This window comes from Prosthecobacter gellanilyticus (assembly GCF_007992435.1).
Lineage (GTDB): Bacteria > Verrucomicrobiota > Verrucomicrobiia > Verrucomicrobiales > Verrucomicrobiaceae > Prosthecobacter > Prosthecobacter gellanilyticus.
The window spans coordinates 1-115,343 of sequence record NZ_BKAG01000005.1 but is presented as its reverse complement, the minus strand read 5'-3'; the positions used below and the strand labels follow the sequence as shown (position 1 = coordinate 115,343).

73 protein-coding genes (1 of these 73 running past the window's edge) are annotated in these 115,343 nt (G+C 60.4%); 46 read left to right on the top strand and 27 right to left on the bottom strand.

Features of this window, described 5'->3' with window-relative positions:
* The 5 genes from BGE01nite_RS05345 to BGE01nite_RS05325 form a co-directional block, all read left to right on the top strand.
* Positions 1-1,922, top strand: the 3' portion of a protein-coding gene (locus tag BGE01nite_RS05345) for a CehA/McbA family metallohydrolase (RefSeq protein WP_146849238.1). Its footprint begins 10 nt before the window's first position; the window shows 1,922 of its 1,932 coding nt (coding positions 11-1,932); its start codon lies off the left edge, out of view; the stop codon is at positions 1,920-1,922.
* Positions 1,923-1,932: 10 nt separating this feature from the next.
* On the top strand, positions 1,933-3,348 hold the full coding sequence (locus BGE01nite_RS05340) for a neutral/alkaline non-lysosomal ceramidase N-terminal domain-containing protein (RefSeq protein ID WP_146849237.1): 1,416 nt from the start codon (positions 1,933-1,935) through the stop codon (positions 3,346-3,348).
* Between the two features lie 85 nt (positions 3,349-3,433).
* On the top strand, positions 3,434-4,750 hold the full coding sequence (locus tag BGE01nite_RS05335) for a dicarboxylate/amino acid:cation symporter (RefSeq protein ID WP_146849236.1): 1,317 nt from the start codon (positions 3,434-3,436) through the stop codon (positions 4,748-4,750).
* Between the two features lie 121 nt (positions 4,751-4,871).
* Complete coding sequence (locus tag BGE01nite_RS05330) at positions 4,872-5,609, top strand: SCO family protein (protein WP_146849235.1); 738 nt, start codon at positions 4,872-4,874, stop codon at positions 5,607-5,609.
* A 110-nt stretch (positions 5,610-5,719) separates the two neighbouring features.
* The gene (locus tag BGE01nite_RS05325; protein ID WP_146849234.1) at positions 5,720-6,154 is read left to right on the top strand and encodes a DUF420 domain-containing protein; all 435 of its coding nucleotides are present in this window, start codon (positions 5,720-5,722) and stop codon (positions 6,152-6,154) included.
* A 31-nt stretch (positions 6,155-6,185) separates the two neighbouring features.
* On the opposite strand, the gene BGE01nite_RS05320 is transcribed toward BGE01nite_RS05325, so the two are convergent.
* A complete protein-coding gene (locus BGE01nite_RS05320; RefSeq protein WP_170266607.1) occupies positions 6,186-7,439 on the bottom strand; it encodes an SHD1 domain-containing protein in 1,254 nt (417 codons plus the stop codon).
* A gap of 138 nt (positions 7,440-7,577) precedes the next feature.
* On the opposite strand from BGE01nite_RS05320, the gene BGE01nite_RS05315 reads away from it, so the two are divergent.
* A complete protein-coding gene (locus tag BGE01nite_RS05315) occupies positions 7,578-8,990 on the top strand; it encodes a glycoside hydrolase family 140 protein (protein WP_170266606.1) in 1,413 nt (470 codons plus the stop codon).
* Between the two features lie 128 nt (positions 8,991-9,118).
* On the opposite strand, the gene BGE01nite_RS05310 is transcribed toward BGE01nite_RS05315, so the two are convergent.
* From BGE01nite_RS05310 to BGE01nite_RS05300, 3 genes are all read right to left on the bottom strand, one after another.
* On the bottom strand, positions 9,119-11,836 hold the full coding sequence (locus BGE01nite_RS05310) for a VWA domain-containing protein (protein WP_218032906.1): 2,718 nt from the start codon (positions 11,834-11,836) through the stop codon (positions 9,119-9,121).
* Positions 11,837-11,911: 75 nt separating this feature from the next.
* Entirely contained in the window at positions 11,912-13,093 is a 1,182-nt protein-coding gene (locus BGE01nite_RS05305; protein ID WP_146849231.1) for an NAD(P)/FAD-dependent oxidoreductase, read from the bottom strand.
* An 8-nt stretch (positions 13,094-13,101) separates the two neighbouring features.
* Positions 13,102-14,553: a DUF1501 domain-containing protein gene (locus BGE01nite_RS05300; protein WP_246145667.1), complete on the bottom strand. Its 1,452-nt coding sequence runs from the start codon at positions 14,551-14,553 to the stop codon at positions 13,102-13,104.
* Positions 14,554-14,781: 228 nt separating this feature from the next.
* Here BGE01nite_RS05300 and BGE01nite_RS05295 point away from each other — a divergent pair, with 228 nt between their 5' ends.
* From BGE01nite_RS05295 to BGE01nite_RS05245, 11 genes are all read left to right on the top strand, one after another.
* A complete protein-coding gene (locus tag BGE01nite_RS05295) occupies positions 14,782-17,109 on the top strand; it encodes an RCC1 domain-containing protein (RefSeq protein WP_170266605.1) in 2,328 nt (775 codons plus the stop codon).
* Between the two features lie 64 nt (positions 17,110-17,173).
* Positions 17,174-18,058: a leucine-rich repeat domain-containing protein gene (locus BGE01nite_RS05290; RefSeq protein ID WP_146849229.1), complete on the top strand. Its 885-nt coding sequence runs from the start codon at positions 17,174-17,176 to the stop codon at positions 18,056-18,058.
* 137 nt (positions 18,059-18,195) lie between these two features.
* Positions 18,196-18,804 (top strand): peroxiredoxin, encoded by a 609-nt coding sequence (locus tag BGE01nite_RS05285; RefSeq protein WP_146849228.1) that lies wholly within the window; start codon positions 18,196-18,198, stop codon positions 18,802-18,804.
* A 124-nt stretch (positions 18,805-18,928) separates the two neighbouring features.
* Positions 18,929-19,771 (top strand): alpha/beta hydrolase, encoded by an 843-nt coding sequence (locus tag BGE01nite_RS05280; RefSeq protein ID WP_218032905.1) that lies wholly within the window; start codon positions 18,929-18,931, stop codon positions 19,769-19,771.
* Positions 19,772-19,779: 8 nt separating this feature from the next.
* Positions 19,780-20,973, top strand: a complete 1,194-nt coding sequence (locus BGE01nite_RS05275) for an alpha/beta hydrolase fold domain-containing protein (protein ID WP_146849226.1) — start codon at positions 19,780-19,782, stop codon at positions 20,971-20,973.
* Positions 20,974-21,020: 47 nt separating this feature from the next.
* Positions 21,021-21,254, top strand: a complete 234-nt coding sequence (locus BGE01nite_RS05270; RefSeq protein WP_146849225.1) for a hypothetical protein — start codon at positions 21,021-21,023, stop codon at positions 21,252-21,254.
* A 53-nt stretch (positions 21,255-21,307) separates the two neighbouring features.
* Complete coding sequence (locus BGE01nite_RS05265) at positions 21,308-23,056, top strand: SMP-30/gluconolactonase/LRE family protein (RefSeq protein ID WP_146849224.1); 1,749 nt, start codon at positions 21,308-21,310, stop codon at positions 23,054-23,056.
* Positions 23,057-23,156: 100 nt separating this feature from the next.
* Complete coding sequence (locus tag BGE01nite_RS05260; RefSeq protein WP_218032904.1) at positions 23,157-24,131, top strand: FAD:protein FMN transferase; 975 nt, start codon at positions 23,157-23,159, stop codon at positions 24,129-24,131.
* 2 nt (positions 24,132-24,133) lie between these two features.
* Positions 24,134-25,357: an FMN-binding protein gene (locus BGE01nite_RS05255; protein WP_146849223.1), complete on the top strand. Its 1,224-nt coding sequence runs from the start codon at positions 24,134-24,136 to the stop codon at positions 25,355-25,357.
* Positions 25,354-27,123 (top strand): 4Fe-4S binding protein, encoded by a 1,770-nt coding sequence (locus BGE01nite_RS05250; protein WP_146849222.1) that lies wholly within the window; start codon positions 25,354-25,356, stop codon positions 27,121-27,123. The genes BGE01nite_RS05255 and BGE01nite_RS05250 overlap by 4 nt, the downstream gene beginning before the upstream one ends.
* Positions 27,120-28,418: an amidohydrolase gene (locus BGE01nite_RS05245; RefSeq protein WP_146849221.1), complete on the top strand. Its 1,299-nt coding sequence runs from the start codon at positions 27,120-27,122 to the stop codon at positions 28,416-28,418. The genes BGE01nite_RS05250 and BGE01nite_RS05245 overlap by 4 nt, the downstream gene beginning before the upstream one ends.
* Before the next feature lie 18 nt (positions 28,419-28,436).
* On the opposite strand, the gene BGE01nite_RS05240 is transcribed toward BGE01nite_RS05245, so the two are convergent.
* A complete protein-coding gene (locus BGE01nite_RS05240; protein WP_146849220.1) occupies positions 28,437-28,700 on the bottom strand; it encodes a hypothetical protein in 264 nt (87 codons plus the stop codon).
* Positions 28,701-28,704: 4 nt separating this feature from the next.
* Positions 28,705-30,207 (bottom strand): xylulokinase, encoded by a 1,503-nt coding sequence (xylB, locus tag BGE01nite_RS05235; RefSeq protein WP_146849219.1) that lies wholly within the window; start codon positions 30,205-30,207, stop codon positions 28,705-28,707.
* A 172-nt stretch (positions 30,208-30,379) separates the two neighbouring features.
* Between xylB and BGE01nite_RS05230 the strand changes: the two genes are divergently transcribed.
* Together BGE01nite_RS05230 and BGE01nite_RS05225 are read left to right on the top strand one after the other, a co-directional pair.
* A complete protein-coding gene (locus BGE01nite_RS05230) occupies positions 30,380-31,015 on the top strand; it encodes a phosphopantothenoylcysteine decarboxylase domain-containing protein (protein WP_146849218.1) in 636 nt (211 codons plus the stop codon).
* Positions 31,016-31,051: 36 nt separating this feature from the next.
* A complete protein-coding gene (locus BGE01nite_RS05225; protein ID WP_146849217.1) occupies positions 31,052-31,807 on the top strand; it encodes an inositol monophosphatase family protein in 756 nt (251 codons plus the stop codon).
* Positions 31,808-31,832: 25 nt separating this feature from the next.
* Here BGE01nite_RS05225 and BGE01nite_RS05220 read toward each other — a convergent pair whose 3' ends face one another.
* Positions 31,833-32,807, bottom strand: a complete 975-nt coding sequence (locus tag BGE01nite_RS05220; protein WP_146849216.1) for a C-terminal binding protein — start codon at positions 32,805-32,807, stop codon at positions 31,833-31,835.
* A 156-nt stretch (positions 32,808-32,963) separates the two neighbouring features.
* On the opposite strand from BGE01nite_RS05220, the gene BGE01nite_RS05215 reads away from it, so the two are divergent.
* A complete protein-coding gene (locus BGE01nite_RS05215) occupies positions 32,964-34,346 on the top strand; it encodes an alginate export family protein (protein WP_170266603.1) in 1,383 nt (460 codons plus the stop codon).
* Here the strand turns inward: BGE01nite_RS05215 and BGE01nite_RS05210 are convergent.
* Together BGE01nite_RS05210 and BGE01nite_RS05205 are read right to left on the bottom strand one after the other, a co-directional pair.
* A complete protein-coding gene (locus BGE01nite_RS05210; RefSeq protein ID WP_146849214.1) occupies positions 34,327-35,085 on the bottom strand; it encodes a hypothetical protein in 759 nt (252 codons plus the stop codon). The genes BGE01nite_RS05215 and BGE01nite_RS05210 overlap by 20 nt on opposite strands.
* A complete protein-coding gene (locus BGE01nite_RS05205; protein ID WP_146849213.1) occupies positions 35,082-35,915 on the bottom strand; it encodes a hypothetical protein in 834 nt (277 codons plus the stop codon). The genes BGE01nite_RS05210 and BGE01nite_RS05205 overlap by 4 nt, the downstream gene beginning before the upstream one ends.
* 118 nt (positions 35,916-36,033) lie before the next feature.
* On the opposite strand from BGE01nite_RS05205, the gene BGE01nite_RS05200 reads away from it, so the two are divergent.
* Positions 36,034-37,578 (top strand): hypothetical protein, encoded by a 1,545-nt coding sequence (locus tag BGE01nite_RS05200; protein ID WP_146849212.1) that lies wholly within the window; start codon positions 36,034-36,036, stop codon positions 37,576-37,578.
* Positions 37,579-37,696: 118 nt separating this feature from the next.
* Here the strand turns inward: BGE01nite_RS05200 and BGE01nite_RS29690 are convergent, their stop codons facing one another.
* Positions 37,697-37,822 carry a hypothetical protein gene (locus tag BGE01nite_RS29690; protein WP_281292033.1) on the bottom strand — a complete coding sequence of 42 codons (126 nt, stop codon included), beginning with the start codon at positions 37,820-37,822 and terminating at the stop codon, positions 37,697-37,699.
* A 204-nt stretch (positions 37,823-38,026) separates the two neighbouring features.
* Here BGE01nite_RS29690 and BGE01nite_RS05195 point away from each other — a divergent pair, with 204 nt between their 5' ends.
* Positions 38,027-39,796, top strand: coding sequence for a M56 family metallopeptidase (locus BGE01nite_RS05195; RefSeq protein ID WP_146849211.1), 1,770 nt, complete (start codon positions 38,027-38,029; stop codon positions 39,794-39,796).
* Here BGE01nite_RS05195 and BGE01nite_RS05190 read toward each other — a convergent pair whose 3' ends face one another.
* The gene (locus tag BGE01nite_RS05190) at positions 39,797-40,921 is read right to left on the bottom strand and encodes an anthranilate synthase component I family protein (RefSeq protein ID WP_218032903.1); all 1,125 of its coding nucleotides are present in this window, start codon (positions 40,919-40,921) and stop codon (positions 39,797-39,799) included.
* 196 nt (positions 40,922-41,117) lie between these two features.
* On the opposite strand from BGE01nite_RS05190, the gene BGE01nite_RS05185 reads away from it, so the two are divergent.
* The 4 genes from BGE01nite_RS05185 (at position 41,118) to BGE01nite_RS05170 (ending at position 47,295) form a co-directional block, all read left to right on the top strand.
* Positions 41,118-42,374: a tetratricopeptide repeat protein gene (locus BGE01nite_RS05185; RefSeq protein ID WP_146849209.1), complete on the top strand. Its 1,257-nt coding sequence runs from the start codon at positions 41,118-41,120 to the stop codon at positions 42,372-42,374.
* Between the two features lie 22 nt (positions 42,375-42,396).
* Positions 42,397-44,382: an SUMF1/EgtB/PvdO family nonheme iron enzyme gene (locus BGE01nite_RS05180; protein ID WP_146849208.1), complete on the top strand. Its 1,986-nt coding sequence runs from the start codon at positions 42,397-42,399 to the stop codon at positions 44,380-44,382.
* Between the two features lie 91 nt (positions 44,383-44,473).
* Positions 44,474-45,073 (top strand): helix-turn-helix domain-containing protein, encoded by a 600-nt coding sequence (locus BGE01nite_RS05175; RefSeq protein ID WP_146849207.1) that lies wholly within the window; start codon positions 44,474-44,476, stop codon positions 45,071-45,073.
* Between the two features lie 17 nt (positions 45,074-45,090).
* Entirely contained in the window at positions 45,091-47,295 is a 2,205-nt protein-coding gene (locus BGE01nite_RS05170; protein WP_146849206.1) for a M60 family metallopeptidase, read from the top strand.
* Between the two features lie 363 nt (positions 47,296-47,658).
* Here the strand turns inward: BGE01nite_RS05170 and BGE01nite_RS05165 are convergent, their stop codons facing one another.
* Both BGE01nite_RS05165 and BGE01nite_RS05160 read right to left on the bottom strand, forming a co-directional pair.
* Entirely contained in the window at positions 47,659-48,972 is a 1,314-nt protein-coding gene (locus BGE01nite_RS05165) for a PQQ-binding-like beta-propeller repeat protein (protein WP_146849205.1), read from the bottom strand.
* A 45-nt stretch (positions 48,973-49,017) separates the two neighbouring features.
* Positions 49,018-50,358 (bottom strand): ATP-binding protein, encoded by a 1,341-nt coding sequence (locus tag BGE01nite_RS05160; RefSeq protein ID WP_146849204.1) that lies wholly within the window; start codon positions 50,356-50,358, stop codon positions 49,018-49,020.
* A gap of 85 nt (positions 50,359-50,443) precedes the next feature.
* Between BGE01nite_RS05160 and BGE01nite_RS28895 the strand changes: the two genes are divergently transcribed.
* The gene (locus BGE01nite_RS28895; RefSeq protein ID WP_170266601.1) at positions 50,444-50,617 is read left to right on the top strand and encodes a hypothetical protein; all 174 of its coding nucleotides are present in this window, start codon (positions 50,444-50,446) and stop codon (positions 50,615-50,617) included.
* Between the two features lie 17 nt (positions 50,618-50,634).
* On the opposite strand, the gene BGE01nite_RS05155 is transcribed toward BGE01nite_RS28895, so the two are convergent.
* A complete protein-coding gene (locus BGE01nite_RS05155) occupies positions 50,635-51,537 on the bottom strand; it encodes a dihydrodipicolinate synthase family protein (protein ID WP_146849203.1) in 903 nt (300 codons plus the stop codon).
* Between the two features lie 72 nt (positions 51,538-51,609).
* Between BGE01nite_RS05155 and BGE01nite_RS05150 the strand changes: the two genes are divergently transcribed.
* Positions 51,610-52,332, top strand: a complete 723-nt coding sequence (locus BGE01nite_RS05150) for an AraC family transcriptional regulator (protein WP_146849202.1) — start codon at positions 51,610-51,612, stop codon at positions 52,330-52,332.
* Positions 52,333-52,398: 66 nt separating this feature from the next.
* Here BGE01nite_RS05150 and BGE01nite_RS05145 read toward each other — a convergent pair whose 3' ends face one another.
* The 4 genes from BGE01nite_RS05145 to BGE01nite_RS05130 all read right to left on the bottom strand — a co-directional run bounded on the left by BGE01nite_RS05145 (position 52,399) and on the right by BGE01nite_RS05130 (position 61,932).
* A complete protein-coding gene (locus BGE01nite_RS05145; RefSeq protein WP_146849201.1) occupies positions 52,399-52,830 on the bottom strand; it encodes a hypothetical protein in 432 nt (143 codons plus the stop codon).
* Positions 52,831-52,990: 160 nt separating this feature from the next.
* Entirely contained in the window at positions 52,991-54,124 is a 1,134-nt protein-coding gene (locus tag BGE01nite_RS05140) for a hypothetical protein (protein WP_146849200.1), read from the bottom strand.
* Between the two features lie 331 nt (positions 54,125-54,455).
* The gene (locus BGE01nite_RS05135; RefSeq protein WP_146849199.1) at positions 54,456-58,421 is read right to left on the bottom strand and encodes a LamG-like jellyroll fold domain-containing protein; all 3,966 of its coding nucleotides are present in this window, start codon (positions 58,419-58,421) and stop codon (positions 54,456-54,458) included.
* Between the two features lie 163 nt (positions 58,422-58,584).
* Positions 58,585-61,932 (bottom strand): PVC-type heme-binding CxxCH protein, encoded by a 3,348-nt coding sequence (locus tag BGE01nite_RS05130; RefSeq protein ID WP_146849198.1) that lies wholly within the window; start codon positions 61,930-61,932, stop codon positions 58,585-58,587.
* A 194-nt stretch (positions 61,933-62,126) separates the two neighbouring features.
* On the opposite strand from BGE01nite_RS05130, the gene BGE01nite_RS05125 reads away from it, so the two are divergent.
* Positions 62,127-66,470: a choice-of-anchor D domain-containing protein gene (locus BGE01nite_RS05125; protein ID WP_146849197.1), complete on the top strand. Its 4,344-nt coding sequence runs from the start codon at positions 62,127-62,129 to the stop codon at positions 66,468-66,470.
* A gap of 78 nt (positions 66,471-66,548) precedes the next feature.
* On the opposite strand, the gene BGE01nite_RS05120 is transcribed toward BGE01nite_RS05125, so the two are convergent.
* Complete coding sequence (locus BGE01nite_RS05120) at positions 66,549-67,523, bottom strand: DUF6807 domain-containing protein (protein ID WP_146849196.1); 975 nt, start codon at positions 67,521-67,523, stop codon at positions 66,549-66,551.
* A gap of 134 nt (positions 67,524-67,657) precedes the next feature.
* Between BGE01nite_RS05120 and BGE01nite_RS05115 the strand changes: the two genes are divergently transcribed.
* The 6 genes from BGE01nite_RS05115 (at position 67,658) to BGE01nite_RS05090 (ending at position 73,835) form a co-directional block, all read left to right on the top strand.
* Positions 67,658-68,545, top strand: a complete 888-nt coding sequence (locus tag BGE01nite_RS05115; protein ID WP_170266600.1) for a L,D-transpeptidase — start codon at positions 67,658-67,660, stop codon at positions 68,543-68,545.
* A 147-nt stretch (positions 68,546-68,692) separates the two neighbouring features.
* A complete protein-coding gene (gene upp, locus BGE01nite_RS05110) occupies positions 68,693-69,322 on the top strand; it encodes a uracil phosphoribosyltransferase (protein WP_146849194.1) in 630 nt (209 codons plus the stop codon).
* Between the two features lie 153 nt (positions 69,323-69,475).
* Positions 69,476-70,132, top strand: a complete 657-nt coding sequence (locus BGE01nite_RS05105) for a cyclic nucleotide-binding domain-containing protein (protein WP_146849193.1) — start codon at positions 69,476-69,478, stop codon at positions 70,130-70,132.
* A gap of 120 nt (positions 70,133-70,252) precedes the next feature.
* On the top strand, positions 70,253-71,560 hold the full coding sequence (locus BGE01nite_RS05100; protein WP_146849192.1) for a DUF2157 domain-containing protein: 1,308 nt from the start codon (positions 70,253-70,255) through the stop codon (positions 71,558-71,560).
* Positions 71,557-72,108: a GDYXXLXY domain-containing protein gene (locus BGE01nite_RS05095; protein WP_146849191.1), complete on the top strand. Its 552-nt coding sequence runs from the start codon at positions 71,557-71,559 to the stop codon at positions 72,106-72,108. Before BGE01nite_RS05100 ends, BGE01nite_RS05095 begins: the two co-directional genes overlap by 4 nt.
* Before the next feature lie 104 nt (positions 72,109-72,212).
* Complete coding sequence (locus BGE01nite_RS05090; RefSeq protein WP_218032902.1) at positions 72,213-73,835, top strand: hypothetical protein; 1,623 nt, start codon at positions 72,213-72,215, stop codon at positions 73,833-73,835.
* On the opposite strand, the gene BGE01nite_RS05085 is transcribed toward BGE01nite_RS05090, so the two are convergent.
* Together BGE01nite_RS05085 and BGE01nite_RS05080 are read right to left on the bottom strand one after the other, a co-directional pair.
* Positions 73,822-75,003, bottom strand: coding sequence for a glycosyltransferase (locus BGE01nite_RS05085; protein WP_146849189.1), 1,182 nt, complete (start codon positions 75,001-75,003; stop codon positions 73,822-73,824). The genes BGE01nite_RS05090 and BGE01nite_RS05085 overlap by 14 nt on opposite strands.
* Positions 75,004-75,067: 64 nt before the next feature.
* Entirely contained in the window at positions 75,068-75,859 is a 792-nt protein-coding gene (locus BGE01nite_RS05080) for a lipopolysaccharide kinase InaA family protein (protein ID WP_146849188.1), read from the bottom strand.
* 212 nt (positions 75,860-76,071) lie between these two features.
* Here BGE01nite_RS05080 and BGE01nite_RS05075 point away from each other — a divergent pair, with 212 nt between their 5' ends.
* The 3 genes from BGE01nite_RS05075 (at position 76,072) to BGE01nite_RS05065 (ending at position 78,805) form a co-directional block, all read left to right on the top strand.
* A complete protein-coding gene (locus BGE01nite_RS05075; protein ID WP_146849187.1) occupies positions 76,072-76,380 on the top strand; it encodes an FmdB family zinc ribbon protein in 309 nt (102 codons plus the stop codon).
* 42 nt (positions 76,381-76,422) lie between these two features.
* Positions 76,423-77,487: a hypothetical protein gene (locus tag BGE01nite_RS05070; protein WP_146849186.1), complete on the top strand. Its 1,065-nt coding sequence runs from the start codon at positions 76,423-76,425 to the stop codon at positions 77,485-77,487.
* 112 nt (positions 77,488-77,599) lie between these two features.
* Positions 77,600-78,805: a hypothetical protein gene (locus BGE01nite_RS05065; protein WP_146849185.1), complete on the top strand. Its 1,206-nt coding sequence runs from the start codon at positions 77,600-77,602 to the stop codon at positions 78,803-78,805.
* 90 nt (positions 78,806-78,895) lie between these two features.
* On the opposite strand, the gene BGE01nite_RS05060 is transcribed toward BGE01nite_RS05065, so the two are convergent.
* Positions 78,896-79,633 (bottom strand): RNA polymerase sigma factor, encoded by a 738-nt coding sequence (locus tag BGE01nite_RS05060; protein ID WP_146849184.1) that lies wholly within the window; start codon positions 79,631-79,633, stop codon positions 78,896-78,898.
* A 118-nt stretch (positions 79,634-79,751) separates the two neighbouring features.
* Here BGE01nite_RS05060 and BGE01nite_RS05055 point away from each other — a divergent pair, with 118 nt between their 5' ends.
* From BGE01nite_RS05055 to BGE01nite_RS05045, 3 genes are all read left to right on the top strand, one after another.
* Positions 79,752-80,114 (top strand): DUF3592 domain-containing protein, encoded by a 363-nt coding sequence (locus BGE01nite_RS05055; protein WP_146849183.1) that lies wholly within the window; start codon positions 79,752-79,754, stop codon positions 80,112-80,114.
* A 59-nt stretch (positions 80,115-80,173) separates the two neighbouring features.
* A complete protein-coding gene (locus tag BGE01nite_RS05050) occupies positions 80,174-81,202 on the top strand; it encodes an OmpA family protein (RefSeq protein ID WP_146849182.1) in 1,029 nt (342 codons plus the stop codon).
* Positions 81,203-81,308: 106 nt separating this feature from the next.
* Entirely contained in the window at positions 81,309-83,354 is a 2,046-nt protein-coding gene (locus BGE01nite_RS05045; protein ID WP_146849181.1) for a serine/threonine-protein kinase, read from the top strand.
* A 31-nt stretch (positions 83,355-83,385) separates the two neighbouring features.
* On the opposite strand, the gene BGE01nite_RS05040 is transcribed toward BGE01nite_RS05045, so the two are convergent.
* Positions 83,386-84,396, bottom strand: coding sequence for a sugar phosphate isomerase/epimerase family protein (locus BGE01nite_RS05040; protein ID WP_146849180.1), 1,011 nt, complete (start codon positions 84,394-84,396; stop codon positions 83,386-83,388).
* A 353-nt stretch (positions 84,397-84,749) separates the two neighbouring features.
* Between BGE01nite_RS05040 and BGE01nite_RS05035 the strand changes: the two genes are divergently transcribed.
* Together BGE01nite_RS05035 and BGE01nite_RS05030 are read left to right on the top strand one after the other, a co-directional pair.
* Positions 84,750-103,739, top strand: a complete 18,990-nt coding sequence (locus tag BGE01nite_RS05035; RefSeq protein WP_170266599.1) for an SdrD B-like domain-containing protein — start codon at positions 84,750-84,752, stop codon at positions 103,737-103,739.
* A 43-nt stretch (positions 103,740-103,782) separates the two neighbouring features.
* A complete protein-coding gene (locus tag BGE01nite_RS05030) occupies positions 103,783-104,469 on the top strand; it encodes a PEP-CTERM sorting domain-containing protein (protein WP_170266598.1) in 687 nt (228 codons plus the stop codon).
* A 162-nt stretch (positions 104,470-104,631) separates the two neighbouring features.
* Here the strand turns inward: BGE01nite_RS05030 and BGE01nite_RS05025 are convergent, their stop codons facing one another.
* Positions 104,632-105,438 (bottom strand): NADPH-dependent F420 reductase, encoded by an 807-nt coding sequence (locus BGE01nite_RS05025; RefSeq protein ID WP_218032901.1) that lies wholly within the window; start codon positions 105,436-105,438, stop codon positions 104,632-104,634.
* Positions 105,439-105,509: 71 nt separating this feature from the next.
* Between BGE01nite_RS05025 and BGE01nite_RS05020 the strand changes: the two genes are divergently transcribed.
* Positions 105,510-107,909: a M1 family metallopeptidase gene (locus BGE01nite_RS05020; protein WP_170266597.1), complete on the top strand. Its 2,400-nt coding sequence runs from the start codon at positions 105,510-105,512 to the stop codon at positions 107,907-107,909.
* Complete coding sequence (locus BGE01nite_RS05015; protein WP_146849176.1) at positions 107,906-108,424, top strand: DUF6702 family protein; 519 nt, start codon at positions 107,906-107,908, stop codon at positions 108,422-108,424. Before BGE01nite_RS05020 ends, BGE01nite_RS05015 begins: the two co-directional genes overlap by 4 nt.
* 187 nt (positions 108,425-108,611) lie before the next feature.
* Here BGE01nite_RS05015 and BGE01nite_RS05010 read toward each other — a convergent pair whose 3' ends face one another.
* The 3 genes from BGE01nite_RS05010 to BGE01nite_RS05000 are packed head-to-tail and all read right to left on the bottom strand — an operon-like array spanning position 108,612 to position 114,701.
* Complete coding sequence (locus tag BGE01nite_RS05010; RefSeq protein WP_146849175.1) at positions 108,612-110,144, bottom strand: sulfatase; 1,533 nt, start codon at positions 110,142-110,144, stop codon at positions 108,612-108,614.
* Between the two features lie 19 nt (positions 110,145-110,163).
* Positions 110,164-111,621, bottom strand: a complete 1,458-nt coding sequence (locus BGE01nite_RS05005) for a sulfatase family protein (protein ID WP_146849174.1) — start codon at positions 111,619-111,621, stop codon at positions 110,164-110,166.
* A 50-nt stretch (positions 111,622-111,671) separates the two neighbouring features.
* Positions 111,672-114,701, bottom strand: coding sequence for a DUF1592 domain-containing protein (locus BGE01nite_RS05000; protein ID WP_146849173.1), 3,030 nt, complete (start codon positions 114,699-114,701; stop codon positions 111,672-111,674).
* Between the two features lie 224 nt (positions 114,702-114,925).
* On the opposite strand from BGE01nite_RS05000, the gene BGE01nite_RS04995 reads away from it, so the two are divergent.
* Positions 114,926-115,222 (top strand): hypothetical protein, encoded by a 297-nt coding sequence (locus tag BGE01nite_RS04995; protein WP_146849172.1) that lies wholly within the window; start codon positions 114,926-114,928, stop codon positions 115,220-115,222.
* Positions 115,223-115,343 lie beyond the last annotated feature (121 nt).

Below are 115,343 nucleotides of genomic sequence, written 5' to 3'. Positions count from 1 at the left end.
GCATGAGATGGCTGCCGTCTCTTCTTTTCGTTCTCGGAGCCTTTGCAGGGGTTTCCGCTCAGGAAATCATCATCGAGCCCAAGACACTGCATCTCGGCAAGGCGGGCCAGTTTGAATGGGAGACCTTCAAGGACAAGCCCGTGGATGCGGAACGATTCGAGAGACGTTTCGAGGGCAAAGCCAACACCACAGAACACACCCTGCGCATCTGGCAGCGAGACGTCAAACTTGGCTGGCCAGTGATGCTGAATGGTCGACGCCTCGGCACACTAACGACGGCAGAAACACCCTTAGAGTGTGTGCTGGCGCTGCCCGCAGGCGCATTGCGTGAAGGTGAGAACGTCTTGATCATCGACGCAACCCCAGGACTCGATGACATCGAAGTCGGCCCCATATTTCTAAACTCCAAGCCGGTGAATGAAGCCATCAGCGGCGCCACCCTGCAAGTGACTGGCGATGACCTGCCCTGCCGGCTCACACTGACAAGGAGGGACGGCACCTTGCAGCCGCTTCGCGCGGAGCCTGCGAGCGATGTCGCGGTGAGAACCGGAGTGGTGTACACCAAGAATGGCCGCGCGACGATCTCCGTGCCTCCAGGCGAGTATGTGCTGCACGCGGGTCGCGGCTTCGAATGGAGTGTGGAGCGCTTGGAAGCGTCCCTGAAAGCAGGCGAAATCAGAGAGGTCACGGTGAAGCCAAAACGTGAAGTGGACACACGTGGATGGATTTCGGCTGACAGCCACATCCACACGCTCACCCACAGCGGCCATGGCGATGCTAAAATCGAGGAGCGCATGCTGACCATCGCGGGAGAAGGCATCGAGCTCGCCATCGCCACAGATCACAACCATCACACAGATTATGCGCCCGTCGCGGCAAGTGTGGGTGTGGCGCAGCACTTCACTTCCATCATCGGTAATGAAGTCACCACCAAGCAGGGCCACTTCAATACCTTCCCCGTCGCGCCTGATGCCAAGCTTGTGGATCACAACGAACTCGATTGGACGAAGCTCATCCCGACGATGCGCGCGACTCCTGGCGTACAGGTCATCACACTGAATCATCCGCGCGATCTGCACAGCGGCTTCGTGCCGCTCGGCGGTGTTCAATTCAATGCGCAGACCGGCAAACATCGCCACGCCGAGGCACTCAAGATTGATGCGCTGGAAGTCATCACCTCCGGCGCCATGCAGTCAGACATCCATCTGCTCTTTCGCGACTGGTTCGCGCTGCTCAATCGTGGACATCGCATCGCCGCGGTGGCCTCCAGTGATTCCCATGACGTGAACCGCTTCATCCTCGGCCAGGGCCGCACCTATGTGGCCGCGAAGGATGACAACATCACACAGCTTAATCTCGATGAAGTCTGGCGCAGCTATCATGAAGGCCGCCTGCTCGTGAGTTTCGGCCTGCTGGCAAATCTGAAGGTGAATGGTCGCTTCGGAGTCGGCGATCTCGCCACGAAGCTGGGTGATGAAATCGAAGTCGAAGCCATCGTCAGCGGTCCTGCATGGACGAAGGCTGATCATGTTGAGCTCTTCGCCAATGGCATCCGCATTCGCGAGCAAGCCATCGATGATCCAGGCAAAGCGGGAGAGAAGGCACGCATCACCTGGAAGCTACCGAAACCTTCGCATGATGTGCATCTCGTGGCCATCGCAACCGGACCCGGCATCACCGAAGCCTTCTGGGAGATTCCGCGCCCGTATCAACCGACCAGCAAGACACTCCGTCCACGCGTGATCGGCGCCACGAATCCCGTGTGGTTGGATGTCGATGGCAGCGGAAATTTTGAGGCTGCGTTCACCATCGCCCAAAATCTGATCACACAATTTCGCGATGATCCCATCAAGCTGGAGGAAAGCCTGAAGAAGCATGACAAGGCCGTCGTAATTCAAGCTCGCGACATCCTCCCGCGCTGATTCAACCACCATGAAATCAACTCTGCTCAGCCTGTTGTTCGTTCCTGCGGCTCTGTATTCCGCCGATGCACCGAAGCTCCGCGCAGGCGCCGCTGCTGTGGACATCACCCCCACGCAGTTTCCCATGAACATGCCCGGCGGCTTCAGTGCAAACATGGCGGAGAAAGCGCATGATCCCTTTCATGCACGCGCGCTGGTGCTGGATGATGGCAAGACCACACTGGCCATGGTGGTGGTGGACAATCTCGGCGCAGGTCCGGATGTGTTGAATGAAGCCAAGGCCATCGCCGCAGAGAAGACCGGCATGTCGGCGGACAAGATGCTCATCAGTTCCACGCACACGCACAGCGGCCCGTCGTTGAACACACGCAGCGAGCCCGCAGCCGCCTACTACAAGAAGTTCGTCGAAGGTGTCGCCGGTTCCATCATCCAGGCGCATGCCGCCTTGAAGCCCGCCTCCGTCGGCATGGCCGCGCATCCGCTGCCAGATGAAGTCTTCAACCGCCGCTGGTATCTGAAAGAAGGCAAGATGCCGCTGAACCCCTATGGCCGCTTTGACCGCGTGAAGACCAACCCCGGCACCGATCCGAATGTGATCGATCATCCCGCAGGTCCCACCGATCCAGACATCACGGTCATCTCCGTGCAGGGTGAGAAGCGCAGACCACTGGCCTTGTTCGCAAACTACTCGCTGCACTATGTCGGTGGCGCGCCGGGCGGCGAGATGTCCTCAGACTACTTTGGTGAATTTGCCCGCGTCATGCCTTCACGTCTGCGGGGCGATGAAACTTTCGTCGCCATGATGTCCAACGGCACCTCCGGTGACATCAACAACATCCCCTTCGGCGTCACACGTCCTCCACGCGAGCCGTTTGAGCAGATCCGCATTGTGGCACAGAAGGCCGCGGACACCGCTTGGTTCGCGCAGAAGAAGATCGAGAAGCATCAGGGTGATCTGCGCCTCGGCATGCTGCAGCGTGAGGTCACGCTGAAGTTCCGCAAGCCCACACCGCAGCAGTTGGAAGAGGCCAAGCTCATCATGGCCATCAAGGACAAGGCTGAGATCGAGAAGCTGCCGAACCGTGCGAAGAACTATGCTGGCAGTGCCGTGAATGCTGCCGAGCGCCCTGAGGAGACTCTCACCGTCAAACTGCAGGCCATCCGCATCGGCGACTATGCCGTGTGCGGCATTCCGTTCGAGACCTTCGTTGAGATCGGCCTGGACCTAAAAAAACGCAGCCCTTTCTCCAAGACCATGGTCATCGGCCTGGCCAATGGCAAACACGGCTACCTGCCCACTCCGGAGCAGCACAAGCTCGGCGGCTACGAAACCTGGCTGGGCACGAACCAGGTGCAGGAGGACACCTCCGTGATCCTGACGAACAACCTGCTGGAGATGCTGGCCGAGCTGAAAAAGGCCGAGTAGCCCTAAATTCCATCATTGGTTATTCATCACTGCACGCAGACATTTCCTTGCGTGAAGGCCCGGCTTTGGGTTTGATTCCCGCTTCATGTCCACTCCCGCTCCCGCCCCTGTCCGCAAGCCCTGGTACCGCATCCTGTATGTGCAGGTGCTCATGGCGGTCGCGTTAGGCATCGCTCTTGGGTATTTGTTCCCGGAACATGGCAAGGCGCTGAAGCCGCTGGGAGATGCCTTCATCAAGCTGATCAAGATGATGATCGCGCCGATCATCTTCTGCACCGTGGTGCATGGGGTGGCCTCAATGGGTGACTTGAAAAAGCTCGGCCGCGTCGGCGGCAAGACGCTGCTCTACTTTGAAGTCGTCTCCACCATCGCACTGCTCATCGGCCTGCTGGTGGTGAATGTGCTGAAGCCAGGAGCTGGCTTTCATGCCAATGCAGCCGAGCTCGGAGCCTCAGCGGCCAAGACCGCGCATGAGTATGCGGACAAGGCGCACGGCCTGAGCACGGTGGACTTCCTGCTGAACATCATCCCGTCCAGCTTCGTGGGTGCCTTCACCAGTGGCGATCTGCTCCAGGTGCTCTTCATCGCCATCCTCTCCGCCTTTGCACTCACTCACATGGGCGAGCGCGGCCACGGTGTGTTGAACGTCATCGAGCGCACGGGCGAGGTCTTTTTTGCCATCATGGGCATCGTGGTGAAGGCAGCCCCCATCGGTGCCTTTGGCGCGATGGCCTACACCATCGGCAGCCATGGCATCGGCGCGCTGGGGAAGCTGCTGTATCTCATGGTCGGCTTTTATGTCACCGCCGGCTTGTTTGTGGTCTTCGTCTTGGGTGGCATCGCCCGTTGGTGCGGCTTCTCGATCTTCAGCTTCCTCCGCTACATCAAGGAGGAGCTGCTGCTCGTGCTCGGCACCAGTTCGTCCGAAACCGCACTGCCGCTGATGATCCAGAAACTGCGCGGACTCGGCTGCGCCCCCTCCACCGTCGGTCTGGTGGTGCCCACGGGATACAGCTTCAACCTGGACGGCACGAACATCTACATGGCCATGGCGGCCGTCTTCTTGGCCCAGGCCACGGACACGCCGCTGAACCTCAGCCAGCAGATCAGCCTGCTGGTGGTGGCCATGATCACGTCCAAAGGGGCCAGCGGTGTCACCGGCGCAGGTTTCATCACCCTGGCGGCCACCCTGGCCGTGGTGCCAGGCATCCCCATCGAGTCACTGGCGCTTTTGGTCGGCATCGACCGCTTTATGAGCGAGTGCCGCGCGCTTACCAACCTCATCGGCAACGGGGTGGCCACCGTGGCCATCAGTCGCTGGGAAGGAGAATTGAGCGCCGAGACTCTCCGCGAGAACTTGACTCAGTTGGTCGAGCCCGCTCCCCCGCCGACTCCAGGCTGAGAGGCGGCCCCTCCGGGGGCCTAAAGGGTGTGCTTATTCCCAAAAAGTGGGACTTTTTTGACAGGGGACGCCTGGCCGCCGGTCTTGACTCCGGGGCGTAACTCTACATCTCACTTTCAGCATGTCTGCCGCCCCCTCCGCCAACCCGCCTGAAAAGCGCCCGATCAACCCCTGGACCTTCTGGATCCCGATCATCATGATCGTCCTCGGCGTGGCCGTGCTGTACAATTATCTGATCTTTAGCTCCATACAGAAAAAGGAGGACAAGATCACCCTCGCCGACGGCACTGTCCTCCGCCGCCCGCCCTTCATGGGCCGCCTGGAAAAGGACATGGAATTCACCGAGCGCAATGGCCAGAAAGTGCACCTCGCTGACCTGAAGGGGAAGGTCATCATCGCCTCCTGGGTCTTCACCCGCTGCCCCCGTGGCTGCGCAGGCGTGATCGCTAAGCTGAAGAAGCTGTATGATGAGTTCGGCGGCAACCCAGGCATCCAGTTTGTCTCCTTCACCCTCGACCCCGAGGACACCCCGGAGATGATGCAGAAGTTCGCCCGCGGCATCGACATCAAGGACACCGATCACTGGTGGTTCCTCAATGGTGAGAAGGATGTGGTGAGGAACTTCATGACCTTCTCCCTGAAGTTCCGCCCCGTGCAGGACCTGCCGGAGGCCGACCGCCTCACCCCGGACGACAAATACATCCATGACCTGCGCGTGGCCATCGTTGACCACCAGGGGCACGTGCGTGGCTTGTATGACGTGATGAATGGCGATGCCGACACGCAGAAATTCTACGACGAACTGATCCGCACTGAGCTTCGCTACTTCCTGGAAGAGCAGAAGAAGGGACAGCCTTGAGTCTTTACTTCCGTTTACCCGCCTAATCTTTGTTGATCCTGGCTGCTGGGCTGCTTCACAGTTCCCTGCCCACCCAGCTCAGCGACTGCCGGTCCCCGTCAGCTTTCGTCATGAACCCCGAAGACCTCCCGAAACTCTATACCCTTTTCAATGCCTGTGCTCTCCTGCACATCATTCTGGGCGTTGTCCTGATCAAACAGAAGCAAAGGACCGCGCACATCACCAGCATGATCATCGCGCTGCTGTTCTCCACAGCCTTCCTGGGCTGCTACCTGTATTATCACTTCACCGTGGGTCATGTGAAGTTCGCGGGCACCGGCTGGAGCCGCCCTGTCTACTTCACGCTGTTGATCTCACACGTGCCGCTGGCCATCCTGAACCTGCCCATGATCATCATGACGGTGATTCCGGCGCTCCGGAACCGGTTCGACAAGCACAAGCGCATGGCCAAGTGGACCCTGCCCATCTGGGTTTACGTCAGCATCACGGGCATCATCATCTACCTGATGTGCTACGAGTGGTTCGGCCCGCCCATCCGGGCGTGACCAGAGAAAACCTCCCTTGTGAGGAGTCCTCTCACTCGTCGTCAAACTTGACGCCGATGCCGCGAAACTTGGTGATCATGTCTGCCTTCAGTTGATCATCGGTCCGGCCAGCGAGCAGCTTGTTCAGAAACTCCAGCCCGAGATCTGCCGAGGTCTTTCCTGGCGGCCGTGCAGACTTCCCGTCCGTCTCGCGGAAGGAGCGCTCCGCCATCGCAGCCTGGGCCACATCGCGGTAATACTGGTGCAGGCGAGCCCCGCTGCCATCTCCCTCCAGAAAGCCGAAGTAGTACACCAGCAGCAGACCATTGTAGAAATTCTGGATGCGGATCTGCTTCACGTTGCTGCGCTGGTCATCCCAGCCTGCCCGCAGATACTCCACCAGGCCTTTCACCTCCGGCTTCGCGCCGGTGGCCAGATCCAGCTTGATCACAGTTTTGAGCTCTGACTCCAGCCCGGTGAATGAAAGGCCGCCATTGTGATAGGCCACCGTGCGCATGAACTTCTCCAGCCCCAGGGCTGACCATGGCTGGAGCAGGATGCGCATGTCCCCGATCATGAGGCGGGAAGTCATGCCCACCACCTGCCCCTCGTCCTTCTGCTTCGCATCGTAGGCGTACTTGGCTCCCACCTTCTTGAGTCCGATCGAGGTGAACTTGATGAAGACATAGTCGTCCTTGGACCCGGCTGCCGAACCATCAATGCCGCCAAGCTCAATGAAATCCTCGTCCGTCTCCGTGAGGTAGACTTTGAAAAAGTCCCCCTGCTCAGGCTTCGGCTTCCAGCCCCAAGGAAGCTTGTTGAAGGCCAGATGTGTCAGCTCGAAATCACCTGCCACCTCACGCATCACCGTGCCTGCCAGCGGAGCTTTGGCGATGAACTCAAACGGCCCCGACTGATAGTGGTAGTTCCGCTTGGCCTCATCCTGATCACCCGGCGTGATCACCAGCGTCTTGGTGTTCACAGTGATGGGTGCAGGCCAGGCTAGCGGAGCATTCGCAATGGAGGCTGCTCCTGCGGGAGCACCCGGAGTACCGGAGGTTTTGACGCTCTTCAGATATTCCTGATCGGCTTGGCCCAGAGTATTGATGGCCACATTGCTCTTCGTTCCATTTTGAAGCTGCAGCACCACGTTTGCGCCTGAGATCTCCACCAGCGATGCCTGCACCGTACGCCCCTGTTGATTCGTCCAAAGACGCATCGGCTGAGCAGCCGCTTGAGCAATCAGCGACGGGATACTGCCGAGAAGCGAAAGAGTGAGGATAAGAGAGGCGGCGTGGACTTTCATGATGCGAGAGAACACTTTGACGTAAGTGATTGCTACATGTTCCCAAAAAAACCGGGGTCTTGGGAAGTAAAAAAACATCCGCCCTGCCTCCCTGTGACAGGCTTGCCATGCAGACCTCATTCTTCCACACTCCTGCCCATGAAAAGATATGCCGCGCTCGGTCTTTCCCTGCTGTCAGGTCTTTGGAGCCTTTGTGGTGCTGACCTTCCGGAACTGCGAGTCTCAACGGACAAGCGGCACCTTGAGACCACGGACGGAAAGCCTTTCTTCCTGCTCGGGGACACCGCCTGGGAGCTCTTTCACCGGCTCGACCGCGATGAAACGCTGCTCTATCTGAACAAGCGGGCCGCACAAGGCTTCAACACCGTCTTCGCTGTGGCTCTCGCAGAGTTTGAATTCCATCTGCCGAATGCCGCCGGTGAGCTGCCACTGGAAAACAATGATCCCACCAAGCCGCGCGAAGCCTACTTCTCTCACATGGACTGGGTCATCGATGAAGCCGCGAAGCTCGGTCTGCGCACCGCGCTGCTGCCCACCTGGGGAGACAAGTGGAACAAGAAGTGGGGCAAGGGTCCGGAGATCTTCACGCCCGAGAACGCAGCCGTGTTTTGCGAATGGTTAGGCCGACGCTATGCCGACAAACCCGTGATCTGGGTGCTCGGCGGAGACCGCCCGATCGAGAATGACAATCACCGCGCCATCATCCGCGCCATGGCAGCTGGCTTGAAGAAGGGCGATGGCGGCAGACACCTCGTCACCTATCATCCGCAAGGTCGAAAGAACTCCTCGGATTTTTGGCCGGATGAATCTTGGTTAGACTTTCACATGTTCCAGAGCGGCCATGCGCAGCGCTTCTTCGCGAACTATGACATGAACGCGAAGAACCTGGCCCTGGCCGCTCTCAAGCCCACACTTGATGGCGAGCCCTGCTATGAGGACCATCCCGTGCGCGGGCTCATGAAGGATGGCAAGCCCACCGAGTGGTTTGATGACAAGGACGTACGCATGGCCGCCTGGCGCAGCGTGCTCAGCGGTGCCTGCGGGCATGTCTATGGCACGCACAGCATCTGGCAGTTCCATGATCTCACAAAACGGAAGCAGCAGACGGATGCACGCACCCCCTGGAAGGAAGCTCTCGACCTGCCCGGCGCCAAGCAGATGGGTGTGATGCGCCAGATCATCGAGAAGCAGTTCTTCACCGAAGGTCTCGACTGGACGAAGTTGCGCCGTGACGACTCGCTCGTCACGCTGAATGGCATCGAAGTCACCTCGCAGAACAAGCCCATGGCCGCCGTGACCGAAGATGGCAGCTTCGCCGTCATCTATGTCCCAGGCTTCGCCAAGAACGGTCTCTTCTTCAACGGCCACAAGCAGATGAGCGGTAGCATTCCAGAGACGGCCATGGCGCTCGATCCAGCCACGGGAGACTTCCTTTCAGCGGCTGCCACTATCTCAGGAGCCGGACCTGTTTACATGCCAATGCCGAACCTCGGCAAAGAACCCTGGAAAGGCGACTGGCTGCTCGTGCTGAGAAAAGCGAAGGACAAATGAGGCAGAGTGTCGCGAAGCGTCGTGGAGTGCAGTGGGAAGCGCTCAAGCGCGACACCGCTGTCTGCGCATGAGATGTCTCGCCAATGTGACGACGTTGTGCGCGTACGAGAGGCACGGATGCTTCACCACTATCGCGAATACTTCTTCGCCTTGTCGTATCTACTTCTTCGCTCTTCGGGAGAAAGTGGGGCAGCCTCGGGCGCAGTCTTCGCCTCCTCAGGCACCGCCTTCACCTCCACCGTCCTCACCTTCAGCCTCTCCTGATGCTTCGCAGAAGCCACCGAGGCTTTCGGCACTTTTTGTTTGGCCCATCCCGAAAACGCCCACTCCGGCATGCGCCATCCCGTGCGGGTGACCAGCGCCTCAACTAGCATCAGCACCAAGGCCGCAAGCAAAAGCATGGACTGCATGTCCGCAAACCGGGTGATCTGCGGACTGCGCCAAGCCTGGCTGAGATCCAGCAACTCACGTCCACCGCTGGCCAGTGAAGTGCGGCGCAGATCTTCGGTACGAGATTCATCAAAGGCCCACTCCGTGCTGCTGCCAAGCAGCGTGGGACCGAAGCTGACGGCACTGCCACCCAGTTGCACCGCCCCGCGCACCATCTCACCTTCCGTCAACGTGACGCTGGCTTGATAGTGCCCGGGCGAAAGACGCTCCCAGGCCAGTTCATGCGAGTCTTTCGCAGCGCTGCCATGTGCCATGAGGATGCGTGGTGGCTTGGCCTGCAGCTTCGGCTCCCACTCGGCATCATGCATGAGGTCGATCGTGAGCTGACGGCCTGCCAAATGATGCTTCAAGCCGACACCAGGTGGTAGTTGCTCGCCCATGAGCCAGCGCACGAGCGTCTGGAGAAAGTCACCATACTTCGGCCAGGCACGAACCTTGGCGGAATGCTCGCCGCCGAGAGGAAAGCTCACCGCCGCCGTGCGCCCGATGCCACGCTGGCCATAAGACACCAGAGGCGCGCTGTATTCATCCTTCGTGATGAGTCCCTGGCTAGCCCAGTCACGCAGATAGCTGAGGTTGTAACCATCCGCCTCACCCAGCCACTCCATGGTTTGACCACTGATCTCAAACCAGCCGCCAGCGCCCTGCGTTTTCACCGGATCCGAGATGAAGGCACTGCGCGCCACGGCCACGGTTTCCTGGCTGAAGATGCTCGGCAGCTCCTCCGCCTTGTCCGTGAAGAAGAGACGGCCTTTGCCACGCTTGGCGATGTCCTCCAATAAGGCTGCATCCACATCACTGCGCTGACCGAGAGCGATGACACTGACCGTGCCGTTGCCTTTGAGAATATCATCGATCAGCCGCTTGTAATCACCCGGCTCCTCCGAGTCCGCCGCATCAGAAAAGAGGATGATGTGGCGCTGTCCCGCGGGCGCTGTCTTGAGCTGGTCCCAGGCCGCCTTGAGACCCTCGTAAACATAGATGCCGCCGCCGGTGCTTTCGATACGGCGCACCGCGCTCTCCATCTTCTCGCGGTTCGGCCCCACCTGCTGTAGCGGCACCATCTCATGTGCGCTGCTGTCCACGGCAAACACCGCCAGCAAGTCCTGCGCGCCGAGGAAGCGGATGGCATTCCCCGCGCCTTCATCGGCAAGCTGCATCTTGGTAAAACCATTCCCCACCGTCATGCCCATGGAACCGCTGCGGTCCATGACAATGGCCATGGCCACCATGAGTTTCCGGTGCTCCTGCTTCATCTCCATGGACACCGGCAGCAGGGGGTCGATGGCCGACTCAAAGTAACCTCCTGCCGCAAAACTCTTCTTCCCGCCTGCCATCAGCAGACTGCCACCTTGCTCACGCACATAGAAGTCCAGGGCGCGCAGGAAATCAGATGGCAGCTCAAACGTAGGCACGTTGTTGAGGATCACACACTTCACCCCGGCAAGCTGGCCAGGGCGTAGGTTTCGCGTGTCTGTCACGGTCTCGACCGTGAAGCCTTGACGCTGCAAGGTCGGGGCCACCGGATCATCCACATACGAGCTCAGCAAAAGCACTCGCGGTCCTCCAGCGATCTCGATCATGGCCTCATGGCGGTTGTTTCCCAGATGCGCATCCTTCTCCGGCTGGATCAGCGCCTCATAGTGCGCCACACCGGTGGTGATGAGACGATCCGTGAAACGCAGCCGACCGCTGCCTAAACGCACTTCCAGTTCAGCGGATCGCAGCTCCTTCCCATCGCGCAAAATAGTGATCGGCACCTTGCCATCGCGCGTGCCTTTGACCTCCACCTCGATCATGAAAGGCTCGCCTAACTGCGAGCGCGAAGGCATCCCCAGAGAGGCCACACGATAGTCCGTCGGCTCGGGATCACGCACGAGACGGTAGTCCAGCTCCACGCCCTGGCGCACCATCTTCTCCGCGATGCCCGTGAGCGGCTCCGTGGCATAACCATCGGTGAAAGCGAGCACACGCGCAGGTCTGTCCTTGCCCTCCTTTTGCGCCATCGTCAGCGCCTGGGTGATGGCCATGCCCGTCTGGGTCGAATGGCGGTTGCGCGCATACAGCTCCGCACCTTCAGCGCCTCGGCGCATGACCTCCGTGGCATAATTCAGATAAAAGACGCGGTCATTCGGCCCGCGATGCTTCTCCAGTAGCTTCTCCCACTCAGGCAGCCCCTTCGCCATCGGCTCCTCCGCAGACACAGACGAATCCAGCAGCACCCAGAGATCAATGCCATCCTGCAAGCGCCGCCATTGCGGCTCGGCTAGTGCCAGCGTGATCAAGATCAGCAAGATCACCCGCAGCGGCTTCCACACTCCGAGGCGCGGCACCATCCATCCCGCGAGCAGCAGGATGGGCAAAAGCGCAAGCCATTCAGGGTGACGGAGGGTCATGGGCTGGGAAGAAATGGCGCAGAAACCGCATAAGACAAAGCAGTAAGTGCTGAAGACTGGCCCGATCCTGCGTCGCTACCTGACATCATTCGTGGCGCGGGCACTTTCAGCCATGTTCGCCGACCTTTCGCGCCAGGCGAAGCGTGCCAGCCATGGGTTCGGCTTTTTCTCCACCGCATCCGCGATGACTTCACCCAGCACCGGAGTGAACTTGAAAGCATGCCCCGAGTCACCACCTGCCACCACCAACCCAGGTCGATCAGGATCATGGTCGATGAAAAAATGCCCGTCGAAGCTGTCCCCATAAAAACAAATGCGAGAGACCACCACTGGAGCATCCGCGAGAGCTGGAAAGGTCTCGCGCAGGAAGCTGCGAAAGCGCTGCTCCTCACCTTCAGGCATCACCCGAGGCTCGCTCGCCTTCACTCGACGGCCCGGGCCGTGGTTCGCCACCTTCACCACACCTTCCGCATTCGCCGGAAAGCCATACCAGCCTGTCGTGCCGATGTCTGCCGCCCACACCGGAAACGCAGGCGCTCGCCACTCATCTTCATTAATAGGTTTGAAATGAAACACCGGCTGCGCCGTGGCCCACAGACGATCCGCGAGCCATGGCAGATGCTCCGCCGTCCACGCCCCCAAAGCTGACACCGTGATGCCCGCGCGCCATTCACGGCCACGCGCATCCTTCACACCACAAATGCGCCCGCCCTCTTGTATCCATTCCGCAAAAGCCACGCGCTCATGGACCACCACACCGGCACTCAGCGCATCCTGCTTCAAGCGCGAGACGACTCGTCCGCTCTCACCCCAGCCTCCGCGTGCATTGAGATAACCATGCGGAAAACACTCCGCCTTCCACTGCGGATGATCTTGCCGCAACAGCGCACTGCTCATGCGCTTGAGCACATGTCCGCGTGAGGTGAGAAAACCATGACTGTCATGCTCAAAGGAGCCTGGCAGCATCTCGCCGCGTGTCATGATGAGAAAGGCATCCTCATGATACAGCTCCTCATTCCAGCGTGCATTCCATGCATGCCAGCGCTGGATCGCGAGCTCACCCATGGCGGTGTATTGCTCATCCAGGGCATAGTCCATGCGCACCACCTTGTTGATGTCCGTGGAGGCTGCATCCGGATGCGGGATCCCACCCGCGTCCAGCAGCGTGACCTGCCAGCCACGCGCTCTCAATTCCAAAGAAGCTGTTAGGCCAAAGACACCTCCGCCCAGGATCAGTGCTGTGGGAGCGTGCGACATGGATCAAATCAGGCAAACAGATCCATCACCGCCTTGCCCTTGCCATCTTCTGTCACGTAGAAGGGCCTTCCTTCGATCTCAAACTCCGTCTTCGGGCTGATGCCCATGGCCGTCATGATGGTGGCATGCAGGTCCATGACACTCACTGGATTCTTCGTGGCGATCAGCGGACGTTCATCCGCCGTTTCACCATAAAGGAAACCTTTCTTCGTGCCGCCGCCGAACATCACCACGCTCGTGCCGCCGGTAAAGTGACGATGCAGCCCGTAGTGCTGGGCTTCCTCGATCTTGTCGACCTTGAAAGTAGCCTGGTCACTGGCCGTGGAGCCTGGCTTTCCCTCAATCAGCGCATCGCGGCTGAACTCGCTGGCGATGATGATGAGCGTGCGGTCTAACAAAGCTTTCGCCTCCAGGTCCTGCACCAGTTGCGCGATGGGCCGGTCGATCTCCTTATGCAAGCCCGCCAGCGTGTCATGACCGCTCTTGTGCGTATCCCAATAGAGGAATGGCACATACTCCGTCGTCACTTCCACAAAGCGCGCGCCAGCTTCCACGAGACGTCTCGCGAGCAAACAGCCACGACCGAACCGGCCCGTGTCATACTTCGCATAGCTCTCTTTCGGTTCGAGCGTGATATCAAAAGCCTCGCGCTCCTTCGCGCTAAGCAGGCGATACGCATTGTCCAGACTGCGCAGCATGGACTGCTGCTGGTAGTCACTCATCACCTCACGGTTCGGGCTCTTGTCCACCAGCTTGCGGAAGAGCTTGTCGCGGTTCGCAAAGCGCTGCGCATCCATGCCCTTCGGCGGCTTCACGGACTGCGCCGCTTCTTCCGGAAACGGCAGGTTCATCGGCCCGAACTCACTGCCAAAAAATCCCGCCGTGGTGAAGGCCTTCAACTCCTCGCTCTCGCCAATGCCTTCGAGCCTCTGGCCTACATTGATGAAGGCCGGCATCACCGGATTGCGCGGCCCGAGCACCTTCGCCATCCAGGACCCGATGTGCGGGCAAGCCACTGTCTGCGGCGGCACATAGCCCGTGTGCCAGTGATACTGGTGACGTGAATGCAGAATGCTGCCCAGGTCCGGCTGCACCGCACTGCGGATGAGCGAGGCGCGGTCCATCACCTTCGCAATCTCCGGCAACCCGGCGCTGATCTTCACCCCATCGAGCGAACTGTCGATCGCCGGGAAGGTGCTGAGCATCCGCTTCACCTCCAGCCCCTTTTCAAAAGGCAGGTAGCGCTTCGGGTCAAAGGTCTCCGGCGCCGCCATGCCCCCCGCCATCCACAGCAGGATGCAGGCATCCGCCTTCGCCGGCGGCTGCTTCACCACCTCCCCCGTCTTCGCCCAGATGGCCCTCGGCTCCCCCGTCATCCACGCAGCCGTGCCCGCCGCCGCCAGCTTCTTCAAAAAGTCACGGCGGACGAGGGATTCAGGTAGGGATGAGTCAGATTGCACAGAGATCGAAACGACCCGCAACGCGCCATACTTGCGGGGCAAACACTAGCTGTGCCGACCTCCCGTGGGAGTGGAGCCTCATCCCTCCCCAAATCGCCTAACTATCCCCTCTAGATCCTCGGCCTCCCGAATAATGCGTGACTCCACTAGGCTGGATGAGTATCTTGAGGGCTGACTTCGATGCGTTTTTGCCACCACGTCCGGCCTTGGGTCTTCATCGTCTGCCTTATGGCCGCATCACCTTCCGTTCCTGCGGCGACGGCAGGCCTCCTGGCGTGGGGACAGGATCATCAGGAACAGCTCGGGCTGAACCGGTCAAACTACTCGGCCAAGCCCGTGATCATCAGCGATACTGGACCTCTCGTAGGCAAACAAATCACACGGGTCGTCGATGGCAATGACCATGCCCTGGCGCTGACGGCGGATGGTTTGCTCTTTGCCTGGGTCGACAATGACGACGGTCAGCTTGGCACGGGAAACACCCGCCCCGAGAACAGGCCCGCCCCGGTGCCCATGTCTGCGTTCAATGGCAAGACCGTGATCGGTATCGCCGCTGGATGGGACTTCAGCCTTGCCTGGACCAGTGATGGTGCGGTCTTTGCCTGGGGTAGATCCGAAGCCGGGCAATGCGGCCTCTTCACTCCAAGAGTGCTGACACCAAGACTGATCAACACGGGTGCCTTAGCTACCCGATCCATCACCAAGGTGGTCGCGGGAAACTATTTTGCACTCGCCATAACGAGCACTGAAGAACTTGTGGGCTGGGGAGACAACCAGTCATCCCAGCTTGGCAATGGCAGCACTACAAACTCCGATGTACCGCTACTGATCTCTGAGGCGGCTGCGCTATCCGGGTTGCAGATCAAGGAAGTTGCCGCAGGAAACTTTCAGTCCCTGGCGGTAGATGCTGGTGGTCGCGTGTTTAGCTGGGGGGCTAGTCCCTTCGGCTCACTTGGCAGAGGAGGTCAGACCTCCATGCCTGGACTTGTGGATATGTCAGGAGTGCTGGCTGGCAAAAAAGTGAAAAAAGTAACAGCTGGCTATTCCCATGCAATGGTGCTCACAGACGATGGAATGCTCTATGCATGGGGTGATAACTACTTTTACACCTTTCTGGGTAACTACGCCTTACAGGGCTACAGCTCGGTCACTCCCTGTGCCGTGAGAATGGAGGAGTTTGGCACACGACGGATTGTGCAAATCTCCTCAAGCTACACTCATAACATGGCGCTCGCAGACGACGGAACGCTTTATGCCTGGGGCCGCAATTCGCGGGGATGCTTTGGCAATGGGAACCTCGCGAGCATGATTGTTCCTGTGGAAGTGATGCCTACGGGTGCCAGGGAGGGCCGCAGCATTGGCAGGATCAGTGAGGATATGAACGGAAGGTTTACTCACGCGCTGACGACAGACGGCAAGCTGCTTGGCTGGGGCGCCGACGACCGGCTGGGAGGCATGTTTGAAAACCTAACTAAATCTAATACCAATCCCCTCACCGAGGAAGAGTTGAGCGCACTGAAAGGCCGGGTGAAAAAGTTCGTCGGCGAGTGTGACGCGCTCATGAAGGAGTGCGCGACAGCGGGAGACTTTGTCACCTTCTGCCGTGTGTGGGAGTCGCAGGTGGAGTTCCTGCAGATGGCCGTGATCGCCAAGCTGCCGAGGCAGGCGCCCCCAGGCACTTCCGAGGAAACGCTGCGTGCGGTCTTCATGCAGGAAGGCATCATGAAACCCATGGGCCAGGTCCTGTGTCACACGGCAGAGTCAAGCGTGGCCCTGAAGCTGGCTGGCGATGATGCCGCGCGTGCGGGCGCCGTGGCCATCTGCCATGCCATGGGCGTGTTTTTCAAAGCCGCTGGCAGCGGGCAGCCACCCGCACCGGAAAACATCAAGTTCGTTGAGCTCGCCATGCAGCGTCTGAGCGAGCTCGCCCGGCAATTGCAAGAAACCGAGGCCGCGCGCGCCTACGAGGCCATCGCCATGCTTGATGTGTTCATGGGCATGATCACCCAGAAGGAGCCCGAAAATCTCGACACCCTCATCGAGTCCTTGAAACGGGATCCGGAGGGCTACCTGACACTCACCTTGCTCATGGGCCTGTCCAAAGACCGCGACGGTTCCAAGTCCTCCTACGCCATCGCAGAGATTCAGAATGCCATCCTGCCCAGCGTAGCGAATCGCAAGATGTGCGCAGCAGGCGCCGCCCACCTTGACGACTGGGACGCAGCCTTCCGCCACCTCGACACCCTGCGCAAAGAGGCCCCGGATGATCTCGAAATCAAAGGCCAGCGTGCCGTCACCCTCCTGCGTCAGAGCCAGAGCAAGGCGAGTCTCGACAAAGCTGCCGCGCTTTATGCTGACATCAACGTGGACACCATCCTGGAAAAAACGGCCAGCCTTGAAGCCGACACGCGATCCATGATCACGCGCAACTACATCCTCTTCCTCGGCCTGCGGCATCAAAAGGAGAATGCGCTCGCCCTCCTCACTCGTGCACAAGAGGCCAAGGTGGTGAAGCAGAAGGATGCCGACGAAGTGCGGGAGCTACTTCCCAAATAAGCTGCGCTCTTTTGCTGTCTGGAAACACCACGAAAGCACGTTTCAACGATCCTCCTCATTCATCATGCGCCTACCCTACCTGCTGCTTCTCCTGTCATTCATCACCTCCCACGTCTCCGCCGCACCAGATGCCGCCGCTTTAACAAGCCTGGGCGCGAAGATCACCGAGACCGGCGGTGTCATCACGCAGGTGCAGGTGAAGTGTGATGCTTTCACCGAGGCGGACTTCCGCACGCTCGGCAGCTTCACCACGCTGAAGAAACTCTCCATCAGCGGCAAGACCATTACCGATACCACGCTGCCGCTGCTCTCCGGCCTCACCGAGCTCGAGGAGATCAGCACCGATGGCGTGCAGCTCACGGATGAAGGCTATAAAAGCTTCACCGCCTTTACGAAACTGCGCTCGCTCGCTTTTTTCCATCCCGCTTTTCGTTCCGAAAAATTCACCGGCAGCGGTCTCGCCTATCTGAAGGCACTGCCGAATCTTGAGCGCCTCACTTTTGCCGGCTCTACCGCGGGTGACACCGCCATGGAAGCCATCGGCCAGCTCACGCAACTGCGTGAGTTCCGCACCTGGCACACCGCGCAGACCCAGGCGGGCAATGCACATCTTGTGAAACTCACGAACCTTCGTGGTCTGCGCATCGGCCAGCGCCTGCCAAACTGGGGCAAGGACTCGCCGGTCAGCTTTGATGACTCCACCATGGCCACGCTGGCCCAGATCAAAACGCTGGAGTCACTGGAGCTTACCGAGGCACGTCTCACCGCCGCCATCATCCCGCATCTCCAAGCTTTGCCGAAGCTTGCGAAGCTGAAGATTCAAACCGTGGACATCCCGGCGGCCGATGTCGAAAAGATCAAGGCGGCCTTGCCCAACGTGAAGGTGGACCATGAGCCCATCTCCGAGGCGGATGTGCAGGCTACCCTGGTGAAAAAGCTGCGTCTGTGAGCGCCCCATGTAAGAGCGTGAGCGTCAGGCGCAAAAGGTGGTGAATGCTTTCATTTGACCCAGGCTGGAGGGCGGGGAATGGCATGGGATTCACTTGCGGCACCCTTCATGCTGCATGATCCCCAAAACTCCCCCTCATGCAATCCCCCCTTATTGCCTCCGTCGGCACGATCGTGCCGGACTTTGAAATGGAAACCTATGAACCGAGCCAGGGTGACTTCGGCACGGTCTCGCTCGCCAATATCAAGAAGGCTGGCAAATGGACCATCCTGGTGTTCTACCCCGCTGACTTCACTTTCGTCTGCCCCACGGAGCTCGCGGATCTGGCCGACCAGCAGGCCAAGCTCGCCGAACTCGGCGCGCACGTCATCGCCGTCTCCACGGACACCAAGTTTGCCCACATGGTCTGGCGCAATACCGAAGGCCTGCTCAAGAATGTGAACTACACCCTCGGTGCTGACCCCACCGGCACCGTCAGCCGTCTCTTCGGCGTGTATGATGCCGCGACAGGCCTGGCCCTGCGTGGCACCTTCATCATCAATCCGGAAGGCAAGCTCGTCACCTCCGAGGTGAACTTCTACAACGTGGGCCGCGATGCTACGGAACTTGTGCGCAAGATGGAAGCCAATGTCCACCTTATGGCGAACCCCTCCGAGGCCTGCCCTGCCAAATGGACCCCCGGTGCCAAGACGCTGACCCCAGGCAAAGACCTCGTCGGCAATGTCGCCGCGGCGCTTGCAGCTTAACTCACCTGCTTCGTGTTCCTTCACAGCCTTGCCGGCATCCCCGGCAAGGCTGTTTCTTTTTTGTCGGGAACGCTTTCTTCGTGCCGTTGCTGAGAGTGGCATGCTACGATTCCCCTCCCACCTCATGAAAGCGCTGCTCCTTCTCTGCCTGCTATGCACCTCGGCCTTCGCCGACACCCAGGAGGACATTGAGTACGCGCGCGCCGGTGATCTGTCGCTGAAACTGGATCTGCATCGGCCACAGGCGGAGAATCCACCGCTGATTGTCTATGTGCATGGCGGGGCCTGGCGTGCTGGCACGAAGTCAGACGTGCCCATTTATGATTTGCTCGGCCAGGGTTTCGCCATCGCCAGCGTGGACTACCGGCTCTCCACCCAGGCACAGTTTCCGGCTCAGTCCCACGACATCAAAGCCGCCATCCGATTCCTGCGCGCGAATGCAGCCCGGCTCCACATCAACACGAACCAAGTGGCGATTGCCGGCTCCTCGGCAGGAGGGCATCTGGCCGCGCTGGTCGGTGTCACGAATGGTCAAAAGGACCTGGAGGGCAAGCTCGGGGATCATCTCGACCAAAGCAGCGATATCGACTGCATCATCAGCCTCTACGGCGCCTCGAACCTGCAAACGATCCTCGGCCAGAGCACGGAGGATGGCCTCGAGGTTCGTGTTCCTGCTTTGAAGCTGCTGCTGGGCGGCCTGCCTAACCAACAGCCTGACCTCGCCAGGCTCGCCAGCCCGGTGGCGCATCTGGACAAGAAAGATCCTCCGCTGCTGCTCATCCATGGCGGTGCGGACCCGCAGATGCCGCCCCAGCAATCCGAAGAGCTGGCGAAGGCCTACACCGCCGCAGGACTGACGGTGACTCACATCGTCCTCCCCACCAGCCTGCATGGCGGCAGCGAGTTCTATGACGAGAAGCGCACCCAGATCATGGCGGACTTCCTCAAAAAGCATCTCACGAACTGATTCCCCTTATGCGTGCACTTCCTTTTCTTCTCATCACGCTCGCTGCATTCCTTCAGGCCGCCGAGCCTGTGGAAATCAAGCTCTGGCCTGAAGGCGCTCCGGGCAAAATGCTGCCGCACTCCCAGGCCACGGAGGATTTCATCCGCACCAAGTCCGGCAAGAGCACCATCACAGACATCCATGAGCCCACGATCACGGTGTATCGTCCCGAGAAGCCGAACGGCACCAGTGTCATCGTCGCACCCGGCGGCGGCTTTGTCTTTCTCTCGGCCATCCATGAAGGGACCCAAGTGTGTGAATGGTTGAACACACTGGGTGTGACCGGCATCCTTCTGAAGTATCGTACACCGACACGTGACGAAACCGCGCCGCATGAAAAGCCGGTGGCCGATGCCGCGAAGGCCATCAGCATCGTCCGTGAGAAGGCCAAAGAGTGGAACCTCAATCCGAATCGCATCGGCCTGCTCGGCTTCAGCGCGGGTGGGAATCTGCTCGCCCATATCGCCTGTGACCGCCCCGCAGCTGCAGCCCTGCCGGACTTTGGCGTCATGATCTACGGCGGCGGTTTCGTGGACTTCAAAGAGCCTACCAAGCTCAAAGATGGCTTCACGGTTCCTGCCGATGCTCCGCCCATGTTCATGGCCTGCGCGCATGATGACGGCCAGAACCCCACCGCCGCCACCGTCCTTTATCTCGAATACAAAAAGCGCGAACTCCCCGCCGAGCTTCACCTCTTCACCAAAGGCGGCCACGGCTTCGGCATGCGGGATAACCAACAACCCATCAACGCCTGGCCCCAGCGCTGCGCCGAATGGATGGATGCCATGGGCTGGCTGCCGACCGATCTAGGAGCCTTGAACCAAGAGATCGAAAAGCGTAAAGAATCCTTAAAAACCGTTGTCGAAATAAGTTCGAAAGGCATCGCTGATTTCGTCTGTAGCTATGATAGAGGTTTGATTGTTCAGTACAAGAAACGACTCGAGGAGGCCCGCGCTGCGGGAAACAAAGACGAGATCGCCCAGCTCGAAAAACGGTTAGAGTTTCAGCAGAAGTGGGTTGAGGAGGCTTTGAAACCCAAACCGATCAAGGGCCTTGATGATGAGCTAGATCATATGCGGAAGGAAATATCGAAGCTCGAAGCCAAACGCGACCTTCTTATCGAGGCTCAGGCCAAGTCCAAGACACCTCGATCTGTACACTAAAGGGATTGGCCTGTTCATTCGTCACTTCCTCGCCATGATCCGAGGTCATGAGTATCGGAACCAAGAACCGCCTGAATCAAACCAGCACGACCTGCAAAGCGCATCTGCGTGAGCAGCATCCTCAGCAATTGTCTTTGGTGGAGGAATTCATCGCGGAAATCGAAGGCGCAGGGAAAAGCCAGGATGCGACGAAGTGGAACCAGTTCACTGACGCGAAGCGCAGCGGCGCAGAGATGCTCCAGCGTGTGGATGCGGCTTTTCAGGCCTGGATGAATCCCTGAGATGACTGGAGCGCGCAAGGCGGCGTGAATCCTGGCGTTTCTTCGTTCCTTCCATGCCTCCACTTCGCGCTCTTTTTCTCGCCCCTCTCCTGCTCAGCACCGTCTTCGCGGCTGACGACTACGTTCCCGGCCCTGACTCTAAACCTCAGGAGGGCGTGCCGAAGGGTGAAGTGATCAAGTTTGAGTTCGCGAAGAGCAAGATCTTCCCGGGCACGGTGCGCGATGTGTGGGTGTATGTGCCCGCCCAGTATTCAGCGGATAAACCGGCCTGCGTGCATGTGAACCAGGACGGCATCCAGTGGCAGGCACCGGTGGTGTTTGATAACCTCATTGCAAAGAAAGAGATGCCGGTGACCATCGGTGTGTTTGTGATGCATGGTCGTGTGCCTGGACGCGATGGCAGCACGGCCCTGGACCGCTACAATCGTGCCGTGGAGTATGATGGACTAGGCGATGCCTATGCGCGTTTCCTTCTGGAAGAACTGCTGCCCGAAGTGGAGACGAAGAAGACGAGTGATGGCCGGGCCATTCATCTCTCCAAGAACGGCAATGACCGTTGCATCGCGGGCAGCAGCAGCGGCGCCATCGCAGCTTTCACGGCGGCCTGGGAGCGACCGGAAGAGTTCAGCCGTGTGTTCAGCAGCATCGGCACCTATGTGGATCAGCGCGGCGGCAATGATTACCCCGTCATGATCCGCAAGAACGAGCCGAAGGCGCTGCGTGTGTTCCTGCAAGACGGCAGCAACGACGCGAACGGCACCGGTGGAAACTGGTTCCTCGCCAACCAAGAGATGCTCTCTGCCTTCGAGTTCGCCGGTTATGAGGTGAACCATGTGTGGGGAAATGGTGCCCACAACGGCAAGCATGCCACTGCCATCCTTCCTGAGGCCCTGCGCTGGATCTGGAAGGACTGGCCGAAGCCCGTGACGAAAGGTGTGAACTCACGCGCTCCAGTGATGGAAGTGCTCGGTGCTGGTTCGGAGTGGCAGCTTGTTAGCGAAGGTCATGGCTTCACCGAAGGTCCGGCTGTGAATGCGAAGGGCGAGGTCTTCTTCACTGACATCCCGAACAGCCGCATCCACAAGATCGCCCTAGATGGCAAGGTCACGGTCTTCGCGGAAGACACTGGCAAGGCCAACGGCCTCATGTTTGGCCCGGATGGCCGTCTCTTCGCCTGCGCGAGCGGCAAGAAGCAGATCCTAGTCTATGATGAAGGTGGTAAGGCCACCGTCATCGCCAGTGACATCAATTCCAACGACCTTTGCGTGACCCAAAGCGGCAACCTCTACGTCACCGATCCACCTAACAAACAGGTGTGGCTGATCAAGCCAGATGGCAGCAAGCAGGTCGTGGACAAGAACGGCAAGGACGAGATCGCCTTCCCGAATGGTGTGCGCCTCAGCCCCGACCAGAGCCTGCTGTACGTGGCCGACATGCGCGGGCAGTTCGTGTGGAGCTACCACATTGAGGCCGATGGCACGCTCAGCGCCAAGCAGCGCTATCATCATCTGCGCCTTCCCGACGGCGTCATGGAAAGCGGCGCCGATGGCATGACCGTGGATGCAAAAGGCCGGCTCTATGTGACCACACACCTCGGCATCCAGTTCTGCGACCAGGCCGGGCGCGTGAATGGCGTCATTGCCAAGCCACAACGCAAGTGGATCGCCAACGCCGTCTTCGGCGGCGCTAATTTTGACGAACTTTTTGTTTGCTGTAGCGACAAGATCTACAAGCGCAAAACCACCGTCAAAGGCGTGCGTTCCGCAGATGCTCCGATCAAGCCGGAGAAGCCGAGACTTTGAGATTGGGATTCAAGTTCGCAGATAGTTGGCGGCAATTTTGATTTCGTCATAAGCTGTCGCCAGACTGCTGCGTTAACCGCGATGCCTGTTTCAATTTTTTATGAACGCGCATCCACCACCCACCGCCAGCCGCCGTCGTTTCTTCGCTCTCGCCACCGGCACCTGCGCGGCCCTGATGACTCAATGTTCGCGCCAGCATGGTCTCCACCGTGTCTCGCGATCCGCCAAAGCCCTCGGCACCACGGTCACCATGACCGCGCTGCACGCAGATGAAAGCAAGGCCGCTACAGCACTCGATGCAGCCTTTGCAGAGCTGGAGCACATCGAAAGCGTGATGAGCATCTACCGCCCAGAGAGCCAGCTATCGCGCCTCAATCGTGAAGGTGTGCTCGGAAGCCCCGATCCCTTGCTCGTGGAGGTATTGCGCTATTCCAATGAGATGTCGAAGCGCTCGGACGGTGCTTTCGACATTACCGTGCAGCCGCTTTGGAGGCTAAAAGGCGCACGGCCTGATACTGCCACGATGTCCCTGGTGGATTGGAGCAAAGTGAAGGTTGATGCACAGAGCATCCAGCTCGCCCCCGGCATGGCGATCACGCTGAATGGCATCGCCCAAGGTTTCGCCGCAGACGTCTCCATGCGAGTGATGCATGCGCATGGTGTGGAGCATGCCCTGATTGATGCCGGTGAGTTCAGCGCGCGTGGCATGAATGCGGAGAAGGCACCGTGGCGCATTGGCATCCAGCATCCGCGCGAGCCTGATGCCTATGCGGCTCTCACGCAGCTTGAGAACCGTTGCCTGGCCACCTCGGGCGACTACGAGACCTCCTTCAGCGCTGACTTCAGCCGGCATCACATCCTGGATCCGCGCACCGGCCAGTCACCCGGTGAGCTTGCCAGTGTGTCCGTGCTGGCATCCACCGCGATGGCGGCGGATGCGCTCTCCACCGCCTTGTTTGTGCTGGGTTCGCAACGCGGCATGGAGCTGCTGCAAAACTATCCCGGCACGGATGCCCTTCTCATCCTCAAAGATGGCCGTCACCTCGCCACTCCAGGCTTTCCTTTTGCCGCCTAGCCATGAAAACAACACGCCTTTTGATTTTCCTCGTGGTCGCGGCTCTGAGCCATGCGGACACGATCGAGCTCGCCAATGGCAACAAGGTCGAGGGCAAGGTCCTCGAGAACAATGCCGAGGCCAAGACACTCACCGTCGAGTTCACGCTCGGCGGCACCGCCACCCAACGCACTGTTCCCTACGCTAGCGTGAAGGCGATCACTGTGAACGGCACGCGTACCGTGCTGGCTGAAGCCGCGAGCACCACGCGCACGCCGGAAGAGGTGAAGGCATTGATCGAGAAGATCGGGCCCACCGATCCTGAGGGTTTCAAATCCGTCCGCACCAACTATCCCAAGACTCTGGACCTCTCCTGGCCAGAGCAGCCGGGCCAGGGTTGGAATAACCAAAAGAATGTCGGACAGTTCGTCTGGGACATCATCAATCCCAACGCCAGCCGCTGGCGTGAAGGACTGAAACTCATTCACGAGATTCTCGACTCGAAGCCGGATGATTCCTTGAAGCTGCGTGCGCAGAAGGAGATCGCGAACATGCACTTCCGCTTCTTCCAGGACTATGCCCGCGCGGCGTGGTGGTGGCAGCAGGCAGGCATCGGCGTGGATGATCCACCCGGCATGCACCTCGCCGAGTGTTACTGGCGCCTTGGCAGCAAAAAGATGGCGCTCGATTTCATCAGCGACGCTGGTTACCTCCAGCTCGATGCCATCAAACTCCTCGGTGACATGGGCGAGACTGATCGTGCTGTGGAGATGGCGAATGAATACAACGAGCACGATGCCTGGCTGCTCGCCGGAGATGCCTGCCGTCTGGCGGGACGGCTGCAGGAAGCGCAGACGTTTTACGAGAAGGTCATCAACACTCCGCCCACAGGTCAACGCGCGGATCGTCTGAACCGCACACTCGGGCGTGCCAAGGCCAGCCTCGATGCTTTAAAACTCTTCGAGCTCGCGGATGTCTCCAAGGTGGCCGACGGAACCTACAAGGACAGCAGCCTGGGTTATGAAGGACAGGTGGAGGTCAGCGTCAAAGTGCGCGGAAAGAAGATCGAGGACGTGAAAGTCACGCAGCACAAGGAGAAGCAATATTACTCCGCGCTCACGGATGTGCCCGCGCAGATCATCTCCAAGCAAGGGGTCAAAGGAGTGGATGCCACCAGCCGTGCCACCATCACGGGTGAGGCCATCATCAACGCGACGGCCAAAGCACTCTCCCAGGGAGTCCAATGAGGCTCGACCACTATCTTCCCACGCTTAAGCGAGCGAAGAAGGCGGACCGCAAGCCGCCGGGAAGAGTGCGCCGCGTGCTCGAGCGCATCGGGCCGACCATGGCCTCGGCGCCCCTGCGCCGGACGATTCAGGCGCTGTGTTTCGTGACCTTCCTGGTGTCGTTCTTCTACATCTGCTGGCCTTACACCGCGAGACCTGCACTAGCCTCTGAGTCTCCGGCCAACGAAGCACAGCTTGATGCCCTGCTCGCAGGTGAGGCCCCCTGGCCGACACACTATGCGGATGATTTGGTGAGGAAAGAAGTCGTCCCGGCGGATCTGTTTTTGCGCATCGATCCACTCGTGAGCTTGAGCACAGCCATTGCCTCGCGGAGCTGGGTCTATTCACTGGTGAGCGCAGGCATCATCCTTTTGGTGTGCGTGCTCATTCCTCGTGGCTTTTGTGGTTACCTGTGTCCGCTGGGAACACTCATTGATTTGTTCGACTGGATCATTGGCCGGCGTGTGAAGCGCTTTCGCGTGAAGGGTGATGGCTGGTGGGTTCACATCAAATACTATATTTTGTTCGGCACACTGATCGCCGCTGCCTGCGGAGTGCTGATCAGCGGCTTCTTCTCAGCAATCCCGGTGATCACTCGCGGGCTGCTCTTTCTTGGCGAGCCGGTGCAGACAGGCTTTCTGCGCGGCTGGCATCTGGTGGTGCCGTTTCATGCCGGGCATGTGATTTCAGTGCTGCTGTTTCTCGGAGTGCTCGGCCTCGGTCTCCTCCGGCCGAGGTTCTGGTGCAAGTATGTCTGCCCCAGCGGCGCGGTGTTCTCCGTGGCGAACCTCTTCCGCGTGACCGAGCGCAAGGTCGAGGACTCCTGCATCAAATGCCGCAAGTGCGTGGACATCTGCCCCTTTGATGCCATCAAGCCGGACTTCACGACCCGCACCTCGGATTGCACCTTGTGCCAGACCTGCGGTGGTGTGTGCCCGTCGCTCTCCATCAAGTTTGTGGATCGCTGGGACGTGATGAGCTTGAAGAAGAAAAACGATCCACCGACCCACGAGACACCACTCGGTCGTCGCGGCTTTGTCTCGCTCGCCACGGGCAGTGCACTCGCTGTGACAGGTGCGGCAACGGTGAAGACCGCGACGAGCCTCTGGGGCGCGGACCTGGACAATCCACAGAGCTTCCGTCCGGTGCGGCCACCCGGCTCAGTTCCGGAGAAAGAGTTTCTGCAGATGTGCATCCGCTGCGGTGAGTGCTTCAAAGCCTGCCCGAACAACGTGCTGCACGCCGAGGGTTTTGAGCAAGGCTTCGAAGGTCTGTGGACACCGATGGTGAAAGCGGACTGGGCAGGCTGTGAATCCAGCTGCAATGCCTGCGGCCAGGTGTGCCCGACGGGCGCCATCCAACCGCTGCCGCTGGAGGTGAAGAAAAGGACGCGCATGGCCCTGGCCGAGGTGAATCTGGGCACCTGCCTGCCGCATGCTGGCAAGGAAGCCTGCCAGCTCTGCGTGGATGACTGTGCTGCCGCAGGCTATCACGCGATCGAGTTCCTGCAGGTCCACACCAAGGCGGATGCGAGCGGCAACCCGATCGAGGGCACCGGCTTCGTGGCTCCGGTGGTGCTGGCGGACAAATGTGTCGGCTGCGGCCTTTGCCAGACGCGTTGTTATGGTATCAATGTTCTCGAGAAGGGTCTGCTGAAGCAATCCGCCATCGTGATCTCCGCAGGTTCTGGCAAAGAAGACCTTAAGCTTCCATCCACCACCGTATGAAAACCTTCCTCGCCGCACTGCTCGTCACCTCCTCCCTCGCCGCTGCTGATGTGGAGTCGCTCGTCAAAGACGAGATCCCCTCCCTGCTCACTCTTTACAAGGAACTGCATGCGAATCCTGAGCTCTCCCTGCATGAGGCCGAGACATCGGTGCGTGTCGCCAAGGAACTGCGTGATGCAGGCTTGGAAGTGACGGAGAAGGTGGGTGGCAATGGTGTCGTCGGTGTGTTGAAGAACGGCGAAGGACCGGTCATCATGGTGCGCACGGATCTCGATGCGCTTCCCGTGAAGGAACTCACCGGCCTGCCCTATGCGAGCAAGAAGCTGGTGAAGGATGAGACAGGTCGTGAGGTGAACGTGATGCACGCCTGCGGACACGACATGCACATGACGAGCTTTATCGGTACCGCTCGCGTGCTGGCCAAGACACGTGATCAATGGAAAGGCACGGCGGTGATGATCGGCCAGCCTGCGGAGGAGCGTGTGCTCGGCGCAAGGCTCATGCTGAGAGCGGGTCTATTCTCCAAGTTTCCAAAGCCTGACAAGGCCGTGGCTCTCCACTGCTCTTCCGACCTCGCGCATGGCACGGTGGGCATCGTGGAAGGTTATGCGTTGGCGAATGTGGACTCGGTGGAGATCATCGTGAAAGGCGTGGGCGGTCACGGCTCCATGCCGCATCTGTGCAAGGACCCCATCGTGCTGGCCTCGCAGATCGTGCTGGCGCTGCAGACCATCGTGAGCCGTGAGCTTCGCCCGGGTGATCCGGCGGTGATCACGGTGGGCAGCATCCATGGCGGCACGAAGAGCAACATCATCTCCGAGGAGGTGAAGTTGCAGCTCACCCTGCGCAGCTACAAGACGGAGACGCGCAAGCATCTGATCGAGTCCATCAAGCGCATTGCCAAGGCCCAGGCCGAGTCTGCGAACATGCCTGCGGACCGGATGCCCGAGATTCTCGTCTCCGATGATCAGTCCCCTGCCCTCTACAACACGCCTGCCCTCTGCCAGGAAGTGCGCCAGATCCTGCACACGACTCTTGGCGAGAAGAATGTGTTGCCACGCGAGCCGGTGATGGGGGCGGAGGACTTTGCCGAATACGGTCTCACCAAGGAAAAAGTGCCGCTGTGCATGTTTTGGTTAGGCACGCAGTCGCCGGAAGCAGTTGCCGAGGTGAAGACGAAAGGCACCGCATTGCCTTCCCTACACTCGCCGTTCTTCAAGCCAGTGCCCGAGCCGACCATCGAGACCGGCGTGAAGGCCATGGCCACGACGGTGATCGGGTTGATGAAGAAGTGATTTCACCACCCTGGCACATCAGAACACATGAGGTACCCGACGTAAAAATTCCAGGACCACATAGATCGTTGGCAGAGCATGGATGACGCTGACGATCTTCATCACCTTGCCACCGCGTCTGAATGGCAGGATGAGAAGCGCAGCAGCCAAGAGCGTGAAGACTAGAGCGGCGGTCAATACGTCAGCGTAGCTGACGCCAACCAGTGTGATTGTGCAGCAGGCCAAAGCCGTGATCTGCAGCAGGAGGACCCACGGCAGCACGAGCATATGTTTGGAACTCATATGCTCAAAGCCAGCCCGTCTGCTGCAGGCGGCCCGTCAGTTCCATCTGGCGCTCGAGCTGTAGGGTATACTTCGCGGCATTCTCCGCGTTCGGCTTGCAGCGGGTGGATTCGTCCAGCGCAACTAGTTTTGCGCAGAGCTGCTCGTAGCTGACTTTCTCGGCACCACCTTCATTGGCCTGCGCAAAGGCAGCCTGAATGGCACCGCCGAGGGCAGCGCCTTCGCTGGTGCTGAGCGTGACGACTTCAGCATTGAAGCAGTCTGCCACGATCTGACGCCAGACGGGGCTTTTGCTGCCACCACCGGTGAGACGAACTTCCGTGGGGTTCATGCCGAGATCACGGAAGCGCTTCAAACCATAGGCAAGGCCGAGTGTGGCACCTTCCACCGCCGCGCGGGCGATGTTGGCAGGGGTCATGTTCGTGGGGCGCAGACCATGCAGCACACCGGTGCCGTTCGGCAGGTTCGGAGTGCGTTCGCCATTCAGGTAAGGCAGGAACATCACACCCTCTGCACCGACAGGCGCGGAGGCCACGGCGGCCTCAAGCTGCTTCAAATCCCAGCCATACATCTCGCGCACCTGCTCGGTCACCACGGTGACGTTCATGGTGCAGACGAGCGGCAGCCACTGGTCCGTGCTGTCGCAGAAAGCCGCGACCTCGCCCTGGCCATCCACCACGGGTGCAGCAGCAACACCATAGAGCGTGCCGCTGGTGCCGAAGCTGGCGGTGACCACGCCGGGCTTGATGTTGCCGGTGCCGATGGCGCCCATCATGTTGTCTCCACCACCGGCGGAGATGATGACGTTATCACCGAGGCCCCAGGCCTTCGCGAGCTCAGGACGGAGGCGGCCATGCACGCTGCGGCTGGAGCCGAGCTCAGGCAGCATGGAGCGCACACGCGGGTCGATGTAATCACAGATCTCGTAGCACCACTGGCGCGTGTTCACATTCAGGATGCCCATGCCGGAGGCATCTCCGTACTCCATGCGCTTCACACCGCTGAGCCAGAAATTGATGTAATCATGCGGCAGCAGGATGGAGGTGGTCTTGGCAAAGTTCTCCGGCTCGTTCTGCTTCATCCAGAGCAGCTTTGGAATGGTATAACCAGGAAGCATGGCATTCCCTGCCAGGGCGATGATGCCCGGATGACCGCCGAACTCATGGGCCATCTCCGCGCACTGCGCCTGGGTGGAGGTATCGCACCACAGCTTGGCGGGGCGCACGGGCTTGTCATCTGCACCGAGGGCCACCAGACCATGCTGCTGGCCGCTGACGCCGATGCCGGCGATCTTCGCACGATCCGCGCCGAGCTTCTCCAGGCACTGCTTCACACTGGCCTCCACGGCATTCAGCCAGTCCTGCGGATGCTGCTCGAGATGGCCGGGAGGCAGACCTTCGATCAGGTCGTAGGCGTTGTGTCCGGAGGCGAGAATCTTGCCGCTTTCCAGATCCAGAACGATGGCCTTGGTGCTCTGCGTGCCGCTGTCGATGCCGAGAAAATACATGGGAGTAGGTTGGGTGGTGTGGCTGCGATGATGGCGGGGTGGACTGGAGAGGGCAAATGCTATGTGGCGTGGGGAATCAGGCTTCTGCCGAATTCGCATAAAACTCCCCCTGCAGCCAGCGCGCCTCCCGCCGCCATCTTGACCCCATGCCGTCCTCGTCGTAGAGCCTCCCATGCACATCCTCATCACCGCAGGCCCCACACGCGAGCCGCTTGATCCCGTGCGGTATCTCACCAACCGCTCCTCCGGCCGCATGGGCTATGCCCTGGCTGAGGCTGCGCGGAACGAGGAGCATGAGGTGACCCTGATCTCCGGTCCGGTGACGCTTCCCGCCCCTGAAGGCATTCATCTGGTGAAGGTGGAGACGGCCCGCGAGATGTATGAGGCGGTGCAGAAACACCTCTCGAAGGCAGATGCGGCCATCTTTGCGGCCGCGGTGGCGGACTACCGCCCCGCAGTGAAGGCGGAACAGAAGATCAAGAAAGGGGCGGAGACGCTGACGCTGGAACTGGAGCGCACCGAGGACATCCTCGGCTCAGCACGCAGCGTGTTTGGCTTCAAGGGCTGCCTGGTCGGTTTCGCCGCAGAGACGGAGAAGCTCATCGAGCACGCGCAGGACAAGCTGGTGCGCAAAGGCTGTGATCTCATCATCGCCAACGATGTGTCCCAGCCGGGCATCGGGTTTGACAGTGTGGAAAACGCCGTCACTCTCTGCCTTCCCGGCGGCCGGACCCAGGTCATGCCACGCCAGAGCAAGGCCGCTCTCGCAGGCGAGCTCATCCAGCTCATCTCCCGGCTTGCCCGCTAGTTTTTCCTCTCTTTTTGTTATTCCATCCCCCCTTTAATGAACCTCCTCCCCATCGCCCTCGATGCCGCCACTCAGGCCGGCCAGCTCATCAAAAGCAACTTTGGCTCCGATCTCACGGTCAATGAGATGCAGCGCCATGACATCAAGCTGGAGCTGGATGTGCGCAGCCAGAAGCTGATCACGGAGATCATCCTGAAGAATGATCCCACACATGCGATCCTGGGCGAGGAAGAAGGCGACATCGGCGGTGATGGCGATGTCGAGTGGATCGTGGATCCGATCGACGGCACGGTGAACTACTACTTCAACATCCCGCACTTCTGCGTGTCCATCGCCGCGCGCGACAGGCACACGAAGGAGACGCTGCTCGGGGTCATTCATGATCCGATGATGAACGAGACGTGGAGCGTGGTGAAGGGCGGCCCGCCCATGCTGAATGGCAAGCCCATCACTGTGAGCAATCGCGCCACCATGGCGGAAGCGGTGGTGACGGTGGGTTTCTCCAAGAGCAAGTCCGCTCTCGATCTCGGTTTTGAGCGCTACAAGCGCATCGCCTACGAAGTGCGCAAGACCCGCATGCTCGGCAGTGCCGCGCTGGCTCTGGCCTATATTGCCAGCGGCCGTCTGGATGCCTATGTGGAAGAGCAGATCAGCCTGTGGGACATCGCCGCCGGTGTGATGCTGGTGGAAGCCGCAGGCGGCAAGGTAAGCACCTCGCCGAGCACGGTGAAGCCCGGCACGATGTTCATCTGCGCGAGCAACGGCAAGCTGCCGATCGAACCGTATCTTTGATTAGGCTGGTAGGACGGCGTGATCCTCAGGACACGCCGTTCACCACGTTTTCCAAAGGTTCTCCGGTAACGGCGGCACGTGCAATGCGTGCCGAGGTGCTGCGCATCTCGATCTTCGACTCCACGCTGCAAAAGGCGGCGTGACAGGTGGCGATGAGATTGGGCGTGGCCGCCTCGTCCTCTGTGCGCAGAGGCTCGTTTTCAATGACATCAAGTCCAGCACCCGCGAGACAACCTTCACGCAAGGCCGTAAGGATGGCAGTCTTCTTGATGATGGCTCCGCGGGCCGTGTTGACGACAAATGAAGAGGGCTTCAGTAGCGCAAGCTCACGCTCCGCGATGAGATGATGTGTCTCCGCATTCAGCGGGCAATGCACCGAGAGCACATCGGATTGCCTGAGCAGCTCATCCAAGGTTCGTACTCGCGAGATGCCGAGAGCCTTGTCAGCGCCATTGGCCAGATAGGGGTCATGGAAGATCACGCGAAAGCCGAGCCCCTTCGCCCGCAGTGCCGTGGCCGTGCCGATGCGGCCCAGGCCGACGATGCCAAAGGTCAGTGTGCTGAGACGTCGCAAGCGAGGCTCTACCTTGATCAGCCAGCCGAGTTTCTTCGCCTCCGCATCAAGAGGCAGGATCTGCCGGCAAAGCGCCATGGTAAGGGCAATGGCATGGTCCGCGACCTCCTCCGTGCCATAATCAGGCACATTGCAGACAGCGATGCCATGCTCACGCGCAGCGGCGACATCCACACTGTCAAAGCCGACGCCGTTGCGGATGATGGCACGACACTGCTTCAGCCGTGAGATGCCCTGGGCAGTGAGCGGCATGTTGTGCCAAACAATAAGTGCGTCAGAGGCGCAGATCTCCTCCGTCAGGTCGGCATCGGTTTCGCACAGGAAGCGCCGGACCTCCGCTGCATCGCCAATGATATGGCGCTCAATGGTGGAATCCGGATCTCCTTGTGGAGAGGTACGCCAGTCAATGATGGTAATGCGGGGCATGAGGGTGGTCGGGTAGTCCAACGCTCGTTCTGACGGGAAACCTGCCTTTGATCCAGCATGATTACGTCGAAACACAAAGAAGGAGCCACGGCGGGAAATGATTTCCTTACTGGAAAAGGAGCATTTTTAGCGGAGTCTGGCCGTTCCCCCCATTTCGTGCCCAACCGCCTCCTGTCATTCGCCATTGTCGCGCTCAGTACCCTTTCCGCCTTCGGGCAGGAAAGCTACTACCGTGCGCCTGCGAGCTACAGCACGACGCGGGATCCTGATCTGCCGAAGTATGCGCGCCATGCCCAGGACACCGGAATGGACTGGCTGAAGGATGCCACCTGGCTGGACCTGGGGTTAGACTACCGCTTCCGCTACGAGTATCGCGATGATGACATCCGCCGAAATCGGGCAGGTCTGGACGAACCTCTGCTGCATCGCACGCGGGCTTACATCGGCATTCACGATGCGTTGGATCCCTTCCGCTTTGCCGTGGAGATGCAGGACTCGCGCCGTTACAACAGCGACTATGAGCGCGATACGCGTGACGTGAACGAGTTTGAGATCATCCGTCTGTATGGTGAGTTCTATTTTAAAGATGCGCTGGGGCATGATCCGCTGGGCAATGCCCGCCCGCTGAGCCTGCGCTACGGCATTCACAACTTTGAGTTTCTCGACCGCCGTCTGATCGGGAATAATCAATGGCGCAACACGGCCAATTCGTTCCAGGGTTTCCATGGAGCCCTTGGACAGGAGAAGAATGACTGGCAGGTGGACCTGCTGGCGGTGCAGCCGCTGCAGCGGGAGAAGTATGAGCCCGATGCACCCGTGAAGGAGCAGTGGATGTATGCCATCATCGGCCATTGGCGTGGCTGGTCTGAAGTGATCACGCTCGAGCCCTTCTATCTGGCACTCCGTCAATCAGCCCACGGCGCGGTCGCTGAGCGTTTTGTGCATTCACCCGGCCTGCGCGGTTATGGTGTCATTCCAGGCACCGCTTTTGATTTCGACTTCGACCTCATCTACCAGACCGGCCGCAGCGGTTCCCAGGACATGGAGGCTTATGCGGGCAATCTTGAAGTTGGTTATACTTTCAAAGCCCCCTGGAAGCCGCGCTTCAGCGCCTTCTACGGCTATGCGGGCGGTGACAAGGATCCCAACGATGACCAGGACAACCGTTTCGAGCGCTTCTTCGGCTTTGCCCGGCCCTGGTCAGCGAACGACTACATCCAGTTTGAAAACATCAGCAGCCCGAAGGCGCGGCTGGAGCTCACGCCTTCAAAGACGCTGAGGATGGACATGGGTTACAGCTGGTACTGGCTGGCCAGTGACACAGACCGGCTCAACACCGCCGGTGCGCGGGACCGCACAGGACGCAGCGGCAGCTTCATCGGCCATGAGTTCGACATGCGCGCCCGCTGGCAGGTCACCCCGAAAGTTGAGGCCATTCTTGGTTATGCTCATTTCACCCCTGGCGGCTTCGTGGAGAGCACCGTCAGAGGTGGTGACACCGATTTCGCTTACTTTGAGATCAGCGTGAGGGCGTTCTGACGGCCGGAGTGGCATCGGCATCCATGTGATGCATCCAGTGTTCGAGAAAGAACTTTTTCTCCGTGGGCAGGAAGGTCTCCGAGGTGCCGATCAAAGGCCGCAGCGAGGTGGACATCTGGAAGGTGACGATGGTGAAGATGGCGATCCAGATCTTGAGATAACCCGAGGACTCTGAACCAATGACCGAGGCCGCTCCGGTGAGCAGTCGAGCGCCAAAGAAGAGGCCGATGATCCAGAACATGAGCACGAGGAAGCCGATGAAGCCCAGGGAGTCTGTAGACGTGCTGAAGACCCAGATCACCGGTGCGAATCCGAGCAGCAGCAATGCCGTCAGCGCGACCATGCCTAGCAGGACGGAAGCGATCTGATGCACACGCGCATTCAGTCCATCCAGGGCGCTGAAGATGTACAGACTCGGGAAACAGATCAGCACAGCCACCAGCATGCCGATGGTGATCTTCAAGGGTGCTGCCCAGAGCTGGGTGCCACCGGAGAAGGTGCCGAGAAGCACCCCAAAAACAGACAGGGAGATCAAGGCGCTGAGCGCCAGTTTCACAGGCACACCTTTGCCACCCTCCTGAAACGCGTGAAGCAATCTGCCGGGATGCTTGAGCAGGGCCTCGACGACATTGGGAAGCGTGGGCGGACCCTGCATGGGCTCAATTTTCATGCCTGCGGCCTTGGCAGCCTCAGGTGTGGATGACGCTGGAACGGGAGGTGGTGTGGATTCCGTGTTCATGGTGGTGGGGGGTGAATGGGCTTGAAGGCCTTGCCGGCCTGTTTGGCCATGTGGTTTGAGATGGCTGCCATCGCGGTGGCGATGAGCATGATCGTCAAGATTGTGACGGGCACTTGGGAATCAGGCCCGATGCTCGCTCGCAGCATGCCCCACACGGCCTCATAGAAATTTCCTTCCAGGGGATTCGGTCGCAGGAACTGCACAGGCAGTTCAGGATTCCCAAAGAAGGGCCGCAGGATGTAGGAGAGCTGGGCACCGACGAAGAGATTCCCCGCCAGCCACGCGACGAGCGTGCGCCAGCCTGCGGCCGCATCGCCCGAGAAGGCCTGGATCAAGCCCAGGAGCTTGTGGTTGGCCACGATGCCGGCGAAGGCGATGATGGCGGTATTGCCCAACAAAAAGATGCGGTACCACTCCGCACCTCCGGGCTGCCCTGGAGGTGGAGAGTCCAGCACCCAGAGGATGATGAGCGGGCTGAAGGAACCTACGATGAGGCTGAAGATGGCAAAGCTCATCAAGCAGGCCACCACCGTCTGCCGGAAGGACATGCCTGAGCCGAGCAGCAGGCCGAGCATGCCATTGATCAAACCATTCACGAGCAGCGTGAGGAAGATCAGCAGCGGCATCTTCACGGCCACAAACACTCCCTGCAGCGGCGCCCTCCAGAGCCCCAGCCCAAATCCATAGAGCGCACAACCTGCGATGATGGTGACAATCAGAGTCAGCAGAGTCTCGCGCGTCAGCGTCTGCCTCAGCCAGCCTGCCAGTGCCTCGGGCTCGCCCCGGGCCAGCAGACGCAGCCGGGCGAGATGAGGTGAATCATGAGACATGACTCGTTCGTCAAAGCCATTCACTTTGTCGTTCAAAGTGGTTTGAAAATATTTTCAAGATTGCCTCGCCGACCCCCGTTTGAGAGAATAACCAACAATTCCAACCAGGGAGGTCTCCATGAATGAACCACGTTCCCGTCGTCGCTTTCTGACTGAGGTGGGTCAGGGCACACTGTTAGCCACCATCGGCCCTGCGCTTGGCGCGGAGCTTGGCATCACATCCGCCGCCGCTGCTGAAGCACCTGCCGCCTTGAGCTTCGGGGACATGGAACCGCTCGTCTGCTTCATGCAGGAGACGCCGATCTCCAAGTTCCAGCCTGCCCTGGCTGGCAAGCTCAAGGAAGGCGTCCCCTTAAAAAAGCTCGTGGCCGCCGGCGTGCTGGCGAATGCGCGTACCTTCGGCGGAGAGGACTACATCGGCTTTCACACGCTGATGGCGCTGGGGCCGTGTTTGAAAATGTCCGCCACGCTGCCGGAGAAAGAACAGGCACTGCCCGTCTTCAAGGTGCTGTATCGAAACACCAACCGCATCCAGGAAAACGGCGGACGTGATGATGAGGTGCTGCATCCCGTGGCTCATGGAACAGACAAGCCCAGCGCACAGCAACTGCATGAGGTGGTGAAGAGCAAGGACACCGCGAAGGCTGAGGCGATGTTTGCCACGATGATGCATCAGGATGCGGACGCCGGTTTCAACGCGCTGCTGGAATGCGTGCAGGACTGCCCGGAGGTGCACCGCACCGTGCTGCCCTATCGTGCCTGGGATCTGCTGGATCTGGTGGGGCGCGAGCATGCCACCACCATGCTGCGCATGTCCCTGCGCTACTGCCTGAATGCGGAAAAGAGCCGCCAGCCTGAGTGGGATGAACACGCCGGCATGCTCACGAAACTGCTGGATGAGCACAAGCTGCTGGGGCGTGATCCGGGCACCAAGGCGATGGACGATGGCACGGTCGAGAAACTCGCCATGACGATCTTCAAAGGGTCTCCCGAAGAGGCGTCGGGAGCTGTGGCGGCCGCGCTCGCGGAAGGTCTGGACCCGCATGAGGTTGGTGAGGCCATCTCTCTGGCGGCGAACCAGTTTGTGTTACGTGATCATGGCAGGCCGCCGGAGTGGGAGTTTCCTGGCAAACCCACGGGCAGCGTGCATGGAGATTCGGTAGGCGTGCATTCAAGCGACTCGACCCATGCCTGGCGCAACCTCTCTTCGGTCAGCCAGGGAAGGAACGTCTTTGCCTGCCTCATCCTGGCTGCCTGGCAGATCGCTCGTGACCGGCAATATCAGCCGTTCCTCGATTGGGAACCGATGCCCTCGAAGCGGCAGATCGGCCTCGTCACTTCCACGGATCAGGCCAAGCTGCTGTCCGAACTGCACACCATGATCAAAGGCAGTCTCCAGTCACACGCCGCTGCGGTGGTGCATCGCTGGGGTCTGCTGAACCTGCCTGCGGAGCCGGTGCTGGAGGCGCTGCGCACTTACGCCATCAGCGAGGATGGCGCGCTGCATGCCGAGAAATATTACCAGACCTGCCACGACGAATTTCACCGCACCCGTGCCGCCTTCCGCTGGCGTCATCTCAGTGCGCTCGCGCGTGTCACTGCCAGCGAGTTTGGCAGGCCAGCACCAGGTCAGGCTGAGGCGCGTGAACTGCTGGGTGTTTGATTTTCAAGAACCAGAGCGCTGGTGATTTTCTTCCTATAACGTGTTTTTCTCGCGCTATAGGAAGAAAAATGCTTTTGGTTATTCCATCAGCACTGACGCATGTGCCGGCCACCAATGCTTACTGGACAAGGTTTGGGCGGCCCTTGCCCATCTGCATGTAGTTCACATTGCCCTTGGGGCTGCGGCAGCTGGAGACAAACAAGGTGGCGACGACGAGGATGGCTGGAAGGAGGTAGCGTTTCATGGGGACGAGACGCTGGGCCGTAGTCCGCATCCTGGCAAGAAGCGCTTTGTCCCTTTGACAAGGGATGGCAGAACCACGTCACTACATTTGTAGTTGCCATATCACGACAAATGTAGTGAGATGGATTTAATTCCGAGAACTTCCAGAGCCATGAGACAGCTCGGACATCGTGCCACAGCAACCTGAACCCTGCCAGCGCCTGCCATGCCTATCCTCAATCTCCTTTTTGACTGGCTGTTCCAGGCCAGTTTGCGCGCTTCAGCGCTTTGTCTCGTGGTGCTGGTGCTACAGCGCCTGTTGCGGCGTTATCTGAGTGCCCGCTGGTTGCACACCTTGTGGCTCCCGGTGCTGGTGATCCTGCTGATGCCAGCGCTGCCAGAGAGCCGGTGGAGCGCGGAAAGTCTGATCCTGGCAGCACCTGCCCATTTTGAGGCGAGTTCGCAGGAAGCTGCTTCTGCCGAGCCGGCCGGCCAGATCGTCAGCGTGCCGGAGCACTCCGAAACACTAAGCTGGCCCGTGTGGCCGTGCCTCGCGATGGGTGGAGCGCTGGTGCTCACGCTCGGGGGAGCTTTCTCCTTCGCCCTCACACTTCGGCGAATTCAAAAAACGGCTGTGCAACCTACTACAGACCTCTTGCAGGAGGTGGAGAGCCTCTCACGCGAGCTCCGCCTGAGGAAGGGGCCCCGGCTCTGGCAGTCTGCGGCCGTGGCCAGTCCGGCGGTGGCGGGAGTCTTCCGCCCTGTGTTGCTGTTGCCGCTGGATTTTGCGGAGAGCTTCACGCCCGCTGAGGCCAGCTTGATCCTCAAGCATGAGCTCACTCATCTGCGGCGTGGTGACCTGCTCATGAACTCGCTGCTGTGCTGCCTCATGGCACTGCATTGGTTCAATCCTCTCCTCTGGCTGGCCTTTCATCGGGCGCGTGCCGACCGCGAAGCTGCCTGTGATGCGGATGTGCTGCGCCACGATGGTCCTGGCCGCCGGCACACCTACGGCCTCGCGCTTTTGAAGGCACAATCGGCCTCCGGCATGCAGGGTTGGAACCTGGGCTTTGTGGGCATTTTTGAGCCTGGCAGATCTCTTCATCGCCGCATCCAAGGCATCGCCAGTCCCGCACGCACGCATCGGATGGCGGCACTGGGTGCTGTGGTGCTCCTGATAGCACTCACGGGTGTCATCGCCACGAAAGCGGAGGTCGTGAAGACGGAGGAGCCGTTCATTGGTGTGGAGATGCAGATCATTTCTGAAGTCGATGCCGCCGGGCTTTTCACCGACACTGACACCTTCCGAATCATGAGCGTCAGCGAACTGGGGCAGCTGCGGAAGAACGCTAAGTTCAAGACCGTGTCATGGCCACGGCTTGTGACGAAGAATGATCAGGAAGTCGTTGTGCGAAGCGTGGTGAACACACCGGTCAACGATCCCAGCCAGCCCACGGGGATCACCTATCTGCCCATCGGCTGCGTCGCCAAATTCAAGCCGCGTTTGCTGAACGACCGGATCCATCTCGATATCGATATCACGAACTCAAAGATCATCGGTTATGAGGCCTTGAATGGTATCGACTATCCCATCGCACGGTCCCACGTGAACCGCTCCGCCATTGATCTGGCTCCAGGTGAAACGGTCGCGGTCTGGAACAAGGAAGAACGCACGCTGCACACGGTCACGCCATCCCTGGTCGATGCTCCCGTGATCACCACCACGGCCCTGGACCGTGCGCAAACCTTCCGGACCGTGGACTATCACTTTTACAAGGCCGACGCCGGAGACGTCCTGAACTATCTGGCCGGGGACAGCAAGACTCTCGACCCTAACAAAAAAGGTGTTCGCATTGTCCTGCCGAAGCTCCAGGGTGACAAGCTGGTCTCCTTCCACCTTAACAAACCGCTGCCGGAAGTGCTCCAGGAAATCGCCACTCAGATCGACTGCACGCTGCGTGCTGACGAGGAGACGATCTTCCTGGATCCGAAGTGATCACGACCACGCGCTCAAGATGCCGCTGGCCTTGTGCAGTGTTTCCTCCCACTCGCGCTCGGGGATGCTGTCTGCGACGATGCCCGAGCCGGCGTGGAAGCTGATCTCGCCGTCCTTTTGCACGGCGGTGCGGATGGCGATGTTCCACTGGCTGCTGCCATCAAAGCCGAAGTAGCCGATGGCGCCGGTGTAAAGACCGCGCGGATGTTTTTCGAGCTCGGCAATGATCTCCAGCGCGCGCTTCTTTGGCGCGCCGCTGATGCTGCCGCCGGGGAAGCAGGCACGGAAGGCCGCGGCATGGCTGATGCCGGGCTTCAAAGTTCCCGTGACCGTGGAGACGAGATGGTAGACCTGCGGGAAACTTTCCACGCGCCAGAGATCCGGCGTCTGCACGCTGCCGAACTCGCACACCTTGCCGAGGTCATTGCGCTCCAGGTCCGTGATCATGAGCAGCTCGGCGCGCTCTTTTTCACACAGAGGCAGCTCGCGGGCGCTGGCAGCATCGCGGATGGGATCATCCGGGAATCGCGGGCGTGTGCCTTTGATGGGGCGTGTGGTGATCGTCCGCCCATCCAATTTTAAAAACAGCTCGGGCGAGGCCGAGAGGACGGTGGTGTCATCGAGATTCAGACAAGCCGCGTGCGGTGCGGGAGATACCTCGCGCAGGCGCAGGTAGAAGGGCCAGAAGTCCGTGTCCGCAGGCCAGGGTGCCTGCCAGGGGTGGGAGAGGTTCACCTGGTAGATGTCTCCTGCGGCGATGTATTCCTGGGCACGGCTCACTGCCTCTGTGTAGGCCGACTTCGAGACCTTCGGCACGAAATCGAGAAGCTCCCAGTCATTCGTGTGCGCGTCAGCCGTCTGAGAATCACCAGAGGATAGAAGGGCATCGATATCCCCCATGCCGCTCCACATGCCGGAGTCGTGATCATAACTCAGGGCTGCCTCATAGACTCCGAGGGTGAACTGCCCGTCAAAGCCGACCCAACCGAAGAGACCTCCGGGAGCAGCGGCGGCTTGTTCCTGCGCCAGAGTCGCCTCCACAAGTTTCCAGTCCTGGTCAATGTGGCCCCGAATAATAGCCCGGGGACGTGCCGTCAGGATGGAAACACTGCCCTGGCCCGGCATGGCACTATCGAGCCATACAAAACCAGATGAATGTGCCAAAAGGGCGGCTATTTGGACCACATTCCTATTGATTATCAACGATTTCCACACGCTCCCGCCTGCGGACAAACCGCGGGGAGATTCGGGAGAAAAAGTCTGGGGCATTGACAACTGGTGAGCGGGGACCGTACCATACGATTTTCCTGCGGCAATCGGCATGGCTTCCTCCCCCCCCATCCCCTGTGCTGACCGGGGCCGTGCAAATCAAGTGGCTCTGGGGATTCTTTGCGCCCTCGTGGCGGTGGAGTCCGGCCTCCTGGTGCGCGCGGTGCTCCGGCATCCTGGCACCCCTCCTGCGATGACTCCCGTCATCACCCCTACTCAGCAGCCCCTTTTGATGCCGCAACTGACGCTCACCGCACCTCCTGTGAGCATCAGCCCTCCGCCCGTCGGCCAGCTGGCCGCGCCTGTGGCTCCGCCTCCAGCAGGACTGATCACTGCGCCTGCACCGTCAGGTTTCGGGCCGCCACCCGTGGGCAGTCTGCAAATGACTCCCACGATTCCTGTGGCTCCCGCCGCTCCGATCACCTCACCGGTGGCTCCGCCAGCCATGGCGCAAAGCCGCCCTGCGGCGGGTCAACCTCCTCGCACCGCACCGCCACCTCCCGGCGCTGCCACAGCGAAGGGTGGTGATCCTGCCGCGAACATGAGCCTGGCTGAGATGGTGGATCTGGCGAAGCAGGTGCGCTCTCTCGGTGACATGCAAGGCGCCCTGGAGGTGCTGAAGCGTGCCGACCTGCAGTTTCCGGCCACACCGGAGGTCATCGCTGAAACCGCCCAGAGCTATGAGCAGATGGGCCTGTCTGACAAAGCTGTCTCCCACTGGAAGCAGCTCGCTGCCATGGACGCGACGCGTGCCGGTGGCTATGGCGACCTGGCCAAACGCAAACTCAATATCGACGGCACCTCTCCAGGTGCCTCCGCGCCTGCTTTCACAGGCAGCTTCGGGTCGAAAGCGCTCTCCCTGGGAGCCTGCTCGGCCAATCGCGATCCCTCCGCCGTGAACGGGGAGAAGGTCGTGCTCCGCGTCCCCATCCTGCGTCAAGGCAACGATGCCATCGACCCTTCGCAGGTGGATATCGACGTGTACTTTTTTGACCGCGTGAACGGCGAGAAAATCGCCCAGACCATCGCGGATGAACCCTTGTCTGCCTGGGGTGCCCCCCCGGTGGACTGGAGCGGCATTGGTGAAGAGCCGCTCGATGTCACCTATTTCCTGCCGGCACTCACCCCGGGAGAGATCGCCGCCCACGGACGCCGTGCTTATCATGGTTACGTCGTGCGGCTTTACTATCAGCACAAGCTCCAGGACGTCGCCGCTGAGCCGCGCGACCTTCTGGACTTCGGTTCGCCAGCGCCCCAGACCGTGCCCGGGGGCGGCGTGAACCCATTGCTGCCTCCCGTGTCGAACTGACGGCCTGTCCCCGACCGCCCTGATGACGATCTTATTTCTCGATGTGAATGCCGCCACCCGCGGCGAACGTGCGCTTGCCCTGGCCCAACAAACAGGATGGCAAGTGACCTCCATCGCCAGTGTGAACGAAGGCCGCGCCTGGCTGGCGAAAGCCCGCTCACTGGACCTGCTCATCACTGAAGCCATCATTGATGAGAGGAGCAGCGGCTTTGCCCTGCGTGATGCAGCCCTGGCGCGCTTTCAAAATGCGCGCGTGCTTTTTACCACCCGCTATGACCTCAGCGGCTATGAGGCGAAAATCAGCGGCTGGCCTGTGCTGGCAGACGCTCCCTACTCGGTGGAGAAGCTTATCTCCAAGGCCAACACGGCGCTGGAGATCGCCCCTCCAACCCAGATGCTGGTGCCGGCGGACAATGCTCCCCCGCCCTTCATCCAGCCCGGCACCATGCTGGGCCAGTATCAGGTACTGGAACGGCTTTCGTATGAAAATGAATCCGAGACCTATCGCGCCATCCAGGTCAGCGTGCAGCGCCCGGTGGCGCTGGTGCTCCTGAGGCCCGAGCTGCTGCACCGCCCGGAAGTGGTGGAGCGCTTCAAGGCGCATGAGCGTCTCAAGGCCTCCATCACCCACACCCGCATCGCCCCTCTCTATGAAGCGGGTCAGGTGAATGGACATATCTTTTACACCCGCGAACTGCCGCGCGGACGCAACCTGGAGGAACTGGCCACCGCAGGCGAGACGCTCTCTGAACGCCGTGTGGCCGAGCTGCTCTATGGCGTGGCCGAAGCGATGGACTATGCCATCGAGCGCGGCTGCTATCACCGCCGGCTCGAGCCGCGTGACGTCTTCATCGATGATCAAGGCCAGGCCAGCATCGTGAACATCTTCCGACCTGCGGACAGCCGCACCCGGGATCCGAAGGAGGAGGTGGGCGCGCTCATCGCGCTAGTGGAGCCTTTGGCTGCGGAAGGCAAGGCGCTGGGTCTGGTCTCCAGTCTCAGCGAGCACCCACGCGACTGGGCCGGGCTCATGGATGCGCTGGACGACGTGCGTGATGCCATGCGCGAACGCTCCATCATGCGCCGTATCGAGGCCGAGGAAGGCGGCGGCAACTCCAGCTCCACGGGCATTCCCTGGTGGTTCTGGCTGGCAGCCGTGATCGCTGTCGGCGGCGTGTTTGCTCTGGGAAATCTCGCTGGCACAGCCACTCCCACGGTGGTGACTGGAGCGGTGCTGAAAGAGCCTGAGATGGTGGAGATCCCCGCCGGGCCTTTCCGCTATCAAAAGAACGAGCGCCGCAATTTGCCATCCTTTTGGATCAGCCGTCATGAGGTGACCCTCGGACAGTATGCTGATTTCCTCGCAGCCTTGAAAAAGGAGCCTGCCACGAAGTTTGATCACCCCGATCAGCCGAAGACCAAGATCAGCCACATCCCGCCGAAGTGGGACGACACCTACGCTGCCGCGAAAGCGGGCTCCACCTTCAACGGACAGCCGATCAGCCTGAACACACCCGTCACCCAGGTGGACTGGTGGGATGCGTATGCCTACACCAAATGGCATGGCATGAGACTGCCCACGGAAGAAGAGTGGGAAAAGGCAGCCCGTGGCGAGAAGGGCCTCCTCTTTCCCTGGGGAGACAAGCCCGCTCGCGAGAAGGCCAACCTCGGCGACGACTACGACTCCAATGGCAAGAAGAAGGGTGGCAAGGTGGACGGCTACAACCTCTTCGCCCCCGTGGACCGGAAGTGCGAGGATATCAGCCCCTACGAAATCCATGACATGGCCGGCAATGTCAGTGAATGGACGGCGAGCGAGTTCAAAAACGAGCCCTGGCCCTCACATCCAGACATCCCGGATCTGCGCGTGCCCGTGGTCAGAGGCGGTCACTTCGCCCTGAAGAGCAGCGATGACCTCCTCACCACGCGTTTCTTTGCCGAGTCCGCCAACGAAACAACGCTGGCCAGGGGCTTCCGCGTGGCGAGTGACAAGGCCCCAGGGTTGTAGCAGGGGTTTCTCGGGCAATAAAAAACTCTGCGGCGAACTACGCCGCAGATTTTTCTAATTTACAAGATGATTGTCCGTTATATCGGCGATCATGCCCTCCAAACGCAAGACCACCATTCCTGAATCCAGCCCTGAGGCCATCAATGAAAACCTCGGCAAGCGAGTCAAAAAGCTGCGCAATGATCGCGGCTGGTCACTCGAGGAACTGGCCACGGCTAGCGGTGTCAGCCGGTCCATGCTCAGTGAGATCGAGCGTGAGAAGGCGAACCCCACCCTGACGGTCACCTTCCGCATCGCGCGAGCCTTTGGGCTGACGCTGCAGGAACTCATCGAAAGCGCAGAAGCGAGCGCCTCCAAGATCCAGGTGATCCGCGCTTCGGATCGCGCGCAGGTCTATCGGTCGGACAAGCAGCATGAGATCCGCACGCTCTCACCGCTGAACCTGGAGAAGGACGTGGAGTTCTATGAAGTGAATCTGCGCCCGGGTGGAGCGCTGCGCAGCCAGCCGCACTTTGAAGGCACGCGTGAGTTTCTCACCGTGGAGCTCGGCACTGTGCGCATCGAGTCCGGCACTGATATCGAAGACCTCGCCAAGGGCGACTCGGGCACCTACCGCGCCGACGTGCCGCATGCCATCGTGAACACCGGCAAGGAAGACGCCGCCGTGTTTCTGGTGGTCATCTACCGCTGATTTTTGCGTAACCAACCATGAAACTGCCAACCTGTCTGCTGCTCCTGCTTGGAACAGTCCCCTGCCTTGCCCAGATGCCCGCGGAGATCGTCACTGCGGAGAGATCCAAGATCCTCCAGGGCGTGACCAGTGTTCCCAAGCAGGGTACTCCAGGCCCCATCGCCATCTGGGGCACCATGGCCTTCCCCATTCTCTCAGCACCGGACAAGGACGGCGTGGAGCTCGCGGTGGTGGCTGCAGCCGCGTATGCCAAGGGGCGCATCATCTTGTTCGGCCAGAACGGCTACCTCAGCGGCACCACGGGGGGGGACAATGCCAAGCTCATCGAGAACTGCGTAAAATGGGCCGGAGCGAAAGACAAGCCGCGCGTCGGCTTGAAAGGCGTGAAACCTGAGGCCTACGAGAAACTGGGTTTCCGCACGGAGACCTTTGAGAAGGTGGATGCCAAGACTCTCAACGACTTCGATGTCGTGGTGATGAACATCCAGTCCATCACCGGCACGGAGGAAGGCGCAGCCGTGGCCGAGTTCATCAAGAAGGGCGGCGGCGTGATGGCTGGCATGACGGGCTGGGCTTTCAGCCAGACCAGCGGCGGCAAGGAACTGACCCTGGCACATGGTGTGAACAATGCGCTCATGCCCGCTGGCGTGGCCTTCACGGAAGCGAGCGCCTTTGACCAGCTGCGCAGCTTTGATGCGCGCCCTGAGCTGCCCTTGATGATGAATGCCTCCACGGCCATCACGGCCATCAAGAAACAGCGTGAGGGTGGCCCTGCCCTCGATGCAGCAGCCATCAAACAAGGCACGAATGCCATCCAGGTCGCTCTGGCTGCGCAACCACCGGACCGCAGCAGCCTGCGTGAAGCCGTGGTGGCAGCCCTGGGAAATACCGGTGCGTCCAGCGCCGTGCCAACGGGCCAGGCTCCTCTCACAGCCGCGAAGGATAATGCCGCGAGACTGCGCCTGGGCATGGAAACACGTGTGCTCCGGCTTGCCGGCGGCGAAACCACAACAGCTCACCCCGCTCATGAAGCCTTCCCCGGCAAGGTGCCCGCGGATGCACCGCGCATCACGCGTGAAGTCTCCGTGAATCCCACGATCCCTGGATGGACCAGTACAGGCCTCTATGCTGCGGCTGGCGAGACCATCAGCGTCACCGTGCCGACGGCCATTGCAGCTCAGGGTTATGCGGTGCGTATCGGCTGCCACAGCGACACCCTGTATCATCTCGATGAATGGAAGCGCGCTCCGGACATCACCAAGTCCGTCACCATCGCCGCTACGGAAACCAAGACGGCGAGCGCCTTTGGCGGCCTCATCTACATCGTGGTGCCAGGTCGTGCTGATGAAACCGCATCTTTCACCGCCACCATCAAAGGCGGCATTCCATCACCACTCTTTGTGTTAGGCCAGACGACGGATGCGCAGTGGACCAGCGAGATCAAGAAACAGCCTGGGCCTTGGGCTGAGCTCGCCTGTGACAAGCTGATCGTCTCCTGTCCCACGGAGGTCGCGCGCACGATCAACAATCCCACGGAGCTCATGGAATTCTGGAAGAAGGTGGTGGAGGCGCAGGACGACCTGAGCAATCAAACCGCCGAGCGCAAACGCCCTGAGCGCATCGTGGCTGACATCCAGATCAGCGCGGGTTACATGCACAGCGGTTATCCCATCATGATCCCGACGAGTGCCGCTCCGGAGATGGTAACCTTCGGCCGCATCAAATTCCCCGGCTGGGGCTTCTACCATGAAATCGGGCACAACCACCAGCGCTCCACCTTCACCTTTGATGGCACAGGCGAGGTGACGAACAACGTCATCGGCATGTATTGCTATGAGGCCGTGCTGAAAAAGGACAAGATCGTCGGCCACTCCGGAGCCTCGCTGGAAGGCCAGAAGAAGCACATCGAGGAGATCAAGGCGGCGAAGGACAAGTTCGCCGAATGGAAGAAGAGCCCCTTCCTGGCCCTGACGACCTACATCCAGCTTGTCGATGCTTTTGGTTGGGAAGCCTGGCGCAAGTATCTGCACAGCTTTGCCGACGACAAGTACGGCCCGGCACCGAAGGACGACGACGACGCGCGTGATCAGTTCCTGATCCGCTACTCCAAGATCACCGGCAAGAACCTCGCCCCCTTCCTGGAGTTCTGGGGCCTGCCCTTCAGCGCCAACGCGAAGGCTGAAGTGAGCAAGCTGGAGGCGTGGATGCCGAAAGGGATCTGAGGGAATGGCTGAATGCCAGATCATGGTTTCTAACCAACACTGTGGATGGCGAGCCGGAGGCTCGATGGCTTGTAGCCGGTGGTGAAAGGAGCGTAGCGACTGAGAACCACCGGTAAGGAGTTCAAGTGTTCTGAGTTCAGACAGGCGTCCCGGAGGGCACGCTGGAAGGGAGCGCTTTTCAACCAGATGTATTGTGTCCGATTCGTCGGCTTCCAGCATCCCTTCGGGATGCGCGCCCTACCTTGTGGAGCAATGTTTGTTATCCGGTGGCTCTCGCAAGCTTCGCTCGCTTCACCACCCGCTACCCGCCATCGAGCCTCCGGCTCGTCTGCATGACTTGGCAGCGCTAAGCCTACCACGCGGCTACTTCGCCAGCGAAGCGCACACGATCTCTTCGTCGTTGCGCATGAAGACGCACTTGCTGGCAAAGGCAGGATGAGACCAGACCACGGCTCGACGTGGATCCGTGGTGGTGGGTTTGAGAAGACTCACCCGGCTGATCTCCTCATAACTTTTTGGCGTGAGCTTGGCGATGATGAGGTCGCCATGCTCGTTGGCGAGGAAGAAGCGGTCCTCATGCTTGATGAGGAAGGCATTCGCCCAGCGCACGGGTTTGTCCCCCGTGGTCGCGGCGAAGGTTTCCCAGATGCGTGCGCCAGTATCGAGCTTCAAGCAGCGAAGCTGGCCATAGCTGCACACGCCATAGATATGCCCGTCTTCGATGAAGGGTGTGCTGATGAGGCTGTGCAGCGTGTCCGTGTTCTTCTCACTGAAACTCTTACCTTCCCAGAGCAACTGAGCTTCCGGCTTGGCGGCATCAAGCTTGAAACATTTCGAGCTGGTGTAGAAGGAACTGAAAAGCAGGAGGTCACCGGCAAGACGTGGTGTGGCCACCGTGAGCCCGGCGCGAACCTCCCAGGGATGCAACCAGAAGAGCTTGCCCGTGGCAGGATCCAGAGAGCTCACCGACTGCGGATGCCAGAGGATGAGTTGCTTCACACCGCCTGCCTCGATCATCGTCGGCGGTGCGTAACCTGGCTCGCGTGCATCCAGCGCACGCCAGAGTTCCTTGCCTGTGTCCTTGTCAAAAGCCACGGCCACGCTGCCGGGGCCGCCGCAGAGGCAGATCAGGCGCTGGCCATCTAGCAAGGGGTGCCCGGCAAAGCCCCACATGGGTGTCTTGGCACCGTAGTCCGTTTTGAAATCATGCGACCATAGCACCTTGCCATTTAAGGCATCAAGGCAAAGCAGGTTTCCCTCCGCGCCCAGCGTCCAGACCTTGCCGCCGCTAACCAACGGTGTGCAACGAGGACCGGTGGAGTAGCTCATGGTGTAGGTGCAATCATAGACATGCTCCCATAGTTTGGCGCCCGTGGCTGCATCCAGGCAGAGCACGCGCTCCGTCCCGGCGATGATGCCACGCGCAAAGGCATTGCCGGGCACGCTTTCCTTCGCGGCCACCTGGCGGTCCATGAGGTACACCCTGCCATCCACCACCGCCGGGCCTGTGTAGCCGCCGCCGATCTTCACTCGCCACAGCACCTTGGGGCCGCCTTCGGGAAAGGACTCCACAATGCCCGTCTCACGCCAGACGGCATCACGCTGCGGCCCGAGCCACTGGGGCCAATCATCCGCATGCAGAACAACCGAGGTGAGGAGGAAGAGCAGAGCGCGCATGGGTGAACTAACTCGCCCGGGAAGATCATGTTGCAGAGTATTTATCTATGCTCCTGACACCGGCAGCAGCACGGTCACCAGCGCACCACCATCCGGATGATTGCCCAGACGCAGCTCACCCCCATGCGCGGCGATGATCTCGCTCACGACGTTCAGGCCGACGCCCATGCCGCCTTCCTTCTCGGAGAAGAAAAGCTCGGCTCCGCGTGCGAGAGCTGCCTGGGAAAGGCCTGTGCCATGATCGCGGAAGGTCAGCAGGCATGTCTGGCCCTCGAGATGCTGACCGACCTCCAGCTCGCCGCCACGAGGCATGGCCTGGATGGCATTGAGCAGAATGTTTCGAAACGCCTGCTGCAAGCGTGCGCGGTCTCCTTTCACACGCGTGTTCCAAAGAGACGGGGCCGGTTGAGCTTTTATCTCGACTCCCGCATGACCAGCCTGGGCGCTCATGGCGGTCAGAGTTTCCTGCAACACGGGGCCGAGGTCCAGAGACTCCATCTTCGGCGGCGCGGGGCGTGTGAGGTAAAGCCATTGATTCACCAAACCTTCGATGACCTTCGTCTCAGCCTGCACATGCTGGAGCGACTGAGCGGACTCCGCATCCAAAACACTGATATCCATGAGCTGCGCATGGAGCTGGATGGAGGCGAGAGGGTTCTTGATCTCATGCGCGAGACCTGTGGCCACGCGACCAAGCACAGCCATGCGTTCTGATTGCTCACGCTTTTCACGCTCCTGGAGCAGCTCATCACGAGCCTGGGTCAAGGCACGAGCCAGCTCTCCAATCTCATCGCCCCGAGCCACTTCCAGCGGCGAACGATCTTTGCTATCAAAGAAGCCTTTCAGCCCGCGGGTGAGCCGCGCCACAGGACGCACCACCTGACCTGCGATGACCCAGCCAAGCGCGGCAGAGAGCAGCCAGAAGGCGAGCAGGGCATTGCGCGTGGCCGGGTGCAGGAGGCTGAGGGTGACTTCTGGTGATTTGCGCAGAAACAGCATGTCATGCCTAGCATCCAGCTTCAGCACGAGCGCCTGCCAGCCGCCGGGAAGCTCGCGCACCTCATCCAAAGGCAGGGACTTCAGGGGGGTGCTGGCCTTATCATCCATGGCAGGTTCCAGCACTCCGTTCGCATCGCGGAAATGGATCTGCATCTGCAGGAGCTGGCCCAGGTCTCCAGCCAGCTTGGCGCTGCGGGGCAGGTTCAGCCGCTGCACAAAGCTCGCATCCGAACGCGCGAGGGTGCGGAACACATTCTCACTCTCCGCCTGCTGCTGATGCCTGAGCCAGGCCAGCAGGAGCAGCGATCCCGCCGCCACAAAGGCCGCGAAGACCACGACAAAACGCGTGGTGAGGCTGCGGCTGGGCTGATGCGGGGAGGCTGACACTGCGCCTACTCTGCCGGGGGCTTAGTCACGGGAAAGTTATTTTCCAAATCTGCGCAAGTCTGGTGCACGGCCTGCATCTGCGGGCATGAAGATCCTCCACCACCTCAGATGCCGCTGCCTCAGTCTCGGGGCGGGCATGCTGGCACTGATGCCGTTGAAGGCCAGTACTCCCGGAGAGATGCAGAGTGCGGAGAAGGTCCAGGCTGCACATTGCCCCCAACCCTCCGTCGGTGATCTGAACATCTGGAGCTCGCTTTGACCTAACCAATCATCATTCTATGCAGGACGCTTGGCGAAGGCTTCACGAATGATCTGCAGCACCTGCTCACGCTCGGCACCCGAGATGAGCAAGCGTGGTTCGCGCACCCATTCCTTGCCGATGCCGGCTTCCTGGCAGAGGAGCTTGATGTATTGAACAAAGTGGATGTGCGTGTCGAGCTTCATCAGCGGCTGCGCCCAGCGATAAAGGATGCGGGCTTCATCCCACTTCCCTTCACGCGTGAGATCCCAGAGCTGCTGATTCTCCTTCGGGAAAGCGATGCCGCTGCCAGCCACCCAGCCATCGATGCCCAGGATGGCGCATTCGAGGAAGAGATCATCCACACCCGTGAAGATCTGATAGCGATCTCCCACCAGGTTTCTCAGCTCGGTGATGCGGCGCGGGTTGGCGCTGCTTTCCTTGATGGAGGTGAGGTTCAGGATGTCCGCCAGCCTAACAAACATTTCAGGCGTGACATCGGTGTGATAGCCCACGGGATTGTTGTACAGCATCCAGGGCAATGGTGTGGCCTTCGCCAGCGTGCGGAACCAATGCTCAGTCTCGGCCGGATCGGACTTGCAGACCATCGGCGGCATGATCATGAAGCCGGCGGCGCCGAGCTTCTCGCCATCCTGCATGTATTGCACGGCTGCGCGTGTGCTCATTTCTGCCACGCCGCTGACCACGGGGATGCGGCCGCGAGCGGTCTCGATGGCGCATTTCAATACGGCGCGCTTTTCGTCAGGTTGCAGGCACTGGTTTTCGCCGAGCGAACCGCAGACGATGAGGCCGGAGATGCCAGAGTCGATCAGCACTTCGAAATGATGTGCGGATGCTTTGAGATCGAGGGACTGATCCTGGTGCATCTGCGTGACGACGGCCGGGAACACGCCGGACCATTTGGGAAGGGGCTGGGACATGCGTGACGAATACCTCACCAGCCTGATGGGTCTTGATTGCTTTTTGCGGCCCGACCTGCCAAATCAGGCAAAATGACGGATCCGGACGATCTCTTCGCCGCCCATGGCTACGCCGAAGCTCTCTTCGATGCACTGCCAGACGTCGTCTTTTTCATCAAGGACTCGGCGGGCCGGTATGTGCGGGTGAACCAGACCATGGCGGATCGCTGCGCGGGTGGAGACAAGTCCAAGCTCATCGGCAAAAAGCCCACGGAGGTTTATCCAGCTCCCCTGGCCGCCAGCTATGCGCGCCAGGATGAAGCCGTACTGAAAACGGGCAAGCCGGTGGAGCATCAGCTTGAGCTGCACATCTACACGGGCCGCAAGGCGGGCTGGTGCCTGACGACCAAGCATCCGTTGCGTGATGCCAAAGGACGCATCATCGGTGTCGCCGGTATCTCGCGGGATCTGAATGCGCCGAGTGATAAAGCCAGTGGCTACGCCGAGCTGGCCACGGCGCTGAAGCTCATGCAGGCCCGCTACACCGAGGGGCTGCGCATTGAGGACATCGCGAAGAAGGCAGGGCTGAGTGTGTATCAGTTCGAGCAACGGGTACAGAAGCTCTTCCAGATGAGCCCGCTGCAGCTTCTGCACAAGCTGCGGCTGGATGAGGCCACGCGTCTGCTTCGTGAGACGGATCTGTCGCTGAGTGACATCGCCCTGCAAACCGGCTGGTGTGATCAAAGCGCCTTCACGCGCCATTTCAGCCGCTACGCGGGTATGGCACCGGGGAGGTTCCGGGCGATGACGACGTGAGCCTAACTAAAAGCCCGGTTCAGATGAACCGGGCCTTGAGTGATGAACGATGATGCAGCTGATGAATCACCAGCCGTAGGGATTGTAACCCCAGCCAGAGCCGTAGCCAAAGGCCGGGCGGCCGAAGCTGGAGACGACCATGCCGGAGCGGTAGGGCGCGCCCCAGCCACCGTAGCCATAAGGTGAGTAGACATCACGATAAGGCGAGTAGCCGAAGCTGCCGTAACGGTAGGGATAGGAGCTCCGCTGCACATACACCGGGGTGCTGCGCACTCCGTAGTAGGGGCTGCGGTAGTAGCCGGTGTTCCGGCCATAATAGGAACCCGGACGGCTGTAGTAGCCGGAGCGAGCAGCCACGAGCGGACGTCCGCTCTGATAGCCGACCGACACTCCAGCCCGAGGATAGCCACCTGCGTAGTAGGGATCCACACAGGAGGTCGCCGTCAGCGCGACTCCGAGAGCGGCCAGGGCCGCCATGCGAGGAAGGTTTGGTTTCATGACGAAAAGTGGGTTTCCACCCATGAAACGCATGAGCCTCCCGTTTCGGCTTCATGAGATAACGCCGTTTCTGTGGGACTGGCTAAAGAATCACCACCGCCACCCCCGGGGATGGAGTGACTGTGGAGATTCTAAAATAGGTTGGGCCTAACCCAGCTGGTCAGGCTTTCTTCTCGAAGCCGGGAATGCCGAGGCGCTTCGCCACACGCAGGGGGCGGCGCATGGCCTCCTCCATGCGCAGGGCTTCATCGGAACCACGCAGGTCTTTACAGTTCGGGTGGGATTCCGGAGCGTCGATCAGGCCGAGGTGATGCAGCACATGCGCGGTGCTGTGCTTATAGGGGGAGGCGCTCATGCGATCGTCCATGCGGAAGACGAGGTCTTCGAAAGACTGGAAAGCTTCAAAGAGCTTGTACACCCGCGTGTCGAAGCGGCCGGTGCCGGTCTTGAATTTCTTGTCCGCCACGCTGTCCAGCAGCCACATGTCACGCGCTGCGGCGATGAGAGGGCAGGCACTGACGCCGGCGCCGATGAGCAAGGGCAGGCCCAGGCGGATGGCCGTGGGGATGCCGTAGTCATCACCACTGTGGGGGGCGAAGGGCAGGTTCAGCCCTTTGCACATGGCAGCCCAGTAAAGGAAGTGCGGCTCGTCCAGCGTGCTCACTTTGCCACCGACATACTTTGGATGGGTGGCGAGCTGATGCAGCAGCCAGGGCTCATACGGCGTGGCCCAGGAAACGAAGGAAGGCTCCAAGGCATGGGCGATGGCGGGATGCGTAATGTGCTCGGCGATCTCAAAATAAGCATCGCGACGCGCCTCAGGCTCCAGCGTGTTAAGCCAGCGGGAGGTCATGATCATCACCTCGCCGTTGTCATGGCTCTGGGCGATGTCCAGCAGCGGCCAGTAGCGCTCGGCCTTGAAACCGGTGTCGTTTTCTGCCCCGCGAGCGGTGACGCCGGCGATGAACTTCGTGGTGGGGAATTCGGCGCGGAAGCGCTTCAGCACCTCGGCATACATTTCGTTGCTGAGGTCAAAGATGTAACCGGTGTCCGCATTCAGCACGAAGACCATCTCCACGCCATAGTAGTCGCCACACTGCTGCATCCAGCGGACGCTCTTGGTGAAACCTTCCCAGTCGGGCTGCTTGTCCTTGAAGGGAAGCAGGGTGGCCACGCAAAGGCGGGCCTTGGAGGTGTGATCAACCAGCTCCTCTTCGGCGGTGTAGGCCCAGACAGTCTCCTGCCAGGTAGTGGTGGGCTTGAGGTCGGCGGGGTTGGAGATAAGCTCGATCATATATGATCCGTTCTAGTGCGGAATGAGCGGGGTGGCAAGTCCTGGAAGTTCGAGTTTTGCCGCAGGGAGCGTCAGGATTTGCGGCGGGGACAGGAAAATACTCCCGAGCTTTGGCTCGTGGAGATGCTGTCACCTCATTCGATGATGAGGTGACCTCTCGGACCACTTACGGGCTGAAGCCCATAAGTACTTTCTCTCGCCGCAGCGTCGTGCAGGACTCACGGCCAAAGTAGTTTTGAGCTTTAGCTCGTAAACAGCTGACAAACTCACTTCGTGACGAAGTGACCTTTCGCGCCTCTCACGGGCTGAAGCCCATGAGTACTTTCGTCCCCTACTCCACTTTCAGCACGCCGTTCATCACCATCCAGTGACCTGGGAAGGTGCAGAGGTAGGGGTAGTCACCCTTTTCGTTCGGCGCGGTGATGTGGATGGTGAAGGACTCCTTGGGATTCGTCATGTCAGTGTAGGCGATGACGTCATCACTATCAGGCACATAGTGCTTCGCGAGGCCCTTAGGATCCGTGATCATGAGGTTCACCTTGTCTCCGAGTTTTTGGAGGGTGCCGGGCTTGGCGAGGAGCCAGTTATGCGGGACCACGTCCGGGTTCTTGAACACGATGGTCAGCTTTTCGCCGGCCTTCGCCTTGAGCTGCTTCTGCACGTATTGCAGCCCGAGAGCAGCCTCAATGACGATCTCGCGGCCACCTTCACCTTTGGCCCATGGGTTGGGCTTCGTGGGTGTTGGAGCGATCATGCCGACTTGAGCGGCGTGGTTTGTTTTCACGACCTTGGCATAACCAACAAAGTCGGTAAACGGCTCCGCCAGTGCATGAGCTGTGAGGAAGACATCATGACCGGTGCTCAGATGCAGATGCACCTGGCTGGCGGGGATGAGCTGCGGGATCTCGATAAAGAGTGTCTTGCCACCATCCAGCTTTTGCACACTGCGCACCTCCAGCGGATCATGCCCTGGAGTATCGGCATACTTCACCGAGTACTCGGGTGAACCATAGGCGGCGCTGTAGCGATAGTTCCAGCACTGGGCGAAGAACTGCGAGGCCTCGGTGGAGTCTTTCACAGGCTGGTTGAAGCGGATGAGGACACCATTGTCGCGGGCTTCGAAAGCGACCGGCACGGGCTTCTCGCCACCGGTGAAGCGCACGCGATGGAAGCAGCCATCCTTCGGTGTGTAACTGCCCCAGCCCTGCATGCCGTTCACATAGAGATGGCCGTCCTTGGGATTGAAGCGCGCACATTGCGGGCCGGAATCAAAGTTGCCACTGATCTTCACCGCCGCGCCCTGCCAGCGACCCTTCACATTCTGGCGCATGACCAGCCAGGCACCGCCGCCGCCGGAGGAAAGATGGATGAGATTGCCATCGCCCTTCAGTGAGTCCCATTCTTTGCCTGAGATGAAGGCCTGGCTGCTGGCGCTGTTGTCCTCACCGCGTGGAAGATACATGAGCACGGGTTCGGGAGGCTGCCCGTTCTTCGGACCACCGGCACCGAAGTGCGCGCCTTCATTTTTACCGAGCTCGATCTGGCAGATGCTGGAGGCCGGAGTCCAGTCGCCTTCCTGCACGCTGGTGGTTAGGAACTTGCCGTCAGGTGAGAGGCCGAGGCCGTTTGGATTGCGGAAGCCGGTGGCGAGGACTTGTAGATCGAACTTTTCAGTCCGATCTCCTTTCTGAGCGAGCTGGAAAGTTCGCTCTACGCGGCACACGCCTTCGTTGCCTGAGGCAAAGTAGAAGCGGCCCTGTGGATCTGTCTCCAGACCAACGATGAAGTCATGGCCGCCGGGAGAGGTCTGCATGACATTCGTCACGCATTCATAGAAGTCCGCCTCATCATCGCCATTGAGGTCATGCAGGCAGGTGATCTGGTCACGGCCAAGCACATGGATCTTACCGTCGATGATCTTCATGCCTAACGGCTGATGCAATCCGGTGGCGAAGCGCTTCCAGCGCACTTTCCCGAGTTTTTCATCAATGCCCTTCACCAGCCAGACCTCGCCGGTCATGGTGGCGATGGCGGCGCTGGTGCCATCGCTGAAGAAATCATGCGCGGTGATGAAGAAGAGAGTGCCGTAGGGATTCTCGAAGGGGATCGTGATGCGATCCGTGGCGAAGGGAGTCTGTGTGCCGAGTTCGCCTTTGGTTTCAATCCACTGCGGCCATTGAGCAGGGCCGCCTTTCGTGAGTGGCTCCAAAGCCTTGTCCGACTCTGCTGAGCCGAGCATCTGCAGATGTGTCTTGCCTTCCGAGCGAGAGGCAAAGACCACCTGCTTTCCATGCCGGTAGAAACCGAGGAAGTCCGACTTCATGAAGCTGCCAGGTGCTGCCATGGTGGTCATCTGGCCGTCCATCTGACCTCCGCCCATGAATCCGTGACGGTTGTCGTTCAGCTTGATGAAGCCGCCCTTCCACTGGACGGAGAAGTGGCAGAGATTCGGATCAAAGGCACCTGCAACATCACCTGCGCGAACGCAGATGGCTTTCGGAATGGTGAGGCCCGCGCCTTTAAAGACACCGCTGAAAACGCTGCCCAGATCACTCTTGGCGAAGCGATCATCTTTCCAAGTCACCTGATCATTTTGATTGCCCCAGTGGCCTTGCTGGCCGCCATCGAGACCGGGGAACTGCGGGATGAGCTCCGGCATCGTTTGATTCATGAACTGCAGCGCCTGCTTGCCGTAGTAATCGAAGACGCGCTCGCGGTTCACGAACTCCTGCCAGTGGATGTTGTTAGACTTGTCGAGAGGCTCGCGGGCGGGCTTGAACTCAGCGGGCTTGGGCGCGGGTGGTGGAAGCTCTTCGTCGAGCTTGTCGAAGCTCCACAGGCCAAGCGTGTTGTCCATGCGCAGACGCGGCGCACCGCCTTTGCGCGGCTTCATGGCACCGCGGGAAATGCGCACATCATCGATGATGCCATCGCAGCCGATGTTGCCTTCCACGAGACGGCCAAAGGCGAGTTCGCCGGGCTTCGCAGTGCCTTGGAGAGGCTGCACGGGCTTTTCGAAGACCTGTTTGCCGTCCACCCAGATGATCACGTTCTTTTCATCGACACTGGCGAGGAGGTCATGCCACTCGCCATCGCAGATTTTGACCTTGGAGTCGTAGTCGCCACCGCGTCCGGGAAGGTAGAGCGCCACGGTGCCGCGACCTGCGTGGGTGTAGAGTTCCCAATGCGTGGCGGAGGATTTCACTTCGGAGGCGACGAGAATGTTGAAGCCGTCTTTACCATCCAGTTTGGCGCGGCATTCGACGGTGAAGGGAATTTTGTTATACTCTTCATCACCTTTGACAACCCAGCCGCCCTTCAGGGCTTTGCCAAACTCGGCGCTCGATGATGCCACGCTCTCGGCTTTGCTGGCTTCCGACTTGGAAGCATGGCCTTCTGCCTTCTCACTCCAGGTGCGATACTTCGGCTTCACACCGGGCTTGTCGTCATCGAGTTGCGGCACCAGCCAGGCCAGACCATCAAGGTTATCCAGCAAGCGGCCTTCAGCGTCTTCGCTGGTATGATTGAGGATGCCGATGGGGCCATTGTAACCACTGGCACGGATCTGGCGCAGCACCTTCACATCCTGGGTTCCGATACCGAGAGGCAGGATCTTCCGGCCCTTCGCCTCGCCATCGATGTCCATGCCATTGAGATTGAGGCAGAGCAGATGGGGCTTCATGGCCTCAAGCACTTTGGGCAGGCGATCCAGATGGCCGTGGCCATGATGCAGATTGTACACGATGCCGATGTTCTTGATCCCCTGGGCCTTCAAGGCCTCGACGATGGCGATGGCATTCTCCGGCTCGCCATACCAAGAACCGTGATTGTAGAGAGCCACCTGGCAGCCCAGAGGAACTGCGGCTTCGCAGATGGGTTTCAGCCTCTCAACTTCCTTCTCGACGCGGGCTTTTTGATCCGCCTCATCATTCACCTGGATGGGGCCTCCATTGCCATTCACCCAGAGCTGGGGCTTCACGCCGTGGCGCTTGAAGAGTTCGAGCGTCTTCTTCGCCTCGTCATTGAGCGAGGTCGGGAACCACCAGCCCATGAGCTCGATGCCGTGCTTCTTGAGCGCGTTCAGCTCATCATCCCACTGCGGCACATGCTCGGCGCGGTAGTCATAGACAAACTTTTTCACGCCCATCTTCTCCAGCATGGCCGCGCGCTCCTCCGGGCCGCGTTTCTTCGCATCAAACGGCACAATGCACCACGCCGCGAGGTTGGGTTTGTCAAAGAGCTCGGCCGCAGACAGGCTGGCGGTGAGACATAGGCAAAGGATCAGTCGGAGGAGCATAAGAAAAGTCAGAAAAATAGGACTGGAGGTGACGGAATGTCCACTGCCAGTCTATCTTACAGTTCAAAGGATGGCCGGATAGAACACAAGCGCCAAGGCTTGGAATGAGGGCGGCGGCCTCACAAGGAGTCGTTCGCGATCTTGAAGAAGCCCACGGCCTGAATCACTCCAGCGTGATGTCGAAGATGAGCTTTAGGGGTTCGCCTTTGGGGACGGTGAAGCTGGAGGGCTTCTTCTTTTCGTTGGGGGTGCCAGTGGGGTTGATGACGAGAGCGCCGTAGTCGCGGGCGTGGCTCCAGAAGGTGCGGGTGCCCTCTTTGGAAGGAGTGATGCGGATGCCGGCGGAGTCGGTGCCGTAGCGCCACCAGCTTGCGGGCTGGCCCCAGATGGCTTTTTCATCGGTCATGCCTTCGCTGTTGGTGATGTGGCCGCTGCCGTCACGCACGGTCAGTGACTTGGCGAGGCGCACACCGAGGCCGCCTTCCTCCTGCCCCAGAATGGTGAGCTCGTTATCCTGGCTGCTGATGCGGGTGTCCCAATGCAGGACGATCTTGCCGTCCTTGAGACTGGTGGTGATGCGGGTGATATCGCGGCAGATTTCCTTGCCATCGGCGGCGAGCCAGCGGTTCTCGGTTTCAAAGCCGCTGCCATCAGGCTGCACGGTGACCTTGCTGACCTCAACGCGACCTTCGTTGCGCCAGAAGTCGGTGCCATTTATGCCGCCGAAGGCGAGCCAGAGGCCGGGATGCATGTCGGCGTGATCTTGGGCATCGTCCTTCTCAGGCGGGAAGTGGCGTGTGAGCAGAGTGCCTTCGCGATTGCGCAGATGGATCATGAAGGGGCGCTTCACCTGCGGATGACTCAGGACAAAGTCGGCGATGGATTTTCCATCATGCTTGAGGGCAAGTTTGGAGTCGTGCTGATCGATGTTGAAGCCCTTGGCAGCATCACCATAGGTCTTCACGGGTTTCGTTTCAGGCACGGGCTGGACATCCGAGCCGTCCTTGGCGTGCTTGGAGGGTTTCTTGTCTTCTTTTTTATCATCCTTCTTGTTGGGCTTCTTTTCAGGAACCGTGCTGCTTTGGATCAACCAGGCGGCGATGTCCGCGCAGGACTGCGGATCCAGCACAGCAGCGAAGGGTGGCATGGCGGAGACGGGAAGTGTGTCGTGCTTAGTGATGTCAGCACGCATGATGCGGGCACGCTGGCCGGTGATGAGGCCGAGCGTGACAGCGAGGCCGCTCTCGTCCAGCAGCACGCCGCTCTGCACGCCCTGCGCGGTGGTGATGACGTGTGAATTGAAACCTTCAGTGATGACGGCGCTGGGCTCGATCATGGACTGCAGCAGATGCTTGGCATCCGCACGCAGGCCGATGCCGGTGAGGTCGGGACCGAACTGGTTGCCACGGCCGCCGATGTAGTGGCATGCGGTGCAGGTGGCGCCGCCTGGATGAAGGGCGAGCAAACGTCCGCGAGCAGGGTCCGCTGTTTTCATCGCGTCGAGTGCGGCATCGACAGTCGTCGGTGAGGCAGGTGGCGTGATCTTCGGAGGGTCACCCGTGATCGGGGCGACGTTGGCGGCGATGACACCCTTGCCACGAAGCGCAATGGAAGGGCTGCCTCCCGTGGTGTTCTTGATCCAGAGATCCGCGAGGGCTTTGGTTTCCTTGTCCGCATCATTGAGCAGAGGTTTTACCTCATTCTGGGTGAGCGCGCTGTCTTCCAGCAAGGCGAGGAGGGCTGCACGACGAACGCCACCGCGCTCGTCGCCGAGCCACTTCTTCAGATCGCTCGTGCTGGCGAGGTCACGCAGAGCACGCCATGCGGAGTAGTAAGTGAGACGATCTTTTTCCTTCGCTGCGACGGTCAAGAGTGCGGGGATCATCTTCACGTCGCGGGCCTGCCAGATGGCCTGCACGGCTTCAAAGCGGGTGCGCGGGTCATCATCGCGGGTGAGATCAGCGACCTTGGATGGCAAAGTTTGTTTGGCGAGGATGCGCAGGGATTGCAGGCGGAGATTGCCGGGCTTCTCCAAAGCTTTCTCAAAGAAGGGATCAGGACCAATGCGACCGAGCGCCCACACGGCCCAGGTTTCTGCGGCGGGTGAGAGCTTGCCTGATTCGAGCGCTTGAATGATCACAGGCTTGGCTTCAGCGCCACGGCGGACGAGTTCGTCTTGCGCATCGATACGATGCACGACGAGATTGGAATCAAAGAGCGCGATGAGTTCTGCAGTGCTGCACTCTTTGGCAGGCTTCGTGAGGGCCACGCCTTGGTGCTTGTCTGCATACGTGACGCAGTAGATGCGGCCTTCGTTGGTCATCTTGCCGTCCTTGAATTCGGAACCGTAGCCGCGGCTCCAGCTCAGACACCAAAGCGCGCCGTCAGGTCCCATGACCATGTCCGTGGGACGGAAGAGGGACTTGCCGCCCTGGATGAAGGGCTGCCACTCGCTCGTCATGAGAGCACCCTTCCATTTGGGCTGATAGATGTAGGTGGTCTTGTTCAGCCAGTCGTTGATGAAGAACACGTTTTTATGGTCGCCCAATGAACCGAAGGTGATGCCGGTGCCGCTGCCGTGAAACACGTCATGGCTCACGGGCACGGTGGGCAGATGGTCTTCACCCGTCCAGGAACTGCTCCAGGGATGGTTCCAGCCGAAGTGCGCGCCGTAGAAAGGCATGAACACGCGGTCCCCTTCATTCTGGTCATTGTCTGTGCCTAACCAATTAAAGGTGTCATCGATGGCGATGTCCCAGGGATTGCGGAAGCCGCGGGAGACGATCTCGAGATTCACACCGAGATCATCACAGCGAAGCACGCCGCCCATGACACCCCAGTCGTCCTTGGGATCGTGGTAGGTGTGCTTGTAGACGGCAGGGGTGAAGGTCTGGGGCTTCGTGGTTTCTGACTGAGTCGATTGGCCGAAGAGTTCGCGGAAAGGCTTCGGTGCAATGCGATCCGGCTGCTTGGGATCGTTGAGGCCTTTGGAGTTGCCCTTGCTCATGTAGAGCTTGCCATCGGGAGCCCAAACCAACCCATGCAGACCGTGCTCGAGATTGCCGAGATCCGTGAAGACCTTGACGTATTCATCCGCGACATCATCACCATCCAGATCACGGACGATGGTGAGATCGGGCGAGTTGGCGACCCAGAGATCACGGCCACGCCAGGCGAGGCTTTGAATGGCATTCAGGCCGGTGGCGAAGGTGTGTGTCTTGTCTGCTTTGCCGTCTTTGTTTTCATCCGTGACGATGACCACGCTGTCTCCCGGTGTTTCAGGTGTCGGATTGCGATACTGCGGTCCCATGCCGATGAAGAGGCGGCCCTTCACATCAAAAGCCATGCTGCATGGCTGCTGCACGAGCGGTTCCTGGGCGAAGAGACTGATCTCATACCCCCCCGGCACAGTGGGCAGGGCTTTCAAATCGGCGTTCGTGTCCACCATGTCGGCTTGGAGAGACAGGCTGGCGAGACCAAGGGAAGCGAAGAACAACCGGGAGAGAGTCATGTTTTGCTGAGGTGGATGGAGTGATGCCGGATGATCCGCAGGACGTGCTGCCTCCAACGAACGAACCCACCGGGACCATCCTTCTAAAGTCGGATAAAAACGTCCTGTGAAATGGGGGTTGTATCCGGCGGAGGTCCCATACTCACCTCGGGTGATGTGTGGGAGGAGTGGGTAAGTCCATCACACACTCGCCCATGAAAACTCTCAGAACCCTCGCCTTGCTGCTCGCAGCCTCTGCCACGCTGCTGCATGGCCAGTCTTATCAATGGTCCAACTTCGTCGGCAAGTCCGGCGGGCCAGGCAATGTCGATGGAACGGGGAGCGCGGCACGGTTTTCGGGTCCACGCGGCATCGCCGTGGATGCTAGCGGGAATGTGTTTGTGGCAGACACCCACAATAAGATCATTCGCAAGATCACCAAGACGGGTGTGGTGACGACGTTTGCGGGCAAGAGGAACGGCATCGGCAGTGTGGACGGCACCGGAGAAGCGGCGATATTTGCCCATCCGGAAGGTCTGGCCGCGGGAGCTGGCGGCACGCTCTATGTGGCCGACGGAAGGACGGTTCGCAAGATCACCAGCGCTGGCGTGGTGAGCACACTCGCCGGGCTTGCAGGCGAAAACGGCAGCGAAGATGGGGCCGGTGCGGCGGCCCGGTTTGACCAACTGACAGCCATCACCGTGGCGCCTGACGGCACGCTCTATGGGGTCGAATATGAAAACTGCACCATCCGCAAGATCACGCCAGCCGGGGTGGTGACCACGCTGGCCGGGACGGTAGGAGCGGTCGGTAGCGCAGACGGCACAGGCAGCGCGGCGAGGTTCAATTATCCGACTGGCATCTGTGCTGATAAAAATGGCGTTTTGTATGTGGCTGATGCCGACAGCAACACGATCCGCAAGGTGACCCCGGCAGGTGTGGTGACCACCTTTGCAGGGATGGCTGGACAGGTCGGCACTACGGATGGCACCGGCAATGGCGCACGATTTGACTACCCGATAGGGGTGACCACTGACAACCAGGGTAATGTGTATGTGACTGACAACGGCAACGGCATTCTCCGCAAGGTGACCCCGGCAGGCGTGGTGACCACGCTGGCAGGCATGGCCGGCCAATTCGGCAGCCAGGATGGCACCGGCAGCGCGGCACGATTCAATGACCTCTCTGGTGTTGCGGTGGATGCCACCGGCACCCTGTTTGTGACGGATGATAACAATACCAACGTTCGCAAAATCACGCAGGCGGGCGTGGTGACCACTCTCGCTGGCATGGCTGCCAACCGGGGCAACACCAATGGCACCGGCGGCGATGCACGCCTCAGCTCACCGCCGGGAGTGACAGTGGATGACTCAGGGGCGATCTACATCATGGATGTCGGCAATTACCAAGTCCGCAAGGCCACCAGCGCGGGAGTCGTCACCACCCATGCGGGTGCCGGCACCAGTGGCGTCGTGAACGGGCCTGCGCCAGAAGCCCGCTTCGGATACGCTCTTGATGTGGCGGCAGATGCCAGCGGCAATGTCTACGTGGCCGACACCTACAAAAACATCATCCGCAAGATCTCCAGCGGTGGCGAAGTGAGCACGTTTGCGGGCACCGTTGACGGCTACGGCAGTGTGGATGGCACAGGTGCCGAGGCGCGGTTCAGAAATCCCGCGGGAGTCGCGGTGGGCGCAGACGGCACGGTGTATGTCGCGGATTTCGCGGATTGCACCATCCGCAAAATTACCCCTGCGGGAGAGGTGACCACACTGGCAGGACAACCAACTTTCTATGGCTTTGCCGATGGCACAGGAGCAGCGGCAAGGTTCGCGCAGCCACAGGATGTGGCCGTGAATGCCGGCGGAGATGTGTATGTGGCGGATATGTTAAATCATACGATCCGCAAGATCACCCCGGCGGGTGTGGTGACCACACTGGCAGGGCAGGCTGGCGTCGCAGGCAGTGCCGATGGCACGGGCAGCGCAGCCAGATTCCGCAGTCCCACCGGTGTGGCTGTGGACGCCGGGGGCCACATCCTCGTCGTTGACACGGGCAACCACACGATCCGCAAGATCACCCCGGCAGGTGTCGTGACCACCATTGGCGGTCTGGCTCCGTTTGCCACCGACGCGGACGGCCTTGGCTCTGCCGCACGGTTCTCCAGCCCCCAGCGCATCGCCATCGCACCCACGGGTGAGGTTTATGTCGCGGACCGGAACAACAACCGGATCATGAAGGGCGTGCCCCTGCCGGAGATCGGCATCGCGCAGCCAGCCCAGACCGATCTTGTGGACGGCACCTCCAGCATTGATTTCGGCACGGTCGGCGCAGGCCAGACCATCGTGAAGACCTTTACCCTCCGCAGTGATAGCGCGGCTAGCCTGGAGGGACTTTCCCTGAGTGTGACCGGAGCTCATGCAGCCGACTTCACAGCCGCAGGTCTCAGCAGCGGCACCCTCGCCGCTTATGGCGAAACCACCTTCACCGTCACGTTCCATGGCGATGCCGCAGGCGCGCGCACAGCGGTGCTGCACGTAACCAGCAATGACAGTGATGAAGGCAGTTTTGACATCGCCTTGAAAGGCAGCACGGACTACCGTCCCCTGGTGACAGCGGCACCGCAGCCCTCATCGAGGCTGGAAGGCCAAAGCGTCGACTTTCAGGTCACGGCGAGTCATCCGCATGGAGCGGTGACGTATCAGTGGTTCAAGAACGGCGCGAAGATCACGGGAGCCACGCAGAGCCAGGTCGAACTTCAAAATCTGAAGATCACAGACGCTGGCACCTATGGGGTCAAGATCTCCTATGCCGGACAGACCGCGGAGCACACGACCACGCTGGTGGTCGTCAGGCCCACGAACGCATCGTTGGTTGCGCCAGTCGGCGGCAAGCTGGACCTTGTGATCCCCTATGGCGGCCAGGCCACCTTTGAGTGGACCAAGAACGGTGTCATCATCCCCGGTGCCACGGGGAACAAACTGAACCTCACCTCACTGCCAGTGACCGCCGATGAGGTGATCTACCTCTGCAGGATGCTGCGGCCCGAGGGCGGCAAAATCCAGGTGGGCAGCTTTACGGTGCGTGTCTTTGACAGCAAACCGATCGTGACCCAGAACCAGAACATGCCTCATGGCGCGGTGGGCAAACCTTACACGCACCAGATCAGCGTGAGTGGTGTGCTCCAGTTCGCCCCCACGGCCTATGCGGCGACCGGCCTGCCTCCTGGCGTGACGGTGAACCCCAAGACGGGCTTTATCTCAGGCACTCCGACTGTAGCCAAAGACTACAAGATCATCGTCAGCGCCTCCAACAGCAAAGGCAGCCACGCAAGCCTGGAAAGCAACGTCACCATCACTCCGCTGCTAGACACGGTGGTGGGCAGCTTCAGCGGCATTGTCGGCCGTCATCCTACACTGAATGACAATCTGGGCGGTCGTCTGGACCTCACCATCACCAAAACGGCTGCCATCAGCGGTTCCATCACGCTTGGCACGAAGAGCCATCCCCTCAAGGGCCAGCTTGTGGCAGGCGTGAACCCGCTCACGGCTGACATCACGATCCCGCGCACCGGCCATATGGCACTTCATCTCCACCTCGACATCAATCCCCTGGGCCAGATCATCCTGTCCAGCTCCAGCCTCAAGAGCGGATTGAGCACAGCCTCCGTCAGCGGCTGGCGTCAGGTCTGGAGGACCACAGGCGCTGCCCCGCTGAACCCAGCCACCACCACTCCGAAGCTCTTCAACTTTGGTCTGCGTGCCCCAGCCATGGCAGGCGTGCCTGTTGGAGATGGCTATGGCTCCTTCACTCTCGCCAAAGACGGCAAAGTCATCGTGGCAGGCAAGACCTGCGATGGTGAAAACTTTACCTGCGGCACCTTCGTCGGGCCGCAGGGGCAGATCCTCATCTTCCAGACTCTTCACACGCCAAAAGGCTCCCTCTGCGGCACTCTGGACATCGACCCCACAGACACCGGCATGCTGAATGACGATGTGCTGGAAGGCAGCGTCTCCTGGTCACGCCCGGCGAACACGAAGTCCCGCGTGTCACCCGCAGGCTTCGGCCCCGTGGACCTCACGGCCTTTGGTGGCCGCTACACTCCGCCCGTGGCGCCAGCGCTCGTGCTTGGCCTAACCGTGAATGTGGACAAGGCCATGATCACCTTTGAAGACGGCGGCCTCGCCGGTGCCAGCATCAATCCGAATGTCGCTGCTTTTGACATCCTGGCCGGGAATAAGCCTTCCCTGCCTGCCAGCCTCTCCCTCGGAAATCCAGGCAGCGTGAAGATCACCAAGCTGGATGCCAAAACAGGGCTCTTCACGGGCAGCTTCGTTCTCAATGACACCGAACTCCGCACCGGTCCTGCCTTCAACGGCAAGATGCTGAGCCGCACTGCCAGCTTCAGCGGCATCCTTACCACGGACAACATGGGTCCGGTGGGTGTGGGTCACTTCCTCCTTCCGGAAATGCCGCATGATGCCATGCCACCGCTGCCAGCCACCACGCCCACGACCGGCACCATGCTGTCAGGCTCGGTCACGCTGGAGAAGAAGTGAGGCAGGCGTTAGAGCCTAACTGATTGTAGGGCATTCCATTGTTTCCGCGATGGAATGCCCTTCACCTTTTCAGGCAGATCACTCCGCATACTTTTTCCACTGCGCCTCGATCCACTTCGCATCCGGTGCACCGTCAAAGACGAGGATGCGGTATTTGGAGACGTAAGGCTTGCCAGGCTCGATGGCCCAGTCACCGCCTTGGGAAGGAGCGATGCAGAGCTGGGGGTTCTTCGGATTCAGACGCAGAGGCTGCGGGAAGCGGAAATTCGAAGGATGGATCAGGATGACCATGCCGGTGGGAGCGCCATCCACCTGACCGCCGATGTGGACCCACTTGCCCTTGGTGGCATCTCCCGCTTTGCGGTCATGACCTTCACTGGTGAGCATAGTGACGGCATCCACGGGATTCCACGCCAGATTGCCACGCACGCCGAGACCACCGTAGTGATACTCAGGAAGCTTCAGCGCCTTGTCCGTGGCGCAGTTCTGTGTGCTGGTGAGGTCAATGATGTTCGCAGATGTGCCATCCAGAGTCTGCTGCGAGACAGTGACATCCCAAGTTTCATTCAGCACTTTTTGTTCGGGGGCATGACTGTGATCAAGAAACAGATGCTCGCTGGTGAAGCTGCCTTTGTCGGCACCGCCCGAGGATTTGACGAGCTTGTCAAAGCGCACCTCGGCGAGGATTTTGTCGCCGCTCTTGTCTTTGCCGTCGCCCTTGCCCTGGTTCCAGAAGTCGGGATGCGAGTCGCCGAACTCCGTTTTCGTCCAGGCCAGCCAGATGCCGCGATGCCAACGATGGTCGTCTGGATGATTGCCGGTGACGAGCTTGCCTGAAGGCGAATACACAGGATGCAGATGCGCGCCGTGTTTAAAAACAGGATCGACGCCTTCCGGCACCTCTCCGGCTTCCATCTGGTAGTCGCAGATGGCTTTGCCGCCGGTGGTGAAATGAAGCACGGAGCCGGCTTTTTCGACCTGGATTTCGGCAGCTTGCAGATGGCTGGCAAAGGCGGCGCCGAGGATGAGAAGAAGGTTGGAGGAGATGCGCATGGCGCACCCAGAACGGAGGTCGAGGGTGGTTTCTCTTCGCGAACACGCCTGAAAGTAAGACCGGTGTAAGAACTGACCAAAGGACTCAGGCTTGCTCTTGAGCCGAAGGTATGGTGAGCTTAACTTCTCACTACATGCGCCTTTACCCCCTGCTCCGTCACGTCGCACGCGCCAGCCTTGTCACCACCGCCCTCTGGCTGTCCGCCTGTAAATCGACCCCTGAGACTCCGCCTGAACCCGTGCCCCAGCCGCCGGCTAAACCCGTGGGCCTCTTTGAATGGAAGGGCGAGGGCAAGAGCGTGACCTCCATCCGCATCAATGTGGATGAGCAGATGGCCTACCTTTTCAATGGCGAGGAGCAGATCGGCTGGACCTATGTGGCCACCGGCATCCCGAGCTTCCCCACACCCACGGGCGAGTTCAAGGTCATGGAGAAGGTCTCCAACAAGGTCTCGAACCTCTACGGCAAGGGCTACGATGCGAACGGGAAGCTGGTGAACTCCGACTTCAAGCAGGGCCGCGATCTGCTGCCCTCTGGCGGCCGCTTTGAGCCCGCGAAGATGCCCTACTTCATGCGCCTCACAGGCGATGGCGTGGGCATGCACATCGGACCCATCCCACGTCCGGGCAAGCGTGCCTCCCACGGCTGCATCCGCCTGCCGTCGAAGGTGGCGGGCAATATCTTCAAGGCCACGGCCATCGGCACCCCGGTGAAGATCACGGGCAGCGGTCCAGATTACCAGACCTACCTGAAGCAGTCCGCCGAGAAGTCCAAGGCCAACGCCGCGAAGTATGCCAACGCCAGGAAGAAGGCGGCAGATGCTAGCGCCGCTGCCGAAGCAGCCACCGCCCTGCCTCCGGGTGATCCGAACGGACCAGTTCCGACAGCACCTGCACCTGGAACTCCGCCTGCGGTTCCTGGCTCCACTCCAGCCCCTGACGCGCCTCCGGCAGCCCCGCCAGAGGAGATCAAGCCTGCGGTTCCAGCGGCGCCTGCTCCTGCACCAGCCCCTGGGAACTGAGCTGCCTCGTTAGCACCGCAGAATGGCAGGTTCAGCGCTATCGGTAAGGGCGGTTTTCGCGGTTGAGTCGCCAGCAGTGTCGGCCTCATGCTAGAGGCGACACTGCCTCTGCTACACTCCCGAAACTCTCCTCATTTCCCTGCTCCCATGTCTGCTCCCCAGCCCCTCGTCGTCACGCATCCCCTGGCCCAGATCCATCTGACGGTCATGCGGAAGGAGGACACGCCTTCGGCACAGTTCCGCTGGCACCTGCAGCGGCTGGCGGAGATCCTGTTCACCGTGGCCAGCCGCAGCCTGGAGACGCAGGAGGTCAGCATCCGCACCCCCCTGGCGGAGATGCAGGGGCAGACCTTCGCACGGCCCATCGTGCTCGTGCCGATCCTGAGGGCGGGCCTGGGCCTGGCGGACGCCATTTTACCCCTCGTTCCGGAGGCCACCGTGGCACACATTGGCATCGCCCGCTGCGAGGAGACGGCCAAGCCCAAGCCCTACTATGCGAAGCTGCCTGCGCTGCTGAGCCGGTCTGACGTGTTTGTGCTGGATCCCATGCTGGCCACGGGAGGCAGCGCCTGCGCGGCGATCTCCCAGCTCAAGGCCGCCGGAGCAAACCGGCTGAATTTCATCTCCGTGGTCAGCAGTCCCCAGGGGCTGGAGGCCATGCATGAGAAGCACCCGGACGTGCCCATCGTGACTGCAGCCATCGACGACGGCCTGAACGACCGGGCCTACATCGTCCCGGGTCTGGGAGATGCCGGAGACCGCTGTTTTGGCACGTGATCCGCTTTTATCCGGCTTCCGAGGCTCTTTTTTTGAATACCAGACCAAAAGAGGCGGTCTTGTCCCCCGTTCGGGTGACGAAAAATCCCCTCCTGATGCCGGGATTGATCTTGTCCCCCGACTCGTAAACATGAGATAGTCACGTCATAAACCATGAAAGAGTATGCCTACATTCACGAGGAAGGAAGCCTGCCGGCACCGCTGAAGGCCGTGCCCTTCCTCAACAGCTTTACCGACGAGCAGCTCGACGAGGTGCTCAACTCCTCCTCCCTGCTCCAGTGCGATCCCGGTGACGTCATCATCCGCGAGGGCAGCATCGACAGCCGCATCTACGTGCTCCTGAGCGGCCAGCTCGAGGTGCATGTGGGGGGCAAGGCCGTCGCTGGCATCACCCGCCCCGGGGATGTCTTTGGCGAGCTGGCCCTGGTGAACCAGGACAAGCGTGCCGCCTCAGTCATCGCCGGCAGCCGTGCGCTATGTCTGGCGGTGGACCAGAAGTTCCTCCAGGACATCCATCCGCGTGAGGAAGACCCGGCCTTCCACGCCGCCCTGTTTGAGTTCGTGGCCCGTCTGGTGACCAAGAAGCTGGATGCCACCTCCCGCCGCCTCGCCGAGGTGGAGAAGGAGTTGCGTCTGCTGAAGGAAGCCCATCCCGAGGCACAGCCTGTGGAGGTGATCGTCCCAGCCAAGCCTGCGCTCGCTGCCAAAGCCCCAGCCAAATCTGCCGCCAAGCCCGCCTCTGCGGCCCGCCGTCCTTCCGCCTCGAAGCCCCGCAAGCCGGTGCGCCGGAAGGTGAAGGTGCTGGCCTGATCGCCACAGCGTTCAGCGAAGAGTCGAAAAGAGCTGCCATACTCCTTCGGTGTGGCTTCCGGTGATTTTTGTTCCTGTCTGCCTTGATCGCGGGCAGGATCACCGTTCTTTTCCTCCTGCATGAGCGCTCCCAATCATCGCTGGCTGCATACCCAACTCCCGGAATGGGAGCGTGAAGGTCTCATCACCGCTGAAAACGCGGTCAAGCTGCGTCAACGGCATCCGCATGATGATTCAGGCCCGGGCATCGCCCAGGTAGCCATGGGCGTGCTGGGGGCGCTGCTCATCGGTGTCGGCCTCATTGCCATCATCGGCTACAACTGGGACCACTTTAACAGGCCCGTGCGGCTGATGTTCGCCTTTGCCCCGCTGCTGGGAGCGCAGGCGGCTTCCTGGTGGGCGCTGAAGCAGGGAGATGCCTGCGCGCGCTGGATCCGCGAGACGGCGGCTTTCTTCCAGGCGATGGCGGCAGGCGCATGCATCGCCATCGTCTCGCAGATCTACAATCTCGGCGGCGACTGGCCGCAGTTCGTGCTCGCCTGGGCATTGCTCAGCCTGCCACTGGCCTGGCTGATGAGATCCTATGGCGTGGTGATCTTTTACCTCGTCTGCATCACCGTCTGGAGCCTGCGGGATGATGTGCGCCATCCCGTATGGTATGAAAGCGCCAGGGCTTACCCGCTGCTGCTGCTCGGCCTCTTCCCCTTCTGGCCTGGGTGGAAGTTTGACAAGCCTCTCTCCACCACTCTGCGCTGGGCCATCGCCCTTAGTGCCAGCATGGGCCTGGCAGCCGCGGCCTACCAAATGATTGAACATCCGTGGTCGGATTTTGAAGCGGTGGTCTGGCTGTGGAGCCTGACGGCAGCGGCCATGATCCTGCTGCCGATTTCGGAAGCCGCCATCCATGCTCCCACACGATCCAAACCTCAGGTGGTGCTGGGTTTTCTTTACCTGCTGCCGCTCGGCGTCATCGGCACATCCCTGAGTGCAGGTCATGAGACCATCGAGGCCATCTCCATCGCCGGGAAGCTGTCCTGGACATGGGTGCTGATCATCGTGACCGGGGCGTTTGCCGTGCATGCCATCCTGCGCAGGCGCTGGGCAGTGCTGTCGGTGGCTTCCCTTGCCGTCACACCTGCGCTCGCCCTGGCTGCGGGTGAAAATGCCCCTCATGTGGTGCCGTGGCTGATGCTGGTGCATCTCTCGCTCATCGGCCTCGCGCTCATCGCGCTGGAGTTCCTGGATCGCAAAGGCGCCCCTCGCCTGGGAGCCGCGCTGCTCAGCGTGCTCATCATGGCGCGCTTGTTTGACAGTGACCTCTCACTGCTTCTCAAAGGCCTGGCCTTCATCCTGGTGGGCGTGGCCTTCCTGGTCTTCAACATCGTCCTGAGCCGCCATCACAAGAAACAGAAGGAGAAGGTGTCATGAAATCACTGCCGCTCATCATCTTTGCCATCACAGCCTTGGCTCAATGGGCCGTGCCGCTCTCCCAGATCTGGACCTATGAAGGGGTACTGACGAAGGGCACGCTGATCCGCGTGAAATGCGCCGCACCAGATCCCTATGATCCGCTGCGCGGCCGCTACCTGGCCGTGCGGCCGGAGCAGACAAACGTTCCGCTGCCTGAAGGCATGGAAGCCCCGGAGGAGCAGATGGGCTATGTCAGCCTCACCACCGGTGCCGATGGTCTGGCCACGCTCTCCAGCCTGAGCTTCACCAAGCCCGCGAGCGGTGACTACCTGCATGTCCGCGTGCACTCTTCTTATGACAAACAGGCCAGCATCGACTGGCCGTTTGAGCGCTACTATCTCAATGAGGAGCTGGCCCCGGAGGCGGACGAGTGGTTTGCGGAAAACATCCGGAACACGAAGGGCATCATCGCGGAAGTGAAAGTGCTGAACGGCAAGGCGGTGCTGGCTGATCTCACGCTGGATGGGAAACCCTTCCGCGAGATCCTGAAGGACCGTGTGAAGTGAGTGTTGAGCAAGTCGCAGCCCATGCCACGGTGACGCGCATGGCTGCCACGGCATCTCCCTCCGCTTCCCCTCCCCGCTCTCTTCCCTGGAAACAGTGCCTGGGCATGCTCGCCGTGCTTGGGGCGATCTTTGGACTGTATCGTCTGGTGCGGCTGCCGGCGGAGAAGCTCATCTTTCCTGACTATGCCGGGTCATTTCTACTGGCGGCGCTGGTGAAGAACCTCAGCCACTGGCCTTTCTGGCTGGGAGCGGGACTCGGCGGGCTGTTTGCCTGGCAGAACCGCGAGTGGCGGACATGGCGCGGCTTTTTCCCGGGAGGAAAGGTTCACTACGTGGCGTGGGCCATCATTGTCATCCTCACCTGGACGACTGCGCTCTACCCGTATAACTACTTTTACGGTCAGGCGCACCTGCTGGACCGTGTGATCATCCTGATCCTCGGTGTGGCGGCGCTCCGGCGCCCATCGGCGCTGCCGCTGCTGATGTTTGGCGTGATGTACAGCTACCTGCAATGGCGCGGCGCGGGACTCTCGGATGCGGAGTTCACCAACCGGAAGATGATCCTGGACATGGCCTACATGCTCGGCGCCGCGGGCCTCGCACGGCCGTGGATCGTCCGCTGGTTCCCCCAGCATCTTCCAGCGCTGACCGTGGCCTTTGTGGGCGCAAACATCATCCACTACTGGATGCCCGGGCTGGCCAAGCTGGAGATTGGTCAAAATTGGTTAGACTGGACCCTGCACGATGACCTCTACAACCTGACCGTCTCCACCTTTCTGTATGGCTGGAACGCGCTCTGGGACCAGGCGGGTGTCATCCGCCTGCATGAGACATTGCAGCCCTTCGGACTGCCGCTGAAGCTCTTCGTGATCTTCGTCGAGGTGGCGCTGCTCGCAGCCTTTTGGAACCGGCGCTGGTTTGTGCTGCTGGCCGTGGGCCGCGCGATGCTGCACATGGGCATCCTGGTTTTCTCAGGAGACACCTTTTGGAACTGGATTCTCACGCAGCTGGCCATCGTCGCCGCCTTTTGGAGCAAGCCGTCAGATGACGAGGATGCCGCGAAGAACCACCCAGGCAGCGTGGCGCTCTTCTCCCTGCCCATGATGCTCACCGCCATGGCCTACATGCTCATCACCGCGCATTCGCACAAGGCCAGCACGCTGGCGTGGTTCGACTCCCAGATCACCGAGCGCTATGCCCTGCATGCGGTGATGGAAGACGGGCGCAGGCTGTACATCACGCCGACGTTCTTCGAGCCCTATGATTTCCCGATGATCCAGGCGCAGTACCACTACCTGCAGCTCGCTGACGGTGGCGCGAAGGGTGAGAAGATCCTCACGCGCACCTTTGGCGCCATCCATGAATGGGAAAAGGCTCATGAGATGCGCGGAGTGACGGATGTGGAGCAGGCGCGCGCCCTGGTCCAGAAGCTCGGCACACTGGGCAAGAAACCGGCGGATGATGTGAAGCTCATCCCATACTTTGACAAGTTCATCCGGACCTGGATGAAGAACTACCAGGCGCACAAAGGCACGCTGGCGGACGTGCTGCACTTCCTGTCACCCCCGCTGCACGCCTATGTGTACTCTACCCAACCACCGGACAAGACTTACCACGGCGAACCCGGCGTGAAGAAGGTGGAGGTGGAGTTCGAGCGCATCCTCTTTGACGGGAAGGCCTTTCACGACCTGGACCGGAGGGTGATCCGGGAGATCACGATGGAGTGACCAGCCCGCCTGAAAACTGCTCTTGAGCAAACTTGGTTAGCGCTTTGGCCCGCTCCTGCCAGGTGATCTGCGTGGCACGGGTGCGGGTGCGTGACACTGCGTCCGCATAGGCTGCGGGATCATCCAGAAGATGAAGGGCGGCCGTGACGAAGGCTTCCTCGTTGCCCTCGGGCAGATAGGTGCCGGCATCTTCCAGCACTTCGCGCACGGAGGGAATGTCAGTGCCCAGTGCCGGCACACCGTGGGAAAGGTAGTCGAGCGCCTTCACCGGGCAGGTGAGGTAGCGATTGTAATAGGTGTCTGCTAGCATCACCACGCCGAGGCTGGCGCGAGCGGCCATCGCGGCTTGAAGCGCCGCGGGAGGCTGGAAGGGAACGGCCTCAATCCACTGGCCGAGGCCTTTCTCTTCCGCGGCCTTGCGAATGCGCACGGCATCCTTTTCATAACCGCCCCAGAACTCGGTGCGCACACCGTGCCGCGCCAGTTTGATGGCGGCATTCTGCAGGAAAGACACCCCTTTCGGGCCGTGCATGTGACCCACGTAGAAGACGGTGCGTGACTTCCTCCGCGCCTCCACATCCGCGGCGGGCAGGGCATCTGTGCCCAAAGGAAGAGCGATGGTGGCCTGCTTTGGGAACACCTGCAGGTAGCGCTTCTCCATCTCCCGGGTGATGCATACGAGGCCGGAGATGCGCCCCAGAAAGAGCTTCTCGATCCAGCAGCTCCGCAGATCCTTCCACGGATGTTTCTGACCACGCCAGGAGAGGTCAGCGAAGAGGTCATGCAACTCGTAGAAGGTGCGGATATTCGGGTGGCGGGACATCCAGGTCATGCGGCCCAGCAAGCCGATCTCACGCGTGAAGACGGCGACGGGTCCTTTGGCCGCAAGTTCGCGAACCAACTTTGCTCCAGCGCGGAAGATGGAGCTGCTGTCACTGGTCAGGAGGCCGCCCTGGCGCTTCACCCGGTGCACCGTGAAGTTCGGCAGCGGCTCCAGCGCGTAGAAGCTGCGCAGATCCTCGTCCGTGGCCGTACCTTCGGGGCCTGCGCCGATGACCAGATGGGAAGTCAGGCCGATGCTGGCAAAGGAGTGCGCATTGTGAACGCTCATGTTCACAATGGGACCTGGGTGCTGCCAGTTGCGTTTGTTGATCCAGACGATGGTCATGAGGGGCGCTGAACACTGAACCTAGACCTTCGCAATCCAGGTTTCGTGTACATTTTGTCATAATTCAGTGCTTGGACCGCTTCGCGGAAGATTTCCGCTTCACCTCATGCCGGCGCTGGATGCGCTTCCACTCGGCCCGCGCCGCTGGCGTCATCTTGTCCACACCCATGTACTCCCGGAAGAAGCGCACGCGCTCCGTCTTGCTCCAGGGCATGACGGGATCGATGAGGCGGCGGATGTCCCGCAGTTCACGATCATGGCCGAAGATCAGCTTCTTGGTCTTTTCCAGGTCGATGACACGCGCCTCGGCTTCAGCGCCCTTCATGCGGATGAAGACGTGCTTCGGGTTGAAGCAGTTGTGCGTGAGCTTGTTATCATGGATCTGCCGGAGCAGGGAGGCGACGGCCTTGCTGATGGCGCGGCGCCTGGCCTTGGGCATGGTGGCCCAGCCCTTGGCGAGGAGGTCCAGCGAGACATACCCGGTCAGCTCGGCCGTCATCAGCACCGCGCGGCGGTCGCCGTCCCGGCTCCGGACGCCAAAATACAGGGGCGTGAGCGCGGGGATGCCCAGCTTCCGGTAGAGCATGATGGCATTGAACTCGCGCACGAAGGTCAGCACCCCGTGGATCGGGTGGAGCAGCGTGCGTGTGGGGTGGTTCTCCTGGCGCTTCAGGAAGGCATGCACCGTGCCTCCCTCCGGCAGCTTCAGCTCACAGCGGGCCACCCCGCTCCAGCCACCACGCCGCTTGTTCGGCTCCTCATACCACTGCGCGTTCATCTGCCAGAAATCATCGAAGGTTTTCAGGCCGTTGAATTCAAAAATGGAGGCCCAATCAGAGGCAGTGTAATCGTTCATGCTGTGGCACTTGGCTGGACTACCTTTCCTGCGTGGGACGGGCAATCAACCCGGACCTTAGGAAAAGTCTCCCAGGGGCCGCGCCCCTCCCACAGCCCTTGTTTCCGGGCTGCCGGGCCTGAAAATCCTTTTGCGTGCAGCCTTCCTATCCCGCATAACTTCCGCCCCTACTTTTCCGAGAAGTCAAAAATCCCCCCAAGCCAGGAACCCTCATGCCCACCTACGATTACGAATGCCAGACCTGCGGCCATCAGTTTGAGGCGCGCCAGTCCATGAAGGACCCGCACCTCACCGACTGCCCGAAGGAGGGCTGTCCAGGTCCGGTGAAGCGCCGCATCGGCGTGGGTGCCGGATTCATCTTCAAGGGCAATGGCTTCTACATCACAGACTACCGCAGTGATTCCTACAAGGCAGCGGCGAAAAAGGACTCCGAGGCCTCAAGTTCGAGCAGCAGCAATTCATCCTCATCTTCGGGCTCGTCCGGGGGAGGTTCCTCGGGCGGTGGAGCTGCCTCCACCTGATTCACTTTGCCGCGCGGGACATCCTGCGGACACTCTCCCATCATGCCTGACCCCGCCGCACCCTTTCGACTGGCTGTCGTGACGCCAGGGGGAAAAGATGGACGGCAGGCCTTTCCTCAAGGCGCTGGCCAGCCAGGTGATCCCGGGCATCTGCCGGTGAACTTCCACGCCTACGCTGCCTGCACGCAGGGCTCTTACTGGAGCGGAGACACGGCCACACCGGAGGAGCAGCCTGTGCTCCTGCTGATCGGCAGCCGCATGGAGCGTGCAGAGGCACTGCTGCGCCATCTGAAAGCGGCTGGCAAGACGGTGGTCATCACCATCAAGGAAACCGGCCTGCCGCAGGTCAGCGCGCATTTTCAGAAGTTCGAGAACTGGAGCGCCTTTCAGCAGCTCTGCACGATGGCGGATGGCGCGATCGCCACGACTTACGACACGGAACCTCTGTATCGGGCGGCAAATCCGAAACTGCCGGTCACCTTCCTGCCACCGCCGTATCCGGTGGAGGAGTGGGACCTCTCCAGCACTGAGCAGAGCGGAGTCTTCATCGGCACGCGGCAGCTTTTTGTGACCTCGCGCAGTCATGCCATGGCGCTCGCCCTGGTGGCTCCAGTGGCGGCAGAGCTGAACCAGCCTGTCAGTGTCATCAGCGGTCGTGCGAGCGACCTGCCGCCGGTGAAGCGGCTGCTGAACAAGGTCGTGGATTACAGTCACGACTGGCATCGCCGCTTTGCTGAAGGGGCGCCGCATGTGCGGGTGATCGCACGCCAGATGCCTGCGCTGGAGTATCTGCGCACCCTGGCGGCGCATCGTCTGGTGTTTCAGCTCGATCAAAGCAGCGTACCTGGCCAGGTGGCGGGAGATGCGCTGATCTGCCGGGTGCCCTGTGTGGGGGGAAACGGCACGGCCGAGCGGCTCGTGTTTCCGGACCTCTGCGGTCATGGGCGCACGACGGGAGAGCTTCTGGATCTGACGCGACGTCTGCTGACGGATGCTGGTTTCCATGCGGAGATGGTTCGCAAGGCAGTGGCTCTGGCCCGGGAGAAAATGTGCTTCTTCAAGGCACGCCGGGATCTGGCAGACTTCTTTGGCTCTCTGGGGCGCTGAGGGATCTCGAAAAATAATTCGTCGCACCGTGTAACGTGCGTTCGCAGCCTGCCAGACAGGGGACGACGCGGCCTGCTTTGGAAGCCGCGGGACCTTCAAATCCATCATCCCCATGAAAACGAAACTGACCTTCCTCATCGCCCTGGCCATCGCCAGCACGCTCCAGGCTCAGAAGCCTGCCTTCAATCAAGCTCCGCGCAGCGTTCCCCAGGCCTCCAGGATGCCTGTCACCAAGGCTCCGGTGGCAACTCCACGCTCGGTTCCAGCTTACCGTGCGCCTGCCATTCGCGGAAGCGCACCGCAGATCATCCGTAGTTTCACACCGCCTCCGCCACCACGCGCGACCACCTCCCGCACACTGAAGCCAGCCACAGCTCCCCGCGCCGCCCTACCTAACCAGAAGAACGTCATCCAGAAGCCTGGCCTGTCCAATCCTGCGCCTGCTCTGAATGACAGGAACATGGCCGCCATCCATGAAGGTGCCCGCATCACCGAGAGCCTGCGTAGCCTGGATGATATCCGCAAGACCTTCCCGGATGCACTGAGGGACAAATACAACCTCGGTCAGAATAACAAAGGTTCCAACAACGGATTTCAGATGCCTCTGGACCGCGATGGCACTGCCACTCGGGAATTCACACCACGTGAAGTCAAAGGCCCGAGCGACCACCCCACGAATCGCAGCGGCCTTACCGACATCCGCGGAGGAAGGGAGCGTGCCCAGCGTGGCCTGAGCCGTGAGGTCACTACGAATCCGGACGGCTCCACCACCGAATTGGTGAAGCGTCACGACGGTGACGGTCAGGTGATCCAATATGACCGTACCACGCGAGACTCGAGCGGAACGATCACCCGTGTCGAGCAGAACGAGATCAACAGCGACGGTGTGGTGACTGCCCACCGTGCAGACCGCACCGCGAACGGTGACTACGTTCACAGCGTCACGCTGACTCGCCCTGATGGAACTGGAAATCTGGGAAGCGTGTGGCGCTCGGCCGATCCGTGGTTTTGTGATCGCTCTCCCGAAGAGATCTCCACCGGCGGCCCGGTGAATGGCAGCGGTCCCAGTGTGATCGAGACCGCGGGCCTCGTGCCTCTAGACCTGCTGCGCCAGCACGCAAACGGCGAGGCTCCGGGCGGTGGCACAAACTTCATGACCTCCGGCCGTCTCAACCGCAATCACACCAATCCTGCATCTATTGATGGTGCCGGTTCCCTGCCCTCCACCGCAAACCGCCACAGAGTTCCAGTAGACAACAGCAACCTCGCCGGCCCCTCCAGCGGTGGCAGCACTGGAGGTGGTGATCGTCCCGATTGATCATGCCTAACCAATAAAGGTATCATATGAATGGGTGGAAAGATTTTCTGAAATCTTTCCACCCTTAATCTTTCTACCCAAAAAACGGCCTCACCCGAACGCAGCCCTCAGCGCATCCATCTCTTCCTGCACGGCTTCTCCCGTGGGGTTGGCCAGGGTGTCGGCGACGGTCTCACGCAAGATCTCGGCAAAGCGTTTACGCAGGCGATGCAGGGCGACACGCAAAGCTTCTGGAGTGAGGCGCAGGCGTTGGGCAGCCACTTCTTGAACGAGCGGAACCTGACCACCGAGCGGAGCCAGCAGCGGGCGCAGGGTATGGAAGGTGGCCCACTTGCCAGCAGCCGTTTGCTCCTTCTCCAGACGCTGCATGGCGGCCTCCAGCAGGACCATGGCGCAGCTCTTTTCAAAGTGACGCTCGGGTGTTTCGTCCTCCGGGCCTGCGGCTTCAAAGCTATCTTCCTCGGCCATGACATCGAGTGAAAACAACTCCTGGCCTCCTCCGCGTTTCTCCGCCTGGCCTTTGCGCCACTCACCGCGCTGCCAGCGCTGCAGCGCGCCTAACAAAAAACTGCGCATCTTTCCTGTTTCAGACTTGGCCTTGGCAAAGAGATCCTCCTCCAGCAGCGAGAGAAAGAAGCCCTGGGCCGCGTCCTGCGCTTCTGCGGCGGGCAGACCCCGGCGGCGCAGGAAACCGTAGATCGGCAGCCAGTAGAGACGGCAGAGCTCTTCCAGCGCGGCACGCTTGCGGGCGGGATCAGACGCAGCACGCGCGCCTGCCACCAAGCTCCAGCGAGTGGCGGGAAAGGGAATGTTCGAGGCCTGGGTCATGCTGGAAAACTAGCAGGAGAATTTTGAAATGGCGAAACCAGAATCACTCACTCATCACAAGCCGGCTTGTCACAGCGCCCGCGAACCCTTAGCTTCCAGGCATCAACCTTGAGACCTTATGATTGAAATCATCATTGCTCTGCTTGTGCCGGTGCTCATCTTGGGCGGCATCGTCTTTCTCCTCTTAAAGCGTGGACTGCAGATGAAAGCGCTGTGTGAAGACGGGGTCGAAGTCATGGGTCAGGTGGTGGAGAAGCGGTCCGTGAGGAGCTCAAACTCTTCATCCCGCCGGCAGAAGCTCGTCTACCGCTACACCGACAGCGCGGGTACGGCGCATGAGCATGCCTCGTTGGTGCCTGGAGATGAGTACATGAGGCACAACGAAGGCGACGAGATCACGGTGGTTTACTCCGCGAAGACGCCCTCCGTGAGCGCGCCCAAATACCTGGTGGACCAAGCCCGGACGGCGCTGGGAAAATAATTTTGTAACGTCCCGGAAATGCCCGCCAGAGATCCTGACGAACACTTTGTTCCCACCCCATGAAACTCCATCTTTCCCTTCTCCTCCTCACGGTTTTCACCGCCGCCACCACCGCCTCTGCCCAGCAGAAGCTGGTACCCACGAAAGACGCTCCTGGCACCAAGGACTACCCGGGCCTGCCACGCTATGAGGGCAGCACCGTCCTGCTTCAGTCCGAGCAGAAATTTGGCGAGCTGGGCCTGCAGATCGGCGGCCTCAGCAGCCCTGTGTCCACCGACCCGAAAGAGGTCCGCAAGGTCGAAGGCCGCACACACCGCACGACCTACCTTCACCTCAATCTAGGCGCGGGCAAACGCAGCACCCTGGAGATCGCCCGCAATTACGAGATGGCTTTCAAAGACGCGGGTTTCACCGGCATCTGGAGCGGTGGCGACAAGGAGATCCGCAACGGTCCTCCACGCGCCTACTATGGCGTGCCCGAGCTCGATCACCAGCTCCTGACCACAGGCCTCAAGGAACGCCGCTACTTCTGCATGGAAAAGGGCGGCCTCTACGCCGCGGTCTTCATTGCCGCACGCTCCTGGGAGCATCCCATGCTGCCGAGCTCGCAGGCGAATCCCTGGAAACAGAACATCTCCATCCCGCAGGACTCCGTGGTGATCCAGGTGGACGTGGTGAACACGCGCCCCATGGAAGAAAAGATGGTGCATCTCTCTGCCGCCGAGATGCAGAAGTCCATCTCATCCAGCGGCAAGGTGGCCATCTACGGCATCCTCTTTGATTTCAACAAGGCTGACATCAAGCCGGAGTCTGCTCCCACGCTGACCGAGATGGCGGCGCTGCTGAAGGCCGAGCCTAACCTCAAGGTCCTCGTCGTGGGTCACACAGACAATGTGGGCACCTTCGAGTTCAATGAGGATCTCTCCAAACGCCGTGCCAAGGCAGTGGTGGCGGAACTCGCAAGCAAGCATGGCATCCCTGAAGAGCGCATGCTACCGCTGGGGGCGAGCTTTATGGCCCCGGTGACCACGAACAGCACGGAGGAAGGAAGAGCGCTGAACCGTCGTGTGGAGCTGGTGGCACGGTGAACCAAAGTAATCATGGGCTTTAGCCCGTGAAGACTCTCGCAAATTGGTTGAACCTTGTGATTCCATTCCACCTTGTTGCGGGCTAAAGCCCGGCACTACTTTGGTCATGTCTCAAAAGCCTCCATCCCTCATCGCAGGCCTCGATCCCCAGGCCCTGTTCGGATTGAGCGCGGATGATTCTGCGGTGATTGATTGTGAGCCACCTTCAGTCGAAGAAGCGGCGAGGCTTTTCCCGCAATGGCAGGTGCGTAGCCTGCTCGGCCGGGGCGGCATGGGGGCGGTATATGAGATGCATCAGCCGGAACTGGATCGCCTGGTGGCCGTGAAGCTGCTGCCTCTCGAGGCCAGTCGTGACGAGCATCTGGTGGAGCGCTTCCGACGTGAGGCACGCACGCTCGCGAGGCTGCGGCACCCAGGCATCGTGGCCCTCTTCGAGTCAGGCGTGACGAGCAACGGGCATTTGTTTTTTGTCATGGAGCATGTGGATGGCAGCCCGCTGAACCATTGGACCAGCAAGGGCAGGCTGGAGGTGGCCAACGCCATCGAGATCGTCCGCCAGGTGTGCGAGGCACTGGCCTATGCGCATGCACAGGGTGTCATTCACCGGGACATCAAGCCCTCCAACATCCTGCTGGACAAACAGGGCCGCGTGAAGCTCGCAGACTTCGGGCTCGCGTGCGGACAACAAGCGGCTGATGCGCCCGGCGTGACCCTTTCCCGCACCGGCGCCTTCATGGGCACGCCGAACTATGCGGCCCCTGAACAAGTGCGGGATGCGACGAAGGTGGATCATCGCGCAGACATCTATGCGCTCGGGGTGCTGTTTTATGAGATGCTCACCGGCGAGCTGCCGCGCGGCGTGTTCCAGCCGCCTTCACGCAAGGTGGGAACAGATGCGAGGCTCGATCAAGTGGTGCAACGTGCGCTCCAAGAGCGGCCGGAAGATCGCTACCAGGCGGCGGGTGAATTGAAGGACGACGTTGAGCGATCCCAGGCCCCATCGCCGTCATCAGCATCGCCATCCCAGGCACAAGCACCCGCGAGTGAGCCAGAGCGGAGGTCAAGGCGGAGGAAACCGGAGCGGTCTCCCATGAAGGCAGCAGGCATGGTCATGCTGCTTGTCGCCGTGGCCGCGATTGTCTCGGTTTCCTGGTGGGGCATGTGGCGGGTGATGTCATCCCAGGACTCGACGTCAAAAGCTTCAACCTCAGCAGGCAGATCTCCGTCCACGTCTGGCGATGCCAAGCCCGGGCAAACCGCGGCGGGCGCCACTCCCAGCCTGGACAAATCGCCGCCCCCGAAGGTCACAGCACCGCCGGGCGCTCTCGAAGCAGGAACCAAGATTCACGTGTGGTCCGTCTCTCCCGTGTCGCCGGCCCTGTTTCCACCGAAGTCACTGACCACCGTGGACTGGCGGGATGCCGTGCTGACCTCACATGGGGGCGCAGCCCTGCTGGAGGATGGCTCTGTGGTCATGTGGGATGAGAAGACTCCGGGGCAGGAGCACCGGATCACCTTGTCCAAGCCGGTGAACAATCTGATCGCCACCCCTTCCGAGGTCATCGCCAAGACCAAGGACGGCCAGATCTATCTGCTGCCTCGTGACGGGCAGGGCAAGGCGCCGAACACGCTGGCAACCAATGTCACCACCTTGTTTCCATCCGCCAAGGACGGACAGATCCTTTTCTGCAAACGGGATGGCATGCCGCAGCTACTCTCATTCGGCGAAACCGCTGGCGAACCCGTCCAGGTGGCCCGCTACCAGACAGATCCGGCGGCGATCGCGCAGGACGGAACCCTCTGGGGGATCAATGCCACAGGCAAGCTCCTGGCGCGCAAGGCTGGCAGTGATGGCTTTGAGGTGCAGTCATCGTTGCTCATGTCAGATCTGGCGGTCATGGGCGCGGCAGTCGTCGCCCTGGATGCCAATGATGGAAGTGTCCATGCACTCAACAGCTCAGACCCAGTGCCGCCAGGAGTGAGCGGTCAGTATAAAATCCTGGCGGTGAATGGCATGGCCATGGCCTATTCCCGTGATCTCAAGGCCGTGCTATGGGGCCCCAAGGTGGAAGATTCACCGCAGCGGTTCCGCCTGCCTGAAGGAGTGGTCTATGTGAGGCTGGGTCCCACGGGACTGATGGTGGCGTGGTGAACGTGCCTGCCCCCGCCCCCTCTCATCTGGCTCAAGCTTTTCTTCCCAGGATCCGGTCCATCGAATCCGAGGTCTGCCAGATCAGTGCTTCTGGATAGTGCGGATAGGGGTGGAAGTACTCGAAGGTGAGGAAACCTTTGTAACCGGTGTCCGCGAGCGCATCCGTCACGGCGGGCCAGTTCGTGGTGCCATCCAGCAGCGGGCGGAAGGTCTCGAGACTGAAGTCCGTGCCTTTCTTGGTGAACTCCTTCAAGTGCACATTTTGGGTTCGGCCACCGAGCACCTTGGCCCAGTGCTCCGGGAACTGGAACATGCTGATGTTTCCGGTGTCGAAGTGCACGCGCACATGCTCGCTGCCAAAGCTGTCCACAAAGGCATTCATCTCCATCGGCGTCATGAGGTAGCCGTTGAAGAAGATGTTCTCGATGTTGAGGCAGACCTTCAGCTTCTCCGCCTGTTTGGCGAGCTGGCCGATGGCTTCCTTCGCGCGAGCATCACACACATCATTGGCCACAGGTTCATGATCCGTGCGCCAGGGGATGTGCACCGCACCGGGCACGACGAGCACGTTCTCAACTCCAAGATCATGCGCGCATTGGGCGATCTTGCCCGCCAGTTCGATGCCTTGCGTGCGCTTCGCGGGATCATTGCTGGTGAGCGGATAAGGCCAGAAGAGGAAGGAGCAGAGGCCGCTGATCTGGATGCCGATTTCGTCCGCCATTTTGCGGATGGCTTGGTAGTCCTGCGTACCCCGTTTAGGGGAGAGGTCATTATCGAGGTCGTAATTCAACTCGATCCCGTCAAATCCCGCGTCTTTCGCTAGTTTCAAGCACTCACGCAGTGTCATGCGCTCAGGGTAGGGAAAAGCCCAGAGATTGATGGATTTGAGCATTTCATACCTCTTCACCGAACCACGCCGGGCATCGGGAGCGGGAGATGCAGCCGCCCTGGCTGGCTCGAAGGCGAGGGAACTGAGCCCGATGGAGCCAATGGTGGCCTTGAGTGCATCGCGACGGGAGAGGGAGTCTGAGGCCGGATTCATGGGCGAAATGCAATCAGGACCGGGCGGCGAGAGCAAGCCACTTTCGAGCGCTGGACACCCACATCCGCCTCAACGAACACGCCCAAAATCAGGTGAATCTTTAAAGGCGGGCAAGACTCAAGTGTTCAAAAAGCCACATTTTAGGGATCTGTACTGAGCCACTGGATCCCAAAATCAGGCGAAACCCCGATGGAAGGATGAATGCTATGACAGAAATTATAGTTTGTGTTGATTATCATATCCTTTGTGAGTTATTTGTAAAAATTGTAAAAGCGATGAACTCCACATTTCCATCAACCTCTGGCAAGGGCTCTACGTGCGCGCCTCATCACCGCTCCATCCTTTGGAAGCTCATGTTGCCTCTGCTCGCGGCCTTGGCCACGCCTTCCTGGGCGGCCAATATCATCCATGAGTTCTATGTGCCGCTGCCTGAAGTGCAGGTGAAGACCGCCCTGGTGAGCGTCGAGCCAGCCGCAGGCATCGTGGGAAATACCCTGGAATCCGTGGTCTCCATCGTGGCCACCGGCGCGGGAACTGTGATTCATTACGACCATTGGGAAGACGGTTATGAGGTCGATCTGAACAATCCCACCCAGTCCACCACGCAGATCTGGGGTGACGGCAACGATGCCAACGGCGTGCCTCCTGGCTATGCGAATGATCCGGCCACTTTCACGACGGGTTCCGTCATCGTGCTGAGGAATCAGATCCCGCTGCCGCGCAACCCGGTGAACCGTCTCTATGACGGGCGTGACCGTTTCGGCGGCACCAAGGCGCTGGTGGTGTCCCGCGCCAGCTGGGCCACGACCCCAGGCACCGTGCTTTGCGGTGCCAATGAAGTGCTTCCGACCATGGACTACGGCACGCAGTACATCGCCCCCGTGGGTGATGATGTGAGCTCGAGCTCCATGTTTGAATACGTGGGCCTTTTTGTGATGGCTCGTGATGATGCCACAACGGTGGCGATCGATGCGGACGGCTCAGGCGCAGGTGCAGCCATCAACATCACCCTCAACCGCGGTGAATCCTACCTCATGAACGGCGGCATCAAGAAAGGCGCCACCGTGAACGCGGGCAAGCCCGTGCAGGTGCATCTGATCACGGGCGATATTGGCGCGCGCTATGAGAGCCGCCGCTTCACGCTCTATCCGCGCGACCAGTGGAGTGATGTGACCTACTCACCCGTGGGCACCGCAGCGAACGGCCACCAGGCCTATGCCTTCATCTACAACCCGAACGCTTCCGCCCTAACCATCAACGTGACAACATCGGTCGGGAACGCGAGCTTCTCCGTGGCGGCCAATGGCGTGACCCAGTACCAGATCCCGCAGAATTCCGGCGCCAAGTTTGTCAGCTCGAATGGCGCGGACTTCTTCGGCATCGTCACCGTAGGTGCCAACCCGAGCTCCAACAACGTCCACGACTGGGGCTTTTCCATGGTGCCGTCTGACAACCTGACCACGGAGGCCGTGGTAGGCTGGGGACCTGGCAGCGAGAACCTCACACAAAACGGCAGCCCCGTGTGGGTCACCCCCACCTCCGCCACCCGTGTGTATGTGGACTACAATGGTGACAAGGCAGGCCCTCTCACCGACCCGAAGAACGGCAAGTATGACGCTCATCTGGACATCGGCACCATGGAGTCACGCCGCGTGAATGATCCGGACAAGGACCAGACCGCCATGCGCCTCTACACGCTGGATGGCGTGACCATCACAGCCGCCTGGGGCCAGGATCCAGCGGTCGCCGGTCCTGCGCTTCCCTATCTGGACTGCGGCACGACAGTGCTGCCGTTCCCAGTCCCGACCCTCATTAAATCCTTCACCATCGCGGTCGATGCAGGAAACCCCGGCCTGACCATTGGTGACACCATCGAGTATCGCATCGATGTGGACAACAAAGGCCTCCTGCCTCTCGGTAACCTGCTGGTGCTTGACCCGCTGAACGCCTCCCTGGGCTACGTGACAGGCAGCACGAAGCGTGATGGTGTGGCCATTCCAGATGCCACCTCTGGCACCGCCTTCCCGCTGGATGAAAGCGGCTACACCATCCCCATCATCCTGCGCGGCGGCATGACCGTCTTCACCTATCGTTGTACTGTCAACGCCGCGGGTTCGATCGCCAACACGGTGAGCAACTCGAACTACAACCTCGTGTCCACGGCCAACGTGGTGGTGCCACCGCCCGCAGGCTCCACGGCCTGCGCCGCGCAGTTCACCAATTCCACGGGAACCGTGCAGCCGTCCTACACGGCAGGTGCGCTCATCTATGGCACGATGACAGATCCTGATGCGAACAACAACACGGGCGCCGTGGAAAGCATCACCGTCGTGGTCCGCAACACCAGCAATGGCGATGCGGAGTTCGTCACCCTGGTGGAAACCACGGCGACCAGCGGCATCTTCCGCAACACCACCGGCCTAACCACTTCCACGACCACAGGCTCCTCGCAGATGGACGGCACACTGCTCGTCGCTCCTGGAAACAGCCTGTCCTTCGTCTACACCGATCCCGAGTTTAACGAGACCTGCACCGGCACCGCAGTGATCGCGGTGCCGACGCAGAACAAGTTCCTCTACCTCAGTGACCCGAGCCAGGCGCTGGATCGTGTGGATCCTGTGGCGACGAGTGACGCGACCACCGCCAGCACGGCCACGCTCGGCCAGACGGCCGGAACCATCACCGTGGTCGGCGCAGCGAGCACGTCCAACTCCAGCAGCCAGACTCCCACCAGCCACACGCTGAGCCACAATTCTGGCACCACGGGCAGCAACCGCATCCTCATGGTGGGAATCTCTTACCGCGACCAGGATGATGAGACCGTCACCGGCGTCACCTACGCCGCCCAGGCGATGACACTGGTGGGCACGCAGAACGTGGATGACTCCACCTCACCAGACGGTCGCATCTACATCTACCGTCTCTACAATCCGCCGACCGGCGCCAACAACGTGGTGGTGACCTTCAGCTCGGCGCTCAATCAAGGCTCGATCGTGGGTGCCGTCACCTATGCAGGCGTGGACCTCACGGGCACACCTCTCGGCGCCTTCGCCAGCACCTCCACCCTAACGGGAAGCCCGAACGTCAACGTGCCGAGCGCTGCCGGAGACCTGATCTTCGGTGTCGTGGCAGGACGCAATGCTGCCAACTACACCATCACAGGCGGCGGCACCTCTCTCTGGGCCTCCACACCCTACACCGGCCAGACATCGGGCGCGGCCCAGTCCAAGACCGGCGTGGCGACACAGACCAACATTTCGTTCGGCTCAGGAACCTCGGGGAATGCGCTTCTGGCGGCGATTGGTGGCGTGGCCCTCAAGGCAGCTCCCAGCGGCACAACGACGGCCACCTTCACCCAGGCACCGACCTTTGCCTCCACCTTCACCCTGCCGGTGGGAGCCACGCCGGTGGTCACCGCCCACTACAATGTGGCTACTGGCACCATGCCCTCCACACCGAGCATCACGGCCGTGCTGAAGAAGAACACGACCACCTTTGCCACCAGCACCAGTGCGAGCGCCAGCACCAGCACGGGCAACGGCATCCTGACCCTCAACTTCGGCGCGCTGGCCAGCGCAACCAACTTTGCGGCAAGCGACTATGTGACGATGGACATCACCACCGCGCAGTCCGGTGTCACCTTCACCGTCCGGTTCGACAGCACCACCACTCCTTCGAAGATCACGCTGCCAACCACCACGGTCATCGATGTGAACACGCTGGGTGTCTATGATGCGCCGTATCCTGCGGGAAATCTGATCACCGGCCTCACCAGCGGCACGACCGTCTACGTCCGCAGCACAGCGAGCGATCCCTTCGGCAATGCGGACATCACCAGCATGGGCCTGGCCATCACCGGTCCCGGCGGCAGCGGCAATGTCAGCGCCACACTGAATGGGGCGAATGTCGTCGCTACCACCACGGGCACGAAGACCTATGAGTATGCCTGGTCCGTGGGTGCCACATCCGGCACCTACAACATCGCCGTGACCGCCAATGAAGGCACGGAAGGCATCAATGCCACACGCGCCACCACGGTGAACGTGACCATGCTCGACCTCGGAACACCGAGCACCACGCATTTCACCACCGGCTCGAACGGCCCGCGCACCTCCACCTACGCAGGCGGGGAGACCGTCTATGTGCGTGTCACCGATCTCGACCAAAACACGAACGCCACCGTCGCCGAAACGGTGACCGTCACCATCACCAGCGCCAGCGGTGACAGCGAGGTGGTCACTCTGACGGAGACCGGTGTGAACACGGGCATCTTTGTCGGCTCCATCCCCGCCAGCACCACTCTCGGCGCTGGTAACAACAACGGCACCCTGCGTGCCCAGCTCGGTGAACTGCTCACGGCGACCTATGTGGATCCGACCGACTCCTTGGACACCAGCAACGACACGGCCACCATCCCGAACGTGGCACCGGCCGTGTCCGTGAGGAAGACCCTGGTGGCGCCGGCAGATGGCATCGCGGTGATCGGTGAAGCTTTGCAATACACCGTGCAGGTCGCCAACACCGGCAACACCACGCTCAGCACCATCGCGCTGACGGACACCTTCCCGGCTGCAAATCTGACATTCGTCTCCGCCAGCCTCACGCCGAGCTCGACTGGCAGCGGAACGGTGAGCTGGACGAATGTCGGCCCGCTGACATCCGGCCAGAGCATCACCATCACGCTGAACTTCACCGCCCTCTCTGCAGGCGCCACCGTCACCAATACCGCCAGTGCCAACGCAGGTGGTGGCGTCACGGGCAGCAGCTTTGCGAACGTGACCGTCACGCGTCCGGCACATACCATCACCAAGACGCTGATCAGCCCAAACCCCGGCCCGGCCAACATCAACACCAATGTGGTCTTCCGCATCTCCGTGCAGAACACCGGCACCACCGCCATCACCACGCTGCCGGTTGAGGATCTCTTCTCAGGCACTGACTTCAGCTTTGTGTCCGCAACGACCACTCCTGATGCCGTCGGTAATGGCACTCTGCTTTGGAATGACATCACAGGAGCAGGCAGCCTCGCCGCAGGAGCCACCGCGACAGCGATCGATGTGACGTTGAAGGCCACGGGAGCTGCCGCGCCTGCGACGAACAATGCCTCCGCGAACTACAGCGTGGACGCGAACGGTGATGCCGTGCCTGCGGCCACCAGCAGCACCACCATCACACTCGTTGCAGCAAAGATCACCGGCCGTGTCTACATCGACCCGGATCAGAGCGGCACCTTCAATGCTGGTGACAGCGCCTTCGCGGGAGTGACGGTCAGCCTCTACACCGATCCAAATGCGGATGGCAACCCGGCTGACGGCACGCTTGTGGCCATCGTCACCACGGCCGCGGATGGTCTCTATGAGTTCCCGAACCTCGCCACGGGCACCTATGTCATTGTCGAATCCCAGCCGCCCGGCTACTCCAGCAGCGGCGATACGCAGGGAGCGAATGACAACCGCATCGCGCTGAATGTGAGCACGCTCACGACCTTCGCGAACAACAACTTCTTCGACTACCTCACACCCTCCGCCAGCTACGCCAGCATCTCCGGCAAGGTGTGGAATGATGCCAACGCCAATGCGGCGGTGACTGCCGGTGAGGTGGGCATTGAAAACGTGCCGGTCGATCTCATCGAAGATTCCAACAACAACGGTGTGGCAGATCCAGGCGAGGCCGTGGTGCAATCGACGCTCACTGCCGCGGACGGCACCTACGCCTTCGCAGGACTCAGCGCCGGAAACTATGTCGTCGTCGAGCGTGACCTCTTCGGCTGGTATTCCACGGCGGACGTGGCCGCGCCTAACAACAACATGATTCCAGTCTCTGCTGCCGCCGGCAGCAGCACGACGGGTCGTGACTTCCTGGATGTGCTCATGGGCACGGTGGGTGGCAAGGTTTATCATGATGTGGATGGCAACGGCAGCTTCGGCGGCAGCGACACCGCCCTGGCGAACATCGATGTCATCATCACCAACAGCTTCGGCGTGCTCCAGACCGTGGTGACGAATGCCTCCGGTGACTGGACGGCCTCCGTGCCTCCTGGCACGACCAATGTGAATGTGGACCAGACCGATGCGCAGTTCACCGCAGTCTTCACCACAGGCTATCAGCAGACCGCCGGCACGGATCCAAACAATGTCACCGCCGCCAGCGGTGTGACCACACCTGCGGGTGATGATGGCTTCCGCCGTCTCGGCAGCATCACAGGCACTGTTTTGGCAGACACCGACAACAATGACACGGGCGATGTGGGCATCAGCGGTGTCACACTGACCCTCAAGGACAGCAGCGGCAATGACATCGACAGCAATCCCGGTCTCGCGGGCATCCAGCCCACCACGACGACCACCAACGGCAGCGGTGTTTATACTTTCTCCGGTGTCGTGCACGGCACCTATCAGGTCGTCGAAACCGATCTCGCAGGCTATTTCAGTGTCACCACAAACACCGTGAATCCGGTGAATGTCGTCGCTGGCTCGACGACCAGCAATGTCAACTTCGTGGACGAGCAGGCGGGCATCATTGCCGGCACTGTGCGCGCTGACACTGACAACAATGACACCGGCGATGTCGGCATCAGCGGTGTCACACTGACCCTCAAGGACAGCAGCGGCAATGACATCGACAGCGATGCCGGAACCGCCGGAGTGCAGCCGACCATCACGACCACGAACGGCAGTGGTGTCTACACCTTCACCAACGTGCGCCCTGGCACCTACCGCGTCGTTGAGACGGATCCTGCGGGCTACTTTAGTGTCACCACGAACACCGTGTCTCCGGTGGTGGTGAATGCAGGCGCCACGACCAGCAACATCAACTTCGTGGACGAGCAGGCGGGCAGCATCACCGGCACCGTACTCGCAGATACTGATAACAATGATACTGGCGATTCGCCGATCAGTGGTGTCACCCTGACCCTGAAGGACAGCAGTGGGAATGACATCGATAGTGACTCTGGCACGGCGGGAGTGCAGCCAACAACCACGACCACCAACGCCAGCGGCATCTACACCTTCGGCAACCTGCTGCCAGGCACCTACCGCGTGGTTGAAACAGATCCTGCAGGCTACTTCAGTGTGACGCCTAACACCGTGTCCGCCGTGGCGGTGAATGCCGGAGCTGCGACCAGCAACATCAACTTCGTCGATGAACAGGCAGGCAGCATCACCGGCTCGGTGCGCGCTGACACCGACAACAATGACACCGGCGATTCACCGATCAGTGGTGTCACGCTCACGCTGAAAAACAGCAGTGGCAACGACATCGATAGCAACTCAGGTCTCGCGGGCATCCAGCCCACGACCACCACCACGAATGCCAGCGGCGTCTATTCCTTCAGCAATCTGCTGCCAGGCACCTACCGCGTGGTGGAAACAGATCCTGCGGGCTACTTCAGCGTCACCACGAACACCGTCTCGCCTGTGGTGGTGAATGCCGGAGCTGCGACCAGCAACATCAACTTCGTGGATGAACAGGCAGGCAGCATCACGGGCTTCGTCCGCGCTGACACCAACAATGATGACACAGGCGATGTGGGCCTCAACGGCGTCACACTCACGCTCAAAGACAGCAGCGGTAATGACATCGACAGCGATTCCGGCACAGCTGGCGTGCAGCCCACAACCACCACCACGAATGCCAGCGGCGCCTACACCTTCGGCAATCTGGTTCCTGGCACTTACCGCGTCGTGGAAACCGACCTCGCAGGTTACTTCAGTGTCACGAGCAACACTGTTTCCTCCGTGGCGGTGAATGCCGGTGGCACGACCAGCAACATCAACTTCGTGGATGAGCAGGCTGGCAGCATCACGGGCTTCGTCCGCGCTGACACCGATAACAATGACACCGGTGATGTCGGCATCAACGGAGTCACCCTGACTCTCCAGGACAGCAGCGGCAACGACATCGACAGCGACTCCGGCACTCCAGGCGTGCAGCCCACGACCACCACCACGAACGCCTCGGGTGCTTACAGCTTCCTCAATCTGCATCCCGGCACCTACCGCGTGGTCGAGACCGATCCTGCCGGTTACCTCAGCATCACGTCCAACACCGTGTCTGGAGTGGTGGTGAGTGCTGGCGCAGCCACGGCCAATGTGAACTTCGTGGACGAGCAGACCGGCGGCATCAGCGGCACTGTCCTGGCTGACACGGACAACAATGACACGGGCGATACGCCGGTTAGCGGCGTGACCGTCACTCTCAAGGACAGCAGCGGCAACGACATTGATAGCGATGCCATCACTCCCGGCATCCAGCCCACCACGGCCATCACGAATGCCAGCGGTGTATACACCTTCACCGGTGTGCCTCCAGGCAGTTATCGCGTCGTCGAGACCGACCTCCCCGGCTATCTCAGCCTCACACCTAACACGGTTTCTCCAGTGCTGGTCACCGCGGGTGCAGGACCCTCGAATGTGAATTTCGTCGACGAGCAGACGGGCAGCATCGCCGGCACTGTGCGTGCTGACACCAACAACGACGACATCGGTGACAACGGCATCAATGGCGTCACGCTGACCCTCAAAGACAGCAGTGGCAATGACATCGACAGCAACTCCGGCACTCCCGGCGTGCAGCCCACCACCACGACAACAAACGTGGGTGGCTTCTATTCCTTCACCAATGTGCCTCCGGGCAGCTACCGCGTGGTCGAGACCGATCCAGCAGGTTACCTGAGTGTCACCTCCAACACCGTTTCCCCAGTGCTGGTGACCGCAGGCAACACCACCAGCGGCGTCAACTTTGTGGATGAGCACACTGGCAATATCACCGGCACTGTCCTGGCGGATACTGACAACGACAACACCGGCGACGCACCTCTGAGCGGCGTCACGCTGACCCTCAAGGACAGCAGCGGCAATGACATCGACAGTGATGCCATCACCCCCGGCGTGCAGCCCACCACCGCGATCACCAACGCCAGCGGTGCATACACTTTCACCGATGTGCCTCCAGGCAGCTATCGCGTCATCGAGACAGATCTTCCTGGCTACTTCAGCGTCAGCCCGGACACCGTCTCACCTGTGCTCGTCACCGCAGCGGCTGTGACCAGCGGGGTCGACTTCGTGGATGAACAAGCGGGCAGCATCACCGGCACTGTCCTGGCCGATGCGGACAACGATGACGATGGCGACTCACCGCTCAGCGGTGTCACGCTGACCCTGAAGGACAGCAGCGGCAACGATATCGACAGCGACGCTGGCACCGCCAGCATCCAGCCGACGACAACCACCACGAACGCCAGCGGTGTCTACACCTTCGCTGGTCTGCGCCCGGGCACTTACCGCGTCGTGGAAACCGACCCCGCAGGTTACTTCAGTGTCACTTCCAATACCGTCTCCTCCGTGAACGTGGTGGCAGGCACAGTGACTAACAATGTGAACTTCATCGACGAGCAGGCTGGCAGCATCAGTGGCACCGTCCTGGCCGATGCAGACAACGATGACGATGGCGACACGCCGATCAGTGGTGTCACGCTGACCCTGAAGGACAGCAGCGGCAATGATATCGACAGCGACGCTGGCGCTGCTGGCGTGCAGCCCACGACCACCACCACGAATGGCAGCGGCGCCTACAGCTTCACGAACCTGGTTCCCGGCAGCTACCGCGTCGTGGAAACCGATCTCGCGGGCTACTTCAGCGTGACCTCCAACACCGTGTCTCCGGTGAACGTCGTCGCGGGCACCACAACGGCGAACGTGAACTTCATCGACGAAGCGGCTGGCAGCATCAGCGGCAGCGTGCTCGCTGACACAGACAATAACGACACCGGTGACTCACCTCTCAGCGGCATCACCCTCACACTGAAGGACAGCACAGGTGCAGACATCGACAGTGATCTCGTCACTCCTGGCGTGCAGCCCACGACCACCACCACCGATGCCAGCGGCGTCTACACCTTCGCAGGCCTGCGTCCAGGCACCTATCGTGTCGTCGAAACAGACCCTGCCGGCTACGTCAGCATCACGCCAAACACAGTGAACCCTGTGGTCGTGGCAGCAGGCACACCGACAAACAATGTGAGCTTCGTCGATGAGCAGCTCAGCGGCATCACCGGCACCGTGCTGGCTGACACTGACAATGATGACGATGGCGATGATCCGATCAGCGGTGTCACCCTCACGCTGAAGAATAGCAGCGGCAACGACATCGACAGTGATCCGAGCGCCCCAGGGGTGCAGCCCACCACGGCCATCACGAATGCCAGCGGTGTCTACAGCTTCGCAGGTCTGACTCCAGGCACCTACCGCGTGGTGGAAACCGACCTGGCGGGCTACTTCAGCGTCACGACCAACACCGTTTCACCCGTGGTCGTCACCGCAGGTGTGGTGACCAGCGGCGTGAACTTCATCGATGAAGAGGCCGGCAGCATCAGCGGCACCGTGCTCGCCGACACCGACAATGACGACGATGGCGACTCACCGCTCAGCGGCATCACGCTGACCCTGAAAGACAGCACAGGTGCTGACATCGACAGTGATCCGATCGCCCCAGGCGTGCAGCCCACGACCACCACCACGGATGCCAGCGGCGTCTACACCTTCGCAGGCCTGCGTCCGGGCACCTATCGTGTCGTTGAAACGGATCCTGCCGGCTACGTCAGCATCACGCCAAACACAGTGAACCCTGTGGTCGTGGCAGCTGGCACACCGACGAACAATGTGAGCTTCGTCGATGAGCAGCTCAGCGGCATCACCGGCACCGTGCTGGCCGATACTGACAATGATGACGATGGCGATGATCCGATCAGCGGGGTCACCCTCACGCTGAAAAATAGCAGTGGGAACGATATCGACAGTGATCCGATCGCCCCAGGCGTGCAGCCCACCACGGCCATCACGAATGCCGCTGGCATCTATAGCTTCGCAGGTCTGACTCCAGGCACCTACCGCGTGGTGGAAACCGACCTGGCGGGCTACTTCAGTGTGACCTCCAACACGGTTGCACCTGTCGCTGTCACCGCAGGTGTGGTGACCAGCGGCGTGAACTTCATCGATGAAGAGGCTGGCAGCATCAGCGGCACCGTGCTCGCCGACACCGACAATGACGACGATGGCGACTCACCGCTCAGCGGCATCACACTGACCCTGAAGGACAGCACAGGTGCTGACATCGACAGCGACCTCATCACTCCTGGCGTGCAGCCCACCACGACCACCACGGATGCCAGCGGCGTCTACACCTTCGCAGGCCTGCGTCCGGGCACGTATCGCGTCGTTGAGACAGATCCTGCCGGTTACTTCAGTGTCTCGCCAAACACGGTGTCCCCCGTCGTCGTGGCAGCTGGCACACCGACAAACAATGTGAGCTTCATCGATGAGCAGGCTGGCAGCATCACCGGCACCGTGCTTGCTGACGCGGACGATGACGACATCGGCGATGATCCGATCAGCGGTGTCACCCTCACGCTGAAGGACAGCAACGGTGACGACATCGACAGCGACCTCGTCACCCCCGGTATCCAGCCAACCGCAGCGACGACCAATGGCAGCGGTGTCTACACCTTCGCCAATCTTTCCCCCGGCAGCTACGGCGTGGTGGAAACCGACCTCGCCAGCTACTTCAGCGTGACCTCCAACACGGTTGCACCTGTCGCTGTCACCGCAGGCCAGGCGACCAGCGGTGTGAACTTCATCGATGAGCAAGCAGGCAGCATCAGCGGCAGCGTGCTCGCTGACACAGACAATGATGACATGGGTGATGATCCAATCAGCGGTGTGACCCTGACGCTGAAAGACAGCCTTGGTCATGATATCGACAGCGACCTCGTCACCCCCGGCACCCAGCCGACCACAACCACCACGAACGCCAGCGGTGCTTACACCTTCGCAAACCTGCGTCCAGGCACCTACCGCGTGGTGGAAACCGATCCTGCAGGCTACTTCAGCGTCTCGCCCAACACGGTCTCGCCTGTGGTGGTGGCCGCTGGCACACCGACGAACGATGTGAGCTTCGTGGACGAACAGCCCGGCAGCATCAGCGGCACGGTGCTCGCTGACCTGGACAACGATGACATCGGCGACACGCCGATCAGCGGTGTCACCCTCACGCTGAAGGACAGCAATGGTGACGACATCGACAGCGATCTCGTCACCCCTGGCGTCCAGCCGACAGCGACCACCACGGACAGCAATGGCTTCTATATCTTCTACACCTTCGTCAACCTGGCCCCTGGCACCTACATGGTGGAGGAGACGGACCTGCCAGGCTACTTCAGCGTGACCACGAACGTGAGCTTCCCAGTGATCGTGGTCGCTGGCATGGATACCTCGGACGTGAATTTCGTGGATGAGCAGGAAGGCAGCATCACCGGCACCGTCCTCGCTGACACGGACAATGATGATGATGGAGATGATCCCATCAGCGGCGTCACGCTGACGCTCAAAGACAGCCTCGGCAGCGACATCGACGGCGATCCATTCACCTCCGGCATCCAGCCAACTGAGGTGACCACGAACGCCAGCGGCGTCTACACCTTCACCGGTCTGCGTCCAGGCAGCTATCGTGTGGTCGAGACTGATCCGGCCGGTTACCTCAGCATCACTCCAAACACCGTCTTCCCGGTAGATGTGGTGGCAGCCACAGTCACCAGCGGTGTGGACTTCGTGGATGAGCAGCTCAGCGGCATCACGGGCACCGTGCTCGCTGACATCGACAATGACGACATCGGTGACGATCCGCTCAGCGGCGTCACGCTCACACTGCAGGACAGCAATGGAAACGACATCGACAGCGATGACATCACCCCAGGCGTGCAGCCCACGACCACCACCACGGACAGCAACGGTGTCTACAGCTTCGCGAACCTGTCCCCGGGCAGCTATCGTGTCGTGCAGACAGATCTGGCGGGCTACTTCAGCATCACGCCCAACACGATCTCGCCTGTGGTCGTCACCTCCGGTGCAGCGACCAGCGGTGTCAATTTCATCGACGAAGAGCCTGGCAGCATCAGCGGCACCGTGCTCGCTGACACGGACAACAACGACATGGGCGATGATCCGATCAGTGGCGTGACCGTCACGCTGAAGGACAGCAACGGAAACGACATCGACAGCGATCTCATCACCCCTGGGGTGCAGCCGACCACGGCCATCACGAATGCCAGCGGTGACTACACCTTCGCAGGCCTGCCTCCAGGCAGCTATCGCGTGGTGGAAACCGATCCTGCAGGTTACTTCAGTGTCACCCCCAACACGATCTCCCCTGTGCTCGTCGCGGCAGGCACACCGACGACGGATGTGAACTACGTGGATGAAGAGGCTGGCAGCATCACCGGCACCGTGCTCGCGGACACCGACAATGATGACATCGGCGATGATCCAATCAGCGGCGTCACGATCACGCTCAAGGACAGCAATGGTGACGACATCGACAGTGATCCTCTCACTGCCGGCGTGCAGCCGACGACGACCACCACCAATGCCAGCGGTGTGTATAGCTTCACCAACCTGCTTCCTGGCAGCTATCGTGTGATCGAGACAGATCCCGCAGGCTACTACAGTGTCACTCCCAACACGATCTCTCCCGTGCTCGTCGCGGCAGGCACACCGACGGCGGATGTGAACTACGTAGATGAAGAGGCTGGCAGCATCACCGGCACCGTGCTCGCCGACACTGACAATGATGACCTCGGTGATGATCCGCTCAGCGGAGTGACGCTGACGCTGAAGGACAGCAACGGTGACGACATCGACAGCAATCCTTTTGCCGCAGGCATCCAGCCGACGATCGCTCTGACCAACGGCACAGGCGCTTACCTCTTCGCAGGCCTTCGCCCGGGCACCTATCGTGTCGTTGAAACCGATCCTGCTGGCTACTTCAGTGTCACGTCCAACACAGTGTCGTCCGTAAACGTCGCGGCAGGCACGACCACCACCGGTGTGAACTTTGTAGATGAAGAGCCCGGCAGCATCTCCGGCACCGTCATGGCTGACACGGACAATGATGACGATGGCGACGCACCGATCAACGGTGTCACCCTGACCCTGAAGGATCTGAATGGTGACGACATCGACAGCGATCCTCTCACCGCCGGTGTCCAGCCGACGACAACGACCACCAATGCCAGCGGTGCTTACACCTTCACGAATGTGGCCCCAGGCTCCTACCTCATCGTTGAAACCGATCTGGCAGGCTATGTGAGCGTCACTCCAAACACCGTGGGCCCTGCCACCGTCGTGGCCGGCGCCGCCACCACGGGCGCGGACTTTGTGGATGAGCAGACCGCCGGCATCAACGGCACCGTGCTCGCCGACAACGACAATGATGACCTCGGTGATGATCCGATCAGCGGTGTCACGATCACGCTGAAGGACAGCAATGGCGATGACATCGACAGCGATCCTCTCACCGCCGGTGTGCAGCCTACGACGACCACCACCAATGCCAGCGGCGCCTACAGCTTCAGCAACCTGACTCCTGGCAACTATCGTGTGGTGGAGACAGACCCGGCCGGTTACTTCAGTGTCACGCCAAACACACTCGCACCTGTGATCGTGCTGGCCGGCATGCCGACCAATGACGTCAACTTTGTGGATGAGGAAGCCGGAAGCATCACAGGCACCGTGCTGGCTGACGCGGACAATGACGACGATGGTGATGCACCGCTCAGCGGTGTCACGCTGACGCTTAAGGACAGCAGCGGCAATGACATCGACAGTGACGACATCACTCCCGGTGTGCAGCCAACGACCACAACAACGGATGCCAGCGGTGTCTACACCTTCAGCGGCCTCGTGCCGGGAAGTTATCGCGTGGTCGAAACCGACCTCGCGGGCTACTTCAGCGTCACCCCGAACACCGTCACTCCTGTGCTGGTGGTGGCCGGTACCACGACTTCGGATGTGAGTTTCGTGGATGAACAGGCTGGCAGCATCACGGGCACCGTGCTCGCTGACGCTGACAATGACGACATCGGCGATGATCCCCTCAGCAGCATCACGCTGACGCTGAAAGACAGCAATGGTGATGACATCGACAGCGACGACGTCACCCCAGGCGTGCAGCCTACCACCACGACCACCAACGCCAGCGGTGGCTACAGCTTCACCGGCCTGGTTCCTGGCATCTACCGTGTGGTGGAGACAGATCCAGCAGGCTACTTCAGTGTCACGCCGAACACCGTGTCTCCAGTGGAAGTCGCGGCAGGCACCGTGACCAGCGATGTGAACTTCATCGATGAAGAAGCGGGCAGCATCAGCGGCAGCGTGCTCGCTGACACGAACAACGATGACATCGGTGAGGATCCGATCAGCGGTGTCACACTCACACTGAGAGATGACAACGACAATGACATCGACAGTGATGACGTCACCCCGGGCGTGCAGCCCACCACCACCACGACCAGCGGCACCGGCGCTTATGCATTCACCGGTCTGCGCCCGGGCACCTACCGTGTGATCCAGACGGACCTGCCCGGCTACTTCAGCGTCACGGCCAATCTGGTCAGCCCTGTGGTCGTGGCAGCAGGCACCGCCACCAACGGAGTCAATTTCGTGGACGAGCAGGCCGGCAGCATCAGTGGCAGCGTGCTCGGAGACACGGACAACGATGACGACGGCGACACGCCGCTCAGCAATGTCGTGCTGACCCTCAAGGACAGCAGCGGTAACGACATCGACAGCAACGATTTCGTCCCAGGTGTGCAGCCCACGACCGCGACGACGGATGCGAGCGGCGCCTACAGCTTCACGGGTCTGCGTCCTGGCACCTATCGCGTGGTTGAGACCGACCCGGCAGGCTACTTCAGCGTCACACCGAACACCGTGGCGAATCTGAGCGTCGTGGCTGGTGCAGAGACCAGCGGCGTGAACTTTGTGGATGAACAGCCCGGCAGCATCAGCGGCAGCGTGCTGGCTGACACGGACAATGATAACGATGGCGACACGCCGATCAGCGGTGTGACCGTCACCCTGAAGGATAGCAGCGGCAATGACATCGACAGTGACCTGGTCACTCCCGGCGTGCAGCCAACCACCAGAACGACCAACGCCAGCGGCACCTACACCTTCAGCAATCTGCTTCCAGGCACCTACCGTGTGGTGGAAACAGACCCCGCAGGCTACTTCAGCGTCACACCGAACACCGTGAGTCCTGTGAACGTGGTGGCAGGCACCGCCACCACCGGCATCAACTTCGTGGACGAGCAGCCCGGCAGCATCAGCGGCAGCGTGCTGGCTGACACGGATAGTGACAATGATGGCGATGCTCCGATCAGCGGCGTGACCGTCACCCTGAAGGACAGCAATGGCAATGACATCGACAGCGACCTAGTCACACCCGGCGTGCAGCCAACCAACACGACCACCAATGCCAGCGGTGTCTACAGCTTCAGCAACCTGCTTCCAGGCACCTACAGCGTGGTGGAAACCGATCCTGCGGGCTATCTCAGTGTCACACCGAACACGCTGAACCCTGTGAACGTGATCGCAGGCACACCCACCACCGGCATGAACTTTGTGGATGAGCAGTTTGGCAGCATCAGCGGCACCGTGCTGGCTGACATCGACAACGATGATGATGGCGATGCTCCGATCAGCGGTGTCACCCTCACCCTCAAGAACAACAACGGCAATGACATCGACAGTGATCCAATCACCCCAGGTGTGCAGCCGACGACCACGACCACCAATGCCAGCGGTGCCTACAGCTTCGGCAATCTGGTTCCTGGTAACTATCGCGTGGTGGAAACCGATCCAGCCGGCTATCTCAGCGTCACCTCCAACACAGTGGGTCCGATGAGCGTGGCGGGCGGCACACCCGTCACGAACGCCAACTTCATCGACGAGCAGTCCGTCACCATCGGCAACCTCGTCTGGAATGACAGTGACAACGACGGCTTCAAGGATGCGAGCGAAAGCGGCATCAATGGGGTGATCGTGGAACTGCTCACCGGCACAGGTGCCTCCATCGACAGCGATGCTCTCACCGCCGGCATTCAGCCGACGACGAGCACCACGGCATCTGGCGGTCTCTACAGCTTCGCCAACGTGGCCCCTGGCCTGTATCGCCTGCGCATCGCCACAGCGCCTGCAGGATTCCCGCTGTCCTCCACGACGACCAACACGGCTGACGACCAGCAGGATAATGACGACAATGGCATCCAGGCCACGGCCTCCGCAGCCACGCTGAGCCCGGTCATCGAGCTCGCCGCAGGTGAGGTGGACAACACCATCGACTTCGGCTTCGCCGCGATCTCCGGCACGCGCACCATCAGCGGCCAGGTGCGTGATGACTATGACCTCGACGGCAGCCTGAGCGACAGTGACCAGCCCGTGCCTTCCGTGGCCATCCGCCTCTATGCGGACACGAATGACAATGGTGTCTATGATGACGGGATCGACCAGCTCATCCGCGAAACCATGACGGATGCGCTTGGCACCTACACCTTCACCGGCCTGCCAGACGGAACCTACTTTGTGCAGGAGATCGATCCTGAAGGCGCCACCAGCACCACCGACACCCAGGGCAGCAATGACAACCTCATCCGCATCGTGCTCAATGGCAGTGACAGCCTGGGCAATGACTTCCTGGATGCGGTGGATCCCGCCGGCTATGCCTATGACGTCGTCACCGGTCAGATCATCTCTGGTGGCAGCATCTTCATCAGCGGACCTCCGGGCGCTGGCATCACCATCCTGCAGGATGGCAGCACCGGCCAGTATAGCTTCATCACGGACGGCACACCGGGTAACTACACCCTTAGTTATACCGCGCCGACGGGTTACATCATCGATCCAGCGCGTCCGGTGGCCGGAGCGAGCTTCGATCCGACAGGCTTCCCTGATCCGCATGCGCTCGGAGCCGGTGAAGATCCGATGAATCCCGGCTATCTCACCAGCTCCAGCGCTGGCGCGAACCCCTACTACTTCACGTTCACACTGGCCTCGGGTGATCCCTTCGTGATCAACAACAACATCCCGCTGCACCTGCGCACACCCCGCAAGTATGACTACTGGAAGAAGATCACCGGCAGCGGTCCGAACCCAGGCTCCAACGGCGACGGTGACTGCTACACGGATCTCGTGGAGTATGCGCTGAACCTGAACCCAGGCACCGGCGTGCAGACCACACCGGCCTTCCGCGGCGTGCGCAACACCCTCACCGGCAAACTGGATGTGTCCTTCAACCGCATCTCCGGAGGTCCGGATGATGTGACCTACGCGCTCATGGGCATCGGTGCCCTGGTGAATTCACCTGCGGGCTGGAATGCGCTGTCCATCATCCCGACTGTCACCGACAATGGTGATGGCACGGAGACCGTGACCTATGCTGATGTGGAGAGCGATCCGTTCTTCACCGGTCAGACCCAGGGCTTCGTCAGGCTCTATCTGGAGCTGGATGAAAATGGTGACAACATCCCTGAGGCCAGTGCCAACACACCGGTGTTTGGCTGGACACGCCGCCTCCTGAACACGGAGTGCGTCATGACGGGTTATCCGTATCTGAAGGACAAGAACTTCTGCGGCACCATCGACGCGGTGGTGGGCAGCACGCTGAATGTGGCCACCAGCGCCGGTGGCAGCAGCATCGTGGCCCAGTTCGCTCCAGGTCGTGAGTACTTCGTGGAAATCTTCTCCGGTGACAACGCCGGCCACCGATTTGAGATCAATGAAGCGGCGAGCACGGCCACCACCATCGCGCTGCTGCCAAGCCACCTGCGCAACACGCAGACCAGCATCCCGGCGAACCTCACCGGTGACAAGGCGGTGATCCGTGAGCACCACACGCTGAATGATCTGTTCCCGCGCACGCAGTTCACCGCCACGAACAATCCTTCCACCGGTGACCGTGTGCTGTTCTACGACCGCATCGCCGGCCAGTTCAAAATCTACTGGTTGTACTCAAACAGCGGTAATCCGAAATGGCTGCTAACCAATGATGCGACACTGACGGACTACAGCTCGCTCATCGTGGATCCGAGCGATGGCTGGTTCACACATCCGAAAGGCGTGCCGCAGCAAGTCGTGTGGCATGGCATGGTGCGCGCGAATGCCTTCGCCTGCCCGCTCGCCCAGGGGCCGAACTTCATCGGCAGCGCCTACCCGATGGATCAGAGCCCGGCCATGCGCGGCATGACCACGGCCGCTGGCTTCATCGGCAGCCGTGATCCGACGAAGGCTGACGAGCTCCTCTTCTGGAAGGGCTACACCAGCACGCAGACCATGGCCTACTACAACCACTTCCTGCTCAGCGCCGGCGCTCTGCAGCAGTGGACGGAGCTGAACAATGCCTCCCTCGTCAACGAGAACAACCTGCTCATGTTCAAGGCCACCGCGGGCGCGCTCTACAAGATGCGCACCGGCCTGGCGACCTACGTGATGCCGATGCCCTGGACACCCTGATCCGCCACCTTTTCCGCCTAACCATTTTTAGATGAATATCTTTATGAAACGCATCCTTCTTCTCGCTGCCATGGTCTTCGGACTCGGTGTGACGGCTGTGCATTCCAGAACCATCGACTGGGGCAGCTCCGTGGGTGGCAGCATCCTGGACAGCAACGGCGTCGCGCTGGATGACAGCTATATCTTCGAGCTCGGCTCCTTCGGCAGCTTCGTCCCCACGGGTGACAACCTCGACCAGTGGCAGTCGAACTGGAAGCCTTTTGACCGGGCCACGGCTCCTGCGGCCAACGGCTGGAACTCCACCTTCAGCTACTTTGCCTCCAGCGCCACGCTGCTCAACGGCGGTGTCTCCGACTCCTCGCCGCCACTGCCAGCCTACAGCTTCGCCCCGAATGAGCAGGCCTACATCTTCATCTACAACTCTCTGAACGCCTACAACTTCCTCAGCGAGTGGGCGCTGATCACCAACAACAGCCTGGATCTCAACACGGCCGACGACTGGCTCTTTCCCGTGCCTGGAGACAAGACGGAGATGCCCCTGGAGTGGCGCGTGTCTGGGGCCAACGCGGTGATCTATGGCGGCGTGAACAACCAGCAGGGCGCTGGCAACTACACCGTGGATCCGGCAAACTTCGATCTGCAAACCCATGCGGTGCCTGAACCTGCGGGTGCGCTGCTCATCGGCATCACCGGCTTCCTCACGCTGCTCCGCCGTCGTCGCCTGAGGTAGTCGGCCAACCCAGCCTTTTCAGAACAGTTCGCGTTGGATGCGAGCGTGAAGGGTTGGGCGGTGGAGTGTCGGCATCTTCGGCCCATGAATGAGTCATGGCCTGACGATCTTCGCTCCCGCCCAACCCTTCTCGTCAACCGACGCGAAAGAACCCGCCCATGGTCAGTGCAGTGACCGCAGCATCTGGATCAAGTCCTGATGCGCGAACCCCTGCGGTTGCTGCATCAGCTGTACCATCTTCTGAATGGCCAGCTCACGCAGCTCTGGAGAGCGCGCACGATTTGCCTGTGACAAAGCACGGCGTGCTGCATCAAGGTCCAGGTCAGTGGCATACACCGGTGTCCCGGGCTCCTGCTTCCAGGATTCATCCAGCGTGCCTGCATCCAGGCCATCGAAGCCAAGTTCACCCATGAGGCGGATCACCAGATCCTTCGAGTCCGCATCATCACCGGCCACCGGCACGGCGATCCTTCCCGGGCTGCCTGGGGGCAGAGCACCTTCGTTCAGGCTCACTGCGGTGATGGAGTTGAAGGCCTTGATGACCGGCCTGCCCAAATGTTTGGCCACCCAGCCGCTCTCCGTCATGCCGGACTCGATGGCTTCGATCACCCCATCGCGGAAGGAGGGGTAATAGTTGCCCGTGTCCACGACCACCACGCTCTCTGGCACATCTTTGAGGAGATCGGCTGGCAGCAGCGGTACACTCTTCAGGGGAATGGAGACAATCACCAAGTCCACGCCGCGAACCACCTCTGTCACGCTTTTCGCCGCGGCACCAGATTCAGCCGCGAGATCGGCGAGGGTCTCGGGTCCGCGTGAATTGGCGATGGAGACGCAGTGTCCCAGCTGAGTGAGCCTGCGGGCCAGAGTGCCGCCGATCTGGCCTGCGCCGATGATGCCGATGTTCATAAGGAAGATGGGGTGGGGATTAGGGGCGCTGGTTTTGCCCCATGCTCCAAAGGGGCGCAATCACTCTTCCGGAGAACGAAGCCGCGAGACCGGGCTTGCCATTCCCTCCGCCTTCGGAAGAATGCCGGGCGATGAAACGCCTCCTGCTTTCTCTTTCCGCCCTCCTGCCGCTTGCCGCCGTTGCTGAGTCCGGGGCACCTGTCGGCAAATTCCAGCAGCTCGACTCCACCGTGCCGACTCCCTCGGCGCAGCGCATCGCCTCCGGGGCGCCGGGAAAGGACTACTGGCAGAACCGCGCGGACTATGACGTGGACGTGGAGCTGGATGACGTGAAGCGCACCATCACAGCCGAGGCCACGGTGACCTATCATAACACCTCGCCGGATGCGCTGACCTACCTCTGGGTGCAGCTGGATCAGAACTACCTCTCGCACAACGCGGACTCGCGCTCCGCGCCTAACACCAAGCGTGGGGTGGACCCGGAGAAGGTCAGTTACTATGCGCTGGACCGCCTGCTGGCTTATGAAAGCTACGACGGTGAGATGAAGATCAGCAAGCTGACGGATGCAAAGGGCAAGGCTCTGCCGCACAGCATCGTGAAGACCATGCTGAGGATCGATCTGCCGGAGCCGCTGGCCTCGGGTGCGGATTTTGTCTTCAAGATTGGCTGGAGCTATCCCATCAACGACTGCGAGCGCATCAATGCGCGCACGGGTTATGAGCACTTCAAGGAGGACGGGAACACGATCTACACCATCGCGCAGTGGTTTCCGCGCATGGCGGCCTACACGGACTACGCGGGCTGGATTAACAAACAGTTTCTCGGCACGGGTGAGTTCACGCTGGAGTTTGGTGACTACACCGTGCGCCTCACCGTGCCAGATGACCATCTCGTAGCCGCCACCGGTGCGCTGCAGAATGGCGAGGAGATCCTCACGCCCACGCAACGCGAACGCTTGAAGAAGGCCCAGTCTGAAACCAAGAAGCCCGTCTTCATCGTCACACCTGAGGAAGCCAAAGCCGCTGAGAAAGGCAAGCCGAAGGGCAAGAAGACCTGGGTCTTCAAAGCCGAGAACGTGCGTGACTTCGCCTTTGCCTCCTCCCGCAAGTTCATGTGGGACGCGATGGCTGTGGAAGGTGCGCAGGTGAAGGGAGCGCCCGTGATGGCCATGTCTCTCTACCCTAAAGAAGCGCTGCCGCTGTGGGACAAGTATTCCACCCATGCCATCGCCCACACCATCCAGACCTACTCACGCTACACGTTTGAGTATCCATATCCTGTTGCCTGGTCCGTGAATGGTCCGGTGGGTGGCATGGAATACCCCATGATCTGCTTCAACGGTCCACGTCCTGAAAAGGACGGCACCTATCCCGAGCGAACCAAATATGCGCTCATCGGCGTGGTGATCCATGAAGTGGGTCACAACTACTTCCCGATGATCGTGAACTCGGACGAGCGCCAGTGGACCTGGATGGACGAGGGCCTGAACTCCTTCGTCGAGTATCTCACCGAGGAGGAATGGGAGAACGACTGGAAGCATCGCCGCAATGAGCGAGGGATGGTGGACTACATGCGCCTCAGCGATCGTGTGCCGGTGATGACGAATTCCGAATCTATCGCCGATCTCGGGCCAAACGCCTATGGCCAGCCAACAGCGGCGTTGAACATTCTGCGCGAGCACATTCTCGGCCGTGAGGCCTTTGACCACGCCTTCAAAACCTATGCGAAGCGCTGGATGTTCAAGCGGCCGACGCCTTCCGATTTCTTTCGCACCATGGAAGACGCCAGCGGCGTGGACCTCGACTGGTTCTGGCGCGGCTGGTTTTACAGCGTGGACCATGTCGATGTGGCCATCGATGAAGTGAAATGGATGCAGCTCGACACCCGTGATCCTGCGATCGAAAAGCCCAAGAAGAAAAAGGAAGAGGACGAGCTGCCGCAGACAACCACACGCGAGAAGAACTATCCGCTCTCCAAACGCATCGACCGCTTCCCGGAACTCAAAGACTTCTACGACAGCTACAACGAAACCACCGTGCTTCCGAGCGAGAAGAAGAAGTTCGAGGCCCTTATCAAGGACCTCAAGGAAGAGGAGATCGATCCCGCGCTGCTGCAGACGAAGCATAACTTCTATGTCATTGAGTTCAGCAATGTCGGCGGCCTTGTGACACCTCTCGTGCTGAAGGTGGAGTACACCGACGGCAGCAGCGAGGAGATCAAGCTTCCCGTGGAGATCTGGCGCTTCAACACCACCAAGGCGTCCAAACTGCTGCTGACGAAGAAGGAACTGAAGGCCGTGACCTTTGACCCGCGCCAGGAGCTGGTGGACACGAACGTGGAGAACAACTTCTGGCCTCGTCGTCCCGTGAAGAGCAAGTTCCAGCTCTACAAGGATGACAAGTCTCCGAACCCGATGCGTGAGCTGACCAAGCCCGACAAGGAGGAGAGCAAGGCGACCGTCAAAATCGAAACCGAAGGGAAAGACAAGGATAAGGCCAAGGACGGTGTGAAGAACATCAAGCCGAAATGAGCCTTCAAAGGGTCATTCTCATTCTGACCCTGGCCTGCGCCTCATGGGCGCAGGCGCATTCGCTGCATCAGTCCACTGCGGAAGCCGAGTACAACTCCGTCACTCAGAAACTTGAGGTCAGCCTCACAGTCTTCATCAATGACCTCGAACTGGCCCTCATGCGGCATTCGGAGAAGCTGCTAAGCTTTGAGAAGACTCCTGCGGATCAGTTTGATGCCGTGATCCTGGACTATCTCACGAACTGCCTTGTGCTCACCAATGATGCCGGAAAGCGTGCCACTATCACTTGGTTAGGCCGCGAGAAGGATGAGGAAAGCGCGAAGAGCAACGATCCGGCAGTCACCCTGTATTTTGAGATGTCAGTGCCCGGAGATCTGAAAAGCTGGACACTCCGGCACGCAGTCTTTGGAAACATCTTCAAAGATCAGGTGAACCTGATGCATCTGAAGATGGCTGGCCGTGATGTGCAGATGAGTTTCAAGGCTGAGGATGGGACGAAGAGATTGGGGATGTAGGCAGCGTTGGAGTCGCAGCAGCGTCCCGGAGTGCGGTGGCAGAGATGCAAGGGCACCCTTGCATCGTCGACACCGCTGTCGTGCGCCCCCAGCGCCACCTAACAACGAGAACGTCCTCTGCGCACCTAGCGGTGTCGCGCCTTAGCGCTTGCTACCGCACTCCGGGACGCTCCGCGCCTGCTTCATCTCACTGAGGTATCGGATCCGCCCTCTTCACCGTGGCACCTTCCCACACTGCCTCATCGGTCTTCTTGTCATACGTGAGCACCCGGCTGGCGCTGTTCGGCGCAGGCGGAACATCAATCTTCGGCAGCCACTTCTTGTGCTCTTCAATGACCGAAGCGTTCTCTGGCTTGGAAGCAACGTTCGTCCACTCATTCGGATCGTTCACCATGTCGTAGAGCTCCTCGGTGCCATCGGCATAGTGAATGTAGCGCCACTTCTCACTACGGATGCCGTGGTTGCCCTGGTTGTGGCTCGTGATGGCCGGGCGCTCGCGCTTGGTCGATGCATCCTGAAGCTGCGGAAGAAGGCTGAGGCCTTCGAGGTCATCGCGCTTGGTCACGCCAGTGAGCTCGATGAGCGTGGGATAGATATCGAGCAGCTCCGCAGGCTGGTTGCAGCGCTGGCCGGACTTCACTCCAGGACCGGCAAAGATCAGCGGCACCTTCGTTCCGCGATCCCACAGGCTGTTCTTACCCGTGATCTCCTTTTCACCAAGATGCCAACCGTGGTCACCCCAGATCACGACGATGGTGTTGTCCGCGACACCGGCCTCCTCCAAGGCAGTGAGCAAACGACCGATCTGCGAATCGACGAAGCTGGTGCAGGCGAGATAGCTGCGGACCAGGTTACGCCATTGGTTATGCTCTTTCACCCATTTCAGGCGAGGCTCGGGCAGGCTCCAGTGCAGATACCAGGAGAAGCGTGGCGTGTCCGCACGGTCGTTCTCGAGGATCTTGGGCAGCACGCTGTCGTCATCGGGATAGAGGTCGAACCACTTCTGCGTGGCATAACAAGGAACGTGGGGAAGGAAGAACCCGGCGGCGATGAAGAAGGGCTTGTCCTTCGGTGCGGACTTGATCTGCTCCGCCGTCCAGGAAGCGACCTGGTAGTCGCCCTTGCCGGTGTCGTCATTGTCGAGAGGCCAGACGCCCCAGTCCATGAGCTGGTTGTTTCCCATCGGGGTATCGCCGATCAGTTTCTTCGGTGGCTTGGTGCCGACACCGCCATAGGGCGCGGTGACCTGGAACTCAGGTGTGTCCGTGGTGGCTGCGGCAGCCTTATCCTTAGCCTTCTTGCCCTTCCCCTTCCCTGCACCACCACCTCCGCCGCTGCCACCATGATACACTTTGCCCGTGGCAGCGGTCAGGTAGCCATGATTGGCAAAGTGCTGCGGCAGAGCCACGCGATCCTTCCACTGCGGAAGCGTCCGGAACCAGGGTGAGAGACCATAGATGCCCGTGGTGGTCGGGCGCAGGCCGAGCATGAGGCTTGTCCGCGAAGGATTGCACAGCGGCATGTTGCAATGCGCGTTGGTGAACGTGGTGCCGCGCGCCGCGAGCTTGTCCATGTTCGGCGTCTTGGCCATGGGGTGACCGCCGAGATGACCGATCCAGTCGTTCTGGTCATCGATGGCGATGAAAAGAATGTTAGGCTTGTCGGCCGCCAGGAGCGAGGAGCCAAGGGCAAAGAGGAGGAGAGTAAGGATCGCTTTCATGAAGGGTTGGGTGAGCAGGTCAAAGGTCAGACTTCTTCTTTTTCTTGTTCTTCTTGTTCGGCCCTTTGCCCTCGACTTGCGGGCCTCTTTGATCCAACGGCGGCAGGGCTCCGCCGCGTGCGTTCATCTCGGCATCGCAGAGCTGGCGCATCTTTTGCAGCGTGTCGGCATGTGCGGCATCCGTGGCGAGGTTCTTCAATTCATCGGGATCAGTCTGGAGATCGTGCAGGAACTCGAAGGCAGGCTTCTGATCAAAGTAGCGTGCATAGACATAGCGCTGATCACGCACACCTTCCCAGGTCAGTGTGGGCGCGAGATCCACATGTTCTCCGAAGAAATGCGTGCGCCAGGGTTTGTCACTGCCGATGCCCTCCACCAGCGTAGAAAGGCTGCGGCCTTCATAGGCATCAGGACGCTTGGCATTGGTCCACGCGATGAAGGTCGCAGGCAGATCGACATTCAACACAAGGTCATCAGCCACTCGTCCGCGCTTCTCCTTCGGCAGACGGGGATCGTAGATGACCATGGGCACGCGTAGAGATTCCTCATAGTGCGACCACTTGCCCTGGAAGCCGCGGTCGCCGAGGTAATAGCCATTGTCCGCGGAATAGACGATGATGGTGTTCTCATCCAGACCCGCTTCCCTCAGCGCAGTGAGCACTCGCGCGATGCCTTTGTCGATACCGCTGATCATGCGATAGTAGGCGCGCACGTTCGTCTCATACTTCTCCGGTGTGTCGTAACCCCAAAAGAAGCGGGTGCGATTGATGCTGTCCTTCAGGAACTGCGGATGCGCCTCGTAGATGGCCGGATCCCCGAGTCGTGGCGGCGGGATGCTGCGGTCTTCATACATGCCGTTCGTGGATTCCGGCCAGGGATAGTGGCCGATGCCTGGACGATGATCATTGTCTTCCGCATGCGCGGCATTGAAGGAGAGCTGGATGCAGAAGGGTTTGTCCTTGGACTGTGCCTTGATGAAGTCGATGCCGCGATCACAGATGATGTCTGTTTCATGACGCTTCGTGCCATCCGGCAGTGTCTTGATGTAAGGATTGCGAGTGATGCTCTCAAAGGCATCAAACTGCGCCTCGGGCTTGAAGCCTTGCGGGCCACGGAAGTGCCATTTGCCAAAATGCGCGGTGCGGTACCCTGCCTCGCGCAACATGACCGGGTAGATGGTGGCAGCGGCTTCCGGTTTGACGACGGGCACCATGCTGCGCTGCACATGCGAGCGTGCCCACTGGCCGGTGAAAAGGACGGCCCGGCTCACCCAGCACACCGGCGTGGTCACATGGGCATTGCTGAAGCGCACGCCATCTTTTGCGAGCTGGTCGATGGCCGGCGTCTGCACGATGGGATGTCCCGCGCAACTGAGCGTGTCATAGCGCTGGTCGTCCGCGAAGAAGAACAGGATGTTCGGACGATCCGCAGCAGTGAGCGAGGTGCAGAGAGCGACGAGTGGGATGAGCCAGCGCATGAGGGTGGAAGTGCTTCAACGATGCACACCCTGCTGCGTTTTCACCTCATTCAATTCCCTGCCACCGCCGCCTCATTACGCCGGTTCAAAAACTGCCGGCTCTTGATCACCTCGAGGACGGCGGCGGAGAATTTGCCGTTGTTCTTTCCCAGGGAGTCCTGCATCTGGGCGAGGAGCTTGCGGTCGCTGGGGAGTGTCTGGCGGCCGAGAGCATAGCCGAGGAGCTTGCGGCAAAATTGGTTGGTAAACTGGGGCTGGTTCTTCTTCAGGTAGTCGCGCAGTCCGGCGAGCCCCTGGAACTTGGTGCCGTCTTTGAGTTCGCCGGTGTCATCAATCTTGCCACCGGCTTCATCAGCGGTGCGGAGACGGCCGATGGGATCAAAGCTCTCCAGCGCGAAGCCGAGAGGATCGATGCGGTCGTGGCAGACGGAGCAGGCCTGGTCGGCGCGATGCTGCATGAGAGCTTCACGAAGTGAAGCAGGCTTCGTGGTCTCCTTCAACTCGGGCACGTTTGGCGGCGGCGGTGGTGAGCTGAAGCCAAGCACGACTTGATAAAGATAGTCACCACGCAGCACGGGGCTGGTGCGCTGCGGACGCGAGGTCTTGGTGAGGATGGCGGCCATGCCGAGGATGCCGCCGCGGTTCTGCTGCGAGGCTTTCACCTCACGGAACTCGCCGCCCTTGATCTCTGGCATGCCATAGAAGCCGGCAAGGCGCTCATTCACGAAGGTGTAGTCACCACCGATGATGTCACCGACATTCCGATCCTCGCGCACCAGATGCGTGAAGAACTCCACGATCTCGCGCTGCATGTCATCACGAAGTTCAGGCGTGAACTGCGGGAATTTCTTGTCATCCACGTTGTTATACGATTCGAAGCCGCTGAACTTCAGCCACTGGCCGGCGAACTCCTTCGCGAGAGCCGATGCTTTTGAATCACGCAGCATGCGCTGCGTTTGCGCGGCGAGCACTTCAGGCTTCAGCAGGCTGCCATCATTCGCAGCCTTGCTCAGCTCCCAGTCAGGCATGGAGGCCCAGAGGAAGTAGCTGAGACGTGAAGCAAGCTCATGCGCGCTGAGCGGCACATCCGTGGCTTTCGTGTCAGCCACCTGTGGCAGTGTCTCTGCTTTGAAGAGGAAGTTAGGCGACACCAGCACACGCACGATGACCTCACGCGCGGCGGATTCGGAATCGAGACCCTTGGTCCGACCATCGACATAGAGGGCTTCAAGCTTCTTCGCCTCCTCACCAGCCAGTGGTCGGCGCCAGGCGCGCTGGGCGAAGTACCGCACATGAGCGAGCAAGGAAGTGTCATAGTCCTTCTGCTGCTGGGCATTGAGCTTGGCAGGCGTGACGAAGTTCCAGTCCTTCTTCATCGCCTCGAGCTGCTTGCGATCCTTCTCACCGAGGATCTGGCCGAGCTGCTCATCGCTGAGGTAATACACACCGATGCCGGCCTTGCCGTTGCGGTAGAGATTGCGTGCGACCTCCTCAAGTCGGCGCTCGAACATGTCGGGGAAGGCTTCCTTCATGCGTCCAAAATCACTCATAGTTAGACGTGCCGCATCGGTCTGGCGTTTCCAGACGGTGAGCACACCAGGCATGATCTTCGTGACATCACGCGGCTTGTCCGTGGAGAAGGCCCACTGGAGGGTGGCAAACTCGGCCTCGGGATTTTTCAAATCGAGACGTGCCTCGGCGCGGATCTCGATGGTGTCCGGAGGCACGGGCATCTTCAGCACCTGGGGCGCGGCCATGCCGATGATCCCAGGATCGATCTGACGACCTTCCTGTGGATGCTTGCCCATCAGGCTCTTCACGTTCTCGAGATCAGCGAGGCGCTGCTTGCGCTTGTCAGCATCGGCAGGCGGCGGCGTGGCCGCGAGGGCTTTGCGGTCCTCCTCCATCTGCTTGGGCAGCCAGTCCGCGTATTTGAGCCAGCCCTTCTTCGTACGCAGTGTGGCCTTCTCAATGAGCGCGATGTCGCCTTTGCCACCATCTCCGGTATCGCCAATACAGAGAAAGACATGTGGCTTGCCATTCACCTCGGTACTGACGGTGTAAGGGCGGATGCCATCTGCATCCTGCTGACGGCGCTGCACACCGCTGCCGGGCTTCTTGGGATTGTTCCAGGAGAGCAGGTCGGCCTGGATGGTTTTGATGCGCGGTAGTGCTTCCGCTTCGGCCGCAGGCAGCTCACGCCAGCCCACGCGCACGAGATCGAGGTAGCGTGACTTCGGCTCGGTGGAGTTCACGAGCTTCCACCAGTTTTGCAGGAAGGGCAGCTTCAGGTTCATCTCCTTCGCGAGCTGGTCCAGCGGCTTCTGCGTGGTCTTGTGCTTCCAGCAGGCGAGCATGTAGTCCGCCTCGCGCATGTCATCAAAGTCCTTGGGCAGATACAGCGCCGCTTTCTGCTGATACCACACATACAAACCTTGTTGGGCCTGGGCTTTCACCTGCTCCGGTCCGCGCAGACCGATGCGGCCAGGATTGAAGACGATGCCCGTGCCCGGCATGACCGTGGCATGCTCCGCGAGCTTGCGTGCCGCAGCGAAGTATTTGTCGATGGACGAGGGACTGGTGAAAAGGACATCACCCGTGTTCGTGAAGCCTTCACCACCGCCGCCATCGGTCTGAAACTCATCCGCGAGATGGTAGTCTCGGCCGGTGAGATCGCGGATGGTGTAGTCATACTCCGCATTCGTCAGGCGGCGCATGGTCACGGGGCCGGGATCACCCGACTTGGATTCCGCTAGCACGTTCAGCGAATGCGTGACCCAGCCAGTGATGGAGGTCTTCTCTTCGGCAGAGAGCGGCTTGGCCTTCTTCGGCGGCATGTCGCCGCTTTCGATGCTGTCCTTCACCTTGGTCCAGATTTCGAACTCGGTCGCCAGCTTGGGATCGGCGGCAAACTGCTTCAAATCGACATCGCCCTTGGTCTTCTCACCGCCGTGGCAGCTGTAGCACTTCTCCGCCAGAAACGGCTCCACGGCCTTCCAGTCCGAGGCCGGGGCAGCATGAATGGCAGACGCGGCGACGACAAAGCCGGCCAGGGCGAGATGGCGAGAATTCAGGGGCATTTTTTGCAAACTTAGGGGGATGAAGATACGCATCTCCAGAGGCATCTTTCATGCCGGATTTGGGGCGGATGCGGCGGGGATTGGCCGGATGTGCTTGGGAAGGCCCGGCTTTTTACCACTGATGGACACTGATTGGCACTTATGACCAAGCCCCCGAGGGGCGAGCTAGTGGGGGGTGTAAATCGCACTTTGAGAATGGTGGCGGGTGATTTAGGCTATTTCAGATGCCATCCAGCACTTCCAGTGAGGCACACTCTGCGCTGGCCGAGAGACTCTTCCGGATTCCGGAAGCGGAGGCAGTGGTGTTTCCTTATCGGCTGGCGCGGCTGGTGGCGCGGGTGTTGGCGAGCCAGCGGCTGCGCCAGAGGCGGAAGTGGTGCTCGCTAGCGCAGGAACTGGCCCGTGACCCGATGGTGGAGGAACGATCGGTGAAACAGGCCATCGGGTGGCTGGAACGCCGGGCTACGATGAAGGCTACCTTTGGCCCGGGATACATGGGTGGACCTGCAAAGTCACAATAGGCACTTGGTGGGCGGGTTAAATGCATCATGCCTTGGTAGCCGCAGTCGAACGCGCACAATGCTTTTGAAGCATCAGAACACATTGTGCGCAGACAGCGGTGTCGCGCTTTAGCGCTTCCCA

What these genes read in the sequence shown, in the direction of transcription:
- BGE01nite_RS05340 (WP_146849237.1), top strand. Translation starts at nt 1,933, where the DNA reads ATGAAATCAACTCTGCTCAGCCTGTTGTTCGTTCCTGCGGCTCTGTAT.
- BGE01nite_RS05335 (WP_146849236.1), top strand. Translation starts at nt 3,434, where the DNA reads ATGTCCACTCCCGCTCCCGCCCCTGTCCGCAAGCCCTGGTACCGCATC.
- BGE01nite_RS05330 (WP_146849235.1), top strand. Translation starts at nt 4,872, where the DNA reads ATGTCTGCCGCCCCCTCCGCCAACCCGCCTGAAAAGCGCCCGATCAAC.
- BGE01nite_RS05325 (WP_146849234.1), top strand. Translation starts at nt 5,720, where the DNA reads ATGAACCCCGAAGACCTCCCGAAACTCTATACCCTTTTCAATGCCTGT.
- BGE01nite_RS05320 (WP_170266607.1), bottom strand. Translation starts at nt 7,439, where the DNA reads ATGAAAGTCCACGCCGCCTCTCTTATCCTCACTCTTTCGCTTCTCGGC.
- BGE01nite_RS05315 (WP_170266606.1), top strand. Translation starts at nt 7,578, where the DNA reads ATGAAAAGATATGCCGCGCTCGGTCTTTCCCTGCTGTCAGGTCTTTGG.
- BGE01nite_RS05310 (WP_218032906.1), bottom strand. Translation starts at nt 11,836, where the DNA reads ATGACCCTCCGTCACCCTGAATGGCTTGCGCTTTTGCCCATCCTGCTG.
- BGE01nite_RS05305 (WP_146849231.1), bottom strand. Translation starts at nt 13,093, where the DNA reads ATGTCGCACGCTCCCACAGCACTGATCCTGGGCGGAGGTGTCTTTGGC.
- BGE01nite_RS05295 (WP_170266605.1), top strand. Translation starts at nt 14,782, where the DNA reads ATGGCCGCATCACCTTCCGTTCCTGCGGCGACGGCAGGCCTCCTGGCG.
- BGE01nite_RS05290 (WP_146849229.1), top strand. Translation starts at nt 17,174, where the DNA reads ATGCGCCTACCCTACCTGCTGCTTCTCCTGTCATTCATCACCTCCCAC.
- BGE01nite_RS05285 (WP_146849228.1), top strand. Translation starts at nt 18,196, where the DNA reads ATGCAATCCCCCCTTATTGCCTCCGTCGGCACGATCGTGCCGGACTTT.
- BGE01nite_RS05280 (WP_218032905.1), top strand. Translation starts at nt 18,929, where the DNA reads ATGAAAGCGCTGCTCCTTCTCTGCCTGCTATGCACCTCGGCCTTCGCC.
- BGE01nite_RS05275 (WP_146849226.1), top strand. Translation starts at nt 19,780, where the DNA reads ATGCGTGCACTTCCTTTTCTTCTCATCACGCTCGCTGCATTCCTTCAG.
- BGE01nite_RS05270 (WP_146849225.1), top strand. Translation starts at nt 21,021, where the DNA reads ATGAGTATCGGAACCAAGAACCGCCTGAATCAAACCAGCACGACCTGC.
- BGE01nite_RS05265 (WP_146849224.1), top strand. Translation starts at nt 21,308, where the DNA reads ATGCCTCCACTTCGCGCTCTTTTTCTCGCCCCTCTCCTGCTCAGCACC.
- BGE01nite_RS05260 (WP_218032904.1), top strand. Translation starts at nt 23,157, where the DNA reads ATGAACGCGCATCCACCACCCACCGCCAGCCGCCGTCGTTTCTTCGCT.
- BGE01nite_RS05255 (WP_146849223.1), top strand. Translation starts at nt 24,134, where the DNA reads ATGAAAACAACACGCCTTTTGATTTTCCTCGTGGTCGCGGCTCTGAGC.
- BGE01nite_RS05250 (WP_146849222.1), top strand. Translation starts at nt 25,354, where the DNA reads ATGAGGCTCGACCACTATCTTCCCACGCTTAAGCGAGCGAAGAAGGCG.
- BGE01nite_RS05245 (WP_146849221.1), top strand. Translation starts at nt 27,120, where the DNA reads ATGAAAACCTTCCTCGCCGCACTGCTCGTCACCTCCTCCCTCGCCGCT.
- BGE01nite_RS05240 (WP_146849220.1), bottom strand. Translation starts at nt 28,700, where the DNA reads ATGAGTTCCAAACATATGCTCGTGCTGCCGTGGGTCCTCCTGCTGCAG.
- xylB (WP_146849219.1), bottom strand. Translation starts at nt 30,207, where the DNA reads ATGTATTTTCTCGGCATCGACAGCGGCACGCAGAGCACCAAGGCCATC.
- BGE01nite_RS05230 (WP_146849218.1), top strand. Translation starts at nt 30,380, where the DNA reads ATGCACATCCTCATCACCGCAGGCCCCACACGCGAGCCGCTTGATCCC.
- BGE01nite_RS05225 (WP_146849217.1), top strand. Translation starts at nt 31,052, where the DNA reads ATGAACCTCCTCCCCATCGCCCTCGATGCCGCCACTCAGGCCGGCCAG.
- BGE01nite_RS05220 (WP_146849216.1), bottom strand. Translation starts at nt 32,807, where the DNA reads ATGCCCCGCATTACCATCATTGACTGGCGTACCTCTCCACAAGGAGAT.
- BGE01nite_RS05210 (WP_146849214.1), bottom strand. Translation starts at nt 35,085, where the DNA reads ATGAACACGGAATCCACACCACCTCCCGTTCCAGCGTCATCCACACCT.
- BGE01nite_RS05205 (WP_146849213.1), bottom strand. Translation starts at nt 35,915, where the DNA reads ATGTCTCATGATTCACCTCATCTCGCCCGGCTGCGTCTGCTGGCCCGG.
- BGE01nite_RS05200 (WP_146849212.1), top strand. Translation starts at nt 36,034, where the DNA reads ATGAATGAACCACGTTCCCGTCGTCGCTTTCTGACTGAGGTGGGTCAG.
- BGE01nite_RS29690 (WP_281292033.1), bottom strand. Translation starts at nt 37,822, where the DNA reads ATGAAACGCTACCTCCTTCCAGCCATCCTCGTCGTCGCCACCTTGTTT.
- BGE01nite_RS05195 (WP_146849211.1), top strand. Translation starts at nt 38,027, where the DNA reads ATGCCTATCCTCAATCTCCTTTTTGACTGGCTGTTCCAGGCCAGTTTG.
- BGE01nite_RS05190 (WP_218032903.1), bottom strand. Translation starts at nt 40,921, where the DNA reads ATGCCGGGCCAGGGCAGTGTTTCCATCCTGACGGCACGTCCCCGGGCT.
- BGE01nite_RS05185 (WP_146849209.1), top strand. Translation starts at nt 41,118, where the DNA reads ATGGCTTCCTCCCCCCCCATCCCCTGTGCTGACCGGGGCCGTGCAAAT.
- BGE01nite_RS05180 (WP_146849208.1), top strand. Translation starts at nt 42,397, where the DNA reads ATGACGATCTTATTTCTCGATGTGAATGCCGCCACCCGCGGCGAACGT.
- BGE01nite_RS05175 (WP_146849207.1), top strand. Translation starts at nt 44,474, where the DNA reads ATGCCCTCCAAACGCAAGACCACCATTCCTGAATCCAGCCCTGAGGCC.
- BGE01nite_RS05170 (WP_146849206.1), top strand. Translation starts at nt 45,091, where the DNA reads ATGAAACTGCCAACCTGTCTGCTGCTCCTGCTTGGAACAGTCCCCTGC.
- BGE01nite_RS05165 (WP_146849205.1), bottom strand. Translation starts at nt 48,972, where the DNA reads ATGCGCGCTCTGCTCTTCCTCCTCACCTCGGTTGTTCTGCATGCGGAT.
- BGE01nite_RS28895 (WP_170266601.1), top strand. Translation starts at nt 50,444, where the DNA reads ATGAAGATCCTCCACCACCTCAGATGCCGCTGCCTCAGTCTCGGGGCG.
- BGE01nite_RS05155 (WP_146849203.1), bottom strand. Translation starts at nt 51,537, where the DNA reads ATGTCCCAGCCCCTTCCCAAATGGTCCGGCGTGTTCCCGGCCGTCGTC.
- BGE01nite_RS05150 (WP_146849202.1), top strand. Translation starts at nt 51,610, where the DNA reads ATGACGGATCCGGACGATCTCTTCGCCGCCCATGGCTACGCCGAAGCT.
- BGE01nite_RS05145 (WP_146849201.1), bottom strand. Translation starts at nt 52,830, where the DNA reads ATGAAACCAAACCTTCCTCGCATGGCGGCCCTGGCCGCTCTCGGAGTC.
- BGE01nite_RS05140 (WP_146849200.1), bottom strand. Translation starts at nt 54,124, where the DNA reads ATGATCGAGCTTATCTCCAACCCCGCCGACCTCAAGCCCACCACTACC.
- BGE01nite_RS05135 (WP_146849199.1), bottom strand. Translation starts at nt 58,421, where the DNA reads ATGCTCCTCCGACTGATCCTTTGCCTATGTCTCACCGCCAGCCTGTCT.
- BGE01nite_RS05130 (WP_146849198.1), bottom strand. Translation starts at nt 61,932, where the DNA reads ATGACTCTCTCCCGGTTGTTCTTCGCTTCCCTTGGTCTCGCCAGCCTG.
- BGE01nite_RS05125 (WP_146849197.1), top strand. Translation starts at nt 62,127, where the DNA reads ATGAAAACTCTCAGAACCCTCGCCTTGCTGCTCGCAGCCTCTGCCACG.
- BGE01nite_RS05120 (WP_146849196.1), bottom strand. Translation starts at nt 67,523, where the DNA reads ATGCGCATCTCCTCCAACCTTCTTCTCATCCTCGGCGCCGCCTTTGCC.
- BGE01nite_RS05115 (WP_170266600.1), top strand. Translation starts at nt 67,658, where the DNA reads ATGCGCCTTTACCCCCTGCTCCGTCACGTCGCACGCGCCAGCCTTGTC.
- upp (WP_146849194.1), top strand. Translation starts at nt 68,693, where the DNA reads ATGTCTGCTCCCCAGCCCCTCGTCGTCACGCATCCCCTGGCCCAGATC.
- BGE01nite_RS05105 (WP_146849193.1), top strand. Translation starts at nt 69,476, where the DNA reads ATGAAAGAGTATGCCTACATTCACGAGGAAGGAAGCCTGCCGGCACCG.
- BGE01nite_RS05100 (WP_146849192.1), top strand. Translation starts at nt 70,253, where the DNA reads ATGAGCGCTCCCAATCATCGCTGGCTGCATACCCAACTCCCGGAATGG.
- BGE01nite_RS05095 (WP_146849191.1), top strand. Translation starts at nt 71,557, where the DNA reads ATGAAATCACTGCCGCTCATCATCTTTGCCATCACAGCCTTGGCTCAA.
- BGE01nite_RS05090 (WP_218032902.1), top strand. Translation starts at nt 72,213, where the DNA reads ATGCTCGCCGTGCTTGGGGCGATCTTTGGACTGTATCGTCTGGTGCGG.
- BGE01nite_RS05085 (WP_146849189.1), bottom strand. Translation starts at nt 75,003, where the DNA reads ATGACCATCGTCTGGATCAACAAACGCAACTGGCAGCACCCAGGTCCC.
- BGE01nite_RS05080 (WP_146849188.1), bottom strand. Translation starts at nt 75,859, where the DNA reads ATGAACGATTACACTGCCTCTGATTGGGCCTCCATTTTTGAATTCAAC.
- BGE01nite_RS05075 (WP_146849187.1), top strand. Translation starts at nt 76,072, where the DNA reads ATGCCCACCTACGATTACGAATGCCAGACCTGCGGCCATCAGTTTGAG.
- BGE01nite_RS05070 (WP_146849186.1), top strand. Translation starts at nt 76,423, where the DNA reads ATGCCTGACCCCGCCGCACCCTTTCGACTGGCTGTCGTGACGCCAGGG.
- BGE01nite_RS05065 (WP_146849185.1), top strand. Translation starts at nt 77,600, where the DNA reads ATGAAAACGAAACTGACCTTCCTCATCGCCCTGGCCATCGCCAGCACG.
- BGE01nite_RS05060 (WP_146849184.1), bottom strand. Translation starts at nt 79,633, where the DNA reads ATGACCCAGGCCTCGAACATTCCCTTTCCCGCCACTCGCTGGAGCTTG.
- BGE01nite_RS05055 (WP_146849183.1), top strand. Translation starts at nt 79,752, where the DNA reads ATGATTGAAATCATCATTGCTCTGCTTGTGCCGGTGCTCATCTTGGGC.
- BGE01nite_RS05050 (WP_146849182.1), top strand. Translation starts at nt 80,174, where the DNA reads ATGAAACTCCATCTTTCCCTTCTCCTCCTCACGGTTTTCACCGCCGCC.
- BGE01nite_RS05045 (WP_146849181.1), top strand. Translation starts at nt 81,309, where the DNA reads ATGTCTCAAAAGCCTCCATCCCTCATCGCAGGCCTCGATCCCCAGGCC.
- BGE01nite_RS05040 (WP_146849180.1), bottom strand. Translation starts at nt 84,396, where the DNA reads ATGAATCCGGCCTCAGACTCCCTCTCCCGTCGCGATGCACTCAAGGCC.
- BGE01nite_RS05035 (WP_170266599.1), top strand. Translation starts at nt 84,750, where the DNA reads ATGTTGCCTCTGCTCGCGGCCTTGGCCACGCCTTCCTGGGCGGCCAAT.
- BGE01nite_RS05030 (WP_170266598.1), top strand. Translation starts at nt 103,783, where the DNA reads ATGAAACGCATCCTTCTTCTCGCTGCCATGGTCTTCGGACTCGGTGTG.
- BGE01nite_RS05020 (WP_170266597.1), top strand. Translation starts at nt 105,510, where the DNA reads ATGAAACGCCTCCTGCTTTCTCTTTCCGCCCTCCTGCCGCTTGCCGCC.
- BGE01nite_RS05015 (WP_146849176.1), top strand. Translation starts at nt 107,906, where the DNA reads ATGAGCCTTCAAAGGGTCATTCTCATTCTGACCCTGGCCTGCGCCTCA.
- BGE01nite_RS05010 (WP_146849175.1), bottom strand. Translation starts at nt 110,144, where the DNA reads ATGAAAGCGATCCTTACTCTCCTCCTCTTTGCCCTTGGCTCCTCGCTC.
- BGE01nite_RS05005 (WP_146849174.1), bottom strand. Translation starts at nt 111,621, where the DNA reads ATGCGCTGGCTCATCCCACTCGTCGCTCTCTGCACCTCGCTCACTGCT.
- BGE01nite_RS05000 (WP_146849173.1), bottom strand. Translation starts at nt 114,701, where the DNA reads ATGCCCCTGAATTCTCGCCATCTCGCCCTGGCCGGCTTTGTCGTCGCC.
- BGE01nite_RS04995 (WP_146849172.1), top strand. Translation starts at nt 114,926, where the DNA reads ATGCCATCCAGCACTTCCAGTGAGGCACACTCTGCGCTGGCCGAGAGA.